Genomic DNA, 114,590 nt, shown 5'->3' with positions numbered 1-114,590 from the left:
CGCCGCCGCGGCGACCGCGGTCGTCGCGGCCCCCCTGCGCAGTCGCCGACCGAACTTCGCTGCCATCCGTCTGTCCCCTCCGTGGGCGATGCGGCGCTCCCCCGCGTGTCAACGCAGGTGACACTACGGCAACTTCCTGCCCTCAGCCACAGACTCGACCCGGCCTTGATGAGCCGCTGCGATGGCCGCCCGTACCCCACTCACGGAGTGGGGTACGGGCGGCACGGTCCGTACCGGGAACGGTCAGTGCGCGGCGGATTCCCAATCCGCTCCGACGCCCACCGACACATCCAGCGGAGCCCGCAGTTCGACCGCTCCGGCCATCTCGCGGCGGACCAGTTCCTCGACGCTGTCGCGCTCGCCCGGGGCGATCTCCAGCACGATTTCGTCGTGTACCTGGAGCAGCATCCGGGAGGCCAGCCCCGCGGCCGCGATGGCCGCGTCCACCCGGAGCATCGCGATCTTGACGATGTCCGCGGCGGTGCCCTGGATCGGCGCGTTGAGCGCCATGCGCTCCGCCATCTCCCGGCGCTGGCGGTTGTCGCTGTTCAGATCGGGGAGGTAGCGGCGGCGGCCGAGAATCGTCTGGGTGTACCCCGTTGCCCGCGCCTCCTCGACGACGTGCTGGAGGTAGTCGCGCACCCCGCCGAACCGCTCGAAGAACGTGTCCATCAGCCGGCGCGCCTCGTCCGGGGCGATCCCCAGCTGCTGGGACAGGCCGAACGCCGACAGGCCGTACGCCAGCCCGTACGACATGGCCTTGATCTTGCGGCGCATCTCGGGGTCGACCTCGGACTTGGCGACGCCGAAGACCTGCGAGGCGACCGTGGTGTGCAGGTCCTCCCCGGAGGTGAACGCCTCCAGCAGCCCCTCGTCCTCGGAGAGGTGCGCCATCACCCGCAGCTCGATCTGGCTGTAGTCGGCGGTCAGCAGCGACTCATAGCCCTCGCCGACGACGAAGCCGCGGCGGATCGCCCGCCCCTCGTCCGTGCGCACCGGGATGTTCTGGAGGTTCGGATCGGTGGACGAGAGCCGGCCCGTGGCCGCCACCGTCTGGTTGAACGTCGTGTGGATGCGACCGCCGCCGGGCGAGATGGCCTTGATCAGCCCCTCGACCGTCGAGCGCAGCTTGGACTGCTCACGGTGGCGCAGCATGATCACCGGGAGTTCGTTCTCGGTCTGCCCCGCGAGCCAGGCCAGGGCATCCGCGTCCGTGGTGTACCCGGTCTTGGTCTTCTTCGTCTTGGGCAGTGCCAGCTCCCCGAAGAGGACCTCCTGCAGCTGCTTGGTCGACCCCACATTGAACTCGTGCCCCGCCGCGGCGTGCGCCTCCTGGACCGCCTGCTGCACGGCCCCGGCGAACTGCTGCTCCATCCGCTCCAGCCAGTCCCGGTCCGCGGCGATGCCCGCCCGCTCCATCCGGGCCAGCAGCGCGCTCGTCGGCAGCTCCATGTCCGTCAGCAGCCCGGCGGCGCCCACCTCCCGCAGCCTGCCGGTGAACGCCTCGCCCAGATCGAGGACCGTACGGGCGTGGCCCATCAGCGCGTCCGCCTCAGCCTGTTCGTCGGCGCCGAAGGCGAGCTGCCCGCTGTCGGCCGCCGCCGTCGGCAGCTCACGGCCCAGGTACTCCACGGACAGCGCGTCCAGCGCGAAGGACCGCCGGCCCGGCTTGACGAGGTACGCGGCGAGCGCCGTGTCCATCCGCACGCCCGCGACCGGCCAGCCGTGCTCCGCGAAGACCCGCATCACTGCCTTGGCGTCGTGCATCACCTTCGGCTTGGACTCGTCGGACACCCACGCCGCGAACGCCTTCTCGTCCGCCTCGTCGAGCTGCGACGGATCGAACCAGGCGGCCGGGCCCTGCGCCGCGGCCAGCGCGATCTCGCTGACGCTGCCGCTGCCCAGCGCCCAGGCGTGCACCGTCGCCAGCCCCAGCGGATGCGAACCGTGCTCCGCCAGCCACGGCGCGAGCCCGCCCGCGCCCAGCACCGAACCGTCCAGCTCGACGCCAACCTCCGGGGCCGCCTCCGCCGCCTCCGCGGTGCCCGGGTCCACCGCCAGCAGCCGGTCCCGAAGACCCGCGTTACGGATTTCGAGGCCCTCCAGGAAGACCGTCAGCGCCTGCCGGTCGTACGGCTCGCGGGCCAGCTCCAGCGGCCCGCACGGCAGCTCCACATCGAGGACCATCTCCGTCAGCCGGCGGTTGAGCTTCACGGACTCCAGGTGGTCGCGGAGATTCTGCCCGGCCTTGCCCTTGACCTCGTCCGCCCGCTCCACCAGCTCGGCGAACGAACCGAACTGGTTGATCCACTTCGCGGCGGTCTTCTCGCCCACCCCCGGGATACCCGGCAGATTGTCCGACGGGTCGCCGCGCAGCGCCGCGAAGTCCGGATACTGCTGGGGCGTGAGCCCGTACTTCTCCACCACCTTCTCCGGCGTGTAGCGCGTCAGCTCCGAGACGCCCTTCGTCGGATACAGCACCGTCACATCGTCGGTGACCAGCTGGAAGGAGTCACGGTCGCCCGTGACGATCGACACCTCGAACCCCTCCGCCGTCGCCTGCTTCGCGAGCGTCGCGATGACGTCGTCGGCCTCGAAGCCCTCCACCGCGAACCGCTTCGCGCTCATCGTGTCGAGCATCTCCCCGATCAGTTCGACCTGACCCTTGAACTCATCCGGGGTCTTCGAACGGTTCGCCTTGTACTCGGGGAACTCCTCCGACCGCCACGTCTTGCGCGACACGTCGAACGCCACCGCGAAATGCGTAGGCGCCTCGTCGCGCAACGTGTTCGCCAGCATCGACGCGAAGCCGTACACCGCGTTCGTCGGCTGGCCCGTCGAGGTCGTGAAATTCTCCACGGGCAGCGCGAAGAACGCCCGGTACGCCATGGAGTGCCCGTCCATCAGGAGCAGGCGGGGCCGCCCTCCCCCCGCTGCCTCGGTGCCGGTCGTTGCGCTCGTCTTCGATGCCTTTGCTGCCACGCCCCCGATCCTGCCACGCCCCACTGACAATCCCCGCCGCACACGACCTCGGCACCGTCGCTGTCAGCCCCGCGTGTCAGGATCTAAGCAGCACCAAGGTCGCAGGCACACCGCCGAAGGGGAGCCGACATGGCAGGCAAACCGCCCGCAGGAGATCCGGTCCAGGACGCACCCGACGTCACCGCGCCACAGCACTCCGCCGCCGGGCTGCCGGCCGTCGCCCACTCACTGCTCATGGCCCGGCAGCAGATGGGCGTGCGCCGCACCGCCCTCACCCTCCTCAAGGTCAACCAGAAGGACGGCTTCGACTGCCCCGGCTGCGCCTGGCCCGAGCCCGACCACCGGCACAAAGCCGAATTCTGCGAGAACGGCGCGAAGGCCGTCGCCGAGGAAGCCACGCTGCGCCGCGTCACCCCCGACTTCTTCGCCGCCCACCCCGTGGCCGACCTCGCCACCCGCAGCGGGTACTGGCTCGGCCAGCAGGGCCGCCTCACCCAGCCCATGTACCTCGCCGAGGGCGCCGAGCGCTACGAGCCCGTGCCCTGGGAGCGGGCCTTCGACATCATCACCGAGGAACTCACCGCCCTGGACTCCCCCGACGAGGCCGTCTTCTACACCTCCGGGCGCACCAGCAACGAAGCCGCCTTCCTCTACCAGCTCTTCGCCCGCGAATTCGGCACCAACAACCTGCCCGACTGCTCCAACATGTGCCACGAGTCCTCCGGCTCCGCCCTCACGGAGACCATCGGCATCGGCAAGGGCAGCGTCCTCCTCGAAGACCTCTACAAAGCCGACCTGATCATCGTCGCCGGACAGAACCCCGGCACCAACCACCCCCGCATGCTCTCCGCCCTGGAGAAGGCCAAGCAGAGCGGCGCGAAGATCATTTCGGTCAATCCGCTGCCCGAAGCCGGCCTGGAACGCTTCAAGAACCCCCAGAAGGCACGCGGCCTCGCCGGCAACGGCACCTCGCTCACCGACCTCTTCCTCCAGATCCGCCTCGGCGGCGACCAAGCCCTCTTCCGAGCCCTCAACAAACTCATCCTCGACACCGAGGGCGCCGTCGACCAGGACTTCGTCGACGAACACACCCACGGCTTCGAGGAGTTCGCCCGAGCGGCCCGCACCGCCGACTGGGACGAAACCCTCCAGGCCACCGGCCTCGAACGCACCGAGATCGAACGCATGCTGCGCATGGTCCTCGACTCCCGGCGCACCATCGTCTGCTGGGCCATGGGCCTCACCCAGCACAAACACTCCGTGCCCACCATCCAGGAAGTCGTCAACTTCCTCCTGCTGCGCGGCGACATCGGCCGCCCCGGCGCCGGCGTCTGCCCCGTACGCGGCCACAGCAACGTCCAAGGCGACCGCACCATGGGCATCTTCGAACGCCCCAGCCCCGCCTTCCTCGACGCCCTCCAAAAGGAATTCGGCTTCGCACCGCCCCGCGCCCACGGCCTCGACGTCGTACGGGCCATCCGCGCACTCCGCGACGGCGACGCCAAGGTCTTCTTCGCCATGGGCGGCAACTTCGTCTCCGCCACCCCCGACACCGACGTCACCGAAGCCGCGATGCGCCGCGCCCGCCTCACCGTCCACGTGTCGACCAAACTCAACCGCTCCCACACGGTGACCGGCGCCCGCGCCCTCATCCTCCCCACCCTGGGCCGCACCGAACGCGACACCCAGAGCGGCGGCGACCAGTTCGTCACCGTCGAGGACTCCATGGGCATGGTCCACGCCTCCCGCGGCCGGCTGGAGCCCGCCGGCCCCCACCTGCTCTCCGAGCCCGCCATCGTCAGCCGCCTGGCACGGAGCGTCCTGGGCCCCCACAGCCGCACCCCATGGGAAGAGTTCGAAAAGGACTACGGGACGATCCGCGACCGCGTAGCCGCCGTCATCCCCGGCTTCGAGGACTTCAACGCCAAAGTCGCGCGGCCCGGCGGCTTCACCCTGCCGCACGCCCCACGCGACGACCGCCGCTTCCCCACCGCCACCGGAAAAGCCAACTTCACCGCCTCCCCCGTCGAATACCCCAAGGTGCCCGAAGGCCGGCTGCTCCTGCAGACCCTCCGCTCCCACGACCAGTACAACACCACCATCTACGGCCTCGACGACCGTTACCGAGGCATCAAGAACGGCCGCCGCGTCGTCCTCGTCCACCCCGACGACGCCAACGCCCTCAACCTCGCCGACGGCTCGTACGCCGACCTCGTCAGCGAATGGACGGACGGCACCGAACGGCGCGCCCCCGGCTTCCGGATCGTGCACTACCCCACCGCACGCGGCTGCGCCGCCGCCTACTACCCCGAGACCAACGTCCTGGTCCCCCTGGACCACACCGCCGACACCAGCAACACCCCCGCCTCGAAATCCGTGGTGATACGGCTGGAGCCCACCCCGCCCGCACCCGGCCCCGACCCCGGCACCGGCCCCGGCCGCCAGGACCCGGCCTGAACACCCACCGGGCCGCCTGGTAAGACTTCCGGCAAGACCGTTGCCGCATCAACGACCAAGGACGATCGGAGCCGCGACCCCATGGGCGAACAGAGCCGGACCACGTTCCCACAAGAAGTCCTGGACCGGTGGGCCGACAGCGGCCTCGACCTGTCCCTGATGATGACCGCCGGACACCTCGGCGACCGCATGAGCGTGCAAATCGTCCACGCCTCCCCCGAGCGCGTGGTCGCCACCATGCCCGTCGAAGGCAACACCCAGCCCTACGGCCTGCTGCACGGCGGCGCCTCCGCCGTACTCGCCGAAACCCTCGGCTCCGTCGGCTCGATGCTGCACGGCGGCCCCACCAAGATCGCCGTCGGCGTCGACCTCAACTGCACCCACCACCGCAGCGCCCGCTCCGGACTCGTCACCGGCGTCGCCACCCCCGTACACCGCGGCCGCTCCACCGCCACCTACGAAATCGTCATCACCGACGAAAACGACAAGCGCGTCTGCACCGCCCGCCTCACCTGCCTGCTCCGCGACGCACCCCCCACCACGAACACCGAACCCGGCACCGCGGCCGACCGCTGACGACGGGAGGAGCCCGGACCCGACGCCCCCTCACAGCCCGGCTCCTCCCCAACAGCCTCCCCGGAACACCCCGGCACCGCAGGCCACAAGCGGCGGCCCGAAGCCGCCGCGCCCACTTCCCACCCCCGCGGGGCAGCCCTACCGTTCCCCCATGAGGGCCCCGCCCCACACCCCCGCACGGCGCACCGCCGCCCGCGCACTGGCGCTCGCCGCCACCCTCACCCTCGCACTCGGCGGCTGCGACGGACAGGACTCCACGCCCCGCCACGCGACCACCGCCGCCACCCCCAGCGCCGCACCCACCATGTCCCCCGTCCAGGCATGCACCCGCCTCATCGCCTACTGGGCCCAGCAGGAACTCACCGGCGGCAAAGGGGCCGGCCTCGACTGGGAGCAGAAGGGGCTCTCCAACGACCAGCGCACGATCTACGACGACATCGTGCACGCCGCACACGCCGAACGCGACGCCCACGGCCCCGCCGCCGCACACCGGCTGATCCAGCACCAGGCCGAACAGCGCTGCACCGCCGCGAACGGCGCGACCCGCAGCTCCGAGAACTGGCGCCCGCCGACATGACCGCACCCCGCGCCCGGCCGAGGCCCCCGGCGAGCACACAATGAGCGGCATCGGCCCCGTCGAAGCCGGCAGCGGCACGACCCCCGCCGACGAACACCCCCGCCCCACCCCGCGCCGCCGGTACGGACACCGGGCCACCCTCCCCGCCCTCGCCCTCACCGTCGCCTGCGCCCTCGCCGCCGCGGGCGGTTACCTCCACGCCACCCGGCAGGCGCCGCCGCCACCGCCCCGGCCCAACCAAGCCACGGAGATCACCTACACCGGCCGCACCACCCCACCCGACCGCACACGGCGCACCTTCACCTACCAGCTCCGGATCACCGTCACCACCGGCCCCGCCGTGACCGTCGAATCCATCACCCAGCCCTACCCGGGCATCACCATCACCACCCGGCCCCGCCCGCCCTTCACCCTTCGCGCCACCACCCACCGGCCCGTCACCGTCAACTCAACGGTCAACCACTGCGCCGGCCTGCCGCGCGGCGTGGAACTCCCCTTCCTCGACATAACACTCCGTAGCATTCGCGCCATTCAGAGCCAGAGCTTCCTCCTCGGCGAAAGCTACGCCCGCGACCTCTCGTCATCGCTCCGCGCCATCTGCGACCCGCCACCGGCCACATCCCGCCCGACTCCTTAACAGAACTGCGGAATCAGGTGATCCAGATCAACGAAGAAGTCATGATCTGCACCAACTATCCGCTTAGAGCTGCTACATAAAGCCCAAACAGTGATCCGCGTCATAACAAGACAGTCACAGCATGGACCGCACCACTGCCCCATCCCGCCGCACACCCTTATAGTCACGGCCAGTCACCACCCCGCCGGGCGGCTCGCACCTTCAAGCACCGCACATTCCACATCCGCCCGGCGAGCGATACGGCACCTCAGCAGAGGAGGCCGCGCCAGGGAAAGGAATCGACGTGCGACACCGTTCCTTGCTCATCCTCACCACCACGCTCACCACAGGGGCCCTCACCCTGAGCGCCTGCGGATCCCGCGACGACACCAAGGGCAGCGACGACGGCAAGAAGACCACCGTCACCATCGGCGTCGACGCCCCGCTGACCGGCTCCCTCTCCGCGCTCGGCCAAGGAATCAAGAACTCCGTCGACCTCGCCGTCAAAACCGCCAACAAGAACAACGAAGTCAAAGGCGTGACCTTCAAGATCGAATCCCTCGACGACCAGGCCGTCCCCGCCTCCGGCCAGCAGAACGCCACCAAACTCGCCGCCGACACCAGCGTCCTCGGCGCCGTCGGCCCCCTCAACTCCGGCGTCTCCCAGTCGATGCAGCGCGTCTTCGCCAACGCCAACCTCACCCAGGTCTCCCCCGCCAACACCAACCCCGCCCTCAGCCAGGGCGACCAGTGGGGCCAAGGAAAGAAAACCCGCCCCTTCAAAACCTACTTCCGCACCGCCACCACCGACATCATCCAAGGCCGCTTCGCCGCCCAATACCTCTACAACGACGCCAAAAAACGCAAAGCCTTCGTCGTCGACGACAAACAGACCTACGGCGCCGGCCTCGCCACCATCTTCAGCCAAGAATTCAAACGCCTCGGCGGACAAGTAGTCGGCACCGACCACCTCACCACCAAGGAAACCGACTTCTCCAGCACCGCCAACAAAATCAAGAACTCAGGCGCCGACTCCGTCTACTTCGGCGGCCAATACCCCGAAGGCGGCCTCCTCTCCGGCCAGACCAAACGCGCCGGCGCCAACGTACCCGTCATGGGCGGCGACGGCATCTACGACCCCGCCTTCATCAAAGCAGCAGGCGGCACCAACAACGGAGACCTGGCCACCTCCGTCGGCTACCCCGTACAGCAACTCGACTCCGCCAAAAACTTCATCAAGGACTACACCGCCCAAAAATACAACGACCCCTACGCCGCATACGGCGGATACTCCTACGACGCCGCCTGGGCCATCATCCAATCCGTCAAAAAAGTCGTCGCCGACAACAACGGAAAACTCCCGACCAACGCCCGCACCAAAGTCGTCGACGCCATGTCCCAAGTCTCCTTCCAAGGTGTCACCGGCAAAGTCTCCTTCGACCAGTACGGAGACACCACCAACAAACAACTCACCGTCTACACCGTCAAAAACGGCACATGGACGACCGTGAAGAGCGCCACGTTCAAGGAATGACCACCGCACCGCCCCGCCACAGCACCCCCGCGCGAGGGCGCCACCAGCGCCCCCGCGCGGCGTCACATCCGACACCCCCAGCGGAGGCCCCGCGGTGCACGAACTACCCCAGACACTGATCACCGGCCTGGCCCTCGGCGCCACCTACGGGCTGATCGCCATCGGCTACACCATGGTCTACGGCATCGTCCAACTCATCAACTTCGCCCACGGCGAGATCGTCATGATCGGCGGCTTCGGCGCCCTCACCATCTGGCTCTGGCTCCCCAGCAGCACCCCCCTCGCCGCCGCCATCCCCCTCATGCTCATCGGCGCCGTCATCGCCTCCGTCGCCGTCGCCACCGCCGCCGAACGCTTCGCCTACCGCCCCCTGCGCAACGCACCCCGACTCGCCCCACTGATCACCGCGATCGGACTCTCCCTCGCCCTCCAGCAAATCGTCTGGAGCTTCTACCCCGACGCCAAAAAAGCCCGCAGCTTCCCCCAGATCAGCGGCAACTCCTTCGAACTCGCCAGCAACCTCCACCTCCAGCGCAACGACATCTTCGTCCTCGTCGCCGCCCCCGTCTGCATGATCGCCCTCGGACTCTTCATCGCCAACAGCCGCACCGGCCGCGCCATGCAAGCCACCGCCCAAGACCCCGACACCGCACAACTCATGGGCATCAACACCGACCGCATCATCGTCCTCGCCTTCGCCATCGGCGGCGGCTTCGCCGGCGTCGCAGGCGTCGCCTACGGACTGCGCATCGGACAAGTCGAAGTCCTCATGGGCTTCATCCTCGGCCTCAAAGCCTTCACCGCCGCCGTACTCGGCGGCATCGGCAACATCTACGGAGCCATGCTCGGCGGCGTCGTCCTCGGCCTCGCCGAAGCCCTCACCATCACCTACGTCCAGGACATCCCCGGCATGCAACAACTCGGCGGCGGCAGCTGGGCCAACGTCTGGGCCTTCGTACTCCTCATCGCCGTGCTCCTCCTACGGCCACAAGGACTCCTCGGCGAACGCGTAGCGGATCGGGCGTGACAGCGATGACCACACCTACCCACACCGAAACCACCCCCGTCATCCCCCTCCCCACCACCACCGCCCGCGCCCTCACCACCGCCGGAGCAGCCCTCACCATCCTCTCCACGTTCCTCGCCTGGACCTGGACCACCGAATTCCCCGGCAACCTCACCGTCACCGGCTACCCCGGCGGCCTCCAAATCCTCACCCTCGTCGGAGGCGCCCTCACCCTCGCCTTCACCCTCTCCGCCTGGAAAACCCCCGGCCTCACCTGGCTCACCCCCGCAGGCGGCAACAACGCCACCGCCTACCTCGCCGCCGGAACCCTCGCCACCACCTGGTACACCCTCATCACCATCGCCGACCAACTCGGCGGCCTCGCCAACCTCGAACCCGGCGGCTACACAGCCGCCGCCGCCACCCTCGCCACCCTCCTCGGCGCCCTCGCCCTGCCCATCGACCGACGCACCGCCGCCTCACTCCCCCAACACGGCCGACTCCACACCGGACCCCTCGGCGCCACCCTCCACGGCATCTACCGGACCGTACGCCCCGGCCACACCCCCCGCCCTCTACGCCCCACCCGCCCCCTCCCCGCCTGGGCCGAAATCCTCATCATCGCCGCCTCATTCGGCCTCGCCCTCTACATCACCACCTACGGCATCGACACCGAATACGGCGAACTCTTCACCGGCTTCCTCATCCTCGTCGTCTTCGCCGCCATCGCACTCTTCAAAGCCGGCCTCATCGCCCGACTCACCACCCTCACCAACAAACACCGCAACATCACCACCATCGGCGCATTCACCGCCGCAGCAGCATTCCCCTTCACCCAGAACACCGACCAATACACCCTCATCGCCGTCAACATCCTCATCTTCGCCACCGTCGCCCTCGGCCTCAACGTCGTCGTCGGCCTCGCCGGCCTACTCGACCTCGGCTACGTCGCATTCCTCGGCGTCGGCGCCTACACCGCCGCCCTCGTCTCCGGCTCCACCGCCTCCACCTTCAATATCCACTTCCCCTTCTGGGCCGCCGCCCTCACCGGCACCGCCGCCTCACTCATCTTCGGCGTCATCATCGGCGCCCCCACCCTGCGACTACGCGGCGACTACCTCGCCATCGTCACCCTCGGATTCGGAGAAATCTTCCGCATCACCGTCGGAAACCTCGACGGAAACTCCGGACCATCCGTCACCAACGGACCGAACGGCATCCCCAACATCCCCGACCTCGTCGTCTTCGGCTACTCATTCGACACCCCCCACAACATCGCCGGAATCACCCTCACCCCCTTCGCCAACTACTACCTCCTCATGCTCCTCATCACCATCCTCGTCGTCCTCGTCTTCAGCCGCGCCGGAAACTCCCGCATAGGCCGCGCCTGGATAGCCATCCGCGAAGACGAAACCGCCGCCACCGCCAGCGGAATCAACAGCTTCCGCCTCAAACTCCTCGCCTTCGCCCTCGGCGCCACCCTCGCCGGACTCGCCGGCACCGTCCAAGCCCACGTCACCTCCACCGTCGTCCCCGAGCAATACGTCTTCGCCGGCCCCGTACCCCCCAACTCCGCCTTCCTCCTCGCCGCCGTCATCCTCGGCGGAATGGGCACCATCAGCGGCCCCCTCCTCGGCGCCGCACTCCTCTACCTCATCCCCGCCAAACTCCAATTCCTCCAGGACTACCAACTCCTCGCCTTCGGCATCGCACTCATCCTCCTCATGCGGCTACGCCCCGAAGGAATCATCCCCAACCGCCGCCAGCAGCTCGAATACCACGACACCGGCCAACTCGACACCCCCAACCGCGACCTACCACCCGGCACCGTCGGCGTCACCAAGGCAGAGGCGTGAAAGCCATGACGACCACCACCGACACCCCCGTCCTGACCGCCACCGGCGTCACCATGCGCTTCGGCGGACTCACCGCCGTACGCGCCGTCGACCTCACCGTCCACCCACGCGAAATCGTCGGACTCATCGGCCCCAACGGAGCCGGAAAAACCACCTTCTTCAACTGCCTGACCGGCCTCTACATACCCACCAGCGGAAAAGTCACCTACAAAAACACCACCCTCCCCCCAAAACCCCACCTCGTCGCCAAAGCAGGAATCTCCCGCACCTTCCAGAACATCCGCCTCTTCGCCAACATGACCGTCCTCGAAAACGTCCTCGTCGGCCACCACACCCGAACCAAAGAAGGACTCTTCTCCGCACTGCTCCGCGGCCCCTCCTTCCACCGCGCCGAAGCCGCCTCCACCCAACGAGCCCAAGAACTCCTCGAATTCACCGGCCTCACCCCCAAAGCCGACCACCTCGCCCGCAACCTCCCCTACGGCGAACAACGAAAACTCGAAATCGCCCGCGCCCTCGCCGGCGACCCCGGCCTACTCCTCCTCGACGAACCCACCGCCGGAATGAACCCCCAAGAAACCCGCACCACCCAACAACTCGTCTTCGCCATCCGCGACCAAGGCACCGCAGTCCTCGTCATCGAGCACGACATGCGCTTCATCTTCAACCTCTGCGACCGCGTCGCCGTCCTCGTCCAAGGCGAAAAACTCACCGAAGGCACAACCGACGTCGTACAAGCCGACGAACGCGTCATCGCCGCCTACCTCGGAACCCCCTTCGAAGGCGCCCCCGGAGCCGAAGAACTAGCAGAAGTCGAAGCCGCCGAAGCAGCGACACCCGCACCACCGGAAACCGGCGCCCACACGGAGGAAGAACAGTGACCCCACTCCTCGAAGTGGACGACCTCAAAGTCGCCTACGGCAAAATCCAAGCCGTAAAAGGAATATCCTTCACCGTCGACACAGGCCAAATAGTCACCCTCATCGGCACCAACGGAGCCGGAAAAACCACCACCCTACGCACCATCTCCGGCCTCCTCACCCCCCTCAGCGGCACCATCAACTTCGACGGCCGACCACTCACCGGAACACCCGCCCACCAAATCGTCGCCCGCGGCCTGGCCCACTCCCCCGAAGGCCGCCGCATCTTCCCCCGACTCTCCGTCGCCGAAAACCTTCAACTCGGCGCATTCCTCAGAAAAAACCCCACCGAAATCAACAAGGACACCGAACGCGCCTACGAACTCTTCCCCATACTCGGCGAACGCCGCAAACAAGCGGCCGGCACCCTCTCCGGCGGCGAACAACAAATGCTCGCCATGGGCCGCGCCCTCATGTCCCGCCCCAAACTCCTCATGCTCGACGAGCCATCCATGGGGCTCTCCCCCATCATGATGCAGAAAATCATGGAAACAATCGCAGAACTCAAAGCGACCGGCACCACCATCCTCCTCGTCGAACAGAACGCCCAAGCCGCCCTCTCCTTGGCCGACTACGGCCACGTCATGGAAGTCGGCACCATCGCCCTCTCCGGCACCGGCGACCACCTCCTCCACGACGAATCCGTACGCAAGGCATACCTGGGCGAAGACTGAACACCGGAACCACACCGAACGGGGACAGCCACCACCCACAGCGCGCATCGCGCCCAGCACGTCACAAGGCCAGACCGCACGGGTCCACAGCGACCGCTCGTGCGCGTCCGCTCGGATACCGGTACCGGCCACCTCGACAGCGCCGAGGCCAGCACGCCGAGCAGGACACCCGCCGGATCGGCCGGCGCGGCAGCGGCCAAGCCGGGCGGCAATGCCATCAGCCGGGCATGCCCCAGTCCGACCGGGCGGCCAGTACGGACCAGGCACGCCGCCATCATCCTCAGCGAGGACTGCGGCCAAACGGCAACGGAGCCCAAACGCGAGCTCGATCGCCTGCTACCTGCTCGCCGCCAGACCTCACCCGCGGCCGGCGTGCGATCGCGGCGGCATCGCCGAGATCATGACCGCCGCTCCGGCCGGGCAACCAGAGTCAGCCGCATGCGTGGCCCTGCCGGCGGCGACGGAACGGAGGCCCTACTCCCCCTTGGACGCCTTCTTCTCCTCGGCATCCTCGATCACGGCCTCAGCCACCTGCTGCATCGAGAGCCTGCGATCCATCGACGTCTTCTGAATCCACCGGAACGCCGCCGGCTCCGTCAGCCCGTACTGCGTCTGCAGCACGCTCTTCGCCCGGTCCACCAGCTTGCGCGTCTCCAGCCGTTGCGAAAGGTCCGCGACCTCCCGCTCCAGCGCCCGCAGCTCCGTGAACCGCGAAACTGCCATCTCGATGGCCGGCACCACGTCGCTCTTGCTGAACGGCTTCACCAGATACGCCATCGCCCCGGCGTCCCGCGCCCGCTCCACCAGCTCGCGCTGCGAGAAGGCCGTGAGCATCAGTACGGGCGCGATGGACTCCGCGGCGATCCGCTCCGCGGCCGAGATCCCATCGAGTACAGGCATCTTCACATCGAGGATGACGAGATCGGGCTTGTGCTCCCGGGCCAGGTCGACGGCGGTCTCGCCATCGCCGGCTTCGCCGACGACGCTGTAGCCCTCTTCCTCAAGCATCTCTTTGAGATCGAGCCGGATCAGGGCCTCGTCCTCCGCGATGACGACGCGGGTCGTCAGCGGGGGGACGTGCGACTGCTCGTCGTCGGCGTGCGGCTGGGGCTCGGCGGCGGTCACGGGACTCCTCGTTCCAGACAGGGCGGTGCCCCATGAGCCTACCTAGCTCCTGTATGTTTGATGCAACGCGGTTCTCCGCTAACCTCTGTTTCACAGGAAGCCTCGGTAGTCCAGCGGCAGAGACACGGTGCTCAAACCACCGACAGCGTGGGTTCGAATCCCACCCGAGGCACTTTCCCTTTAATTCCAAGGTTCATAGCCTGCTAGTGATCTTCACTCGCCACGGTGAACAGATAGGCGATTAGCCCCCGCCCACAAAGGCGCCGGCCAAGCTCGTCCTCATGTACGACATCGATACGCGCAGGCGTGCACTCGCACTCGTCAGCCAAGGTCGAAGCCTCAACTCCGTCAGCCGAGAGACCGGAATATCCCGGTCTGTGCTCCGCAGCTGGCATACGCGAGTCGAGCCCCTCCCCCGAGCGAGGCGAGCCGACTGCCCACGCTGCGACGGCCTCCCCCTCGACGAAGCCGCATACGCCTACCTACTCGGCCTCTATCTCGGGGACGGCTGCATCAGCCGGCAACCGCGCGGCGGTCACCAACTGCGCATCGCCTGCGCTGACGCATGGCCGGGCCTCATTGACGCCTGTCACAGCGCGATCCTGGCCGTACGGCCTGCCCTACGGGCGTACTCGCTCCAGCGGAAAGGGTGCGTGACCGTGACCAGCTACGGCCAACATTGGCCCTGCCTGTTCCCACAACACGGCCCCGGCAAGAAGCACGACCGCCTCATAGCCCTCGAACCATGGCAGCAGCAGATCGTGGACGCCCGCCCCTGGGAGTTCTTGCGCGGTCTCATCCACTCCGACGGATGCCGCATTACCAACTGGACCACCCGCCTCGTAGGCGGCGAGCGCAAGCGCTATGAATATCCGCGCTACTTCTTCACCAACAGGTCCGAGGACGTCCTCAAGCTCTGCACCGATACCTTCGACAAGGTCGGCGTCGAATGGAAGATGACGCAACGCGGGAGCGGACCGGCCAATGTCTCCGTCGCCCGCCGCGCCTCCGTGGCCCTCATGGATCAGTACATCGGGCCGAAGTACTGACATGAAGCGTCGGCCTCAAGCACTGGCCTACTTCTTCGGCGAATCGTCCTCGCCGATGTGGTGCACCCGCACCAGGTTGGTCGAGCCGGGGACTCCCGGCGGGGAGCCCGCGGTGATGATGACCACGTCCCCCTTCTGGCAGCGGCCGATGCGCAGGAGGTGTTCGTCGACCTGCTGGACCATCTGGTCGGTGTTCTCGGCTCGGGGGCCCAGGAAGGTCTCGACTCCCCAGGTCAGGTTGAGCTGGGAGCGGGTGGCGGGTTCCGGGGTGAAGGCGAGGAGGGGGATCGGGGAGCGGTAGCGGGAGAGGCGGCGGACGGTGTCGCCGCTCTGGGTGCAGGCTACGAGGTATTTGGCGCCCAGGAAGTCGCCGATTTCGGCTGCGGCGCGGGCGACGGCGCCGCCTTGGGTGCGGGGTTTGCTGCGTTCGGTGAGTGGGGGGAGTCCTTTGAGGAGGACGTCTTCTTCGGCCGCTTCGACGATGCGGCTCATGGTTTTGACGGTTTCGACGGGGTATTTGCCGACGCTGGTTTCGCCGGAGAGCATGACGGCGTCGGTGCCGTCGATGACGGCGTTGGCGACGTCGGAGGCTTCGGCGCGGGTGGGGCGGGATGAGTCGATCATGGAGTCGAGCATCTGGGTGGCGACGATGACCGGCTTGGCGTTGCGTTTGGTGAGTTTGATGGCGCGTTTTTGGACGATGGGTACGGATTCGAGTGGCATTTCGACGCCGAGGTCGCCGCGGGCGACCATGATGCTGTCGAAGGCGTCGACGATGCCTTCGAGGTTGTCGACTGCCTGTGGTTTTTCGATTTTCGCCATGACGGGGAGGCGGCGGCCTTCTTCGTCCATGATGCGGTGGACGTCGAGGATGTCGTCGGCGCTGCGGACGAAGGAGAGGGCGATCATGTCGGCGCCGGCGTGGAGTGCCCAGCGGAGGTCTTCTATGTCTTTTTCGGAGAGGGCGGGGACGGAGACGGCGACGCCGGGGAGGTTGAGTCCCTTGTGGTCGGAGACCATGCCGCCTTCGATGACGATGGTTTTGACGTCGGGGCCGTCGACTTCGATGACTTCGAGGGTGACGCGGCCGTCGTCGACGAGGATGCGTTCGCCGCGGGTGACGTCGGCGGCGAGTCCTTCGTAGGTGGTGCCGCAGCGGTGGCGGTCGCCTTCGGTGGGTTCGACGGTGATGGTGAACTCGTCGCCGCGTTCAAGGAGTACAGGTCCTTCGCGGAAACGACCGAGGCGAATCTTCGGGCCTTGAAGGTCGGCGAGGATGCCGACGTTGCGGCCGGTTTCTTCTGAGGCTTTACGCACCCGGTGGTACCGCGCTTCGTGGTCGGCGTAGGTGCCGTGGCTGAGGTTGAAGCGGGCGATGTCCATTCCAGCCTCGACGAGTGCCTTGATCTGCTCGTACGAGTCGGTGGCGGGTCCCAGGGTGCAGACGATTTTCGCTCGGCGCATGCTTCGACTCTATGACGTACTGATGGGTAGGGAATCCGCCGGTTGCGGCCGGCCAACGGCCTTTGGGTGAAGGCTTGTTGACAAGTAGTGAAACGTGCGCGGGGGCGCTCTGATGAGCGGTCTGCGGGTGGTGTCAGAGGGTTGGGCGGGTCATGGTGAAGCGTGCGTTGACCTGGGCGTGGACGTATTGGCGTTGGGGTTCGAGGTCGAGGGTGGGTTCGGGGTGTGCGGATCCGCCGTATCCGGCGGAGCGGTTGGTGCCGGGGGCTCCGTAGGCCATGGGTGCGGGGGGTGTGGGGTCGTCGGCTCCGATGTCGGCGAGTTCGGTGATGGCGGCGAGTTGAGCGCCGAGTGCGTCGGCGTATTCGCGTGCGCGTTGGAGGGCTTCGTGGACGGCTTGGCGGCGGGCGTCGCGGTGGGCTGGTGAGTCGGGGCGCAGGCTCCACCAGGGGCCGTCGACGCGGGTGAGTTCGAGGGTGGTGAGTTGGGTGGTGAGTTCGCCGAGGGTGGTGAAGTCGCTGATGGTGGCGGTGGTGTGGACGTGGCCGTGGTAGGCGTGGATGCGTTCGTGGCGGCCTTTTTCGGTGAGTTGGGGGGTGATGGTGAAGCTGCCGGTTTCGAGTTTTTCGATGGCTTGGCCGTAGTTCTTGAGCAGGTTGAGTACGTGGGTGTTGCGGCGAGTGAGGTCTTCGAGGGTGGTGTGGCGTTCGGTGCCGCGGGCGTTGACGGTGATGTCAAGGCGGGCGGTTTCGGGGTCGACTTCGAGGTGGGCTTCGCCGCGGACGGCGAGGCGGGGGGTTTCGGGGGTTCCGTGGGGGAGGTGTTGGGTCATGGCTTCAGCCTCTCAGGTGTGGGGGCTGTGTGCCGGGGAGTGTGGTGGTCGGGGTTGGGCCTGTAGGTGGTTGGCGGGTTGTTTTCCGGTGGTGGGGGTTCGGGGTTGTTGTGGTGGGAGGCCGAAGGTGGTGAAGGCGGTGCGGTGTGGTTGGGGGTAGGGGGTGGTGTCGGTGAGGTTGTTGAGGATGGTGGCGCTGCGCCAGGCGGCGAGGCCGAGGTCGGGGGCGCCTGGGCCGTGGGTGTGGCGTTCGGCGTTCTGTACGTAGATGGAGCCTTTGACGCTGGGGTCGAGGGTGAGGCGGTGGTGTTCGTCGATGCGGGGGCGGCCTGTGGTGTCGCGGTGTAGGTAGGGGTCGAGGGGGGCGAGGAGGGTGTCGGTGGGGCGTTCGCGGTAGCCGGTGGCGAGGATGACGGCGTCGGTGGTGAGGCTGGTGCGGGTGCCTTGTTGGGCGTGGTCGAGGTGGAGTTCGATGCGGGTGGTGCCGGCGCGGCCGGCGGTGCGGACGGTGACTCCGGGGGTGAGGACGGTGTCGGGCCAGCCGCCGTGGAGGGTGCGTCGGTAGAGCTCGTCGTGGATGGCGGCGAGGGTTTGGGTGTCGATTCCTTTGTAGAGCTGCCATTGCTGTGGGAGGAGTCTGTCGCGTACGGGTTCGGGGAGTGCGTGGAAGTAGTGGGTGTAGTCGGGGGTGAATTGTTCGAGGCCGAGTTTGCTGTATTCCATGGGGGCGAATGCGGGGGTGCGGGTGAGCCAGTGGATTTTTTCTTTTCCGGGTGGGCGGTGCTGGAGGAGGTCGAGGAAGATTTCGGCTCCTGATTGGCCGGAGCCGATGACGGTGATGTGTTCGGCGGTGAGGATTTTCCGGCGGTGGTCGAGGTAGTGGGCGGAGTGGATGACGGGGGTGGTGGGGGCTGTGGCGAGGGGGCGTAGGGGGGTGGGGATGTGGGGGGCGGTGCCGATGCCGAGGGCGAGGTTGCGGGTGTAGGCGCGGCCGAGTGCTTCGGCTTCGCCGTGGGTGTCGAGTTGGGTGTAGTCGATTTCGAAGTGGGTGTGTTCGGGGTTCCAGCGGATGGTGTCGATTTGGTGGTTGAAGTGGAGTCCGGTGAGGTTTTCGCTGACCCAGCGGCAGTAGGCGTCGTATTCGGTGCGGTGGATGTGGAATTTTTCGGAGAAGTAGAAGGGGTAGAGGCGTTGGTGGGTTTTTAGGTAGTTGAGGAAGGTGAAGGGGCTGGTGGGGTCGGTGAGGGTGACGAGGTCGGCGAGGAAGGGGACTTGGAGGGTGGTGTTGTCGATGAGGAGGCCGGGGTGCCAGGTGAAGGTGGGGCGTTGGTCGTAGAAGGCGGTGTGGAGGTGGGTGAGGGGGTGGGCGAGGGCGGCCAGGGAGAGGTTGAAGGGGCCGATGCCGATGCCTGCGAGGTCCAGGGGGCGGGTGGGTGTCGAGGGTCGGTCAGGGGGTGGGGTGGTGGTCATCGGCGGGGGTGCCTTCCGGGGGTGGTGCGATGAGCTGGAGGAGTGCGTGGAGGTCGGCGGGTTGGGTGTGGGGGTTGAGGAGGGTGGCTTTGAGCCAGAGGCCGGTGGGGGTGGTGGCGCGGCCGAGGACGGCGCGGCCTTGGTGGAGGAGGCGGCGTCGGGTGTCGGCGATGGTGTGGGCGGTGGCGTTGGTGGGGCGGAAGAGGACGGTGCTGAGGGTGGGGCGGGAGTGGAGTTCGAGGGTGGGGTGGGCGTCGATGAGGTCGGCGAGGTGTTGGGCGGTGGTGCAGACGGTTTCGATGAGGTGGGCGAGGCCGTGGCGGCCGAGTGCGCGGAGGGTGACGGCGATTTTGAGGGTGTCGGGGCGTCGGGTGGTGCGGAGGGAGCGGCCGAGGAGGTCGGGGAGGCCGGCTTCGGTGTCGTCGTCGGCGTTGAGGTAGTCGGCGCGGTGGTCGAGGGGGCGGAGGGCGGTGGTGTCGGGGACCAGGAGGAGCCCTGCGGCGATGGGCTGCCAGCCGAGTTTGTGGAGGTCGAGGGTGATGGTGTGGGCGCGGTCGAGTCCGTTGAGGAGGGGGCGGAGTCGGTGGCTGAAGAGGAGTGGTCCGCCGTAGGCGGCGTCTACGTGGAGGGTGGCTCGGTGGGTGTGGCAGAGGGTGGCGATGTGTGGGAGGGGGTCGATTTGGCCGGTGTCGGTGGTGCCGGCGGTGGCGGCGACGAGGAGGGGGCCGGGGTGGTGGGTGCGTGTGGTGGTGAGGGTTTCGTTGAGTTGGGTGGGGTTGATGGTGCCGGTGGGGGTGGGGATGGTGATGGGGGCGGGGAGGCCGAGGAGCCAGGCGGCGCGGTGGATGCTGTGGTGGGCGTTGGCGCCGCAGATGATGCGGAGGGGCTGGGGGTGGGGTGTTTCGCGGGCGAGGAGGAGGGCGAGTTGGTTGGCTTCGGTGCCGCCGGTGGTGATGAGGGCGTCGGGTGCGGGGTGGTCGGGGTAGGCGAGGGCGGCGAGGGCTCGGGTGGTGCGGGCTTCGAGTTGGGAGGCGGCGGGGGCTTGGTCCCAGGAGTCCATTGAGGGGTTGAGGGCGCTGGCGGCGAGGTCGGCGGCGGTGGCGAGGGCGAGTGGGGGGCAGTGGAGGTGGGCGGCGCAGTGGGGGTGTGCGGGGTCGGCGGTGCCTGCGGTGAGGGTGTGGACGAGGGTGTGGAGGGCTTCGTGGGCTCCGGTGCCGGTTTCGGGGATGACGGGGTCGGTGGCGGCTCGTACGCGGTGGTTGACGGTGTCGGGGCCGCCGGCGGGCAGGGGGCCGTCGCGGGTGGTGGCGCCGTGGGTGAGTGCGTCGAGGACGGTGGCGAGGAGGGGGCGTAAGGCGTCGGGTCCGTGGGTGCCGCCGGCGAGGGCGTGGGTGGGGTCGGGGGCGGGGGCAGGCATGGGGGTGCCTCTTCGGGGGTGTGGGGGGGGCTGCCCGTGGGGTGGTGGGGTGGGCGATAGCCGCATCAAGTTACTGGGTTCGTGCGATTTTCGGTTGTGATCCGGTCATGGTTCGCCCAATGGTGGTACTGCCGTGCGGTGTGGGGCGGTTGAGTCTGCTAATGGGGGGTCGCGCATGGGTGGGGGTGTTTCGACTAATCTTCACGTCATGGACATTGCTATGGACATTGGTCCGCTCAAGCCGGAGCCCGTGCCGCTCGTCTTGGGGCTGGTTCTCTTCTTCTTGCTGTTCGCGGTGATGGCGAAGGTGTTGCTGCCGCGGATCGCGAGGGTGCTCGTGGAGCGGGAGGAGGCCACCGAGGGCCGGATCGAGGTGGCGGAGGCGACGCGTGCGGAGGCCGCGCGTGTCCATGCGGAGTACGAGGCGCTGTTGGCGGAGGCGCGTCATGAGGCGGCTCGGTTGCGGCAGGACTCCGCTGAGCAGGGGACGGCGCTGATCGCGGAGTTGCGGGCCGAGGGGCAGCGGCAGCGTGAGGAGATCGTCGCGGCGGGTCATGCGGTGATCGATGCGGAGCGTGCGGTGGCCGAGGCGGAGCTGCGGGAGCAGGTCGGGTCGCTGGCTACGGAGTTGGCGGGTCGGATCGTGGGCGAGCCGGTGGAGGGCTTCGCGCGGGAGAGCGGTGTGGTGGAGCGTTTCGTGGCGGAGTTGCGTACGGCGCGGCCGTCGGATGCCGCGGGTGGGTCGCGTGATTGAGTGTGGTCGCCGCTGAGGGCGGCGTCGGTATGGCGGGCTCCCGCACCCTTCGGGGTGGCGGGGGCCCTTTCGTATGTGGTGGCTGTGGCGGGTGTGGTGGCTGTGGCGGGGGTCGCTGGGGTCAGTGGGTGGTGTCGCGGATGTTCAGTGCGCGCTTGAGGTCGTCGAGTTGGTCGGCGAGCTTGCGGCGCAGGGTGGGGGTGGGGCCGGTGGTGCGGAGGCATTCTTCGCCGAGGCGGAGGTTTTCGCCGGTGACGAGCGGGTGGGGGAAGGCGTGGGTGCCGGCGGAGGCGGCGAGGGCGGTGCCGCGGCGGGTGGCGAGGGCGGTGGCGGCCGGGTAGTAGCGGTCGAGGTAGGGGTGTACGAGGTCGAGTTGTTCGGATTGCCAGAAGCCTTGGGCGGTGGCGTTGAAGAGGTAGTTGGAGAGGTCGTCGGTTTCGAAGAGGGCGTGCCAGGCGGTTGCTTTGGCGGTGGGGTCGGGGAGGGCGGCGTGGCAGCGGGCGGCGCCTTCGCGGCCGGTGGCGCTGGGATCGCGGGTGAGTTCGGCGTCGATGTCGGTGGGGGTGGTGGCGCCGAGGGTGGCGAGTCGGGTGAGGATGCGCCAGCGGAGTTCGGGGTCGAGGTGGGGGCCGCCGGGGACGGTGTCTGTTTGGAGCCAGTCGTGGAGAGTGCCGGGGGTGGTGGCGCTGTCGATGTAGGTGCGTACGGCGGTGAGGCGGATGCCGTGGCCGTCGTTCTCGGTGCGGGTGAGGAGGTCGCGGCAGAGTTCGGTGAGGGTGGTGAGGGCGACGGGGCGGGCTTCGGGGGTGACGTAGTGGTCGGCGATGTGGGTGCGGGCGAAGGTGAGGACGGCGTGGGTGATGGGGGTGTTGGTTTCGTGGGGCAGGTGGGCGCGGGCGGCGTCGAGGTAGGCGGCGGGGGCGAGGGCTCCGTCGCGGACCATGTCGCGGGCGGCGTTCCAGACGGTGGCGCGGGTGAGGGGGTCGGGGAGGCCGGAGAGGGTGTGGAGGGCGGTGTCCCAGGAGTGGGGGTCGAGGCGGATTTTGGTGTAGGTGAGGTCGTTGTCGTTGAGGAGGATGAGGGCGGGGCGTTGGCCGGGGTGGGTGTGGGTGTGGGTGCCGCCGCCTGCGGGGAGGTCGGTTTCGGTGCGTTCGCGGAGGGTGAGGCGGTGGGGGTCGGTGGGTGACTGGTCGTAGAGGCCGATGGCGATGTGGTGGGGGCGGGTGCCGTGGTGGTGGATGGTCAGTTGCCAGGTGTCGTTTTCGGGGTGGTCGGCGGGGTCGGTGATTTCGGGGGTGAGGGTGTCGACTCCGGTGGTGCGGAGCCAGTTTTCGGCCCAGGTGTGGACGTCGCGGTCGCAGGTGTGGGCGAGGGAGTCGATGAAGTCGTCGAGGGTGGCGTTGGCGAAGCGGTGGCGGGCGAAGTGTTCGTTGATTCCGGCGAGGAAGTTCTTCTCGCCGAGCCAGGCGACGAGTTGGCGTAGGGCGCCGGCGCCTTTGGCGTAGGAGATGCCGTCGAAGTTGAGTTCGGCGGCGGCGGTGTCGAGGACGTCGTGGGGTTCGGGGGCGACGGGGTGGGTGGAGGGGCGCTGGTCGGCGTCGTAGCCCCAGCTTTTGCGGGCGATGGCGAAGTCGGCCCAGGTGTCGGTGTACTGGGTGGCTTCGGTGAGGGTCTGGTAGCCCATGTATTCGGCGAAGGATTCGTTGAGCCAGATGTCGTCCCACCATTGGAGGGTGACGAGGTCGCCGAACCACATGTGGGCCATTTCGTGGGCGATGACCATGGCGCGGGTCTGACGTTCGGCGTCGGTGACGGCCGAGCGGTAGATGAATTCGTCGCGGAAGGTGACGAGTCCGGGGTTTTCCACGGCGCCGGAGTTGAATTCGGGGACGAATGCCTGGTCGTAGGAGTCGAAGGGGTAGGGTTCGTCGAATTTCTGGTGGTAGCGATCGAAGCAGCGGGTGGTGAGGTCGAGGATCTCCTCGGCGTCGGTGTCGAGGTGGGGGGCGAGGGACTGGCGTACGTGGAGGCCGAAGGGGATGCCGCGGTGTTCGGTGCGTACGGAGTGCCAGGGGCCTGCGGCGATGGCCATGAGGTAGGTGCTGATGGGCGGGGTGGGGGCGATCTCCCAGTGTCCTTCGGCGGGGTCTCCGGTGCGGGTGGCGATGCCGTTGCCGAGGACGGTCCATTCGGGGGGTGCGGTGACGGTGATGTGGAAGACGGCTTTGAGGTCGGGTTGGTCGAAGGCGGCGAAGACGTTGGGGGCGTCGGCGAGGCAGCACTGGGTGTAGAGGTAGGTGGCCTGGTCGAGGGGGTCGGTGAAGCGGTGCATGCCTTCGCCGGTGTGGGAGTAGCGCGGGGCCGCTTCGACGCGTAGTACGTGCTCGCCTCGGGTGAGGGCGGTGAGGGGGTATCTGCCGTCGGAGGCGGCGGCCGGGTCGAGGTCGGTGCCGTCGAGGGTGATGCGGCGCAGCGCGTGGGCCGGGAGTTCGATGAAGGTGTCCGCGCCGGGTTCGCGTGCGTCGAAGCGGATGGTGGTGGTGGAACCGAAGTGTTCCTCGCCGCGGGTGAGGTCGAGGTGGATGGTGTAGCGGTGGACGTCGAGGAGGCGGGCTCGGGTCTGCGCTTCGTCGCGCGTGAGTACGGGCATGGCCTCATGGTGCCGCAGTCGGTGATGGGCGGGCATGGCGGTTTGGGGCAAGCTGTGGGCGTCGTCGTGTCCGTACTGTCGTCTGGAGTCGGCTGTGTCTTTCGCTGCTGTCCGTGATCGTGCTCGTGGTCTTGTGGATGCCCGGATCGGGGAGTTCTCGGGGCGGTTGGTGGAGCTCGGGAGGGCTCTGCACGCGGAGCCCGAGTTGTCGTTCGAGGAGCGTGCTTCGGCGGCTCGGCTCGCGGATCTGCTGGATGGGGCCGGGTTCGCGGTGGAGCGGGGGGCGTACGGGTTGGAGACCGCGGTGGTCGCCTCATACGGGAGCGGCGATCTGACGGTGGGGGTGTGCGCGGAGTACGACGCGCTGCCGGGGATCGGGCATGCCTGCGGGCACAACGTGATCTGTGCGGCGGGTGCGGGTGCGGCGATCGGGTTGGCGGCCGCCGCCGAGGTGTTGGGGATTCGGGTGGTGCTGTTGGGGACGCCGGCGGAGGAGGCGGGTGGCGGGAAGGTGCTGATGCTGGAGCGCGGGGCGTTCGACGGGGTGACGGTGGCGATGATGGCGCATCCGGCGCGCCATGACGATGTGGATCCGCGGTCCTCGACGACGTCGGTGTCCCGTTTCGAGGTGACGTTCACGGGCCGGTCGGCGCATGCGGCGCTGGCTCCGGAGGCGGGGGTGAACGCGGGGGACGCGGCGGTGGTGGCGCAGGTTGCCGTGGGGCAGTTGCGGCAGCAGTTGCCGGACGGTTTTCGGGTGGCGGGGGTGGTGCGGGACGGCGGCGAGCGGTCGAACATCATTCCCGAGCGCACGGTCCTGGAGTGGGAGGTGCGGACGCCGACGGCGGAGGAGCTGGACCCGCTGAAGGAGCGGGTGCAGGCGTGTTTCCGGGGTGCGGCGATCGCGACGGGGTGTTCGGTGTCGTTCCGTCCGACGCAGCCGGACTATCTGGATCTGCGGAACGATCCGTGGCTGATGGACGCGTACGCGGAGGGGTTGCGGGCGACGGGCCGCACGGTGGGCGCGCCGCCGGTGGTGCCGGTGCGGCTGGGCGCGTCGACGGACATGGGCAATGTGACGCATGCGCTGCCGGCGATCCATCCGAGCATCGGCATTCTGGGCGCGGAGGGTTCGCCGCATACGCGGGAGTTCACGCGGTGCACGGTGGGCGCGGCGGCGGACGACGCGGTGCTGACGGCGGCGCGGGCGATGGCCTGGACCGGGGTGGCGGTGGCGGCCGACGCGGAGCGCCGCGCGCACTATCTGTCCGTGCGGGGGTGACGCCGGGGCGGGGCCGTCCGTCTGTCCGTCCGTGCGGGGGTGACGCCGGGACGGGGCCGTCCGTGCGTACGGGGTGGCGCCGGGACGGGGGCCGTGAGACGCCGGGACGGGGCCCGTCCGCGCGTACGGGGGTGGCGTGCGTACAGGGGTGGCGTCGGTCCGTGCGGGGGTGATGTCGGTACGGGGAGGGTGGTCCGTACCGGGTGGCGGCGTCCGTACGGGGCGGGTGGTCCGTACCGGTGCGGCGCTCGTACGGGCGGGTGGTCCGTACGGGCGTGGGGCCGGGCGGCGCCGGGGCGGCCGGGGTCCGTCAGGAGCGGGCGATCGTCTCGTGGTGGCGGATCACTTCGGCGATGATGAAGTTGAGGAACTTCTCCGCGAAGGCGGGGTCGAGTTTGGCGTTCTCGGCGAGTTCGCGCAGGCGGGCGATCTGGCGGGCTTCGCGGGCGGGGTCGGCGGGCGGCAGCTTGTGCGCGGCTTTGAGGTGGCCGACCTGCTGGGTGCATTTGAAGCGTTCGGCGAGCATGTGGATCACGGCTGCGTCGATGTTGTCGATGCTGTCGCGGAGCCGGCCGAGTTCCGCGCGCACGGTCTCATCGCTGTCGCCGGTGGTGTCCATGGCGGTGTCTGGAGCGGTGTCGCTGTGGCTGTTCGTCATGGGCCCCGACCCTATGCGGCGGCGCTCCCAGGGGGCGGTGCGGGGGCCGATGAGCGGTGTCGCGCCCCTCAGCTGCGCGCCCCTCGGTAACGCGGCCCGCGGCAGCGCGCCTCGCGGTGACGCGCCGGGCGGCCGTCAGCCCCTCGTTGCCGGCTCTCCCCCACCCGCGCGCTCCGCGCCCCTGGCCCTCGGCCCGTCAGCTCGTGGAGCGGCGGCGGGCGAGACGCAGCGCTCCGTACGCGCCGGTGCCCGCGACGAGTACGGCGGCGCCCGCGAGGACGGGGCGCGGGATGTCGTGGTGGTCGCGGACGTCCTGGCCGATGTCGACGGCCTGCTTGAGGGGGTTGGTGAAGGCCATGGCCTGGCTCTTCCCGTCGCGCTCGGCTGCGTGGGCGCTGCCTGCCGGGACGGCCACGACTCCGACGGCGACGGTGGCCGTGGCGAAGGCGGTGGCGAGGAAGATGCGGGCCTTGGTGGGCACGGGCGGTCCTTTTCTGTGTGCGTCTCGGGGTGCGGCCGCCAGGTGGTCGCGGGTGGCGGCGCCGGGCTCCAGGTCAGGGGCCCGGGTCAAGGGGCCCGGCTCGGGGCTCGTACCGGGGAGAGCCCCAGGCCGGGAAGTGGGTTCCTTGACCATGAGACGCACGTTACGGAGTGGTGGGCTGCCCGCACCACGGCCGTATGGTCACTGTTGCCTCCGTCCGAAGGATGACGTCGGGCCCGTCCGCGTCATACGAAAGTCGATGGGGCGCGCCCGTCCGCGCCTCGGCCGGTGTCAGCCGCCGAGGCCCTTGGCCGCCTTCTTGATGTCGGCGGCGAAGGTGCTCACTTCGGTGTAGACGCCGGGGTGGCCGGGCTCCGCGCAGCCCTGGCCCCAGCTGACGATGCCGACCTGTATCCATCCGCCGGCCGCGTCCTTGCGGAACATCGGGCCGCCGGAGTCGCCCTGGCAGGTGTCGACGCCGCCCTTGTCGAGGTATCCGGCGCAGATCTCGTCGCCCGGGGTGAGCTGGTTGCCGTATGCCTTCTTGCAGGCGGCATCGTCGACGAAGGGGACCTTCGCCTTGAGGAGGTAGCGCTGCTGCTGGCCGCCCTCCTTGTCGGCGCCCCAGCCGGCGATGGTGAACTCGCCGGAGTTGTCGGCGGCGGTGTCGGCTGTTTTCAGGGTGGGCTGGTTGAGCGGCTTGGCGAGTTTGACCAGCGCCCAGTCTTTGCCCTTGCCGTTGTATCCGGGGGCTTGGAGGATGTCGGTCGACTTCACCGATACGGCCTTGGAGCCCTTGAGGTCGACGTCGCCGGCGGTCGCGGTGATGGAGGTGTCGGGGCCGCTGCCGTCCACGCAGTGGGCGGCGGTCAGGACGATCTGCTTGGTGTAGAGGGCGCCGCCGCAGCCCATGGACAGCCGTACCATCCAGGGGAATTCGCCCTGCTGGGCGCGGGTGCCGCCGACGACTCCGGGGCTGGGGTCGGCCGGTTCCGCGGTGGCCTGGGCGCTGCCGGGCTGGAGGCTGAACGCGGCGAGGGCGACGGCGGCGACGGCGAGGGCTCTCTTGAGGGGCTTCAGGTGGCGGGGCATGGGCTTCCTTCCGTGGGGGGCTAACGCCTTGGCAGGCTCATGCCAATCCACGGTCCGGAAGTCGCCACCGGGAGAGCTGGGTCGGAATGCGGCGGTGACGGTGTGCGACGTGAGTCGCACGGGCGTCCGGTCTCCGTGGGGTGAGCCCGTGAAGCGCCCTGTGATTATGTGGACGGAGTGAACGGTGTGACAAGGGTTCCATTCCGGCCACGTTCGAGCTGTCAGTGCGCGCCCGTAGAGTTGGGGCAACGTCTCGGAGCCGACGTCGCCGACGTCTCGGGGCGGGTCGACCGAGCAGCACGGGGGTGATCGCATGACGGTGCCGGGCAGCGATATCGAACACGGCTTTCCGCATCTGGAGACGGTCCGCGGCGCGATCACCGCGCTCTACAAACGGCTCTCCTACGACACGGTGCACACCTTCGGGCTGAGCATGCTCCCCGTCGACGTCGCCTTCGACGATGACGAGGACCTCCACCTCGGTGTGCAGCGCGTCGCGCGGGCGATGGTGGCGCATCTGCATCTCCCCGACGCCCGGATGATCGTCAGCTTCCGCGAGATGCAGCACGCCGCGAACGTCGAACTGGCGGCGGGGCCCGAGTACTTCATCGAGCTCAACGACCGCTTCAAGAACCACCGCCGCGACATCGGCGCCGCCCTCGCGCACGAGGTGATGCACGTCTATCTGCACCGCCTCGACCTCGCCTTCCCCGGCACCCGGGACAACGAGATCCTCACCGACACCGCGGCGGCCTACCTCGGAGCGGGATGGCTGCTGCTGGACGCGTACCGGGAGGACTCCCTCTCCAGCCAGAAGCTCGGCTACCTCACCCCCGAGGAGTACGGCTACGTCCTCGCCAAGCGGGCGCTGGCCTTCGACGAGGACCCCGCGCCGTGGTTCACCAGCCCGCAGGCGTACGAGGCGTACGAGAAGGGGCTGGCCCGCGCCCGGCGCGACGAGCAGCGACCGCCGCTGGCCGCCGCCGGGCGGCTCGCCCGCCATCGGTACTCCAGGGACCGCCGCCATGTGGAGGCGGACGCGGAGGCCGCCGCGTCGGTCCTCCCCAACGGCGGCTATACCTTCGAGGGCCGCGCGCCGCTGCGCGTCGTCTTCCCCTGCCCGACCTGCCATCAGCGGATCAGGGTGCCGGTCCAGGGCAGGCTGCGGGCGCGCTGCGGGCTGTGCCGTACGGTCCTGGACTGCGACACGTAGGCCGTCCCGACCCTCCTCGTCCTGCCCTGCTCCCCCGGCCGGCGGCGGGGCTCCGCCCGCGGCCGGGTGGCGACGACGGGCACGGGCGAGGACGCGGGCCGCCCCGGCCGGCGCCGGGTGAACGTACAAGTGCGGCGCCTGCCTCCGGTCGGGGAAAAGCAGGCGCCGCTGTGGCCCGTACGGCGCTGTACGGACGTCTGTCGGGCCGTCGCTCAGACCATCAGCGAGCGGTCCGTGGGCTTGATGGGGGCGGGCAGCGCGCTGGCCCCCGCGAGGAAGCGGTCCACGCCGCGGGCGGCCGAGCGGCCCTCGGCGATGGCCCACACGATGAGCGACTGGCCGCGGCCCGCGTCGCCCGCCACGTACACGCCCGGCACGTTGGTGGCGTACTCGTCGTCGCGCGCGACGTTGCCGCGGACGTCGAGTTCCAGGCCGAACTGGCGGACGAGGCCGTTCTCCTGGTCCGTGCCGGTGAAGCCCATGGCCAGCGTCACCAGCTGGGCGGGGATCTTCCGCTCGGTGCCCGGCTTCTGTTCGGGCCTGCCGTCCTTGAACTCGACCTCGGCGAGGTGCAGGAACTGCACGTTCCCGTCCTCGTCGCCCTCGAAGTGGGTGGTGGAGACAGAGTAGACCCGCTCGCCGCCCTCCTCGTGGGCCGAGGTGACCTTGTAGAGCATGGGGAAGGTCGGCCACGGCTGGTTGGCCGGCCGGTCCTCGCCCGGCCGGGGCATGATCTCCAGCTGGGTGACGGAGACGGCGCCCTGGCGGTGGGCGGTGCCGACGCAGTCCGCGCCGGTGTCGCCGCCGCCGATGACGATGACGTGCTTGCCCTCGGCGGTGATCGGGGCGACCGTCAGATCGCCCTCCTGCACCTTGTTGGCGAGCGGCAGGTACTCCATCGCCTGGTGGATGCCGTTCAGTTCGCGGCCCGGTACCGGCAGGTCGCGGGCGGTGGTGGCGCCCGCGGCGATCACGACGGCGTCGTAGCGCTTGCGCAGCTTGGCGGCGTCCACGTCCCGGCCGATCTCCACCTCCGTACGGAACTTGGTGCCCTCCGCGCGCATCTGCTCGATGCGGCGGTTGATGTGGCGCTTCTCCATCTTGAACTCGGGGATGCCGTAGCGCAGCAGACCGCCGATGCGGTCGGCGCGCTCGTACACGGCGACGGTGTGTCCGGCGCGGGTCAGCTGCTGGGCGGCGGCGAGCCCGGCCGGGCCGGAGCCGATGACGGCGACGGTCTTGCCGGAGAGCCGCTCGGGGGGCTGCGGGGTGACGTCGCCGCTGTCCCACGCCTTGTCGATGATGGTGACTTCGACGTTCTTGATGGTGACGGCGGGCTGGTTGATGGCCAGTACGCACGCGGATTCACAGGGGGCCGGGCACAGCCGGCCGGTGAACTCGGGGAAGTTGTTGGTCGCGTGCAGCCGCTCGCTGGCGGCGGACCAGTCCTCGCGGTAGGCGTAGTCGTTCCACTCGGGGATGAGGTTCCCGAGCGGGCAGCCCTGGTGGCAGAAGGGGATGCCGCAGTCCATGCAGCGCCCGGCCTGCTTGCTGATGATCGGCAGCAGGGAACCGGGGACGTACACCTCGTTCCAGTCCTGGACGCGCTCGCCGACGGGGCGGGTCCGCGCGACCTCGCGGCCGGTGGTCAGGAAGCCCTTGGGGTCAGCCATTGGTCGCCGCCTCCATCATCTTCTCGTGGATCTCGGACTCGGAGAGTCCGGCTCGCTCGGCGGCGTCCTTGGCGGCGAGCACTGCCTGGTAGGTGGCCGGTACGACCTTGGTGAAGCGGGCGGCGGCGGCCGGCCAGTCGGCGAGGAGGGTCGCGGCGACGGTGGAGCCGGTCTCCTCCTGGTGGCGGCGCACGACGTCGTGCAGCCACTGCCGGTCCTCGGCGGTCAGCGTCGTGACGGCGGAGCCCAGTTCCTTGTTGACGTTGCGGGGGTCGAGGTCGATGACGTACGCGGTGCCGCCGGACATGCCGGCCGCGAAGTTGCGCCCGGTCTCGCCGAGGATGACGGCGGCGCCGCCGGTCATGTACTCGCAGCCGTGGTCGCCGACGCCCTCGGAGACGACGGTGGCGCCGGAGTTGCGGACGCAGAACCGCTCGCCGGTCCGGCCGCGCAGGAAGAGTTCGCCGCCGGTCGCCCCGTACGCGATGGTGTTGCCGGCGATGGTCGAGTACTCGGCGAGGTGGTCGGCGCCCCGGTCGGGCCGTACGACGACGCGGCCGCCGGAGAGGCCCTTGCCGACGTAGTCGTTGGCGTCGCCCTCCAGGCGCAGCGTGATGCCGCGCGGCAGGAACGCGCCGAAGGACTGGCCGGCGGAGCCGGTGAAGGTGATGTCTATGGTGTCGTCCGGCAGGCCCGCGCCGCCGAACTTCTTCGTCACCTCGTGGCCGAGCATGGTGCCGACGGTGCGGTTGATGTTGCGGATGGCGACCTGGGCGCGTACGGGCTGGGCCTCGGCCGGTGAGGCCGCGGCGAGCGCGTCGGCGGCGAGCTTGATCAGCTCGTTGTCGAGAGCCTTGGCGAGGCCGTGGTCCTGGGCGGCGATGTGGTGGCGGGCGGCGCCGCTGGGCAGGTCGGGGACGTGCAGCAGCGGGGCCAGGTCCAGCCCTTGGGCCTTCCAGTGGTCGACGGCGCGGGCGGTGTCGAGGAGTTCGGCGTGGCCGACGGCCTCCTCGATGGAGCGGAAGCCGAGTTCGGCGAGGAGCTCGCGGACCTCTTCGGCGATGAACTCGAAGAAGTTGACGACGTATTCGGCCTTGCCGGCGAAGCGTTCGCGGAGCACCGGGTTCTGGGTGGCGATGCCGACGGGACAGGTGTCGAGGTGGCAGACGCGCATCATGACGCAGCCGGAGACAACGAGGGGGGCGGTCGCGAAGCCGAACTCCTCGGCGCCGAGGAGGGCGGCGATCAGGACGTCGCGGCCGGTCTTGAGCTGGCCGTCGGTCTGGACGACGATGCGGTCCCGCAGGCCGTTGAGCAGCAGGGTCTGCTGGGTCTCGGCGAGGCCGAGCTCCCAGGGGCCGCCGGCGTGCTTGAGGGAGGTCAGCGGGGACGCGCCCGTACCGCCGTCGTGGCCGGAGATGAGGACGACGTCCGCGTGGGCCTTGGAGACGCCCGCCGCGACGGTTCCGACGCCGACTTCGGAGACCAGCTTCACGTGGATGCGGGCGGCGGGGTTGGCGTTCTTGAGGTCGTGGATGAGCTGGGCGAGGTCCTCGATGGAGTAGATGTCGTGGTGCGGGGGCGGGGAGATGAGGCCCACGCCCGGCGTCGAGTACCGGGTCTTGGCGACCCAGGGGTAGACCTTGTGGCCGGGCAGTTGGCCGCCCTCGCCGGGCTTGGCGCCCTGGGCCATCTTGATCTGGATGTCGTCGGCGTTGACCAGGTATTCGGAGGTGACGCCGAAGCGGCCGGAGGCGACCTGCTTGATGGAGGAGCGGCGCGCGGGGTCGTAGAGGCGGTCCGCGTCCTCGCCGCCCTCGCCGGTGTTGGACTTGCCGCCGATCTGGTTCATGGCGATGGCGAGGGTCTCGTGCGCCTCGCGGGAGATGGAGCCGTACGACATGGCGCCGGTGGAGAAGCGCCTGACGATGTCGCTGACGGGCTCGACCTCGTCGAGCGGTACGGGGGTGCGGCCGGTGTTCTTGAGGGTGAACAGGCCGCGGAGCGTCATGAGCCGCTCGGACTGTTCGTTCACGCGCTCCGTGTACTGCTTGAAGATGTCGTAGCGGCGGGAGCGGGTGGAGTGCTGGAGGCGGAAGACGGTGTCGGGGTCGAAGAGGTGCGGCTCCCCCTCGCGGCGCCACTGGTATTCGCCGCCGATGTCGAGGCGGCGGTGGGTCGCGGCGATTCCGGTGGCGGGGTACGCCTTGGCGTGCCGGGCGGCGACTTCCCGGGCGATGACGTCGAGGCCGGCGCCGCCGATCTTGGTGGCGGTGCCGTGGAAGTAGGCGTCGACGAAGGAGTCCTGGAGGCCGACGGCCTCGAAGACCTGGGCGCCGCGGTAGGAGGCGACGGTGGAGATGCCCATCTTGGACATCACCTTCAGGACGCCCTTGCCGAGGGCCTTGATGAGGTTGCGGATGGCGTCCTCGGCCTCGATGCCCGGCAGGAAGGTGCCGGCGCTCACGAGGTCCTCGACGGACTCCATCGCGAGGTAGGGGTTGACGGCCGCGGCGCCGTAGCCGATGAGCAGGGCGACGTGGTGCACCTCGCGGACGTCGCCCGCCTCGACGAGCAGGCCGACCTGGGTGCGCTGCTTGGTGCCGATGAGGTGGTGGTGGACGGCGGCGGTGAGCAGCAGCGAGGGGATCGGGGCGTGCTCGGCGTCGGAGTGCCGGTCGGAGAGGACGATCAGGCGTGCGCCGTCCTCTATGGCGGCGTCGGCCTCGGCGCAGATCTCGGCGATCCGGTCGGCGAGGGCTTCGCCGCCGCCGCTGACGCGGTAGAGGCCGGAGAGGGTGGCGGCCTTGAGGCCGGGCATGTCGCCGTCGGCGTTGATGTGGATGAGCTTGGCGAGCTCGTCGTTGTCGATCACCGGGAAGGTCAGGGCGACGCTGCGGCAGGAGGCGGCGGCGGGTGCGAGGAGGTTGCCCTGGGGGCCGAGGGAGGAGATCAGCGAGGTGACGAGTTCCTCGCGGATGGCATCCAGCGGCGGGTTGGTGACCTGCGCGAAGAGCTGGGTGAAGTAGTCGAAGAGCAGGCGCGGGCGGTCGGAGAGGGCGGCGATGGGTGAGTCCGTGCCCATGGAGCCGATCGGCTCGGCGGCGGACTTGGCCATGGGCGCGAGGATGACCCGCAGCTCTTCCTCGGTGTAGCCGAACGTCTGCTGGCGGCGGGTGACCGAGGCGTGGGTGTGCACGATGTGTTCGCGCTCGGGCAGGTCGGCGAGGTCGATGAGGCCGGCGTCCAGCCATTCCCGGTAGGGCTGTTCGGCGGCGAGGCCGGCCTTGATCTCGTCGTCCTCGATGATGCGGTGCTGCTCGGTGTCGACGAGGAACATCCGGCCGGGCTGGAGGCGGCCCTTGCGGACGACCTTGGCGGGGTCGATGTCGAGGACGCCGACCTCGGAGGAGAGGACGACGAGGCCGTCGTCGGTGACCCAGTACCGGCCGGGGCGCAGGCCGTTGCGGTCGAGGACGGCGCCGACGAGGGTGCCGTCGGTGAAGGTGACGCAGGCGGGGCCGTCCCAGGGCTCCATCATCGTGGAGTGGTACTGGTAGAAGGCGCGGCGGGCCGGGTCCATGGAGGCGTGGTTCTCCCATGCCTCGGGGATCATCATCAGCACGCTGTGCGGGAGTGAGCGGCCGCCGAGGTGGAGGAGTTCCAGCACCTCATCGAAGGTGGCGGAGTCGGAGGCGTCGGGGGTGCAGACCGGGAACAGCCGCTCGCGGTTGTCCGCGCCGAGCAGGTCTCCGGCGAGCTGGGATTCGCGGGCCCGCATCCAGTTGCGGTTGCCCTGGACGGTGTTGATCTCGCCGTTGTGCGCGACGAAGCGGTACGGGTGGGCGAGCGGCCAGGACGGGAAGGTGTTGGTCGAGAACCGCGAGTGGACCAGCGCGATGGCGGTCGCGAGGCGGCGGTCGGAGAGGTCCGGGAAGAACGGCTCCAGCTGTCCGGTGGTGAGCATGCCCTTGTAGACGAGGGTCCGGGCGGAGAGCGAGGGGAAGTAGACGCCCGCCTCGCGTTCGGCGCGCTTGCGCAGCGCGAACGCCTTGCGGTCGAGGGCGAGGCCGCTGAGTTCTTCGTCGCCGTCGCGGGCGGCGACGAAGAGCTGGGAGAAGGCGGGCATGGTGGCGCGGGCGCCGCTGCCGAGCAGCTGGGGGGCGACGGGGACGACGCGCCAGCCGAGGATGTCGAGTCCTTCGGCGGCGGCGATCGTCTCGATGCGGGAGACGGCGGCGGCGGCTTCCTCGGCGTCGGCCGGGAGGAAGGCGATGCCCACGGCGTACGCGCCGGCTTCGGGGAGGGGGAAGGTGACGGCTTCGCGCAGGAACGCGTCGGGGACCTGGAGCAGGATGCCCGCGCCGTCGCCGGAGTCGGGCTCGGAGCCGGTGGCGCCGCGGTGTTCGAGGTTCCGCAGGACGGTGAGGGCCTGCTCGACGAGCGCGTGGCTCGCCTCGCCGGTGAGGGTCGCGACAAAGCCCACGCCACAGGCGTCGTGTTCGTTGCGCGGGTCGTACAAACCCTGCTGGGCGGGGTGGGATGCGGATCGCATCGGCTCTCCCGTCGTCGTCATGGCATCTGAGGGTGCCGAGGGACGACTCTGGCCCTCTGCGAAGAATTTCGTGCAGGTTACATGATGGCCTGCTTCTCGAACAGCGGATGCCTGATTCCAGGATGTGGACTTCAGACGGAAAGTGCGAGTCGGGGCGAATGCGGATTGATCGCCCGCTGGTGGGACATCGTGCAGCGGGCGACGTTGCCCGCGACGCTCCGGCCTTATGCCCGGCCGTCTGGAGCCTGAAACCGCACGGTAACTCGCTCACTATGCGGCCGACCGCATAAAGCGTCAACCTATGGCGGTACCGAAAAGGATGCCGAGGGCGTACGTCACACCGGCGGCGGCCCCGCCCAGGCCCAGCTGCCGCAGTCCGCTGAACCACCACGACCGCGCCGTCACCCGCGCCACCACCGCACCGCAGCCGAAGAGCCCGATCAGCGCGAGCAGCACGGCGGGCCACAGCGTCGTCGCGCCCAGCAGGTAGGGCAGTACGGGCAGCAGCGCGCCCAGCGCGAAGGAGCCGAAGGAGGAGACCGCGGCGACCGTCGGCGACGGCAGGTCGGAGGGGTCGATGCCCAGCTCCTCGCGGGCGTGGATCTCCAGGGCCTGCTCCGGATCCTTGGAGAGCTGCCCGGCGACCTCACGGGCCAGGGCGGCGTCGACGCCCCGCGACTCGTACAGCGCGGCCAGCTCCTCGACCTCGTCCTCGGGGTGCTTGCGCAGCTCGCGGCGTTCCACGTCCAGCTCGGCCTGGACGAGTTCGCGCTGCGAGGCCACGGAGGTGTACTCGCCCGCGGCCATCGAGAACGCGCCGGCCGCGAGCCCCGCGAGCCCGGTGATCACAATGGTCTGCGAGGAGGCGGAGCCGCCCGCGACACCGGTCATCAGGGCGATGTTGGAGACCAGTCCGTCCATGGCGCCGAAGACCGCCGGACGCAGCCAGCCGCCGTTCACATCGCGGTGGGTGTGGTTGTCGCGGTGGGCGACGTGTGGTGCCTCGGTCGTATCCAGGACAGACATTGCTGCGCGTGCTCCTCACTCCGGGGACGGGCCCGATGCCCCACCCCGAACGATTCAAAAGTACGCACGATTTACGGTGATCCGCTAGCAAGGAAGGCCGAACTTACCTCTCTGACCTGCACAAACGCGCGGGGGCCCAGGAAATTGCCCCGGGACGCACCGAGGCCGCCGCACCCGGTGGGGTGCGGCGGCCTCGAAAGGGTGGAGGAGGAGCGGGGTCCGTCAGGGCTTCTCGGAGGGTCCTTCAGCCTTCGCCGCGCTCTTCTCGGCCTTCTCAGCTTCGGCGGCGGGGGCATCGGCTTCGGCAGGGGCCTTGGCTTCGGCGGGGGCTCCGGCTTTGGCGGGCGCCTTGGCTTCGGCGGGAGCCTTGGCGGAGCCCTTGGCCTTGTCGGTAGCCCCGGCGGCCTTCCCGGCCGCTCCGGGCTTCGCCATGGATACGGCGGCCTCGTCGTCGACTTCGGCGTTCCCGCCGACTGCTTCCGCGCTCGCCGCGGGCTCGATGACGGACTCCCGGCCGGGCCTGCGCTTGACGGAGAGGACCATGAACACCACGGCGGCGACGAAGACGACGATCGACGTCCAGCCGTTCAGCCGCAGCCCGAGGAAGTGGTGGGCGTCGTCCACCCGCAGGTACTCGATCCAGAACCGGCCCACCGTGTACGCGGCGACGTACAGCGCGAAGGACCGTCCGTGCCCGAGCTTGAAGCGCCGGTCGGCCCAGATGACCAGCAGCGCGACGCCGACGCACCACAGCGACTCGTACAGGAAGGTCGGGTGGTACGTACCGGCGACCCGGCCGATCGACGGGTCGGCGTCGATCTTCAGCGCCCAGGGCAGATCGGTCTTGCGCCCGTACAGCTCCTGGTTGAACCAGTTGCCCCAGCGGCCGATGGCCTGAGCGATGGCGAGGCCGGGCGCGAGCGTGTCGGCCCAGGCCGGGAACGGGACGCCGCGGCGGCGGCAGCCGATCCACGCGCCGAGCGCACCGAGCGCCACGGCGCCCCAGATGCCGAGCCCGCCCTCCCAGATCTTGAACGCGTCCACCCAGTTCCGACCCGCGCCGAAATACAGCTCGTAGTCGGTGATCACGTGGTAGAGCCGTCCGCCGACGAGCCCGAAGGGCACCGCCCACACGGCGATGTCGGCGACAGTCCCCGACGTGCCGCCCCGGGCGACCCACCGCCTGTTGCCGAGCCAGACGGCGACGAAGACGCCGATGATGATGCAGAACGCGTAGCCGCGCAGCGGTACCGGGCCGAGGTGAATCACGCCGGTCGACGGGCTGGGAATGTAAGCGAGGTCCATGACAGGGACGACGCTACCGTGCCGGACGGGAACCACGGCAACCCACCCGACGCAACAGCTGCGTAACGAGGCCCCGGACGCGGGCCGGCCCGCCCCCGGAGCCTCGGCGCCGGGCCGCCAGTCCGCCGGTGCCCACACCGGCTCGGCCGGCAGACGGGCGGCGGGCGCGGCCCGGTTCGGATGCCGCGCTGTACGGGCGGGACCCCGGGGACGCCCTTACCCATACGGCGCGTATCACCGTCGCACTGGACCGGAGAGGCGAGGAGCGCGGTATGCGCCTCTGGGCCGGTCCGAGCCACCCACGGTGGCGTCCGGTCTGAAACCTTGCCAGGTCACAGCGAATGCCGCCGATCCCCCTCAAGGGAGCGGCGGCATTCGTCCGTGCGCGGAGGTCACTTCTTATTGGCGTCCGCGACCATCTTCTTGAGCTTGTCGGGGGTCAGTGGGTTGCTCTGGTCCGCGTAGATGTTCTTGCCGTCGAGCAGGACGGTCGGTGTCGAGTGGTAGGAGGACTTCCCGAAGGCTTCGTTGGTCTTCTTCACCCAGCCGTCGTGGGCGCCGTCGTTCACGCACTTCTGGAAGGCCGGGGTGTCCAGGCCCTTGACCTGGCCGGCGAGTTTGATCAGGTGGGCCTTGTCCGCGAAGGCGTCCTCGCGCTCGTCGGGCTGGTTCTTGTAGAGCAGGTCGTGGTAGTCGGGGAATTTGCCCGCGTCCTGGGCGCAGGCGGCGGCGTTGGCGGCGTTGAGGGAGCCCGTGCCGCCCATGTTGCCGTCGATGATCGTGACCAGGTGGTACTCGGTCTTGAGTTGGCCCTTGTCCTGGAGATCGTGGATGGTGTCGTGGAATTGGGCCTCGAAGCCCCCGCAGCCGGGGCAGCGGAAGTCCTCGTAGACGGTGAGGGTGGCCTTGGCGGCGGGCTTGCCCTCGGGGATCACCACGTTGCCGTCGCCGGTGGCGCCCTTCGGGGCGACGGCCGGCCCGGACGCCTGTTCATCCTTGCCCTTGTCCTTGCCGGAGCTGCTGACGAGGGCGCTCACCCCGGCCGCGATCCCTAGCACCGCCACCACCGCGACGGCCGCGATCAGCGTCCGCTTCCGCTTTTCACGCGCCCGGTCCGCTTCGCGCTGTTCCCGCAGCCGCTCGCGGGCGCTGCGCGTTCCGTCGTCCTTGCCTGGCTTGCCTGGGTTCCTCTGGTTCACGCCCTCGTACAACGAGCCGGGGACGCGCGCATGCGCGTCCCCGGCCGATGTTTCCTTCCAAAGAGTTACCGCGAGGCGTATCAGCCCCGCTGGCGCACTCCCTTGGCGAGTTCGCCCGCGAGCGTGGAGACCGCCGCGAGCCCCGAGTCCAGGTCGGGGGCGTCCAGCAGCCGCTTGACGAACGCCGTGCCGACGATCACCCCGTCCGCGAACCCGGCCACCTCGGCGGCCTGTTCGGGGTTGGAGACGCCGAGCCCGACGCACACCGGCAGTTCGGTGGTCACCCGGGTGCGTTCGACGAGGTCGTGTGCCTGCCGGCCCACGGATTCGCGGGTGCCGGTGACGCCCATCAGCGAGGCGGCGTACACGAAGCCGGTGCCCGCCGCGGTGACGCGGGCGAGCCGTTCGTCACGGCTGCTCGGCGCGACGACGAACACCGTGGCCAGCCCGTGCTGCTGGGCGGCCTTGCGCCAGGCCTCGGACTCCTCGACCGGCAGGTCGGGCAGGATGCAGCCCGCTCCCCCGGCCGCCGCGAGATCGGCGGCGAACCGCTCGACGCCGTACTGGTCGACCGGGTTCCAGTACGTCATGCACAGGACGGGCGCGCCCGTCGCGGTGTGCACGTCGCGGATGGTGTTTATGACGTCGACGATCTTGACCCCGCCGCGCAGGGCGATGTCGTCGGCGGTCTGGATGACCGGGCCGTCGAGGACCGGGTCGCTGTGCGGCAGCCCGACCTCGATGATGTCGCAGCCGCCCTCGATCATCGCGCGGATGGCCCGTACGCCGCCGTCCACGGTGGGGAAGCCGGCTGGGAGGTAGCCGATCAGCGCCGCGCGCCCCTCGGCCTTGGCCGCGGCCAGAACCTGGCTCAACAGCTCGATGTTGCCGCTCACTTGTCTCGCTCCGGGTTCGTCTCGGCCTGTCCGGCGCGCTCGGTCTGCTCGGTCTGCTCGGTCTGCTCGGTCTGCTCAGGGTCGTACAGGCCGAAATAGCGTGCCGCCGTGTCCATGTCCTTGTCGCCGCGCCCGGAGAGGTTGACCAGGATCAGGCCGTCCTCGCCCAGGTCCTGGCCGACTGTCAGGGCGCCCGCGAGGGCGTGCGCGCTCTCTATCGCCGGGATGATGCCCTCGGTACGGGACAGCAGCCGCAGGGCCCGCATCGCCTCGTCGTCCGTGATCGCCCGGTACTCGGCGCGGCCGGTGTCCTTGAGGTAGGCGTGCTCGGGGCCGATGCCCGGGTAGTCCAGGCCCGCCGAGATCGAGTACGGCTCGGTGATCTGGCCGTCCGCGTCCTGGAGTACGTAGCTGCGCGAGCCGTGCAGTATGCCCGGGGTGCCGGCGGTGAGGGTCGCGGCGTGTTCGCCGGTGGTGACGCCGTGGCCGCCCGGCTCGCAGCCGATCAGGCGGACGTCCTCGTCGGGCAGGAAGGCGTGGAAGAGGCCGATGGCGTTGGAGCCGCCGCCGACGCAGGCGATGGCGGCGTCCGGCAGCCGGCCCGTACGGTCCAGGATCTGGCGGCGCGCCTCGACGCCGATGACGCGGTGGAAGTCGCGGACGAGGGCGGGGAAGGGGTGCGGGCCCGCGACGGTGCCGAAGAGGTAGTGCGTGTGATCGACGTTGGCGACCCAGTCGCGGAACGCCTCGTTGATGGCGTCCTTGAGGGTGCGGCTGCCGGAGGTGACGCTGACGACCTCGGCGCCGAGCATCCGCATCCGCGCGACGTTGAGGGCCTGCCGCTCGGTGTCGATCTCGCCCATGTAGACGGTGCAGTCGAGGCCGAAGAGGGCGCAGGCGGTGGCGGTGGCCACGCCGTGCTGGCCGGCGCCGGTCTCGGCGATGACGCGGGTCTTGCCCATCCGCTTGGTGAGCAGGGCCTGGCCCAGCACGTTGTTGATCTTGTGTGAGCCGGTGTGGTTGAGGTCCTCGCGCTTGAGGAAGACCCGCGCGCCGCCCGCGTGTTCGGCGAAGCGCGGCACCTCGGTCAGGGCGCTGGGGCGCCCGGTGTAGTTGGCCATCAGGTCGTTCAGCTCGACCGTGAAGGACGGGTCCGCCTTGGCCTTCTCGTACTCGGCGGCGACCTCGTCCACCGCGGCCACCAGCGCCTCGGGGATGAACCTGCCGCCGAACGCGCCGAAGTAGCCCTCGGTGCTCGGGATGTGACCCTCCGGGTCCGGAATGAAGAAGTCAGATGACATCCGACGTACTCCTCGATCGGGGCCTTGGCCCCGCAAAGTATCGGTCTGTGGGCATCACGCGGTGCGCGCCCCGCGCCCGGCACTCAAGCGGGCGTACGGGCCCGGCGCTCGCGCGGGCGTACGGCTGAGCGAAGCCCCGCCGCGCGCCGATCAGGCGTGCGGCGAAGCGTCTAGCGCTCGGTCGTGCGACGCCATCGTGCTCCGTTGACCTGACCCGGCTCACAGCCGATGTGGTAGCGCACCCGGCGCCCGTGCACCCGGCGGGCAGGCGCACGGCAGCCGCGCGGCCGACAGCCGCGAGCCAACCGTGCGTACGCGCCCATGGCTGCTCAGCCCCGCCCGTGCCGGATCGCCGGGTGCGAGCCCGCGGCGACGAGGTCGGCGACGGCGGTCCTGGGGTCGCGGCCGGTGACCAGAGACTCGCCGACCAGGACGGCGTCCGCGCCGTCGTTGGCGTAGGCGATGAGGTCGTGCGGGCCGCGCACGCCGGACTCGGCGATCTTGACGATGTGGTCCGGGATCTCGGGGGCGACGCGGGCGAAGTTGTCCCGGTCGACCTCAAGGGTCTTGAGGTTGCGGGCGTTGACGCCGATGATCCGCGCCCCGGCGTCGACGGCGCGCTCGACCTCGTCCTCGTCGTGCACCTCGACGATCGGGGTGAGCCCGATCGACTCGGCCCGCTCGACGAGGGAGACCAGGGCCTCCTGCTCCAGGGCGGAGACGATCAGGAGCGCCAGGTCGGCGCCGTACGCGCGGGCCTCCCAGAGCTGGTAGGCGGTGACGATGAAGTCCTTGCGCAGGACCGGGATGTCGACCTTGGCGCGGACGGCCTCCAGGTCGGCGAGGGAGCCGCCGAAGCGGCGCTGCTCGGTCAGCACGCTGATGACGGCCGCACCGCCCGCCTCGTAGTCCGCGGCGAGCCCTGCGGGGTCCGCGATGGCGGCGAGCGCGCCCTTGGAGGGGCTGGACCGCTTGACCTCGCAGATCACGGTGACACTGTCGCCCTTGAGGGCCGCGACACCGTCCCGGGCCTGGCGCGCCTTCGCCGCTCGCTCCTTGAGCTCGTCGAGAGTGACGCGTGCCTGCCGCTCCGCGAGGTCGGCACGGACCCCGTCGATGATCTCGTCGAGCACACTCACGCGAGCGGCCCCCTTCCGGACTGGAGCGAGTAGTCGCGCCGGCGAGGTCAGCTGGTCGAGCTGATCCACCGGGCACTGTCGATGCACGGTCGATGGTATCTGCCGACGGGCCGAGGTCCCGCATCCGGTGGAGGGCACGTCCTCGACCTGGCCCTTCAGAGCCTGTGTCATGGGGCGAGAAAACCCCCGAAGGGCAGGTTCCGCACCAGGGTGAAGATCAGTACGAGCCCGCCGAGCGCCCACCAGTGCCCGGCCCGCAGGGTGAGGGTCACGGCGCGCCCCTGGACCGAGCGCAGCAGCCATACGGTCCAGAAGACCGCGAAGACGGCGTACCCGGCCGTGGCGAGGGCGTTGGCGCCCAGCGCGGCGGCGAGGTCGCCGTGCGCGACGGCGTGGACGCTGCGCAGGCCGCCGCAGCCGGGGCAGTACACACCGGTGTAGCGCAGCAGCGGGCAGGCGGGGTAGTGACCGCTCTCGTTGGGGTCGACCGCGCCGACGTAGACGAAGGCGGCGGCGAGCCCGGCGGCGACGCCGAGCGGCGCCGAGAGCCGGCGCGTGAGGGACTCGGGGGCTGCGGCGCGGTGCGCGGGTTCCTCGGTCACACCGCCGAGTCTCCTCCTTCGACCGCGAACGCTCACCGCGAACGCTCGCCGCGCGCTGTCACCGTGCACTGTCACCGCGAAGGCGCGGCTCAGGGCTGAGTACGTACGTCCGTACGGGCCCGGGCCGCGCCTGCGAGTGGTGCGGGGGTGCTGCTGGAGGAGCGGAGCGCCGCGGCGGTCAGCTCTGGGTCTGGGTCCGCGGGGTGGCGTTCCGCTTGGGCTGGCCGAGGCCCGCCGCGCGCATGCCGAGGCCCACGATGCCGCCGATGGCGATGACCACGATTCCGGCCCAGAAGCCGAGCGGCATCGCCATCACCGTGAAGGCGCCGGAGACGCAGAAGCCGATGAAGGCGATGATGACACCGGTCCAGGCGGCCGGGGTGTGTCCGTGGCTGGTTCCCGCCATGAGTACTCCTCATTGCTGTGTTGCGCCTGGTTCCGGGCGCGACGAACGCTCGGATGCATTGTCTCTCGACGCGCTCGCTCCCGGACGACCGGGGTCGGTCTGTCAGTTCCGCGTGTCCTCGGTGGGGTCCTCGCCGCGGTCCATGGCCTTCCACAGCTCCTCGGGCCGTTCCGGGTCCGGGGCGGTGCGGGGGCGGCGCGGGCGGGGGGCGCCGTCGCGCTCGTACCGGCCGGACATCGCGGGCCAGTGGCGGCCGTAGCGCAGCGCGAGGAGCCCGGCGAGGAGGAGCAGCACGCCACCCGCGAGGGCGACCCACGGCCAGCCGGTGGAGCTGACGTCCTGGATGGTGGCGTTGGTCAGGCCGCTCGCCTTGGCGGCCTTGGCCTGGAGGGCGGCGGTGTCGAAGGCGCCGGCCGCCGAGGCGGCCACGACTCCGGCGCCGCACAGGGTGAGCAGCCCGGCGACGACGGTCCGGCCGACGCGGCGGACGGCGAAGACCGCGACCAGGGCGGCGAGCCCGACGATCGCGAGCGCGCCGGGCAGCCCGGTGATGTCCTGGCCGCTCGCCTGCTGGTCGACGGTGCCGCCGGCGACGGAGGCGGTGCCGTTGGCCCAGACGCGGCCGGAGGCGACGAGGGCGAGCGCCGCGCCGAGCGCGCCGAAGAACAGGGCGACGGCGATGCTGCGCCGGCCCCTGCGCACGGAGGCGGCGGAGGGCTCGGCGTGGACTCGGGGGTGGGGAACGGCTGCACTCACATCCACCACTATCCCTCGCGGCGGCGCGTGGGACACACGCGGGGGCGGCCGGGGCGTGCCGAGCGCGGGCCCCGACCAGTGCGCCGGGGCCGCCGGTCGGGTCGGCCGGGGCCGCCGGTCGGGTCAGTCGGCCCCGCCCGCCGGATCACCCGGGGCCGCCCGCCTGGTCGGCCGGCGCGCCTGCCGGGTCAGTCGCGCTGGCGCGCGAGGCGGTTGGCGGAGGCTACGGCCCGCAGTACGGCGGCCGCCTTGTTGCGGCACTCGGCGTCCTCGGCGGCCGGGTCCGAGTCCGCGACGACGCCCGCGCCGGCCTGTACGTACGCCGTGCCGTCGCGCAGCAGCGCCGTGCGGATCGCGATGGCCGTGTCGGAGTCCCCGGCGAAGTCGAGGTAGCCCACACATCCGCCGTACAGGCCGCGCTTGCTCGGCTCCAGCTCCTCGATGATCTGGAGCGCGCGGGGCTTGGGCGCGCCGGAGAGGGTGCCCGCCGGGAAGCAGGCGGTGAGCACGTCGAAGGCGGTGCGGCCGGGCGCGAGCCGGCCGGTCACGGTGGAGACGATGTGCATGACGTGGCTGTAGCGCTCGATCGACATGAAGTCGACGACCTCGACGCTGCCCGGCTCGCAGACCCGCCCCAGGTCGTTGCGGCCGAGGTCCACGAGCATCAGGTGCTCGGCGCGCTCCTTGGGGTCGGCCAGCAGCTCGTCGCCGAGGGCCGCGTCCTGCTGCGGGGTCGCGCCGCGCGGCCTGGTGCCGGCGATGGGGTGCACCATGGCGCGCCCGCCCTCGACCTTGACCAGCGCCTCGGGGCTGGAGCCGACGACGTCGAAGCCGTCGAGGCGCAGCAGGTACATGTACGGGCTGGGGTTGGTGGCGCGCAGCACCCGGTAGACGTCCAGCGCGGACGCCTCGCAGGGGGTTTCGAAGCGCTGCGAGGGGACGACCTGGAACGCCTCGCCCGCGCGGATGCGCTCCTTGATGTCCTCGACGGCCTTCATATACGTCTCGCCGCCCCACAGGGCGGTGTACTCGGGCAGTTCGGAGGGCGGCAGCACGGCGGGTTTGGTGTGTACGGGCCGTACGAGGTCGGCGGCCATCGCGTCGAGGCGGGCGACGGCGTCGGCGTACGCCTCTTCGATGCCGGTGTCGAGGTCGTTGTGGTTGATCGCGTTGGCGATCAGCAGGACGGTGCCGTTCCAGTGGTCGAGCACGGCCAGGTCCGAGGTGAGCAGCATGGTCAGCTCGGGCAGCCGCAGGTCGTCGCGGGTGCTGTCCTCGATCTTCTCCAGCCGCCGGACGATGTCGTAGCCGAGGTAGCCGACCATGCCGCCGGTGAAGGGCGGCAGCCCGGCGCCCTCGATCAGGTCGCGCGGGGTGTGCAGGGCCTCGATGGTGGCGCGCAGGGCGTGCAGCGGGTCGCCGTCGGTGGGGACGCCGACGGGCGGCGTGCCGAGCCAGTGCGCCTGCCCGTCGCGCGCGGTGAGGGTGGCGGCGCTGCGGACTCCGATGAAGGAGTAGCGGGACCACGTGCGGCCGTTCTCGGCCGACTCCAGGAGGAAGGTGCCGGGGCGCTCGCCGGCGAGCTTGCGGTAGAGGCCGACAGGGGTGTCGCCGTCGGCGAGGAAGCGCCGGGTGACGGGGATGGCCCGGCGGTCCCGCGCGAGCGTCCGGAAGGTGTCGAGGTCAGGTGTGACGTCACCCGTGGTCGTGGCAGCCATGGCAGCGGAGCCTACTGGCCCAGGGGCAGGACATCGGCATCGAAGCAGGTCCGGTCGCCGGTGTGGCAGGCCGCGCCGACCTGGTCGACCTTGACGAGGATCGTGTCGGCGTCGCAGTCGAGGGCCACGGACTTGACGTGCTGGACGTGGCCGGAGGTGTCGCCCTTGACCCAGTACTCCTGGCGGCTGCGGCTCCAGTAGGTGCAGCGGCCGGTGGTCAGGGTGCGGTGCAGCGCCTCGTCGTCCATCCAGCCGAGCATGAGCACCTCGCCGGTGTCGTACTGCTGGGCGATGGCGGGGACCAGGCCGTCGGCGTCGCGCTTGAGGCGGGCGGCGACGGCGGGGTCGAGCGCGGAGGGGCCGCCGGGGCGGGTAGTACCGGTCATGGGTCCATTCTGCCGCGTCACCGGAGCCCCCCGGCCGCCTGCCGCCCCCTCCCGGCCGGACGGGCCGCCCACCGGGTTGTCAGTGGTGTACGGCATGCTTCGGCCATGACGCTTCCGCCTCCGCCGAACTCCTCTCAACCACCGGGCGCCGATGGTGGTTTCGGTCCGCCGCCGCAGGGGTTCGGGCCGCCCGAGCCGCAGGGCGGCCACGACCAGGGGCCGGGCCCCGGTCCGGTCCAGGGGTACGGGCCGGCGCCTGCTCAGGGGTACGGACCGGGGTACGGGCAGGCGCCCGCGCCGGGGTACGGGCAGGGGCAGGGGTACGGCCAAGGGCCGGGGTACGGGCCGGAGCCGGGGTACGGGCAGCAGTTCCCGGGGCCGCCGCCTCCGCCGCTGCCGTCTTCGGGCGGTCCGGGGGGTTCGGGCGGTTCAGGCGGTTCGGGCGGCAACGGCGCGAAGATCGCGGCGATCGTCGTCGCCGCGGTGCTGGTCGCTGGGCTGGTCGTGACAGGTGTCGTCCTCACCAGCGGGGACGGCAAGAGCAACAAGGCAGCGGGCGGCGGACCGTCCGCTTCCTCTTCTTCCTCCCCCACGGCCTCCCCTTCAGGCCCTTCGTCGGGTTCGGACGGCGGTGTGGGGGCGCCGTTGCAGGGGGCGCCGGGCCAGGGGGAGGACGGCTCCCAGCCCTCGGATTCGGGCTCGGGCTCGGATTCCGACTCGGCGGGGAGCCCGGCCGACGGGCAGGTGGGATATGTGGAGTTGAAGCCCGGCGAGTGCTTCGACCACCCCGGTCTGGACAGCGCCGTGAAGCGGATAGAGGTCCGCTCGTGCGCCAGTCCCCACGACGGTGAGGTCATCGCGAACGAGACGCTGACCGGCACGTTCACAACGGACAAGGAGCTTCAGGCCAAGGCCCTGTCGATGTGCAAGGCGGACGCGGGCAAGCGCATGCACTCCATAGGCGCCGACGGGCGCACGTATTACTACTACGCCCTCTTCCCGTCCGAGGCGACCTACGCCCAGCAGGGCAAGGACCAGGTCTCCTGCTCCCTGACGCTGAGCGACAGGCCGGGCGGCAAGAAGCTGACCGAGGCGCTGCCGGGGTAGCCGGGACGTCGTGTGGCGGGAGGGGTACGGGCCGGGCGCGGCGGCGTGGCACCGGGCCCGTACCGGTCGTAGGCTTGCCGCATGTCGACCCACGCGAAGCGCGAACGCCTGCTACTGGCCGATCTGTTGGAGACGTCGGGGCCCGAGTCCCCGACCCTGTGCGCGGGGTGGACCGCCCGGGAGCTCGCCGCGCACGTGGTGGTGCGGGAGCGGCGCGCGGACGCGGCGGGCGGCATCCTGATCAAGCCGCTGGCCCGGCGCCTGGAGCGGGTGCAGGCCGAGTTCGCGTCGAAGCCGTACCAGGAGCTGATTCAGCTCATCCGCACCGGCCCGCCACGCATGTCGCCGTTTTCGCTCAAGCAGATCGACGAGGCGTCCAACACCGTCGAATTCTACGTGCACGCCGAGGACGTGCGCCGCGCCGCCCCGGAGTGGACGCCACGCGAACTCGACCCGGTCTTCGAGGACGCGCTCTGGTCCCGGCTGGAGCGGATGGCGCGGGTACTGGGCCGCAAGTCCCCCGTCGGCCTGGTGCTGCGGCGGCCGGACGGCCGGACAGCGGTGGCGAACCGTTCCACGCCGGTCGTCACGATCACCGGGGAGCCGGGCGAGCTGACACTCTTCGCCTTCGGCCGCCAGGAAGCCGCGCGCGTGGAGATCGACGGGGACAAGGAGGCCGTGGCGCGGCTCTATGACGCCAAGCTCGGCCTCTGACGGAGCGTCAGTCAGGGGCGCGCCGAGCGCTCCTGACCGGCGATTTCCGTACGGGCGCCCCGGGCAGGCCATGAGCCGCGCGCGGGCGCTATGGCTCGTACGCCCATGAGCCTGGCACGGCCCCGCACCCGTCCCACGTGGATCCTGGCGTTCCTGCACACCGGGATCACCGATGCCGGCTCCGAAGGCACCAACCGGGTCATCAAGACCGTCGCCCGCGACGCCTACGACTTCCGCAGCCCCGTCACCCAGCAGCACCTACGCACGCTCTGCGCAACCACCCGGCGAGCCCGTGGGCACCGTCGACGCCCGCTAATTTCGTTGAGCCCGCGCCTGTGATCGTGTTGGCTGGCGGCGCCGAACTGTCGGTACCGCTGGTGTCCGCTTGGCTGTAGCAGGGAGCTGAACGTGCAGGACCTTGCCGTCGATCCCGGTGCCCATAATCGGGCAGCCTGGGACAGGTATGTCCAGGAGGGCAACGAATGGTCGAGGCCGGTGAGTGCTGAGGATGTCGAGCGCGCCCGCATGGGCGACTGGTCGATTGTTCTCAGCGGGCGTGAGCCGGTCGACCGCTCCTGGCTGCCGACGGACCTGACCGGCAAGGACGTGTTGTGCCTGGCCTCCGGCGGCGGCCAGCAGGGTCCGATCCTCGCCGCCGCAGGGGCGCGGGTCACCGTGTTCGACAACTCGCCCCGTCAGCTCGGCCAGGACCAGATGGTGGCGGCGCGGGACGGACTTGAGCTGCGCACCGTCCTGGGTGACATGCGCGACCTCGGCGCCTTGGGCGACGCGGCATTCGATGTGGTGTTCCAGCCGGTCTCGAACCTGTTCGTACCCGACTTGGCACCGGTGTGGCGCGAGTGCTTCCGCGTCCTGCGGCCGGGCGGAACTCTGCTCGTGGGCTTCCTCAACCCTGATGTGTACTTGTTCGACCACGAGGCGCTCGACGAGCGCGGCGAGCTGATCGTCGTGCACAAGCTGCCCTATAGCGATGTCACGCAGTACTCCGCCGAGGAACGCGCCACGAAGTTCGGCGCGGATGCCCCTCTTGAATATAGCCACACCCTCACCGACCAGATCGGCGGGCAACTCGCCGCGGGGTTCGTCCTCACCGGCTTCACGGAAGCACCGGACCAATCGAATGCATCCGCCCCATACATGTCGACCTATTTTGCGACGCTGGCGGTCAAGCCAGGCTGACCCAGCAGCAGCGCCGGCCGATAGGCCGTGAACAACCAAATACCATTCGAAGATTGGCTACTGATTTATTCGATATGGCCAATCTCCGACTGACCAAATGGCAGGGCTTGATCAAATTCCGCAGGTGTCCGGGGCGTTGCTGATGCCCAGGATGGGGAGCGCCGGCCGGTCTGCGTGCGGCGTGTGGTGTCGTTCTTCTTCGCGCCGACCTCGCCTGGGCGAGGGTCACGACGGTGCCGTGAGTGACCGCGGAGAGCAGGTGCCGGCGCGTCGCGGTGAGGCGGGCTGATCCCTTGAGTGCTTTGCCGTCGACAGCGATCACGCGGGGCCGCCCGGACGCGGAGGGCGACGGCGCCGGGACGGGTTCGGTGGCGGCGCAGTGCCGGTCGGCTCGTGGATGAGTGGGGCGGAGGTTCACCGTCTCGGAACACCTGGTCGGTGGCTGAACCGTCTGTCTCATGGAACGGCCTTCACAACAGCGGCGAGCTCAGCATGCGGCAGTGACGCACGAGGCGATTGTCGATGCAGCCAGGCGCCTCTTCGCGGAGCGAGGGTATTTCGCCACCACGATCCAGGACATCGCCAAGCTCGCGGACCTTTCTCCTCCTGGCCGGCATGGTGTGCCGGTCGGCGATGCTGAGAATCCTGAAGTCCTCTCCGGAACTGCTCGACGAGGGGGACGGTCCGGGAACCCGGCGGAGGATCGAGGACTCGTACACCGAGAGCTACCTCAACGTCATAGCGCTGGTCGTCGCCTTCGCCCTCGCCGTACCCGCGCTGCAGTACTACAGCTTGCTTCTGCTGCTCGTGCCGGAACGCGTGCGCCTCCGACGCCGGCGTACCGCCCGCTGAAGCCCGAGCCCGCGAGGGCCTCCCGGCCGCGCCGTACGGTCACGCCCTGGTCGAGTACGGCACGCTCGGCGGGTTCCAACTCGGCGGCGCGCAGTCCGTCGTAGGCCGGTTCCCGTTGGAGGTCTCGCTGGAGTTCGCCGGCGGCGGCGAGTGTCTGCACCATGAACTTCACGGTGGGCAGCGGCCCACCGGTGCGCGGGCGGCGGGCGGTGAGGTCCATCGCGGAGAACGCGCCGTCGTGGATGCGCAGGGCGAGCCGGTCGCGGTGGAGGACGTCGAGAACGTCGAGGATGCGCTCGGCGCCACGTACGAGGCGGCACATTTCGGAGATGTGCACGGCGTCGCCCGGCCGCGCGTACGTCAGCAGCTCGCTGAACTTCGGCCGCTGGAGCGGGTGGAGGCGGCTGGAGGTGCCCGGGTCCCCCTCGAAGACGGCCGGGTCCTCGATCCCCGCGGATTGCACGGGTTCATCGGACGCGTCGGCCGCCTGTCGTCAAACGGCAGCGATGCGTGAACCGCCAACGCTCTGCCTTCAGTCGGTGAGCGCGCGCACTATCTGGTCGAGGTCTTCCAGAAGTCCGGTCAGGCGTTCCTCGGGGATCGCCTCGATCATGCGCGCCTCGACGGCGTAGACGGCCCCCTGTGCCGAGCCCAGCCGGTGTCGCCCTTCGTCGGTGAGGGCGGTGGGGCGGGCCCGGCCGGTTTCCACCGTGGCGGGCCGAGTGAGCAGACCCGCGCCCTGGAGTCCGCGCAGGACCACGTTCATCGACTGGCGGGTGACGAAGGTGACGCGGGCGAGGTCCGCGTTGGACAGGCCGGGCCGTGCGGCGAGGACTTCGAGGCAGGCGTACTGCGGGACGGTCAGCCCGTGCCCGCGCAGCGCCTGGTCCATGGCGCCGCGCAAGGCGGTGTGGGCGCGCTTGAGTCGGTATCCCACGTGGTCGAGCACATCCTCGGCAGGGTGGGGCAAGGGGGCCCGTGGATGCGAACTGTCCTTCATGTCCATATTTTGACACCTGTCAGGTCGGGGTCTAACGTCGAGTATGTCAAAGTCCTGACATTGAACGAGGAGAGCACCATGCCCGTCAGCATCGATGGCCCCGACTTCATCGCCCTCAAGGTCCGTGACCTGGAGGCGGCCGCGGAGTTCTGCGAGAAGAACCTCGGCCTGACCCGTACCCCCGCCTCGCCCCCCGGCGCGGTCGTCTTCGACACCAAGCCGGTCCCGATGGCCGTACGCGAACCGCTGCCCGGCACCGACCTGGACTCCGGCCGCCCCGGCCTCGGCGTCGCCCTGTGGTTCGCCACCCCCGACACCCAGGCCCTGCACGACCAGCTCACCGCCAACAGCGTCGAGATCCTCACCCCGGTCACGGACAGCCCGTTCGGCCCGATGTTCTCCTTCGTCGGACCCGAGGGCTACGTCCTGACCGTCCACCAGGCGCGCTGACCGTGCCCGCCGCCTCCTTCACGCCCCAGGGCCCGTTCTCACTGGCCGCCTCCATCCAGTTCCTGGAGGGTTTCACCCCCGCCTCCTACGACCACGCTCCCGACGGAGTACTCCGGCTGGCCTTCCCCGCCGACGACGGCCACTCCGTCATCGGATGCGCCCTGCGGCAGAAGGAGACGGCGGACGCCGCCGGAACCGTCCACGCCGAATACACCGTTCATGTAGACGGCAAGGCCGCAGAGCCCGGTACGGGCACGTCGGCCGCCAAGGCGGTACGGGCCCAGATCGCCCGCATCCTCTCCCTCGACACCGACGCCACCGGCTTTCCCGCCCTCGGGGACGGCGACCCGGTCGCCGCCGGGCTCCAGGCGGCGTTCCCGGGCCTGCGGCCGGTGCTCTTCTACTCCCCGTACGAGGCAGCCGCCTGGACGATCATCGGCAACCGCATCCGCAGGACCCAGGCTGCCCGCATCAAAGCCCGCCTCGCCGAGGAGTACGGCCAGGCCGTCGACGTCGCGGGCCGGCAGCTGCACGCCTTCCCCACCCCGGGTGAGCTGCGCCGGATCGACAGCGTTCCCGGCCTGACCGATATCAAGGTCGAGCGCCTGCACGCGCTGGCCGACGCGGCTCTCGACGGACGCCTCGACGCCGCCCGCCTCCGCGACCAGCCCGCCGAGTTCGCTCTCACCGACCTCAGGGAACTACCCGGCATCGGCCCTTTCTCCGCCGAGCTGATCCTCATCCGCGGCGCCGGGCACCCCGATGTCTTCCCCGTAGCCGAGCCCCGCGTCCACCAAGCCATGGCCGCCGCATACGGCCTCGACCGCCTCGACCCCGCCACGGCCACCGACACCACCCGCCTCGCCAAGATCGCCGATGCCTGGCGCCCCTACCGCAGCTGGGTCGCACTCCTCCTGCGCGCCCACGCACAAGACCACCCCGCCTTCCGCTAATGAACGCTGACCGTTCGCACAACCGGTGGGCCGACGGGCGACCGTCGCCCCGAAGCCACGGCCGATTCACCGGCGGGGGTGCACGGACCCGGCATGGTGCGGACGGACGGTCAGATCCAGGTCGAGGCACCGGTTCATGTCGAGTTCGAACCGTCCGCACGACGGTCGAGGCCCGGGTGAGCACGATGGCTGTCAGCTGGTCGTCTACCCGGCGGGGGCGGGCCGGTACTCGGCGGGGGCGGGCCGGTCGTCCTCCGGGGCGCGCCACCGGTTCGCCCCCACCGCCCAGATCTCCCACCGGCGCACCGCGTCCCGCAGCGCGATCACCAATCCCAGTTGGACGGGAAGCGCAGAACCGCACCCCAGGCTCATCACGTGCTGCTATATGACGGGTAACGGCAGCTTCCCGAGAACAGGGCAGGTTCAACGGGGCAGGTCAGCGCGGCAGTTCGGCCCGGCGCAGCGAGGGGGTGAGCAGGCCGATCGCCGCGCCGCTCACGATGACCGCCGCGCAGACCGTGAACACCGGCGCGGGGCCCCAGGCGCCGACCGCCGCGCCCGTCAGCGGATAGCTGAGGGGTGCGGTGCCGACGGTGAAGAGCATGGCGACGGAGGTGACCCGGCCCAGGTGTTCGGGGGCGGCCTCGGTCTGCATCAGGGCGCCGGACAGGGTGCCGCTGAGCCCCGCCGTCAGCCCCACGACCACGCCGGCCGTGACAGCTGCCGCGAGCGTCGGCACGTACGCGAGCGCGGCGACGGCAACCGCTCCGGCGGTCAAGCAGCAGGAGAACAACAGCCCGGCCCGCCCCAGTCGGCCGCGCACGGCGAGCAGCAGTGCGGCTACGCCCGCGCCCAGTCCGAAACCGGCGATGACCCAGCCCAAGCCGGACGCGCCCCAGCCCCGCTCCTGGACGAGCAGGGCCAGGCCGACGTTCATCGGCCCGCTGAAGCCCAGTTCGCCGACGGCCATGGCGACGACCAGTGGGCCGAGCAGCCGGTGGCGCCTGATGTAGCGCAGCCCGTCGGTCAGGTCGTGCCAGGGGGTGGTGGGGGTCTTCCCGGCCGCGTCGGCGGGGAGCGGGGCGACGCGTACGGCCAGGAGCAGGCCAAGCGATCCGGCGAAGAACACCCCGGCCGCGGCGAAGGCCGCCGCCGAACCGCCGAGCGCGACCGCGAGGCCGCCGAGCGGTGCGCCTGCGATCAGGGCCGTACGCGAGGCCATCCCGCGCATCCCTTGGACGCGCGCCAGTTGGCCGGGGGTGGTGATGCGCGGCGGCAGCGCGCCGACGACGGGCATGAACAGGGCGTCGACCGCCCCGAAGACCAGCGCTATCGCCGCCAGCGCCCAGAGCCCGGGGGTGGCGAGCGCCAGCAGTCCGGCCGCGGCGAGGATCACGACGCAGCGCACAAGGTCGCTGCCGATCACCACCCGGCGCGGCCCGAGCCGGTCGGCCACCACTCCCCCGCCCAGCATCAGCACGGCCCGCGGCACGGCGCCGATCGCCAGCACGAACCCGACCTGTGAGGGCCCGCCGGTCTGGGTCGCCGCCCAGGACAGGGCGACGAAGTAGACGGTGTCACCGAGGAGCGAAGCGATGTAAGCGGCGAGCCAGCGCAGGACGTTGGGGTCCCGGTGCGCGGGCCGCTCGGCGGCGGGGTTCGGCGCGGGGGCCGCCGGGGCCCATGCCTCTAACGGTCCGGCCGGGCCCGCCTGGTCTCGTGCCGGGTTGCTCGCGGGCGCGGTCACTGGCGGAAGGGGAAGCCGTAGACGTGCAGCGCCACGTTCTCGCGTCCTTCGGTATCGCCCGCTTCCTCGGCGGCGCGGCTGTGCTCGGACCACCGCTTCGCCAGGGCGTGCATCTCGTCGTTGAGCCGCGCCAGTTCCTCGGCGGTCAGCCGGGGCAGGAACTCGGAGCTGAAGGCCGCGGAGCGCCACGCCTGCGGCCAGGCGGACTGCTCGTCCAGATACCGCTCGTACATCTCGTTCCTCTGCCGGAAGAGCGTCCGGGAGAACGCCGCGTGCGCGGCAACGCTCTCCGGCGCGTCCCGGAAGTCCTGGTCCCTGACGCTCACCCCGCCGGTCGCCATCTGCCACCAGCGCTCGCGCCCGTCGGCGCTCTGCGGCTCGGCCTCCTCGATCAGCCCGTGGGCGGCGAGTTTGCGCAGGTGGTAGCTGACGAGCGAGACCGCTTCGTCGACCGTTTCGGCCAGTTGGGAGGCGGTGGCGGTACGAGCCACGGTCAACGCGCGGTAGAGCTTCATGCGGAGCGGGTGGGCGAACGCCTTGAGCGTGTCCAGGTCGGCGATCCGCTGCATCTCGGGGTTGGTCATGGCCGTAACGCTAGATAGGAAAGGAAAGTTGCGCAATAAAAATTGCACTTCTTCCGCACATCCCGCCGGGCCTGCGTGGCAGTAACCGGCGGGGTGGCGGAGCAGCGGGAGCGTCAGGGACGGACGACGGCGACGATCAGCGCGAACGCGAGCACGCTCACGAACGAAGCCGTCGTCACAGCGAGCGCGGAGACTCGGGCCAGGGTCACTGCTCGCCGCCGCTCGTAGGCCGGGACGGGAGTACGAGCCGGGTCGGCCCCGTCTCACCGATGACCGAGCGGCCCTTGCGCCCCTCCGGCGGCGCCATCGTCACGTAGTCGGTGACAGTCCGGCAGTAGTCGGTATGGCCCGTCTCCTCGGTATGGCGGCGCATCCATTCCTCGACCCACTCCAGGCCGCCGGAACGGATCATCTCGCCGCAGCCACTCCCCTTGCCGGGTTCTTGGCCGGTGACGCAGTCGGCACGGTAGTCGGGCCGCGTCAGCGGATCCGGCGTGATCTTCCACGGTACGTACCGGTAGTACCGATAGCCGCGACTCATCGGTGCCTCCTCATGATCTGTTCGGCCTCAGGGCCGAGAAGTCGCCGGAGAAGCCGGCTCTCGTCCGGCTTTCCCGTGGCGGTTTCGATGTCCTTGATCCGCAGCGCGATTCGCCGCAACGCCGCGCTGTAGTGACCGGGTTCGGCGCATCGGGTCATCACGGCGTCATGCACCCGCCGCCGACTGGGCCACACGGCGCGCACCGGGCGGGAGAACTGTCCGTACAGCGACCACCAACGCGCGGCCTCGCACCAGGCCCTGCGGAGTCGACGCCGTACGGGAGGCCGCCTCACCGTCCGTCCCCGTTCCTCGGGTCACTGACGTCGCGCGCGGTCAGCTTGACGTCCGTATCGGCCTTGCCCCGCCCTTTACGGTGCTCGGGACATTGGCACGGCGGAAACGCGATGGAGCCGGGCAGAAGGTCCGCCCCATCCGCAGCCTCACTCGACCACCCGTACACGGCCGCCGACTTGGGGACGACGAGCGTCCCATTGATGCCCCGCTCAGCCATCAACCGGGACAGCGCCACCCGCGCCCGGCTCCTCACGAGAACAGCCACTTCATGCGGCCCAACTCGGTCCGTACGCGCGCCAGTACGGTCCGGTCGGTGCGGCACTCACTCGCGGCCGGCCAGTCCGCCGGCGCTATGGCCCACGCACCACCGGCGCGGAGCATTGCGTCAACAACATTACCTTCGACCCCCGTTGGGGTGTTTTCACCCCAACGGGCATGACGGATTGTGGGATGGTTCTTTCCAGCCACCATCGCTCCTCTCCGTAGTGGTTCCACTACTAAGGGAGTTCATCGTGGCCCGAATTCGGGGACTCTTCAACTAATCGGGAGCGAAGGAAGGGACAGGTGACGACATGGTCAACCGCAAGGAATTGAACCCCGAGCGCAGCCCGCGAGAAGCGTACGGAGCCCGTGTACGCAGGCTGCGGGAGGAGCGCGGGTGGAGCCAGGAAGATCTGGCCGGGAAGACGGAGTACTCCAGTCAGCACATTTCAGCGGTCGAAACTGGCCGGAAACCGCCAACCCTCCCGTTCTCGCGCCAGATTGACATCGCGTTCGGTACCACCGACTCCGCCGATTCGTTCGAACGCGAGTGGCGCGACATTCGGCATGGCGCGTTGCTGGAGGGGTTCCCGGAGTACGTCGCGCACGAGGGCCGGGCGGTGGAGATCCGGCTGTACGAAATCGGGATCATCCCCGGACTGTTGCAGACACCGGCCTACGCACGGGTGCTGGCAGACAGCGCCGTACGACGGGGAGCAATCACTCCTGAGCAAGGAGCCGAACGAGTCTCGTTCCTGGCGGAGCGACAAGGGGCTCTAGAGCGGCAACGGCCACCCATGATGTTCGTGGTGATGGACGAAAGCTGCATCCGACGGCCCATCGGCGGTCGCGAAGTCATGAACGCCCAGCTCGAATGGTTGGCTGAGTTCGCGAGCCTTCCCACCACGATGCTGCAAGTGGCACCGTTCGACATAGGCGAGCGCAGGCCGTTCGACCTGCCAGTTAACTTGCTGACGATGTCTGACCGGTCGGTCGTCGCCTATGCCGAGTCGCAAGCTCAAGGACACTTGGACCGCGAGACCGCATCCGTGCTGCCCATGCTGACGGCCTACCATCAGCTACAGGCCGAATCACTCTCCCAGGCCGCTTCCGTGGCCGTTATTGAACAGGTACGAAAGGGCACCCCATGACCGATGAATCCGCCACTCCCCACTGGTACAAATCCTCCTACAGCAACAACGGCGGTAACTGCATAGAGATCGCCACCAACCTCACCGACACACACCGCGTCGTCCCCATCCGCGACAGCAAAAACCCCCACGGCCCCGTGCTCACCGTCTCGCCGGACGCATGGGGCGAGTTCGTCGCCTTCACCGTCGGCCGCGACGCCTGAGCAACACGAAAGGGCGCCCCGTGACACCCACCGAATCCCCCCGCTGGTACAAATCCTCCTACAGCAGCAACGGCGGCGACTGCATAGAGATCGCCACCAACCTCGCCGACACACACGGCATCGTCCCCATCCGCGACAGCAAAAACCCCTACGGCCCCGCCCTCACGGTCCCGCCGAACGCGTGGCGCGCCTTCGTCGCCTTCACCGTCAGCCGCGACGCCTGAGCCACACGAAAGGGCACCCCCGTGACACCCACCGAATCCCCCCAGTGGTTCAAGTCCTCCTACAGCAGCAACGGCGGTAACTGCCTAGAGATCGCCACCAACCTCACCGACACACACCACGCCATCCCCATCCGCGACAGCAAAAACCCACACAGCCCCGCCCTCACGGTCTCACCGGACGCGTGGCGCGCCTTCCTCGCCTTCACCACCGAACACGACGCCTGACCAACACGAAAGGGCACTCTGTGGCACCCACCAGATCCCCCCGTTGGTTCAAATCCTCGTACAGCGACAACGGCGGCAACTGCCTAGAAATCGCTACCAACCTCACCGACACACACGGCATCGTCTCCATCCGCGACAGCAAAAACCCGCACGGCCCCGCCCTCACGGTCCCGCCGAACGCGTGGCGCGCGTTCATCGCCTTCACCATCGGCCGCGACGCCTGAGCAACACGCCCCACGGACGACAATCCGGAAGAGCCCCGTACCCGCCGCCCCACCCCGGGGAAACGAATACGGGGCTCTCCTCATCCCCTCAGCCGTCGGCAGACAGCCGTCAGCGAACCGGCTGCCCAGCCGCCCGCAGCGCGTCCTTGACCTCGCCGATGCGCAGGTCGCCGAAGTGGAAGACGGAGGCGGCCAGTACCGCGTCCGCGCCCGCCTCGACAGCCGGGGCGAAGTGTTCGAGGCGGCCCGCGCCGCCGCTGGCGATGACGGGGACCGTGACGTGGCGGCGTACGGCCGCGATCATCTCGGTGTTGTAGCCGTCCTTGGTGCCGTCCGCGTCCATGGCGTTGAGCAGGATCTCCCCCGCCCCCAACTCGGCGGCGCGGTGCGCCCATTCGACGGCGTCGAGGCCCGTACCGCGGCGCCCGCCGTGGGTGGTGACCTCGAAGCCGGACGCGGTGCCCGCGTCGGTGCGGCGGGCGTCGACGGAGAGGACCAGGACCTGGCTGCCGAACCGCTCCGCGATCTCGCGGATCAGCTCCGGCCGTTCGATGGCGGCGGTGGCCACGCCGACCTTGTCGGCCCCGGCGCGCAGCAGCTTGTCGACGTCGTCGGCGGTGCGGACGCCGCCGCCGACCGTCAGGGGGATGAAGACCTGTTCGGCGGTGCGGCGGACCACGTCGTAGGTGGTCTCCCGGTTGCCGGAGGAGGCGGTGATGTCGAGGAACGTCAGCTCGTCGGCGCCCTCCTCCCCGTAGATCTTGGCCATCTCCACGGGGTCGCCCGCGTCGCGCAGGTTCTGGAAGTTGACGCCCTTGACCACCCGGCCGCCGTCCACGTCCAGGCAGGGGATCACTCGGACCGCGAGGGTCATGGTTCAGGCTCCTCGGAATGCTTCCACTTCGACCTCGACCACCATGCGTGAGTCGACGAAGCCGGATACGACGATCATCGAGGCGGCCGGCCGGACCGCGTCGAACAGTTCCTTGTGGGCGCGGCCCACCGCGTCCACGTCCCGGGCGTGCGTGAGGTATACCCGGGTGCGGACGACGTCCGCGGGGCCGAGGCCGAACTTCTCCAGCGCCTCGAAGGCCACCCCGAAGGAGGTGCGGGCCTGCTCGTAGGGGTCGCCTTCGTGCGCGATGGCACCGTCCACGACCGAGGTGCAGCCGGAGACCAGCACCAGCCCGTTGCCGAGCCGTACGGCCCGCGAGTAACCGAAGGCTTCCTCATAAGGCGAGCTGGAGGTCACACGCTGTACGGGCTCGGGTGCGGTCATACAGACACAGCCTCCAACGCTTCTTCCAAGGTGAACGCCTTGGCGTAAAGAGCCTTGCCCACAATGGCACCTTCGACGCCATCCGGTACCAGCGTGGCGAGCGCGCGCAGGTCGTCGAGGGAGGAGACGCCGCCGGAGGCGACGACGGGCTGGTCGGTCGCGGCGCACACGTTCCTCAGGAGTTCCAGGTTGGGGCCCTGGAGCGTGCCGTCCTTGGCGATGTCGGTGACGACGTAGCGGGCGCAGCCCTCGGAGTCGAGGCGCGCGAGGGTCTCGTACAGGTCGCCGCCGTCGCGGGTCCAGCCGCGCCCGCGCAGGGTGGTGCCGCGCACGTCGAGGCCGACCGCGATGCGGTCGCCGTGGTCGGCGATGATCCGGGCGACCCACTCCGGGGACTCCAGGGCGGCGGTGCCGAGGTTGACGCGGGTGCAGCCGGTGGTGAGGGCCGCGGCGAGCGAGGCGTCGTCGCGGATGCCGCCGGAGAGCTCGACCTTGATGTCCATGGCCTGGGCGACCTCGGCGATCCGCGCCCGGTTGTCGCCGGTGCCGAAGGCGGCGTCGAGGTCCACCAGGTGCAGCCACTCGGCGCCCGCCCGCTGCCAGGCGAGGGCCGCGGACAGCGGGTCGCCGTAGGACGTCTCGGAGCCGGACTCGCCGTGCACGAGGCGGACGGCCTGGCCGTCGCGGACGTCGACGGCGGGGAGGAGTTCGAGGCGGTTGGAGCTCATGGAGGCGGGTCCTAGAGGGTCTTGAGCCAATTGGTCAGGAGCTGGGCTCCGGCGTCGCCGGACTTCTCGGGGTGGAACTGGGTGGCCCACAGCGGGCCGTTCTCGACCGCGGCGACGAACGGCTCGCCGTGCGTCGCCCAGGTGACCTTCGGCGGGTTGATGTAGTCGTTGGAGATCTCGAAGCCCCACTCGCGCACCGCGTAGGAGTGCACGAAGTAGTAGTACGCGTCGGCGTCGAGGCCCGCGAACAGCCGCGAGCCGTCGGCCGGTTCGACGGTGTTCCAGCCCATGTGGGGCACGACGGGCGCCTTGAGGGGTTCGACGACGCCGGGCCACTCGTCGAGGCCCTCGGTCTCGACGCCGTGCTCGATGCCGCGCTGAAAGAGGATCTGCATACCGACGCAGATGCCCATGACCGGGCGGCCGCCGGCCAGCCGGCGGCCGACGATCCAGTCGCCACGGGCCTCGCGGAGCCCCGCCATGCAGGCGGCGAAGGCCCCGACGCCGGGCACCAGCAGCCCGTCGGCGTTCATCGCCCGGTCGTAGTCGCGGGTGATCTCGACGTCCGCGCCGACGTGCGCGAGCGCCCGCTCGGCGGAGCGTACGTTGCCGAATCCGTAGTCGAAGACCACGACCTTCTTTGCCGGGGCGCCCATCAGTCCCAGACCCCTTGCAGCCGCATCACGCCGGCGACCAGGCACATCACGGCGCCGATCGAGACGAGCACGATGAGGCCCATCGGCATCTTCTGCTTCCAGAAGGAGTAGACGCCGCCGGCCAGGAAGAGGCCCACGACGATCAGAATGGTGGAAAGGCCGGTCACAGTCTCGTCTTTCTGTTCGCTTCTCCGCCCACGCGCGCGTCGCTCACAGGGCGCCCTTCGTGGAGGGGAGGATCCCCGCGGCGCGCGGGTCGCGCTCCGCGGCGTAGCGCAGGGCCCGGGCCAGCGCCTTGAACTGGCACTCCACGATGTGGTGCGCGTTGCGCCCGTACGGCACGTGGACGTGCAGCGCTACCTGGGCCTGCGCGACGAAGGACTCCAGGATGTGCCGGGTCATCGTCGTGTCGTACGCGCCGATCATCGGCGCGATGTTCTCGGGCTCCGTGTGCACCAGGTACGGGCGGCCGGAGAGGTCGACGGTGACCTGGGCGAGGGACTCGTCCAGCGGCACCGTGCAGTTGCCGAAGCGGTAGATCCCCACCTTGTCGCCGAGCGCCTGCCGGAAGGCGGCGCCGAGCGCGAGGGCGGTGTCCTCGATGGTGTGGTGGGTGTCGATGTGCAGGTCGCCTTCGGTCTTGACCTTGAGGTCGAAGAGGCCGTGGCGGCCGAGCTGGTCGAGCATGTGGTCGTAGAAGCCGACTCCGGTCGAGACTTCCACCTCGCCCGTGCCGTCGAGGTCGATCTCGACGAGGACCGAGGTCTCCTTGGTGGTGCGTTCGACGCGCCCAACGCGGCTCATCGCTTGGTCTCCTTCATGCTGCGGTCCTTGAAAAGCGCGCGCACCGCGTCCAGGAACGCGTCGTTCTCGGCCGGGGTGCCCGCGGTGACCCGCAGCCAGCCCGGTACGCCGTTGTCGCGGACCAGGACGCCCCCGTCGAGGATGGCCTGCCAGGCGGCGTGCGCGCCGCCCTCGCCGTCGAATCGGCCGAATTGCACGAAGTTGGCGTCCGAGTCGGTGACCTGGCAGCCGATGGCGCGCAACTCGGTGACCAGGCGGTCGCGTTCGGTCTTGAGCTGCTCGACGTAGGCGAGCAGCGTATCGGTGTGCTCCAGCGCGGCGAGCGCGGTGGCCTGGGTGACGGAGGACAGGTGGTACGGCAGGCGGACCAGCTGGACGGCGTCGACGACGGCGGGGTCGGCGGCGAGGTAGCCCAGGCGCAGCCCGGCCGCGCCGAACGCCTTGGACATGGTGCGGGAGACGACGAGGTTGGGGCGGCCCTCGATGAGCGGGAGCAGCGAGGGGCGGTGGCTGAACTCGCCGTACGCCTCGTCGACGACGACGAGCGCGCCGCGCCCGCCGTGGGCCGCCTGGGCGGCGTCGTACAGCCGCAGCACGGTCTCCGCCTCGACGGCGGTGCCGGTGGGGTTGTTGGGCGAGCAGATGAAGACCGCCTCGGGGCGCTGCTCGCCGATGGTCCGTACGGCGGCGTCGACATCGATGGTGAAGTCGTCGTTGCGGGGGCCGGAGATCCAGCCGGTTCCGGTGCCGCGCGAGATGAGCGCGTGCATCGAGTACGAGGGCTCGAAGCCGATCGCCGTGCGGCCCGGCCCGGCGAAGGTCTGGAGCAGCTGCTGAATGATCTCGTTGGAGCCGTTGGCCGCCCAGACGTTCTCGGTGGCGACGCGGTGTCCCGCGGTGCGCGTGAGGTACGCGGCGAGTTCGCGGCGCAGCTCGACCGCGTCCCGGTCGGGGTAGCGGTTGAGGGAGCGGGCGGCCTCGGTGACGCGCTCGGCGATCCGCTGGACGAGCGGCTCGGGCAGCGGGTACGGGCTCTCGTTGGTGTTCAGCCGTACGGGCACGTCGAGCTGCGGCGCCCCGTACGGGGACTTGCCGCGCAGCTCGTCCCTGATGGGGAGAGCGTCCATACGGGACGGAGAGGGGTTGCCGGTCACTTACTCGGGCACCTTCCAGTCGAACCGCGCCTTGAGCGCGGCTCCGTGTGCGGGCAGGTCCTCGGCTTCGGCGAGCGTCACCACATGGCGGGTGACCTCGGCGAGCGCGTCGCGGGTGTAGTCCACGACATGGATGCCGCGCAGGAAGGACTGGACGGACAGACCGGAGGAGTGGCAGGCGCAGCCGCCGGTGGGCAGGACGTGGTTGGAGCCGGCGCAGTAGTCGCCGAGGGAGACCGGTGCGTACGGGCCGACGAAGACGGCGCCCGCGTTGCGGACCCGGGCGGCGACCTCGGCCGCGTTCTCGGTCTGGATCTCCAGGTGCTCGGCGGCGTAGGCGTCGACGACGGCGAGGCCGTGGTCGAGGGAGTCGACGAGGACGATGCCGGACTGCCGGCCGGCGAGCGCCTCGGTGATGCGCTCGCGGTGCTTGGCCGCCGCGACCTGGGTGGTCAGCGCGGCCTCGACGGCCTCGGCGAGCGCCTCGGAGGGCGTGACGAGGACGGCGGCGGCCAGCGTGTCGTGCTCGGCCTGGCTGATCAGGTCGGCGGCGACGTGCGCGGCGTCGGCGGTGTCGTCGGCGAGGACGGCGATCTCTGTCGGACCGGCCTCGGCGTCGATGCCGATACGGCCCTTGAGCAGGCGCTTGGCGGCGGCGACCCAGATGTTGCCGGGGCCGGTGACGAGCTGCGCGGGGCGGCACTCCTCGGTGCCGTACGCGAACATCGCGATGGCCTGGGCGCCGCCCGCGGCGTACACCTCGTCGACGCCGAGCAGGGCGCACGCGGCGAGGATCGTCGGGTGCGGCAGGCCGCCGAAGTCCTTCTGCGGCGGGGAGGAGACGGCGAGCGAGGCGACGCCCGCCTCCTGGGCGGGCACGACGTTCATGATGACGGAGGAGGGGTAGACGGCGTTGCCGCCCGGTACGTACAGGCCGACGCGCTCGACGGGGACCCAGCGCTCGGTGACGGTGCCGCCGGGCACGACCTTGACGGTCGCGTCGGTGCGGCGCTGCTCGCGGTGGACGAGGCGGGCGCGCCTGATCGATTCTTCCAGGGCGGCCCGTACGTCCGCGTCGAGGTTGTCGAGGGCGCTCTCGATGGCCTCGACGGGCACCCGGACCCGGTCGATCCGTACGCCGTCGAAGCGCTCCGCGTAGTCGATCAGCGCCGCGGTGCCCCGATGATGCACGTCGTCGCAGATGGGCCGCACCTTCTCCAGGGCGGCCTCGACGTCGAGTTCGGCTCGGGGCAGCAGGTCGCGGTCGATGCCGGCCGCGGGAGAACCCTCGGCCGCGGTGGCACCGCGCAGATCGATTCGGGAGATCACACGGTCAATTGTCTCAGACCGCCTCCGGCGGCCGGCGGCCTGTATCACTCACTGATATGGACGGCCCAGGTTCTCTCTGACCACATGCGTTCAAGCAGTCACTCAGCGGGCATGGGGTGCCGTACAGGCGTACGGCGAACCAGAGGGGGTGTGGCCATGTCCGAGCCGCCCAGCGAGCCGCCCGCCGGACTTGAGCTGACCACGGCCGAATGGGGGATGTGGCAGGCGTTCCGCAATGGCAGCACACAGGATCTGCGCTCCCCCCACCCCGAGCAGAACGACCCGACGGGCCCGCACACCTGGGGCCCGGAGCGCACGGTGCGGGCGCGGGTCGTCGCGCTGCTGATGCTCAACGGGCCGCCCGCGCAGCCCGGCCGGGTCTCCTCGCTGAAGCTGGCGGGCGCGCAGATCAGCGGGGTGCTGAACATTTCCGGCGGGACGGTCGTCCCGTATGTCGAGATGCAGAACTGCCGGTTCGAGGAACAGGTCCTGCTGCCCGAGTCGCGGTTCACCACGCTGCGCCTGATCGGCTGCTCGATACCCCGGCTGGAGGCGGCGCGGCTGACCACGGAGGGCGATCTGCATCTGCCGCGCTGCACCGTCGAGAACGGCATCCGCCTCACCGACGCGCACATCGGCACGGACCTGCTGCTCAACCAGCTCATCGTGCACAAGGACCGGCACGACCGGTCCATCGCCGCGGACGGGCTGACCGTCGCGCAGGACCTCCAGGCCGAGATGATGGAGTCGTACGGCGAGCTGAGCCTGCGCGGCGCGAAGATCGGCGTCTCGCTCAGCTTCCGCGGCTCCCGGCTCAACAACCCGTTCGGTCGGCGGGCGCTCAACGCCCCCCAGCTGACCGTCGAGCGGACCCTGTACATGACGGCGGCCGGGCTCACCGGCGCGTCGCCCTTCAGCAGCGGCACCACCCCGCCGTACGGCGTCCCCGTCACCCCCGAGCGCGGCACGCGCATGCAGCCGTTCGAGTGCCAGGGCGGGGTGCGGCTCGACGACGGGCGGTTCGGGGACGCGATCGATTTCAGCCAGGCGCGGTTCGTCATGGAGACCGAGCAGGAGCTGTCGCTGCGCCGCATCCAGACGCCCGAGCTGCGCTTCCTCGGCGAGGCGCAGCAGCGCGGGCGGGTCGTCCTGTCCGGCGCCAAGGTCGGCAATCTGATCGACCGGGCGTCGAGCTGGCCGGGTCCGGGCAGCCTGGTGATGGCCGGATTCGCCTACGAGACCCTGATTCCGCACGGCCACTTCCCGCTGTCGCTGCGGCTGGAGTGGGTGGCGGCCGCGACTCCGGAGTACGCGCCGGAGCCGTATGAGCAGCTGGCCGGGGCGCTGCGGAGCAGCGGCGAGGACGCGGACGCGCGTGAGGCGCTGCTCGCCAAGCAGCGCCGCCGACGGGAGACGCTGCCACTCGCCGGGAAGGCATGGGGCTATCTCCAGGACTGGACGGTGGCCTACGGCTACAAGCCCGGCCGCGCCCTGGTGTGGATGGCGGTGCTGTGGGCCATCGGCGCGCTGTATTTCTCGCTGTACCCGCCGAGCGCTCTGGTGCGCGGCCAGGCCCCGCACTGGAACCCGGCGCTGTACGCCCTGGACCTGCTGCTGCCGGTCATCGATCTGGGTCAGGACACCTACTGGAAGCCGCTGGGCGTCGCCCAGTGGGCGGCCACCGCACTGATCCTGCTCGGCTGGATACTGGCCACCACGGTGGCCGCGGGAGCGACCCGCTTGCTGCGCCGCCAGTGAAACGGCGGACGGTACCCCTCCGGCGGCTATTAGGCTTGCGGGCTGTGACCACCGCGCGCCTTCCGCTCTTCCCGTTGAACTCGGTGCTGTTCCCGGGCCTCGTGATGCCCCTGAACGTCTTCGAGCAGCGGTACCGCGCGCTGATGCGCGACCTGTCCGAGCTCCCGGAGGAGGAACCGCGCCGGTTCGGGGTCGTCGCCATCCGCGACGGCCGCGAGGTCGCGTTCAGCGCGCCGGGCCTGCCGGACGAGACGGGCCGGCTGGAGCGCGGCCCGGGCGCGGGGTTCGGGGCCGACCCGATGAACGCCTTCTACGCGGTGGGCTGCGCGGCGGACGCCGCCACCATCCGGGAGCGCGAGGACGGCTCGTACGAGGTCCTGGCCACCGGCACCACCCGGTTCCGGCTGCTGTCGGTCGACGCGAGCGGCGCGTATCTGACGGGTGAGGTCGAGGAGGTCGAGGAGGAGCAGGGCGACGGGGCCGGAGCGCTCGCCTCCGGTGTCGTACGGGCCTTCCGTACGTATCAGAAGCGGCTGGCCGGAGCGCGTGAGCGGTCGCTGTCGGGCGAGACGGACCTGCCGGACGAGCCGTCGGTACTGTCGTATCTGGTCGCGGCCGCGGCGGTGCTGGACACCCCGACCAAGCAGCGGCTGCTCCAGGCTCCGGACACCGCGTCCCGGCTCGCGGAGGAGCTGAAGCTGCTGCGCGCGGAGGCGGCGGTCATCGGTAAGCTCCCGTCGGTGCCCGCTGTGGACCTGACACGGCGGCCGACCAGCCCCAACTGATGGCGCCGCGGCGCCGCAGCGTCCCCTACCGCGGAGGGCCCCGGTGAAGAAGTCCAAGAAGCAGCAGTCCGGCGGCACGCCCGCCACCGTCGCCCTCACCGCGGCCGGCACCGCCTTCACCCTGCACGCGTACGAGCACGACCCCGCCGCCGCGTCCTACGGCGAGGAGGCCGCGCAGGCGCTCGGCGTCGATCCGGGCCAGGTCTTCAAGACCCTCGTGGCCGAGGTGGACGGGGCGCTGACGGTCGCCGTGGTGCCGGTCTCCGGCTCGCTGGACCTCAAGGCGCTGGCCGCGGCGGTGGGCGGCAAGCGCGCGGCGATGGCCGATCCGGCGGCGGCCGAGCGGACCACCGGTTATGTGCGCGGCGGCATCTCGCCACTGGGGCAGCGGAAGAAGCTGCCGACGGCGCTGGACGCCTCCGCGAACGGATATCCCACGATCTGCGTCTCGGCGGGGCGGCGGGGCCTGGAGGTCGAGCTGGCGCCGGCCGATCTGGCCGCGCTCACGGGCGCGGTCGTCGCGCCCATCGCGCGCCCCTGAGGGCTGGACGCCGCGGCCCCGGTCCGCCCCCCTCGCACGCGCCTGAGAGCTGAACCGACGGTTCCTCTGGACCGGTGCGGTCCGTTCGGCTAGGACCGAGGGGCGGGCCGCCGCACGGGCGCCCGCTCAGGGAGGGCCGCTCATGTCCAAGCGCACCCGCAAGCGCCGTTGGCGGATCAAGAAGAACAAGTCCAACCACGGGAAGCGCCCCGCGTAGGGCACCGTCTCCGGGCCGGTCCGGTGCTCGGGCCGGCCTGGTGGACGCGCGTGAGGGGCCGTCCTGGACGTCGCGGGCCGACGTCTGTGGAGCGTCGCGGGTCAGCGGTCGTCGCGAGGCGTCGTGCGGGTCGGCGGGTGCTTCCGGGCGTCGCGCGCGTCAGCTGCCGTCCTGGAGCGGCGCGGGTGCGGGCCACTGCGGTTCGGGCTCGGGGTCGCGGGGGCCGAACAGCGCGGTCAGCGCCAGATGCACGGCCATCGCCGCGAACGGCCAGGCCAGCAGCGTGCCCATCGCACTGAGCTTGAGGGGCGCGTCGAAGGCCACGCCCTTGCCGGCCGCCCGGGCCGAGGCGACGATGTCCGTCCCGGGGCCGAGCCAGACGCCCACCCGCCAGGCGACCACGGAGGCGAGCAGCCCGCCGACCGCGAGCCCGACGACCAGGGCGATGCCGCCGCGGCGGCGGAACCAGAAGACGACGGCCGAGCTGAGCACGCCGAAGCCGAGCGCCAGCAGGACGAAGGTGCCGTCCATGCCGATCACCGCCTCGCCCTCGGGGTCCTTGAGGTAGACGGCGCGGTCGTCGGAGATCAGCGGCATGCGCGGCGCCAGCCAGAGCCACAGCAGCCCCAGCAGCACCCCGGCCACCGCCACGGCCACCGCGACGACCACCGCCTGCCGCAGCTCACCGGCCATCCCCGGGTCCGGCCGCTCCTGCGGCGGAGTACTGTGCGCTCCCCCGGCCGGGGACTGGTCGGGCGGCTGCTCGTGCGGCGTCAACGGTGCGGTCACCCCGCCATCGTGCCAGGTCGGCGCCGTACCGTCGGCAGCAGGACGCTCGCCGTGGCGCGTCATCGGACGGCCGCCCGGCGGTATGCCCAGGTCGCGACGGCCAGCGACACCACGCCCACCGCCGCGCAGACCCCGAGATCCACGCCGACCGCGAGCCAGTCGGGGCGCGCGTCGAAGCAGCGGGCCAGCGCCTCCACGCCGTAGGTGGACGGCAGCAGATCGCGCGCGAAACCGAGGACGGCCGGCAGGTGCGCGGCCGGCAGCACGCCGAGCAGCAGCGCCGCGGACATGCCCAACTGCCCGCACAGAGTGGCGAGTTCCTGGCGCGGGGCGAGCAGCCCGAGCGCCGCGCCCAGCCCCGCGAGCGCCGCCCCGGACAGCGGGATCACGGCGACGAGTACCCACAGATGGGTCATCGGCAGCTTGAAGAGCACGCTGCCGACGACCGCGGTGACGGCCGTGCCGGGCACCGTGAAGGACGCGTACGCCCCGGCCGCGCCGAGCACCACGGCGGCCGGGGGCACCGGCAGCGTGGCGTAGTGGTCGAGGCCGCCGCTGGCCCGCAGCTGGCCGAAGTACTGCGCGAGCAGGTTGAGCGCGACGAACGCGACGACCAGCACGCTGGAGCCGGCCACCACGGCGCGCGCCTCGTCGCCGCCGTCGACCACCCCGCGCATCAGGACCATGATCCCGACCGACTGGAAGGTGGCCACGAACAGCAGCGGGATGCGCGCCACCCGCGCCCGCGAGAGCTGCGCCCGGTACACGGCCGCGAGCGACGGCAGCAGCCGGGCCCGCGGCGCGAGCGGAGCGGCCTCACCGCCGCCCCGGGGACGGGGCCCGGCCTCCGGCTCGATCCGGACCCCTCCGGTCACCGCCTCGGCGGACACGGCACTCACGTTGCGCTGCTCCCCTTCGCTACGGACCGCTCGGCGGCGGCGCCCGGCCTCCGCTGTACCTCTGGGGTCACGCAGCCCTCTCGCGTCGCCCGTTCCGCTGGTGTCGCCCGGTCCCCTCGCGTCACCGCGCGGCTCACCCCTTCACCAGCCCCTCGGCCCGGCCGCCGAGGGCCAGGTACACGTCTTCCAGGCTGGGCGTGGCGAGCGTGAAGTCGTCGAGGGCCGCGAAGGCGGGGCCGCCGGTCACGGCGGCTACGGCGGCGCGGGCCTCGGCCGGGCCGAGCCGCAACGTCCAGCGGCGGCCCGCCTCGGTCGCGCCGTCCCGCAGCGCGGCCACCTCCGGTACGTCCAGCGGCGGCGCGTCGCGCCACACCAGCTCCACCCGTACCTCATCGGCGACGAGCGCCTTGAGCCCGGCCGGGGTGTCACAGGCGATGATCCGGCCGCGCTCCAGCACGGCGACCCGGTCGAGCACGGTCTCGGCCTCGATGACGTTGTGGGTGACGAGCAGCACGGTCGCGCCGTGCTCGGCGCGGCGGCGGTCGACAGCGGCCCATACGGCCCGGCGGGCGACCGGGTCCATGCCGGTGGTGGGCTCGTCGAGGACGAGCATGGGCCGCTCCCCCACCAGCACCGCGGCGAAGCAGGCGAGTCGGCGCTGGCCGCCGGAGAGCTTCTTCAGCGGGCGGCCGGCGATGGCGGCGAGCCCCAGCTCGTCGAGGACCGCGTCACGCTCGGCGCGGGCCGTTCGCAGGTCCAGGCCGCGCAGCCGGCCGGTCGTCTCGGCGGCGAGGGCGACGGTCAGCTCGTCCAGCGCGCTGGACTCCTGCCCGAGGTAGCCGATCAGGCGGGCGGCGCGCTCGGGGTGGCGGACCAGATCGTGGCCGAGCAGTTCGACGCTGCCGCCGTCGGGCCGCAGCAGGCCGGTGAGCTGCCGTACGAGGGTGGACTTGCCGGCACCGTTGGGGCCGAGCAGTCCGAAGATCTCACCGCGCCGCACATCGAGGTCGACGCCGTCACTGGCCCGCACCGCGGGGGCGCCCACCGCGCCGCGGCGGCCGCGTCCGGCGGGATAGGTCTTGACCAGGCCGCGCACGGTGCACACCGCGTCGCCCGTCACCTCGCCGCCGGAGCTCCGCTCCGCCACTCTCGCGCCCGTCCTCACGAGCTACGAGGGTACGCGCCCGGCCACCCCGTCCCGTCCGCGGGGCCGCCCGCGCGCCGCTCCCGTCCGCGCGGCCGGGGCGGCCGGCCGGCTCACTCCCCGGCCGGGGAGTGTTCGGCGGTCGTGCGGGAGTCGAGCTCGCGCCAGAAACCGGCGCGGATCGCGTAGCGGTCGTGCTCGTCGATCTGGTCGTCCTTGTGCGCGAGCAGGCCGAAACGGGCGGCGTAGCGCAGCAGTTCCCCGTCGATGCGGTGCGGGATCCGGGGGTATTCGGTGGAGACCAGCTGCAGGTGGGCGGCGTTGGAGAGGCGCTCCGTCCAGCGCCGCGCGAAGACCTGGCCGACCTCGAAGGGGTCGCCCCCGACGGTGGTGATGTCCTCTTCCCGGTCGGCCCAGCGCTGCTCGGCGCTGGTGAGCTGGGCGAGCGTCGGCAGCGCGGCGGTCTCGGAGGGCTCGCCGCCGCCGGGGCCGGAACCCCGCTCCACCCAGCCCTTGTCGGAGGACCAGCGCAGGGTGGCGCTGGGCACCGGGTGCTGGACCGGCGGTGAGCCGGAGCCGCGCCCCGGGCCGAGGCCGGCGAGGTCCTTGGGGGTGGGCACGCCCTTGCCGCCCACCGACTCGGCCACCGCGGCGGGGTCCGGCCGGGACCGCGGATCGTCGTCGGGGGAGCCGGCCGGGGGGCCCGCGCCGTTGCGCTGGGGCGTCCGCTCGACCGTGCCGTTGCCGGAGACGGCTGCGGCAGCGGCGGCCGTCTCGGGCAGCGGCGCGGAGAGGATGGCGGCGATCTCCGGGCGCGGCACGGGCGGGGGCGCGCAGGCCCCGCTGAGCTCCTTGGTCCGTACGGCCCTGGTGATCCACGTACGGTCCAGGACGCGCCGCTCGTCCGCCTCGGCGACGAGGTCCTCGGACTGGTTGTAGTCGCCGTCGGCGGCCTGGAGGGCCCACAGGTGAACGGCGACGCCGTGCTCCTTGGCGGACATCAGGCCGGGCAGCAGGTCGCCGTCGCCGGTGACGAGGACGATGTCGGAACAGGCGCGGTTGCGGGCGAGCTCGGTGAGCTCGGCGTGCATCGCGGCGTCCACCCCCTTCTGCGCCCAGCGCCCGTCGCTCCGGGTCAGGGCTCCCAGCCGCACGGTGACGCGGGGCATGACGCGCAGCCGCCGGTGCTCGGGCTGCGGCACCCGGTCGGGAGCGCCGTCGAACCAGTAGATGCGCAGGAGGGGTTGTTCGGTCTCGGCCTCCGCACGCTCCCGCAGCCCCTGGATGAGGGTCGCGTGGTCGACGGTGATGCGTGATCGCGCCGGCTCCCCGGCCAGCAGGCTCGCGGCGGCGCCCAGCAGATAGCCGGCGTCCACCAGGACGACGCAGCGGTCCACGTTCCACCCTCTTTCCTGGAGTCCAGACGTTCGGTCGCCCCCCGGTACAGCTGTGCCCCGGACTTTTCCTTCGGCTTTCCTTCGAGTCTGCCCGACCGTGCCGGGGTTATCAGCGGGAACTCGATCATCGGCGTGGCGGAAATCACGTGTGCTGGGCAATTAACCGGTTCACTCACGGTAATTGCCCGAAATGCGGCGCCGTTCGGGCCGTGCCACCGTGTTTTCGGGGGGCGACCCCGACTGGAGGCATGGCGATGAGCAAGCACAAGAACCGGGACCGCAACAAGCATCAGGCGCGGAGTGCGGCGGAGCGCGGCACGGAGGAGTCGAAGAACACCTCCATGGAGGCTCAGTCCGAGCAGATGCAGACCCAGGCGAGCCCGTCGAACATGGCTCACAAGGGGCGCGAGCGGCGGTTCGGCCACAACTGACCGGACGTACTGAGTGTGTGAGGGGCGCACCCGGTGCCGGGTGCGCCCCTCGGAGCCTGTGTCATATCCCCGGCCGGGCGCGCGGCGCCCGGCGCGCGCGCTGATCCGGCCCGGGAGACGGCACCGGCCCTTGTTGTCCGTCCCGCTGGTCACCCGGCCAGGCAGGCGGGGCCCAGCAGTACCTTGAGGTCGCCGAAGAGCGCGGGGTCCGGGTTGACCCGGTGCCGGTCGAGGCGCAGGACGGTGTTCTTGCGCGCGCCCAGGAGCTTGATCCGCACCTCGGTGGAGCCGCGGTGGTGGCTGAGCACCTGGCCGAGCTTCTCCACCAGCGGCGGGGTGACCTTCACCGTGGGGATGGTGATCAGCACGGGTGCGTTGGTCCCGGCGTTCGAGAGGTCGGGGACCATCATCTCCATGGCGACGAGGCGGGGTACGTCCTCGCGCTTGTCGAGGCGGCCCTTGACGAAGACGACGGTGTCCTCGACGAGCTGGGTGGAGACGAGCTGGTACGTCGCGGGAAAGAACATGCACTCGATGGATCCGGCGAGGTCCTCGACGGTGGCGATCGCCCAGGCGTTGCCCTGCTTGGTCATCTTCCGCTGGAGACCGGAGATGATGCCGCCGATGGTGACGATCGAGCCGTCGGAGTAGTCGCCGCCGGTGAGCTGGCCGATGCCCGCGTCGGCCTTGTCCGACAGGACGTGCTCCAGGCCGAAGAGGGGATGGTCGGAGACGTACAGACCGAGCATCTCGCGCTCCTGCGCGAGCAGATAGGTCTTCTCCCACTCGATGTCCGAGAACTCCACGTCGAGCCCGAAGCCCGGCCCCTCGTCGGCCGCGTCGTCGCCCATGCCGCCGAAGAGGTCGAACTGGCCCTCGGCCTCCTTGCGCTTGACCTGCACCACGTTGTCGATCATCGGCTCGTAGTGCGCGGTCAGGCCCTTGCGGGTGTGGCCCATCGTGTCGAAGGCGCCCGCCTTGATCAGCGACTCGGTGGTGCGCTTGTTGCAGGCGGCGGCCTCGACCTTGTCCAGGTAGTCCGGGAAGGAGAGGTACTTCCCCTTCGCCTTGCGGGACCGGATGATCGACTCCACCACGTTCGTACCGACGTTGCGGACGGCCTCCAGGCCGAAGAGGATCACGTCGTCGCCCTGGGCGGCGAAGTTGTGCACCGACTCGTTGACGTTCGGCGGGAGCACCTTGATGCCCATGCGGCGGCACTCGTTGAGGTAGACGGCCGACTTGTCCTTGTCGTCCTTGACCGAGGTGAGCAGCGCCGCCATGTACTCGGCGGGGTAGTTCGCCTTGAGGTAGGCGGTCCAGTAGGTGACCAGGCCGTACGCGGAGGAGTGGGCCTTGTTGAAGGCGTAGCCGGCGAAGGGGACCAGGACGTCCCACAGCGCCTGGATCGCGGCGTCGGAGAAGCCCTTGTCCTTGGCGCCCGCCTGGAAGAGGACGAAGTTCTTCTCCAGCTCCTCCGGCTTCTTCTTGCCCATCACGCGGCGCAGGATGTCGGCCTCGCCGAGTGAGTAGCCGGCGATGATCTGCGCGGCCTTCTGCACCTGCTCCTGGTAGACGATAAGGCCGTAGGTCAGACCGAGGGTCTCCTTCAGCGGCTCCTCGAACTCCGGGTGGATCGGAGTGATCTCCTGGCGGCCGTTCTTCCGCTCCGCGTAGTTGATGTGCGAGTTCATGCCCATCGGGCCCGGCCGGTAGAGGGCCGAGACGGCGGAAATGTCCTCGAAGTTGTCGGGCTGCATCTGGCGGAGCAGCGAGCGCATCGGGCCGCCGTCGAACTGGAAGACGCCGAGCGTGTCACCGCGGCAGAGCAGCTCGAAGGTTTTGGGGTCGTCCAGTGGGAGGTCGAGCATCTCCAGGTCGATGCCCTTGTTGACCTTCACCATCTTGACGGCGTCGTCCATGATCGTGAGGTTGCGCAGGCCCAGGAAGTCCATCTTGAGCAGGCCGAGCGACTCGCACTGGGGGTAGTCCCACTGCGTGATCGTCACGCCGTCGGTGTGCCGCGTCCAGAGCGGGGCGTGGTCGACGATCGGCTCGCTGGACATGATCACGCCGGCCGCGTGCACGCCCATCTGCCGGACCAGGCCCTCGACGCCCTTGGCGGTGTCGATGACCTTCTTGACGTCCGGTTCGCTCTCGTACATCCCCCGGATCTCGCCCGCCTCGCTGTAGCGGGGGTGCTTGGGGTCGGTGATGCCGGAGAGGTCGATGCCCTTGCCGAGGACGTCGGCGGGCATGGCCTTGGTGAGCCGGTCGCCCATCGCGTATGGATATCCGAGCACGCGCGCGGAGTCCTTGATGGCGTTCTTCGCCTTGATCTTGCCGTACGTGCCGATCATGGCGACCTTGTCGGCGCCGTATTTCTCGGTCACATACCGGATCACCTCGACGCGCCGACGCTCGTCGAAGTCGATGTCGACATCGGGCATGGAGACACGCTCGGGGTTGAGGAACCGCTCGAAGATCAGCCCGTGCGTGATCGGGTCCAGGTCGGTGATGCCCATGGCGTACGCGACGATCGAACCGGCCGCGGAGCCCCGGCCCGGGCCGACCGCGATGCCGTTGTTCTTGGCCCACATGATGAAGTCGGCGACCACGAGGAAGTACCCCGGGAACCCCATCTGGATGATGACGTCCATCTCGTACTCCGCCTGCTTCTGGCGGTCGTCGGGGACGCCGCCCGGGTAGCGGCGGCCCATGCCGACCCGGACCTCCTCCTGGAACCAGGTGACCTCGGTGAAGCCCTCCGGGATCTCGAACTTCGGCATGAGGTCGCGCTTCTCGAACATGCCGGTCGTATCGATCTGCTCGGCGACCAGGAGGGTGTTGCGGCACCCCTCCTGCCAGGCGTCCGAGGAGTCGATGGCGTACATCTCGTCCGTGGTCTTCAGGTAGTAACCCGTGCCGTCGAAGCGGAAGCGGTCCGGGTCGGAGAGGTTCTTGCCGGTCTGGATGCACAGCAGCGCGTCGTGCGCCGTCGACTCGTGCGCGTACGTGTAATGCGAGTCATTGGTCACCAGCGGCGGAATGCCGACCTCTTTGCCGATCTTGAGCAGATCCTCGCGGACCCGTCGCTCGATCTCGATGCCGTGGTCCATCAGCTCCAGGAAATACCGGTCCTTGCCGAAGATCTCCTGGTACTCCCCGGCCGCCCGGCGCGCCTCCTCGTACTGGCCCAGCCGCAGCCTCGTCTGAAGCTCACCGGAAGGACAGCCGGTGGAAGCGATCAGCCCCTCGGACCACTGCGCGATGGTCTCCTTGTCCATCCGCGGCCACTTCTGCAGCCACCCCTCCGCATACGCGTCCGAGGAGAGCTTGAACAGATTGTGCAGCCCCGTGCTGTTCGCCGCCCAGATCGTCTTATGCGTATAACCACCCGAACCGGACACATCATCGCGCTTCTGATGCGGCTGACCCCACTGCACCTTGCGCTTGTTGCGCCGGGACTCCGGCGCCACATACGCCTCGATCCCGATGATCGGCGTGACCCCCGCCTTCTGGGCGGAATGGAAGAAGTCGTACGCCCCGTGCAGGTTGCCGTGGTCGGACATGGCGATGTGCGTCATGCCCATCTCATTGCACGCGTTGAACATGTCCTTCAGCCGCGCGGCACCGTCCAGCAGTGAGTACTGGGTGTGCACGTGCAGGTGCGTGAAGGGCGGCTTGGACACGGTGGAGGACCTCCGGCGAACGGTCGAGGACGGCTTGAGGAGACGGCAACGAAGTCTACGACGGCCCACCGACAACGGCGGGGCACTCGCGGACGACCTCGCGCGTTGGAGGCGGTGGGACACATGTCCCCGGTGTGCGACAACCCAGGAGGACCCAGCGATGGCGACCGAGCAGGACCGGGCCACGCGGCGCGGCGAGGAGATACTGGCCGTTTTCCAGAGCGCCTTCGGCGAACTCCTGGCGGCCGACCCCGCGGCCTTCCGGGTCAAGTTCCGGAAGATGGCCGCCTCCGCCTTCGCCTTCTACCGGGGCACGGCCTGCCTGTTCTACAACGACCTGGCCGCCGGGCCGGACGGCGCGGCCGGCGACGACGGGGGCGCCTACCTCGACGAGCGTACGAGCCGGGTGTGGGTGCACGGCGATCTGCACGCCGAGAACTTCGGCACGTACATGGACGCCAACGGCCGGCTGGTCTTCAACGTCAACGACTTCGACGAGGCGTACGTGGGCCCCTTCACCTGGGACCTCAAGCGCTTCGCCGCCTCCATCGCCCTGATCGGCCACTCGAAGGCGCTGAGCGACGGGCAGATCGGCGAGCTGGTGGGCGTCTACGCCGCCGCGTACCGCGCCGGCATCCACGACCTGGCGACCGGCGACAAGGGGTCCGACAAGTCCGAGCTGCCGTCGTTCACCCTGGACACCGCCGAGGGCCCGCTGCTGGGCGTGCTGCGCGACGCGCGGTCGCGGACCCGTTTCTCGCTGCTCGACTCGATGACCGAGATCCGCGACTTCGAGCGCCGCTTCACCGGAGGCGGCAGCACCGTCGAGCTGGACGCGGCGAGCCGCTACAGGATCCTCGCCGCCTTCGACGGCTATCTGGAGACGCTGCCGGAGTCCAGCCTGGCCCGGCCCGACTCCTACCGCGTCAAGGACGTCGTCGGCCGCCGGGGCATCGGGATAGGCAGCGCCGGCCTGCCCTCGTACAACATCCTCCTGGAGGGCAACAGCGACGCCCTGGAGAACGATGTCGTCATCTACATGAAGCAGGCGCAGACCCCGGCCGTCTCCCGGCACATCACCGACCGGGCGGTGCGCGACTACTTCCAGCACGAGGGCCACCGCACGGTCATCTCCCAGCGCGCCCTCCAGGCGCACGCCGACCCCTGGCTGGGGTGGACGGAGCTGGAAGGGGAAGGCAGCCGGTGGGGGCAGCTGGTCGCCGAGGTGTCGCCGTACGCGGTGGACCTCGACTGGTCGGACATCGACGACCCGGCGGAGATCGCCGCCGTCGTCGCGGACCTGGGCCGGGCCACCGCCGCCATGCACGCGGCCGCCGACGACCAGAGCGGCCACTCCCTGGTGCCCTTCTCCACCGAGCGCGCGATCGACGCCGTGATCGCCGCCGACGAGGACGGCTTCGGCGAGCTGCTGACCGGCTTCGCGCACTCCTACGGGGCGCGGGCGCGGGCCGACCACCAGATCTTCGTGGACCTCTTCCGCAACGGCCGGATTCCCGGGCTCTGAGCCCCGGCGAACCCCGCGCCGCGAGCCTCGACCCGGTAAGGGGCCCCTTTAAGCGGCCCCTACCCTCGCGCATGGCAGACTCCTTTTGATGGACATTTCAGCGGTACGACTGCGGGCTCTGCGCGCGGCGCTCTTCACGGCGCTGTGCGTACTGCTGTCCGCGACGTCCCATGTGCTGCTGTCCGGCGCACCGCTGCCGCTGACGACCGTCGTCGTGCTGTCGGTCGCCGTCTTCGTGATCGCGTACGCGCTGGCGGGCCGGGAGCGCGGCTACGGGCACATCGCCGCCCTCCTCGTCCCCCTGGAGCTGGCGGCCGACGCCGCCTTCACCACAAGTCAGGACGCCTGCCACGGCCGGCTCGGCGCAGCCCCCACCGGAGGGCCGCTGGTCCTGCTGTGCGGTGGGGGCGAGATCGGCTCGCCGCTGCCGAGCGTGCCGGACACCACGGCGGCCTTCTGGCTGCTGCTCGCCGCGCACCTCGGCCTCGGGCTGCTGGGCGCGGCCTGGCTGCGGCGCGGCGAGGCCGCCCTCGGCCAACTGCTGCGCGCCGCGGCCGTGTCCGCGTTCCGCCCGCTGCTGCTCGCCCTCGCCGCGCTCACCGCGACGGCGACGCCCGTACGGGCCGCTGTGCGGCGCCCCGCGCGCCGCACTCCGCCCGCCCGTACGCGCCCTCTGCTCGTGCATTCGGTCGTCCGCCGGGGACCGCCTCTCCCGGCGACCGCCTGAGCAATCCGGTCGAACGGCCGCCGAGCGACAAGCCGGCCGGCGCACGACCGTCACACGACGCAGAGCACGACGCAGGGAGAGCATCCTCATGAGCAACCGCAACAGCCACCAGAACAAGCAGGCCGCCCGCGAGCGGCTGCGCGCCGAGCGCGAGCGCCAGGCCAAGAAGGACAGGACCCGCCGGCAGCTCGTCGTCGGCGGCTCGATCGTCGCGGTGCTGGCCGTCGCCGCGGGCATCGGAGTGGCCGCCACGCAGCTGGGCGGGGGCAGCGACAAGAGCACGAACTCGTCCTGGGACGCGGCCGCGAAGCAGACACTGGTCGAGCCCGCGAACACCGCGGGCAAGGGCGGCACCGAGGTCACCGTCGGCGACCCGAAGGCCAAGCACACGCTTGAGGTCTACCAGGACATGCGCTGCCCGATCTGCTCGGTCTTCGAGCAGAACGTCGGGCAGACGATCCAGAAGGACGTCAAGGACGGCACGTTCAAGCTCACCTACCACATCGGTACGTTCCTGGACAAGAACATGGGCGGGACCGGTTCGAAGAACGCGCTGAGCGCGATGGGCGCCGCCGTCAACGTCAGCCCGGAGGCGTTCGTCGCCTACAACGAGGCGCTGTACTCCAAGGCCAACCACCCCGAGGAGACGGCGGACAAGTTCGCCGACGACGACTACCTGCTGAAGATCGCGCAGGAGGTCCCGGCCCTCAAGGGCAACGCCGAGTTCAAGAAGAACGTGACCAAGGGCACCTTCGACAAGTGGGCGCTGAACGTCTCCGCCAAGTTCGACGCGGCGAAGGACGTCACCGGGACGCCGACCCTCAAGCTCGACGGCAAGAAGCTGACCAAGGGCGAGGGCGTGCCGATGACTCCGGCGGACTTCGACACGGCCGTGAAGGCCCACCTCTGATCCGTCGCCGATACGGACCCGAGTCCGAATCTTGACACGCCGCCTACCCGCGGCCGTGGCAAAATTCGGCGTCATGGAGGGGACGGGAGAGCAGTTGAGAGCCGTACGCGCGGCGCTGTTCACAGCCGTGTGCGTCACGCTGTCCGCCGCTTCTCACGTCGTGCTCTCCCGCACCCCCCTCCCGCTGCCGACGGTGGCCGTGCTCTGCGTCGCCTTCTTCGCGATCGCGTACGCCCTGGCGGGCCGGGAGCGCGGCTACGGGCACATCGCCGCCCTCCTCGTCCCCCTGGAACTGGCGGCCGACACGGTCTTCACCACCGGCCAGCACACGTGTTACGGCCGCTCGGGCGGCCCCGTCACGGGGCCGCTGCACTCCATGGGCGTCGATCTGCTGTGCCACGGCGGCGACTTCGGCACACCGCTGGCGAGGCTGACCGCCCGGCACGGCGACGCCGCGCCGCTGATCGGCGGCGCGTCCGCGCCCTGGCTGCTGCTGGCCGCGCACCTCGCGGTCGGGCTGCTGGCCGCTGCCTGGCTGCGGCGCGGCGAGGTGGCGCTGCGGCGGCTGCTGCGCGCGGTCGCGGCCCTGGCTTTCCGGCCGCTGCTGTTCGCCGCCGCCGTGCTCGTCGCCGCCGTGCGGCCGGGGGCTCCCGTCGCGGCGAGCGGGCGCGCGCGGGTCGCCCGTACGCTCCCACTGCTCTTCCACTCCGTCGTACGGCGCGGTCCGCCCCGCCCGGCTGCCCCCGCACTCACAGGTGCCTGAGCAGTCCGGTCCCATCCGCCACCGCGCACGTCAATCCACGGAGTCGAGATCATGAGCAACCGCAACAACCCGCAGAACAAGCAGGCCGCCCGCGAGCGGCTGCGCGCCGAGCGCGAGCGCCAGGCCAAGAAGGACAAGACCCGCCGTCAGCTCGTCGTCGGCGGCTCGATCATCGTGGTCCTCGCGATAGCCGGCGGCATCGGCTTCGCGGTCAGCAACATGGACAGCGGTTCCGGCAAGAGCAAGTCCACCGGAAGCAAGGAGTGGGACGCCGCCGACAAGAAGACCCTCGTCAAGCCCGCCAACACCACCGGCGAGAACGGCGATGTGATCACCGTCGGCGACGCGAAGGCCAAGAAGACCCTTGAGGTCTACGAGGACCCGCGGTGCCCCGCGTGCGCGGCCTTCGAGCAGAGCGCCGGCCCGCAGCTGCGCCAGGACGTCAAGGCCGGCCGCTACAAGGTGCGCTACGTCCTGGTCAACTTCATCGACAGCATGGGCGGCAAGGGGACCGGCTCGAAGAACGCCGTCAGCGCGCTGGGCGCGGCCCTGAACGTCAGCCCGGAGGCGTTCGTCGCGTACAAGGAGGCCCTGTACTCGCCGAAGAACCACCCGGAGGAGAACGACGACGCCTTCGCCAAGGACCAGAAGCTCATCGACGTCGCGCAGCAGGTCCCGGCGCTCAAGGGCAACGCCGGCTTCGAGAAGGCCGTCAAGGACGGCACGTACGACAAGTGGGCGCTGGAGATGGGCAAGCTCTTCGGCAAGAACGGCGTGCAGGGCACGCCCGCGCTGCTCCTCGACGGGAAGAAGCTGAACGTCGAGGGCACGGAGAACCCCCCGATGACCAAGGAGCAGTTCACCGCGGTGATCGACAAGGCGTTCGGCCCGAAGAGCAAGTAGCGGTACGGCCGTGGGTGGGCGACCGTAGGAATTCGCCCACCCGCCGCTGAACGGCGGCTCGTCGATCACGCGCCGCCGAGTCGTCGGTCAGGCCGAGACGCCGGTCACGCCGAGACGTCGGTCACGCGTCGCCGAGGTCCGCGAGGAAGCCCAGCGACACCTTCCAGGCCGCCTCGGCCGCCTCCTCGTCGTAGTCCGGGAGCTCGGGGTCGGTGAACACGTGCCCCGCCCCCTGGTAGCGGTAGACCTCCACGTCCGCACCGGCCCGCCGCATCCGCAGATACCAGGCGTTCAGCCAGTCCTGCGGCTCGAACGGGTCGGGGTCCGCGACATGCAGCTGTACGGGCAGCTCGTCGGCGGACGCGTCCTCCGCGAGGTCCGAGGTGCCGTGCAGGAGCAGCAGCCCCCGCGCCTTCTCGTCCCCCAGCGCCAGGTTCTGCGCGATCGATCCGCCGAGCGAGAAGCCCGCGTACACGATTCCGCGGTCGGAGAGCGGGGCGGCCGCGGCGATGGCCCGGCGCAGCAGCTCCTCCTTGCCGATCTCGTCCTTGATCACCATGCCGTCCTCGACGGTCTCGGTGGTCCGCCCGTCGTACAGGTCCGGCACATGCACCTCGTGCCCCGCCGCGCGCAGCCGCTCGGCCGCAGCCCGTACGGCAGGCCGCAGCCCGTAAGCCGAGTGAAACAGGACAATCGTGGTAGAGGACGCCACTGGAGTCACTTCCCTGTAGGTGAATCGCGATCACCCCATCGTGCCAGTTACCGTCGGTGGGATGCGGACGACCCGATTCGCAAGGGAAGGAGCCGAGGTGTCCATGGAGGACGTGCTGCGTCCGCTCATCGTGATCGGCGGATCGATCGCCGTCACCCTGCTGGTCGGCTGGGCGGCCGACCTGGTGGTGCGCCGGATCGACGCGCGCCATCCCGAGACCCCGCTGTGGGACCTGCTGCGCCGCTGCCGGCTGCCGCTCCAGCTGGTGCTGTGCGCGGCCATGCTCCGCGGCAGTTACACATCCGTGCGGTTCAAGCTGGTCGAGGAGCACGACGCGGGCATCGGCCAGACCCTGTCCCTGGTGCTGATCGCCGCCGTCGCCTGGCTGACGGTGCGCTGCGCCGCGGCCATAGTGGAGTCGACGTACGCCCGTTACGCCGCGAACGCCCACGACCGGGCCCGGGTCCGCCGGGTCCGTACGCAGGTGACGCTGATCCAGCGGATCGTGACCGCGGTCGTCGCCGTGGTGACGGTGGCGGCGATGCTGCTGACCTTCCCGGCGATGAAGACGGTGGGGACCTCGATGCTGGCCTCGGCCGGGGTGATCGGCATCGTCGCCGGTGTCGCCGCCCAGTCGACGCTCGGCAACCTCTTCGCCGGGCTCCAGATCGCCTTCGGCGACATGGTGCGGATCGGCGACACGGTGGTGGTCGACGGCGAGTGGGGCACGGTCGAGGAGATCACCCTCACCTACCTGGTGGTGACCACCTGGGACGAGCGCCGGATCACCATGCCCGTGTCGTACTTCACCAGCAAGCCGTTCGAGAACTGGACGCGCGGCAACCCCCGGATGACCGGCACGGTCTTCTTCCACCTCGACCACGCCACGCCGATCGACCTCATGCGCGAGCGGCTGCACGAGATCCTCATGAAGTGCGCCGAGTGGGACCGCCGCGCCTGGAGCCTGGTGATCACCGACACCACCCCCTCCACGATCCAGGTGCGGGCGCTGGTCACCGCGAAGGACTCGGACGACATCTGGACGCTCCGCTGCGTGGTACGCGAGCAGTTGGTGGAGTGGCTGCGCCGCGAGCACCCGTACGCGCTGCCGCGGATCAACACGGCGCACGCGCCGGGCCTGCGGGAGGCGCCCGACCGACCGCAGACGCCGCCCAGGGCCGAGGACATCGGCCCGGGCCCCGGCACCGCCTGATCGAGATCTCGGGGCCGGCCGGGAGCCCGGCTCCCCACCCGGCTTCGGGTGGGGAGCCGGGCTCGGACCACACCGCTTCGGATCAGCGCGGCGGGCCCGTCACCACTCCGCCTCGGATCAGCGCGGGCCCGTCACCGCACCGCCTCCGATCAGCGCGGGCCCGTCACCACTCCGCCTCAGATCAGCGCAGGCTCCGCACATCGAGGTGGCGCAGCACCCGGTCGACGATCTCCGGGTCGGCGCCGACCTCGCTGCGGGCGGAGAGCACCTCGTGCCGGGCGGCCGACAGCATCTCGTTCTGGATGCGCTGCACGGTGCGGATGCGCTTGACGCGCTGGGCGTGCGCCTCCCGGCGCTCGTCGTCGACCATGTCGGGGCTGATCCGCGCGCCGACGTCGTACGCGCGCCGGTTCAGCTGCTCGGCGAGGTCCTCGGGCAGTTCCTCGACCGCCTGAATCTCCTTGAGCCTGCTCTTGGCGGCCTTGGCGGCCCGGATCGCGAGCTGACGTTCCGTCTCCCGTTCGGCGTTGGTGTCGGCCTTCACCCCGAGCTTCCGCACCAGCCAGGGCAGGGTCAGCCCCTGGACGACGAGGGTGGCCATGATGACGGCGAAGGCGATGAAGAGGATCTCGTCGCGGCCGGGGAAGTCGGAGCCGTCGTCCACGGTGAGGGGGATGGCGAGGGCCAGCGCCACGGAGGCGACGCCGCGCATCCCGGACCACCACATGACCACGGTCTCGCGCCAGGTCATCGGGATCTCTTCCTCGACGTCCCGGTGGCGGTGCATCTTGCGGGCGAGCCAGGCCGCGGGCAGCAGCCACAGCAGCCGTACGCCGATCACGACGCCGATCACCGCGCCGCCGGCCGCGAGCATCTCGCCCCAGCGGCCGGAGGCCGTGCCGAAGACATTGTGGAGTTCGAGGCCGATGAGGCCGAAGGCGACTCCGGTGACGAGAGTGTCGACGATCTCCCAGAAGGTGTGGCCGGCCAGCCGGCCCAGCACGTCGTCGGCGTCCACCGCGTGCTCGGCGAGGAAGAGCGCGGTGGTGAGCACCGCCAGCACTCCCGAGCCGGCGAACTCCTCGGCCAGTACGTAGGCGACGAACGGCACCAGCAGGGTCAGGCCGATCTGGAGGGTGGCGTCGCCGAGCAGGCCCATCAGCTTGTTGGCGGCCCAGCCCAGCACCAGGCCCACCGCTATGGCGACCACGGCGGAGAGCACCAGCGCGCCGATGGCGTGCGGGAAGGAGAAGGAGCCGGTGACGGCGGCGGCGATGGCCACGTGGTACAGCACGATCGCGGTGACGTCGTTGAAGAGCCCCTCGCCCTCCAGGATGGAGACCAGGCGGCGCGGCAGCCCGAGCGACCCGGCCACGGCGGTCGCGGCGACCGGGTCGGGCGGGGCGACCAGCGCGCCGAGCGCGACGGCCGCGGCGAGCGGCAGACCGGGCACGACGGCGTTGGCGACGACGGCGACCGCGGCGGTCGTCACGAAGACCAGCGCCACCGCGAGCAGGAAGATCGGCCGCAGATTGGCCGCGAACTGCCGCCAGGACGTGCGCTGCACCGAGGCGTAGAGCAGCGGCGGCAGTACCAGCGGCAGGATGTACTCGGGCGGCACATCGACGTTCGGCACGAACGGCAGCAGCGCGAGGACGATCCCGCCCAGGGTCATCAGCACCGGCGACGGCAGTCCCAGCCGGTCGCCGAGCGGCACCATGACCACGGCCCCGAGTAGCAGTACGAACAGCAGGGCTAGCTGGTCCACGACGTATACGCTCCGGGGTCGGTCCGACGATCAACCCCTCCAGCCTGCCATGACCGGTCACACAAACCGCCCAACGCGGCATTGATCACATATCGCCGCGCCCCGGAATACCCGGAGGCCCCGGAAGGCGGACCCCCGGAATACCGGGGTGACACAGCGTCAGGAGCTCTCCGCCCGCACGATGTCCAGTGCGCGCTGGAGGTCCTCGGGGTACGCGCTCTCGAACTCCACCCAGCTCCCGTCGCCGGGGTGCTCGAAGCCGAGCCGCATCGCGTGCAGCCACTGCCGGGTGAGCCCCAGCCGCTTCCCGAGCGTCGGATCGGCGCCGTAGGTGGTGTCGCCGACGCACGGGTGCCGGTGCGCCGACATGTGCACGCGGATCTGGTGCGTACGGCCGGTCTCCAGCTTGACGTCGAGGAGGCTGGCGGCCCGGAACGCCTCGATGAGGTCGTAGTGCGTCACGGACGGCTTGCCCTCGGCCGTCACCGCCCACTTGTAGTCGTGGTTCGGGTGGCGCCCGATGGGGGCGTCGATGGTGCCGCTCATCGGGTCCGGGTGGCCCTGCACCAGCGCGTGGTAGCGCTTGTCGACCGTACGCTCCCGGAACTGCTGCTTGAGCAGGGTGTAGGCGCGCTCGGACTTGGCGACGACCATCAGCCCCGAGGTGCCCACGTCGAGGCGGTGCACGATGCCCTGGCGCTCGGCCGCCCCCGAGGTCGAGATGCGGTAGCCGGCGGCGGCGAGCCCGCCGATGACGGTGGTGCCGGTCCAGCCGGGGCTCGGGTGCGCGGCCACGCCGACCGGCTTGACGATCACCACGATGTCGTCGTCGTCGTGCACGATCTCCATGCCCTCGACGGGTTCGGCGACGATCTGCACCGGCGCCGGGGCGCCGGGCATCTCGACCTCCAGCCAGGCGCCGCCGGTCACCCGGTCGGACTTGCCGGCCACCGCGCCGTCGAGCTGAACCTTTCCCTCGGCGGCGAGCTCGGCCGCCTTGGTCCGCGAAAAGCCGAACATGCGGGCGATGGCGGCGTCCACGCGCTCGCCTTCTAGGCCATCGGGTACGGGCAGGGTGCGGATCTCGGGAATCGTGCTCACCCGTCGAGTATGCAGGACGGCGGGGGGCCGTCCGTACGCCCGTACGCGGCGTCAGTCCTTGTGCACCGTGCCGTCGGGGTCGAGACCGCGGAAGGAGAGGATCACGATCAGGATGCCGCCGCAGACGATCGCCGAGTCACCGAGGTTGAAGACCGCGAAGTGCGCCGGCGCGATCCAGTCGACGACGCCGCCCTGGAGGCCGCCGGGTGTGCGGAACACCCGGTCGGTGAGGTTGCCGAGCGCCCCGCCGAGCAGCAGGCCCAGCGCGATGGCCCACGGCACGCTGTAGAGCTTGCGGGCGAGGCGCGCGATCACCACGATCACGATCACCGCGATGCAGGTGAAGACGATGGTCATGGCCTCGCCGAAGCTGAAGGCCGCGCCGCGGTTGCGGATCACCTGAAGCTGCAGCCAGGTGCCGATCAGCTGAACCGGATCGTGGTGCTCCAGCTTGGCCACCACGACCAGCTTGCTGACCAGGTCCAGGAGGTAGACCAAGGGGGCGACCAGCAGCAGCACCCCGATACGCCGCTTCCCCTTGGGCGGTTCCACCTCCTGCGAGGCGCCGTCCCCTTCGGCCTCTCCCGGCGTACCGGTGGTCTGCTCCGCCTCTGTCACCTGAGTCCCTCGACGTCATCCCGCCCGCCGCTCACCACCGCCCGGTCCGACGGTGCTGCCCGGCAGCGCGGCGCACTCCTGCGTTGGCTGGGCGCCGGGCGCCCCCGCCCGGCTGAGGATGAGCGTACGGCACGCCGCCGCGGGCCGTTCAGCGGCGTTCCTGCCGCTGTTTGCACTCCACACACAGCATGGCTCGGGGGAATGCCTGCATCCGGGCCTTGCCGATCGGTTTGCCGCAGTTCTCGCAGATCCCGTACGTGCCGGCGTCGAGCCGCTCCAGGGCGCGCTCGGTCTGCTCCAGCATCTCGCGGGCGTTCCCGGCGAGCGCCAGCTCGTGCTCGCGCGTGATGTTCTTGGTGCCGGTGTCGGCCTGGTCGTCCCCCGCGCCGTCGCCGGAGTCGCGCATCAGCCCGGCGATGGCCTCTTCGGAGGCGATCAGCTCGGCGCGCAGCCGCAGCACCTCGCTCCGGAGCTCGTCGCGCGCCTCGGCCACCTCCGCCGGCGACCAGGGGTCCTCGCCCGGCCGTACGGCCAGCTCCCCGGGCTCGGCGGCGGCCGTACGGGCCCCCGGTACCGTCGTCGAGGCCGCTGTCGTGGCCTTGGCAGCCCGTTCCCCACCCGTGGTCTTCTTCGCAGCCACCGTCTTGGCTCCCGTCGTCTTCTTCGCGGGCACCGCCTGCTCGGCTGGTGCGGCCCTCTTGGCTGTGGTCTCGCCTGTGGTATCTGCTGCGCTGTTCTCCGCGTCGGCCTTCCCGGCCGTGCCCTTCCCGGCTGCGGCGCTCTTGGCCACGGTCTTCTTCGCCGTGCTCTTCTTCGCCGCGGCTTTCTTGGCCACGGCCTTCTTCGCCACGGTCTTCTTAGCCGCCGCTTTCCCCGTCGCGGTCTTCTTCGCCGCGGGCTTCCCCCCGGTTTCCTCGGCCGCCGCCCGCGGGGCCGACGCCTCCTCCGCGTGCTTCTTGAGGGGTTGCTCCGCGGGCTGCTCAGCGACCAGGGCGGCCTTCTTCGCCGTCGCTGCCGCCGCCTCGCCGGCCGGCGCAGTCTTCCTCGCGGCGGTCTTCTTCGCCACCATGGCCGCGACCCCTTCACATTTTGTGATCTTGCGCGCGAATCGTGCCGGAACGATAAATCGACTCCGGGCGCGCGGCAACGGGGCACGCCGCCGGATTCGCCCCGGCTTGCCCGCGAGGCAGACCGGTCTCATCGGTTGTGCCCAGCCCATGGCCCGGTAATCCGGCGGTACGGACGTCGCGGCGGAGCGCGCCCGCCCGGCGGTATGAGGAGCGCGCCGGGCGTATCGGCATTCGGGTCAACCCAGGACCGGCCCGTACCTCAGCCGACGCAGGGCGGCGGCCGCCGCTCCGGCCCGCGGCGGGAAACGGGTCGGCGGCTGTCGGTACGGGCCCGTACACTGGCCGCAGCGAAAGGCGTGGAAGGGACGAGTAGCGCCGCACGCAGCCAAGAGCGACCCGGGGACGGTGCGAGCCCGGGGGTGTGCGCGACGTGAAGATCACCCCGGAGCCGCCGGAAGAACGCCCGCCCCGGCGGGCCAGTAGACCCGGCCTCGCGAACCCCAATGAGGGGGCCTCGGGCACGGCCCGCGGCCAAGGAGGGTGGTACCGCGGGAGCGCATCAGGCTCTCGTCCCTCCGACGGACAGCGAAACGACGTTCCGCCGGAGGAAGAACTTGATGATGCCGTCGCCGCAGTACCGGCAGGTGCCCGCCCAGGTCGACCTGCCCGCCCTTGAGCACGCCGTGCTCGACTACTGGCGCGAGAACAAGATCTTCGACCGCACCCTCGCCCAGTCCGAGGGGCGCCCCGAGTGGGTCTTCTACGAGGGCCCGCCGACCGCCAACGGCATGCCGGGCGCGCACCACATCGAGGCCCGCGTCTTCAAGGACGTCTTCCCCCGCTTCCGCACCATGCAGGGCTACCACGTCGGCCGCAAGGCGGGCTGGGACTGCCACGGCCTGCCGGTGGAGCTGGCCGTCGAGAAGGAACTGGGCTTCAACGGCAAGAAGGACATCGAGGCGTTCGGCATCGCGGAGTTCAACGCGAAGTGCCGCGAGTCGGTGACCCGGCACACCGACGCCTTCGCCGAACTGACCACGCGCATGGGCTACTGGGCCGACCTCGACAACGCCTACCGCACCATGGACCCGGACTATGTGCAGTCCGTGTGGTGGTCGCTCAAGGAGATCTTCAACAAGGGGCTGCTGGTCCAGGACCACCGGGTCGCCCCCTGGTGCCCGCGCTGCGGCACCGGCCTCTCGGACCACGAGCTGGCCCAGGGGTACGAGACCGTCGTCGACCCGTCGGTCTTCGTCCGCCTCCCGCTGACCTCCGGGCCGCTGGCGGGCGGGGCCTCGCTGCTCATCTGGACGACCACCCCCTGGACCCTGGTCTCCAACACCGCCGTCGCCGCCCACCCCGACGTCCGCTACGTCGTGGCGACCGACGGCGAGGAGCGGCTCGTCGTCGCCGAGCCGCTGCTGGAGAAGGCGCTCGGCGAGGGCTGGGAGGCCACCGGGGAGGCGTTCACCGGCCGGGAGATGGAGCGCTGGGCCTACTCCCGCCCGTTCCCGCTCGTCGAGCTGGCCGACGCCAACTTCGTCGTCAACGCCGAGTACGTGACCACCGAGGACGGCACCGGCCTCGTCCACCAGGCCCCGGCCTTCGGTGAGGACGACCTCAAGACCTGCCGCGCGTACGGCCTGCCGGTCGTCAACCCGGTCCGCCCCGACGGCACCTTCGAGGAGGGGCTGCCGCTCGTCGGCGGCCAGTTCTTCAAGAAGGCCGACGAGGCGCTGGTCGAGGACCTGCGGGAGCGCGGCCTGCTCTTCAGGCACGTGCCGTACGAGCACAGCTACCCGCACTGCTGGCGCTGCCACACGGCGCTGCTCTACTACGCGCAGCCGTCCTGGTACATCCGCACCACCGCCGTCAAGGACCGGCTGCTCGCCGAGAACGAGGCGACCAACTGGTTCCCGGACTCGGTCAAGCACGGCCGCTACGGCGACTGGCTGAACAACAACATCGACTGGGCGCTGTCCCGCAACCGCTACTGGGGCACCCCGCTGCCCATCTGGCGCTGCGAGGAGGGCCACCTCACCTGCGTCGGCTCGCTCGCCGAGCTGACCGAGCTGACCGGCGCCGACCAGTCGGGGCTGGACCCGCACCGCCCGTACATCGACGCGGTCGCCTTCGGCTGCACCGCCGAGGGCTGCGCCCTGGAGGCCACCCGGGTCCCCGAGGTCATCGACGCCTGGTACGACTCGGGGTCGATGCCGTTCGCGCAGTGGGGCTATCCGTACAAGAACAAGGACCTCTTCGAGAAGCGGTACCCGGCGCAGTTCATCTCCGAGGCCATCGACCAGACCCGCGGCTGGTTCTACACGCTGATGGCGGTCGGCACCCTGGTCTTCGACAAGTCCAGTTACGAGAACGTGGTCTGCCTGGGCCACATCCTCGCCGAGGACGGCCGGAAGATGTCCAAGCACCTGGGCAACATCCTCCAGCCGATCCCGCTGATGGACCAGCACGGCGCGGACGCGGTCCGCTGGTTCATGGCGGCCGGCGGCTCCCCGTGGGCCGCGCGCCGGGTGGGGCACGCCACGATCCAGGAGGTCGTCCGCAAGACGCTCCTCACGTACTGGAACACGGTCGCCTTCCAGGCGCTGTACGCCCGTACGTCCTCCTGGGCGCCGTCCGCCGCCGACCCGGCCCCGGCCGACCGGCCGCTGCTGGACCGCTGGCTGCTCGGCGAGTTGAACGCGCTGGTCGATCAGGTCACGGTGGCGCTGGAGTCCTTCGACACCCAGCGCGCCGGCAAGCTGCTGTCCTCGTTCGTGGACGATCTGTCCAACTGGTACGTGCGCCGCTCCCGCCGCCGCTTCTGGCAGGGCGACCCGGCCGCGCTGCGCACGCTGCACGAGACCGTGGAGACGGTCACCCGGCTCATGGCACCGCTCACCCCCTTCATCACCGAGCGGGTGTGGCAGGACCTCGTCGTCCCGGTGACGCCGGACGCGCCCGAGTCGGTGCACCTGTCCAGCTGGCCGGTGGCGGACGAGAAGCTGATCGACCCGACGCTCTCCGAGCGGATGCTGCTGGTGCGCCGGCTGGTCGAGCTGGGCCGCGCGACCCGCGCGGAGTCCGGCGTGAAGACGCGTCAGCCGCTGTCGCGGGCCCTGGTCGCGGCGTCGGGCTTCGAGGCCCTGTCGGACGAGCTGCGCGCCCAGATCACGGAGGAGCTGAACGTCTCCTCGCTGGCCTCGCTCACTGATTCCTCCTCCGGTCGAGGCGGCGGCGGTTCGCTCGTCGACACCACGGCCAAGGCCAACTTCCGCGCGCTGGGCAGGCGGTTCGGCAAGGGCGTCCAGGCGGTGGCGAAGGCCGTCGCCGAGGCGGACGCCGCCGCGCTGTCGCTGGCCCTGCGCGAGGGCACGGCAGCGGTGGAGGTCGACGGCGAGCGGGTGGCGCTCGCCCCGGACGAGGTCATCATCACCGAGACGCCGCGCGAGGGCTGGTCGGTGGCGTCCGACGCGGGCGCCACGGTCGCCCTCGACCTGGAGATCACCCCGGAACTGCGCCGCGCGGGCCTGGCCCGTGACGCGATCCGGCTGATCCAGGAGGCCCGCAAGAACAGCGGCCTGGACGTCGCCGACCGGATCACGGTCCGCTGGGACGCGGCGAACGCCGAGACGTCGGAGGCGCTGGCCGAGCACGCCGGGCTGATCTCCGACGAGGTACTGGCCGAGGAGTTCGTACGGGCGGAGGCCGATGCCTCCTTCGGCGAGCCGTTCACGGACGAGGGCCTGGCCCTGACCTTCCGGCTGCGCAAGGTGTAACCGGGAGCACGGCAAGCGGTGGCCGGGCGGGCTCGAACTCCGAGCCCGCCCGGCTTTTTGACGCCTTGAGGCACGCGCGTTCTCGCTGCTCGCCTGCCCCGCGCACGCCCTGCTCCGGCGGTGTGAGCCTGTGTCGTACCCCTGGTCGCGCGCGCCACGCCTGGCACGCAGGCTGATCCGGCCGGGGAGATGACACGGCTCCGGGGAACAGCGAAACGGGCCGGGCCCCTGGGATGTCCCAGGGGCCCGGCCCGTAGATCCGCCGACGGCTACGCGCTGAGCGCGGCCCGTTCGGTCAGTTGTCGTCCTCGTCGATCAGGAAGCCCCGCATCGGCGACGGCGCCTGCTGCATCGGCTGCTGGCCCTGCGGCCGGACCGGTGCCATCGGCTGGGTCATCGCCGGGGACATCTGCTGCTGGCCGCCGTAGGACGGAGCACCGCTGGAGGGGCCGCCGTGGCCGCCCATGGACGGGTTGCCGCCCATGGAGTGCGAGCCCATGCCCGCACCGGCGCCCGCCATCGAGGGGGACGGCGGCAGCGAGGCGGTCGCCGGGGTCCGCGGCGGGGCCAGCGAGTCGTCGGCCTGGTTCTCCAACTGGCGCAGCTGGCTCTCCAGGTAGGACTTGAGCCGGGTGCGGTACTCGCGCTCGAAGCCGCGCAGGTCCTCGACCTTGCGCTCCAGCGTGGCGCGAGCGGACTCCAGCGAGCCCATCGCGACGCGGTGCTTCTCCTGCGCGTCCCGCTCCAGGGCGTCGGCCTTGGCGCGGGCGTCCCGCTCCAGACCCTCGGCGCGGCTGCGCGCCTCACCGACGATCTTGTTGGCCTCGGACCGGGCCTCCGCGATGGCCTGATCGGCCGTCTGCTGCGCGAGCGAGAGCACGCGGGCAGCGCTGTCGCCGCCCGGGCCCTGGCCCTGCTGCGGCAGCTGGGGGCCGGGGCCGCCCATCGGACCGTTCTGGCCCATGCCGTTCGGGCCCATGCCGTTCTGGCCCATCGGACCGTTCTGGCCCATGGGCCCGCCGAGCGGGCCGCCCATCGGACCGTTCTGCCCCATCGGGCCGGGTCCGTGCGGGCCCTGCGGGCCGGGCCCATGGCCGCCGGGGCCGGGCGGCAACTGCGGGGCTCCGCCGGTCAGCTGAGGGGGGCCGCCCATCTGCTGCTGCTGCTGCTGTTGCTGTTGTTGCTGCTGCTGTTGCTGCTGTGGCGGCACAGGCTGCGGACCGGATATGGCGGCGGGCACGGGTGCGCCGGGCCGCTGATCCTGCGGCTCCTGCTGCTTGCGCATACCCTGCTGCTGGTTCTGCGCGGCGGCGCGGGTGGCCGCGGCCAGCTTGGCCCGCAGGTCCTCGTTCTCGCGGAGCAGGCGGGTCAGTTCGGCTTCGACCTCATCGAGGAAGGCATCGACCTCGTCCTCGTCATAGCCTTCTCGGAGGCGGACGGTCGTGAACTGCTTGTTCCGCACGTCCTCGGGGGTCAACGGCATCTCTTCTTCACCTCAACGTAGTCGTCGGCAATCGGCAAGACCGTATCGTTCACAGCCGGCTCACGACGGTGATCAGGATGTAGACGATGATCATCAGTACGAAGAAGGACAGGTCGAGCGCCACGCCCCCGAGACGCAGCGGCGGAATGAACCGCCGCAGAAGCTTGAGTGGCGGATCAGTGACAGTGTAGGTGGCCTCCAGAACGACCACCATCGCCTTGCCGGGTTGCCATGAGCGGGCGAACTGGAAGACGTAGTCCATCACCAGCCGGAAGATCAGCACGATGAGGAAGCAATACAGCGCGATGTAGATCACCTGCAGTGCGATGCTCATCTCGCGCGTCCCTCTCCCCTTGCTCGTACTCGGCCAGTTGGCCGTTACTCACGGTGTTGCCTGGTGTTGCGTCTCAGCTCTGGTTGAAGAACCCGCCCTCTGCGATGCGGGCCTTGTCCTCCGCCGTGACATCGACGTTAGCAGGAGACAGCAGGAACACCTTCTGCGTCACCCGCTCGATGCTGCCGTGCAGTCCGAAGACCAACCCCGCGGCAAAGTCGACAAGTCGCTTCGCGTCCGTGTCGTCCATCTCCGTCAGGTTCATGATCACCGGAGTGCCCTCACGGAAGTGTTCCCCGATGGTACGGGCCTCGTTGTAGGTCCGCGGGTGCAGTGTGGTGATGCGGTACGGCTCCCGCTCGGACACAACCTTGGGCATGATCACCGGTGCGTTCTTCTCCAGAGACTGACGTTCGGGTGTGATGGACGCCACGGGGGCGATTCGCGCGGGTCGTCCGCTTTCCGCTACGAGCGGAGCAGCCTCACGCTGCGCCGGCGGGTGCGCGACTCGCACCGGTTCGTCCTGTTGCGTCTGTTGGGGCTGGTGTTGCCTTCGAGCCCGATCGGGCTCCGGCTCGGGTTCGAACTCGTCATCGGGGTCGAACCCCGGGCCGTCGTACCCATCGTCCTCCACGAGGCCGAGGTAGACCGCCATCTTGCGCATCGCGCCGGCCATGCTCCGCATCCTCCGCTCTGTGGTGGATCGGCTCCGTCACCGGTCGCCCTGGATCCACTCGGCCTGCCCGCCTTTTGGCGGAAATGACCATATTTTGTGCTGTGGTCCGACCTGCTTGGCGACGTTACCTGAGCCTGGGTCGGACTCCGAGTACCGCAGTGCCGACGCGTACATGTGTCGCCCCCGCCGCCACTGCGTCCTCAAGGTCCGCGCTCATACCTGCCGACACCATGTTCGCAGCCGGATGAGATACGCGCAGGCCCGTTGAGATTTCCCTCAACCGCTCGAACGCCGCGCGCTGCCTGCCGGCATACGTTCCGGCCAGCGGAGCGACCGTCATGACCCCGTCCAGCCGGAGCCCTTCGGCCCCCGCTATGGCATCGGCCAGCGCCTCGACACCATCCGGTGCCACCCCGCCGCGTTCCCCGCGCTCGCCCGCCCCCGCGTCGAGGGCCACCTGGACGAGCGCGCCGAGCTCCCGGCCGGCCCGCACCGCCGCCGCGGAGAGCGCCGTGACCAGCTTGACCCGGTCGACGGACTGCACCACATCGGCGTAACTCACCACAGACCGTACCTTGTTCGTCTGCAATTGACCCACAAAGTGCCAGTTGAGGGGCAGATCGACAGATTCCGCGGCCTTGGGTGCGGCGTCCTGGTCGCGGTTCTCCGCGACATGACGCACCCCCAGCTCCGCGAGCAGCCGTACATCGCTCGCGGGGTAGGTCTTGGTGACCACGATGAGGGTCACTTCTTCACGCTTGCGGCCGACAGCGGCACAGGCGGCGGAGATACGTTCCTCCACCTGCGCCAGGTTCTCGGCCAGTTGATTCCTACGATCCGTCACAGCTCAGCCGTCCAACCAGACATAGCTCGCGAGCCGCCCGGTCGTGCGCTCGCGCCGGTAGGAGAAGTGGTTCGCCGACTCCAACGTACAGACGTTCGACCGAACGCTGATGTCGACGCCGAGACGGGCGAGTTGAGCACGTACGCCCGCCGTCACATCCACGGCCGGGGTCGACCACGAGGTGGTGGACCACGCCTCGGGCACGGCCTCTGCCACCTCGTCGCGCATCGCCTCCGGCACCTCGTAGCAGCGGCCGCACACCGCGGGCCCGAGGTGGCCGACGATCCGCGCGGGCTCCGCGCCCTGCCGGACCATCTCGTCCACGAGCGCGGGCACCACCCCGGCCACCAGCCCCGGCCGCCCCGCGTGCGCGGCGCCCGCGACCCCGGCGTAGGGGTCGGCGAGCAGCACCGGAGCGCAGTCGGCGGTGAGGACCGCGAGGGCGAGGGAGCGACGGGTGGTCACCACCGCGTCCACCGCCGGGGGTTCGGAGCTCCTCCACGGGCCGTCGACCACGGCCACGTCGCGGCCGTGCACCTGCCGCATCCAGACGACCGCCGCCGGGTCGAGGCCCAGCGCGCCGGCCACGAGTCCGCGGTTGGCACCTACGGCCGCGGGGTCGTCGCCGACCGCGCCGCCGAGGTTGAGCGTGTCATACGGAGCGGCGCTCACCCCGCCCCACCGGTCGGTGAAAGCGAAGTGCGCGCCGCTGTCGTCGTGCTGTTGCCCTATCACTTCAGGCAGTTCACTTGAGGAAGTCGGGAACGTCCAGTTCCTCGGCCGTGCTGTCCTGGTACGGACGGGCCGGCGGGACCTGCGGCGAACTGATCGGGGGCGGCGGGACCTCGGAGACGGGGGTCGGGTCGGCCTGGGCCGGCTCTTCCTCGCGAGGGGACGTCACGCTGCCGAGGCCGCCGAAGGACGGGCGGGCCGGTTCGGCCGGGCGGGTCGGGGCCGGGGCGGGAGCACCCTCGTCCCGACTGCCGTAGGTGGAGCCGAGCACCTTCTCTCGATTGCCCTTGGGCGGCGGCTGGCCGCCGTCGAAGCCCGCCGCGATGACGGTGACGCGGACCTCGTCGCCGAGCGCGTCGTCGATGACCGCACCGAAGATGATGTTGGCCTCGGGGTGCGCGGCCTCGCTCACCAGCTGCGCGGCCTCATTGATCTCGAAGAGACCGAGGTCGCTGCCGCCGGAGATGGAGAGCAGCACCCCGCGGGCGCCGTCGATGGACGCCTCCAGCAGCGGGGAGGAGATCGCCATTTCGGCAGCGGCCACCGCGCGGTCGTCGCCGCGCGCCGATCCGATGCCCATGAGCGCCGAGCCCGCCTCGGACATGACGGACTTGACGTCCGCGAAGTCGAGGTTGATCAGGCCCGGGGTGGTGATGAGATCGGTGATGCCCTGGACGCCGGAGAGCAGTACCTGGTCCGCGGACTTGAACGCGTCGAGCACGCTCACCTGGCGGTCCGAGATCGACAGCAGCCGGTCGTTGGGGATGACGATCAGGGTGTCGACGTTCTCCCGCAGACCGGCGATGCCGTCCTCGGCCTGGTTGGCGCGTCGACGGCCCTCGAAGGTGAATGGCCGGGTGACCACACCGATCGTCAGGGCGCCCAGAGAGCGGGCGATATCGGCGACGACGGGCGCGCCGCCCGTGCCGGTGCCGCCGCCCTCACCCGCGGTGACGAAGACCATGTCGGCCCCCTTGAGGACCTCCTCGATCTCCTCGCGGTGGTCTTCGGCCGCCTTGCGGCCGACATCGGGGTTGGCGCCGGCGCCGAGGCCGCGGGTGAGCTCTCGGCCGACATCGAGCTTGACGTCGGCGTCGCTCATCAGCAGGGCCTGTGCATCGGTGTTGATCGCGATGAACTCGACGCCCTTGAGACCGACCTCGATCATCCGGTTGATGGCGTTCACGCCACCGCCGCCGATTCCGACGACCTTGATGACTGCGAGGTAGTTCTGCGGTGCTGCCACGTCGAAGGCCTCTCGCCTCGAGTTACGTATGCCTGGGGGACGGTTCTGAATGCCGACCCGAACCCTAACGTTGAAGTTTAGGGTTACCGGTGTCACTGTTCCGTGGGTTCTCCGAACAGGACACTAAGTCGACAAGTGGCGCACGTTCAATGAACACGCCGAACCTCCCGTTTTTCTTTTCACCCTATGTGATCACCCATAGCCCTAGCCAACCAGGGTGCTGGCCTGCTGCGATGTGCGTCAACTTCCGGACACCGCGGGCGAGCTGGGGGCACTTACGTCGAAATGATCCGCTCCATGGGCCGCTTTCATCAGCGCCGTGAGCGTCCTGGCCTTCTCCGCCCCCCGCTCGCCGCTCCCCCACACGACCTCCCGATCGCCCGTCAGCTCCAGGGTGATGGAGTCATATGAGCGTACGCGGATGGTCCGGGTCTCCTTGTGCACCCCGGCGGGCAGCTCGGCCGCCACCCGGACGGCCTCCTCGCGGAGCCGGTCCGCGCCGAATCTCCGCAGGCTCGACGCGGCCGGACCGGTGGCCTTCTCGGGTTCCACCGCCAGAAATGGGACACCTCGCGGCGGCTTGTCCACTGTGGCGAAACGCACGCCCCCCGCATCGACTTCGACGTACTTCGCACCCTTCTTGATGAGCGCTTCCGGCCGCCGCTCGGTCACTTTCAGGCCGATTCCATGCGGCCAGGACCGTACGACGTCCACGGTGTCGATGCGCGGCAGCTTCGTCCGCAGCCGCGCCGCGATGGCGTCCGTGTCCACGGCCACGAGGGGCGTGCCGAGCGGGACGAGCGCCGCGTCGCGCACCTCGCTCCGCGTCAGGGCCCCGACCCCGCTGACCTTCACCTCCGTCGCGCGCAGCCAGCTGGAGCCGTACAGCACCCAGATCGCGGCGCCGCCCACCAACACGACGGCGAAAGCGGAGACGATCAGGGTGCGGCGGTTCGGCAGTCGCCCGCCGGGCCCGGCCGGGCCGGACCCCGACGACTTCCGCTTCGGCCTCGATCCCGGTTTGAACCCCAGCTTCGCCTGAAGACGAAGCTTTGACTTACCGCTCCTCGAGTCACCGCGCTGAGCGGTCGTCGGTCCGGCCACGCTCCCCTAGCCTCCTGCTCCCGCGGGCCGTTCAGCCCGCTCTGCGTGCGGCGATCGCCTCGTACACCATCGCGACGAGCAGCTCGTCGGCGTCCCGGCGGCCGAACTCCGCGGCGTGCCGCGACATCTCGTACAGCCGGTGCGGGTCGGCGAGCACCGGCAGGACATTGCCCTGCACCCACTCGGGGGTCAGCTCGGCGTCGTCGATCAGCAGGCCACCGCCCGCCTTGACCACCGGCTGGGCGTTGAGCCGCTGTTCGCCGTTGCCGATGGGCAGCGGTACGTACACGGCGGGCAGCCCGACGGCGGACAGCTCGGCGACGGTCATCGCGCCCGCGCGGCAGAGCATCATGTCGGCCGCGGCGTACGCGAGGTCCATCCGGTCTACGTACGGTACCGGGATATAGGGCGGCATACCGGGCATGTTGTCGACATACGGCAGCTCATTCTTCGGGCCGACCGCGTGCAGGATCTGAATCCCCGAGCGCTGGAGCGCCGGAGCGACCGCCTGTACGACCTCGTTCAGCCTGCGGGCGCCCTGCGAGCCGCCGGAGACCAGCAGCGTCGGCAGGTTGGGGTCGAGGCCGAAGGCGGCGCGCGCCTCGGGCCGGACCGCGCCCCGGTCGAGGGTGGCGATGGAGCGGCGCAGCGGGATGCCGACATAGCGGGCGCCGCGCAGCTTGCTGTCGGGCGTGGAGACCGCGACGGACGCCGCGTAGCGGGAGCCGATCTTGTTGGCGAGGCCGGGGCGGGCGTTGGCCTCGTGGACGATGATCGGCACACCGAGCCGCTTGGCGGCCAGATAGCCGGGCAGCGCCACATAGCCGCCGAACCCGACCACGCAGTCGGCCTTGGTCCGCTCCAGGATCTGCTCGGCCGCCTTGATGGTGCCGCGCAGCCGCCCGGGGACGGTGATCAGCTCAGGGGTCGGCTTGCGGGGCAGCGGCACGGCGGGGATCAGCCCCAGTTCATAGCCCCGCTCCGGCACGAGCCGGGTCTCCAGCCCCTTCTCCGTGCCGAGCGCCGTGATCCCCACGGTCGGGTCCTGCCTGCGCAGGGCGTCCGCGAGGGCGAGCGCGGGCTCGATGTGGCCGGCGGTCCCCCCACCGGCGAGTACGACATGCACCGAAATTCACCGCTCTCCGGACGGTCGCTTCTTGACGCGCCGTCTCATCGTCTTCATCGCCCCAGCCCGCTTCTTGCTGAAGACAGGCTGCCGCATGGCCAACGCCGCTCGCGCACCGGGCTGCTCGCGCGCGAAGGCGATCAGCAGTCCGACGGCGAACATGGTCGGCAGCAGGGCGGACCCTCCGTAGGAGAACAGCGGGAGCGGGACTCCGGCGATCGGCAGCAGACCGAGCACCGCACCGATATTGACCATGAACTGCGCCATGATCCAGGTGGTCACGCCTCCCGCGGCATACCTCACGAAGGGGTCCTCCGTGCGTCCGGCCACGCGGATACCCGCATAGCCTAGAGCCGCGAAGAGGGCGAGTACCGACAGCGTCCCCGCCAGCCCCAGTTCCTCGCCGGTGATGGCGAAGATGAAGTCCGTGTGCGGCTCGGGGAGTTCACCCCATTTTTCCACACTCGCACCCAGTCCGGATCCGAACCATCCGCCGTTGGCCAGCGCGTAGATTCCGTGCACCGCCTGCCAGCACTGGTCGTGCGGACCGGGGTCGGTCGCGCCGATGCAGGCCAGCCGGCCCATCCGGTTGGCGCTCGTCTTGATGGCGAGCAGAGCGAGGGCCCCCGCGACGCCGAGGACGCCCGCGAAGAGCCGGGTGGGGGCGCCCGCCAGCCAGAGCATGCCGAAGAGCACGGCGGTCAGGATGATCGACGTGCCCATGTCGCCGCCGAGCATGATCAGACCGAGCAGCAGGAACGCTACGGGCACCAGCGGCACCAGCAGGTGCTTCCACTGGGTGAGCAGCTTCTTGTCCTGCTTGCGGGCCAGCAGGTCGGCGCCCCACAGGACGAGGGCGAGCTTCGCGAACTCGCTGGGCTGGAGCTGGAACGGACCGCCGAGGGAGAGCCAGTTGGTGTTGCCGTTGATCGTCTGGCCTATCCCCGGCACCTGCACCAGGCAGAGCAGGAAGACGGTGCCGGCCAGCAGCGGATAGGCGAAGGCGCGGTGCAGCCGCAGCGGGGCGCGGCAGGCCACCACCATCAGCACGCCGCCGAGCACGGCCGCGATCAGCTGCTTGCGGAAGAAGAAGGTGGGCACCTGGCCGTACTGCAACGCCTTGATCTGGGAGGCCGAGTAGACCATCACCAGGCCGAGCACGATGATCAGCAGGCTGCCGCCGAGCACGAGGTAATAGGCGGTCAGCGGCCGGTCCCACGCCCGCTTGAACCGCGTGCGCAGCCCCTTGAGGCCGCCCCCCACGCTCAGGCGCGGGGCGCGCTGCCCCCCGGTGGCCGGGCTCCGGCGCCGCGGGCCGGCGGCTCTCGCGGGGCGGGGGCCCGCCCCGCCGCGCGCCGCCCCCCGCGACGCCTTGGCGGCAGGCTGGTCGGCCTTCATCTCGTATCCCCTCCAGGGTGCCCGCGCACGGTCCTCGCACGGGGACCCGCGGGCTACCGCTCGGTCGCGCCCCGGCCCGTGGCCAGTGCGCGCACCGCGTCCGCGAAGGCGTCGCCGCGCTCGTTGTAGTTGGCGAACATATCCATCGAGGCGCACGCGGGCGCCATGAGGACCGTGTCCCCCGGTCCGGCGAGCCGCGTCGCTTCCCGGACGGCCGCCGCCATCGCACCAGTGTCCGTCCGGTCGAGGTCGACAACCGGGACATCTGCGGCGTGTCGCGCGAGCGCTTCGCCGATCAGGGCGCGGTCGGCGCCCATCAGGACCACGCCGCGCAGCCTTCCCGCGGCCGCGGTGACGAGGTCGTCGAAGGTGGCGCCCTTCGCGAGGCCGCCGGCGATCCAGACGATCGGGTCGTAGGCCGCGAGCGACGCCTCGGCGGCGTGCGTGTTGGTGGCCTTGGAGTCGTCGACGTAGGCGACGCCGTCGACGTCCGCGACGTGTTCGATGCGGTGCGCGTCGGGCCGGAAGGCCCGCAGCCCGTCCCGTACGGCCGCGGGCTCGACGCCGTAGGCGCGGGCCAGGGCCGCCGCGGCGAGGGCGTTGGCGATGTTGTGCGGTGCGGGCGGGTTGACGTCCGCGACCTCGGCCAGCTCCTGCGCCTGCTGCTGACGGTTGGTCACGAAAGCCCGGTCGACGAGGATTCCGTCGACGACGCCGAGCTGGGAGGGCGCGGGCGTGCCGAGCGTGAAGCCGACGGCCCGGCAGCCCTCCACCACGTCGGCCTCGCGGACCAGCGCCTCGGTCGCCGGGTCGGCGAGGTTGTAGACGCAGGCGACCTCGTTGCCCTCGTAGATCCGGCCCTTGTCGGCGGTGTACGCGGCCATGGAGCCGTGCCAGTCGAGGTGGTCGGGGGCGAGGTTGAGAACGGTGGCGGAGTGCGCGCGTACGCTCGGCGCCCAGTGCAGCTGGTAGCTGGAGAGTTCGACGGCGAGGACGTCGTACGGCTCGTCGGAGAGGACCACGTCGACCAGCGAGACGCCGATGTTGCCGACGGCCGCGGTCCGCAGACCGGCCGCCTCCAGGATCGAGGCCAGCATGCGGACGGTGGTCGTCTTGCCGTTGGTGCCGGTGACCGCGAGCCAGGGGGCGGCGTCGGGGCCGCGCAGCCGCCAGGCCAGTTCGACGTCGCCCCAGACGGGGACGCCGGCCCGCTCGGCGGCGCCGAAGAGCGGGCTGGTGGGCTTCCAGCCGGGCGTGGTGACGACCAGCTCGGTGCCCTCGGGGAGGGTGTCGCCGTCGCCGAGGCGGACGGTGACGCCCAGCGCTTGAAGCTCCGCGGCCTGGGCGCGCTCGCGCTCGCCGTCGCCGGCGTTGACCGCCGTGACGCGGGCGCCGAGGCCGGCCAGGGCGCGGGCGGCGGGTACGCCGCTCACGCCGAGGCCGGCGACGGTGATGTGCTTGCCGTCCCAGGTCACTTGATGGCCAGCCATCCGGCGTAGAAGAGGCCGAGTCCGACGGCGACGCACAGCCCCTGGATGATCCAGAAGCGGACCACCACAAGGACTTCGCTCCACCCCTTGAGTTCGAAGTGGTGTTGGAGTGGTGCCATGCGGAAGACGCGCTTCCCGGTGAGCCGGAAGGAGCCGACCTGGATGACCACGGACATGGTGATCAGTACGAAGAGGCCGCCCAGCAGCGCGAGGAGCAGCTCCGTACGGGAGCAGATCGCGAGCCCGGCGAGCGCGCCGCCGAGCGCGAGGGAACCGGTGTCGCCCATGAAGATCTTGGCCGGTGAGGTGTTCCACCACAGGAAGCCGAAGCACGAGCCCATCAGCGCCGAGGCGACGACCGCGAGGTCGAGCGGGTCTCTGACCTCGTAGCAGGCGGCGCCCGCGGTCAGCGGGTTGGCGCAGGACTGCCCGTACTGCCAGACGCCGATGAAGACGTATGCGCCGAAGACCATCACGGAGGCGCCGGTGGCGAGGCCGTCGAGGCCGTCGGTGAGGTTCACGCCGTTCGACATCGCGAGGATCATGAACAGCGCCCAGACCGCGAAGATCACCGGGCCGATGGACCAGCCGAAGTCCTGCACGAAGGAGAGCTTGGTGGAGGCCGGGGTCGCGCCGCGGGCGTCCTGGAACTGGAGCGCCAGGACGGCGAAGGCGATGCCGATGATCAGCTGGCCCGCCATCTTCGCCCTGGCCCGCAGGCCCAGGCTCCGCTGCTTGACGATCTTGATGTAGTCGTCCAGGAAGCCCACCAGGCCCATGCCTGCCGTGAGGAACAGCACCAGCAGGCCGGAGGGGGTCGGCCCGCCCCCGGTGAAGACCTTCGTCAGCGCGTACGCGATGACCGTGGCGAGGATGAAGGCGATGCCGCCCATGGTGGGCGTGCCGCGCTTGCTGTGGTGCTCGCGCGGCCCGTCGTCGCGGATGAACTGGCCGTAGCCCTTGCGGGCGAGGAACTTGATCAGCAGCGGGGTGCCGATGAGGGTCAGCAGGAGACCGATGACGCCCGCGAAGAGGATCTGCTTCATGACCCGGCGACCTCGCCCTCGCCGGCCGTCAACGCCTCGCCCAGCCGCTCCAGCCCCACCGACCTGGACGCCTTCACCAGCACGACGTCACCCGGGCGCAACTCTCTGCGCAACAGGTCGATCGCCGCCTGCGCGTCGGACACGTGCACCGACTCCTCACCCCACGAACCCTCGTTATAAGCGCCCATTCGCAGCCAGGCCGCTTCCCTGCCGCCGACTGCCACGAGCTTGCTGACGTTGAGCCGGACGGCCAGCCGCCCGACGGCGTCGTGCTCGGCGAGCGACTCCTCGCCGAGCTCGGCCATCTGACCGAGTACGGCCCACGTACGGCCCCCCGCTGCCGAAGCGGCTCCGCCCATGGCGACGAGCGCGCGCAGTGCCGCTCGCATGGATTCGGGGTTCGCGTTGTAGGCGTCGTTGACGATCGTCACGCCGTCCGCGCGCTCGGTGACCTCCATCCGCCAGCGGGAGAGCTGGCCCGCCTCGGAGAGCGCGCTGGCGATCTCGTCTGCGGGCATGCCCAACTCATGGGCGACGGCGGCCGCGGCGAGCGCGTTCGACACGTGGTGCTCACCGTACAGCCGCATGGTCACGGGCCCGCACCCGGTGGGTGTGTGAAGCGTGAACGCGGGCCTGCCGTCGTCGGTGAGCCGGACGTCCTCGGCCCGTACGTCCGCGGTCCGCGCCTCGCCGAAGAGGACCGTACGGGCCTTGGTGCGCGCGCCCATGGCGCGCACCAGCGGGTCGTCGGCGTTGAGCACGGCGATGCCGCCCTCGGCCTCCGTCGGCAGCGCCTCGACCAGCTCGCCCTTGGCCTCGGCGATCTGCTCGCGGCCGCCGAACTCGCCGATGTGCGCGGTGCCGACGTTGAGGACGACGCCGACCCGCGGCGGGGTCAGCTCCGTCAGATAGCGGATGTGGCCGATGGACCGGGCGCCCATCTCCAGCACGAGGTGCCGGGTCGCGGCGTCGGCGCGCAGCGCGGTGAGCGGCAGGCCGATCTCGTTGTTGAACGAGCCGGGCGTCCACACCGTGGGGCCGATCCGCTCCAGGAGCTGGGCGATCAGGTCCTTGGTGCTGGTCTTGCCGACCGATCCGGTGAGCGCGACGAGCGTCGCGCCGAGGCGCCGCGTGACGGCCCGGGCGAGCGCGCCGAGGGCCGCGACGACGTCGTCGACGACGATCGACGGCACGGCCCGGCCGTCGCCCCCGAGGGGGCGGACGGCCAGCACGGCCACCGCGCCGGCGGCGACGGCGCGCTCGGCGAAGTCGTGGCCGTCCACGTGTTCGCCGGCGAAGGCGGCGAAGAGCCCGCCCGGCCGTACGTCACGGGAGTCGATCACGACCGGCCCGGTGACCCGCTGCTCCGGGTCGGGCAGATCGTACGGCCGGCCGCCGACGATGGCGGTGATCTCGGCGAGGGACAGGTCGATCACCGGGATTCACCCCCGGCCGTTCGGGAGAGCTTCCGGGGGGAGGGTTGTACGCGCATGGCGGTCTGTCATCCCTGGTTGGTCCGGTGCTGGGGGGCCGCTTCGATGGCCTCGCGCAGAACCTGGCGGTCGTCGAAGGGGCGTACCACTCCGGCGATGTCCTGGCCCTGCTCGTGGCCCTTGCCCAGGATGAGAACGGTGTCGTCGGGGTTGGCTCGGGCGACTGCGGCTGCGATGGCGTCGGCACGCTCCTCCGCGAGGAGGACGGTGCCGCGCTCGTGGGCGGGCACCTCGGCGGCGCCCGCGAGCATGGTGGCGAGGATCGCGAGGGGATCCTCGGAGCGGGGGTTGTCGGAGGTCAGCACGGCGGTGTCGGCGAGCCGGGCCAACGCCGCGCCCATCGGGGCGCGCTTGTGCGGGTCTCGGTCGCCGCCGCAGCCGAGAACGGCGTGAATACGTCCCTCGGTGACCTTGCGCAGGGCTCGCAGAACGGACTCGACGGCGTCCGTCTTGTGCGCGTAGTCGACGACGGCGAGATAGGGCTGGCCCGCGTCGACCCGGTCCAGGCGGCCGGGGACGCCCGGGACGGCGGCCACGCCGTCGGCCGCGGTCTGCGGGTCGATCCCGGCGACGACGAGCGTGGTGATCGCGGCGAGCGCGTTGGCGACGTTGAACGGGCCGGGCAGCGGGGCCTCGGCCCGTACCCGCTGTCCGTCCGGGCCGAGCACGGTGAAGGTCGAGCCGCGCGGGCCGACCTCGACCGCGTCCGCGCGCCAGTCGGCGTCGGGGTGGCCCTCGGCGGAGAAGGTGGTGACCGGGACCTCGGACTCGCCGCGGGCGAGCCGCTGGCCGTACTCGTCGTCGAGGTTGACGACGCCGACGCGGCTGCGGGCCGCGGTGAACAGCTGGGCCTTGGCCTGGAAGTAGTCCTCCATGCCCGAGTGGAACTCCATGTGTTCCGGGCTCAGGTTGTTGAAGACCGCGACGTCGAAGACGCAGCCGTCGACCCGGCCGAGGACCAGGGCGTGGCTGGAGACCTCCATGGCGACCGAGCGGACACCGCGCTCGCGCATGACGGCGAAGAGCGCCTGGAGGTCGGTGGCTTCGGGCGTGGTGCGCTCGGACTTGATCCGCTCGTCGCCGATGCGGGTCTCGACGGTGCCGATCAGGCCGGTGAGCCCGCCGTCGCCGCGCTCGGCGGCGGCCTTGAGCCCGCCCTCCATGAGGTACGCGGTGGTGGTCTTGCCGGAGGTGCCGGTGATGCCGATCTGGAGCAGGTCGCGGCCGGGCTCGCCGTAGATCGTGGCGGCCAGCGCGCCCATCCGTGCGCGCGGGTTGTCGACCGTGAGCACCGGCAGGCCGGTGGTGGCCGCGCGGTCGGCGCCCGTCGGATCGGTCAGTACGGCGACCGCGCCGAGGCCCGCGGCCTGCGCCGCGAAGTCCGCGCCGTGGAAGCGCGCTCCGGGCAGGGCCGCGTAGACGTCGCCGGGGCGTACGGCCCGCGAGTCGTGGGTGATGCCGGTCGCGGCGCCCTGCGGGCCGTCCGCTTCGGCCGCGACGCCCAGCTGACCGGCCAGCTCCGCGAGGGACACGGGCTGGACCTGGGTGGGGCGGGGCGCTCCCGGGTACATTTCGGGGGCGTCCTTCTGGGTGGTTTGGAACTGATCAGCTTGGGGCACGGCGGTGAGCGTACCGGGCGCACCCACTTCGCCGCGAAGTGAGGGGCGTGCGGGGCCGTGGTTCCCCGGCTCGGGGGTGATGGTCGTCACGGGCGGTCCGGCTCACTGACCGGGCTCATACGTCACGGGCAGCCGAGGGGGTTGTTTTCCGGACGGCGGTACCTGCATCGTCTTCAGCGCGAACCGCATGACCTGCTGGTATACCGGCCCGCAGATCTGGCCGCCGAAGTAGCTGCCCTTGGTGGGGTTCTGGATGGCGCAGTAGACCGTGACCCGCGGCTGGTCGGCGGGGGCGAACCCGGCGAACGAGGCCGTATATCCGTGGTAGCGGCCCGTCTTGGGATCCACCCGGTTGGACGTGCCGGTCTTGCCCGCGACGCGGTAGCCGGGGATCTTCGCCTTGCCGCCGGTGCCCCCCTGGTCGTCCACGACGGATTCGAGCATCGTGGACAGGGTCTTGGCGGTCTTCTCGCTGACCACCCGGCTCTTCTCGGGGGCCGGGGCCGGCTGGAAGCGGCCGTCGGGGCCCTTGGTGCCGCGTACGAGGGTGGGGGTGACGCGCTCCCCGCCGTTGGCGATGGTGGAGTACACGGACGCGCCCTGCACGGCGTTGAGGGAGAGCCCCTGGCCGAAGGGGATCGTGTACTGCTGGGAGGCGCTCCAGTCCTTCGGCTTGGCGAGGATTCCGGCGGTCTCGCCGGGGAAGCCGAGCCCGGTCGGCTGTCCGACGCCGAACTTGCGCAGGTAGGAGTAGAGGACCTCGTTGGCCTGTTTCTGGTTCTTGCCGAGCTGCTCGCTGGCGAGGATCGTGCCGAGGTTGCTGGACTTGGCGAGCACCCCGTTGAGGGTCAGGTGCCAGGTCGGGTGGTCGATGTCGTCGGCGAAGGACCGGTCGGCGCGCGGCAGCCGGTTGGGGACCTCCACCTTGGTGGCCGGTGTGGCGACGCCCTCGTCGAGCACGGCCGACATGGTCATCAGCTTGCTGACGCTGCCCGGTTCGAACGCGTCCTCCACGGCGGCGTTGCCCATGGCCGAGGCGCTCGCGTGCGCGAGGTCGTTGGGGTTGTAGCCCGGGGCGTTGGCCATGGCCAGGATCTCGCCGGTGCGGGTGTCCTGCACTATGACGTATCCGCGGTCCGCCTCGGACTTCTTCACCTGCTCGGTGATGGCGCTCTGGGCGGCCCATTGGATGTCCCGGTCGATGGTCAGCTCCACGTCGGAGCCGGGCACGGCGGGCTGTTCCTTGACGTCGGCGGTGGGCACCTGTCGGCCGCCGGACTGGGCGTAGACGAGCTTGCCGTTCTTGCCGGCGAGCTGCTTGTCCAGCTTGGCCTCCACCCCGGCGCCGCCCTTGCCCTCGGTGTTGACGAAGCCCAGTATCCCGGCGGCGAGGTCGCCGCCGGGGTAGACGCGTTTGCTGTGCGGTTCGCGGTTGACCCCGGCCAGGACGTTGGTGCCCTTCGTCTTGACCGCCTTGTCCGCGAGCGCGGCCTTGAGGTCCTTGATCTGGTTCCAGACCTGCGGGGACTGCTGGCGGGCGAGGACCGCGTACTTCGACTTGGGGTTGGCCGTGAGCTTGTGCTCCAGGTCCTTCTCCGACTGGCCCAGGATGGGCGCGAGGAGCGTGGCGGCCTGCCGCGCCGCGTCGGGGATCTCGGCCCGGTCGGGCGTCAGCAGGTCCGGGGCGGCCGTGACGTCGTACGCGTCGATGGTGGTCGCCAGGTCCACGCCGGCCCGGTCGGTGATCGTGCCGCGCTCAGCGGTCAGCGTGACCGGAATGTAGCGGTTGACGTTCGCCTTGGCGGCGTAAGCGCTCGCGTCGACGGCCTGCACCTGGAGGAGGCGGACGACGAACGCGAGGAGGACGAGGGCCATCGCGAGCCCGACGAGCCGCAGCCGGGGGCGCGGGCTGCCGAGCCGGATGGACTGGGGGCCGCCGCGGGGCCGGGCGGGGCGCGAGCCGGGCCGCTTGGCGTTCGGCCGGACCGTCGCGGGGCGTTGCCGCGGGGGGCCGGGGGCGCGGCGGCGGGGGTCCTTGGGGTCGCTCACACGTCACCTGCCGGGAATCGGGGTGGCCTGTACGTCCGTACGGGCCGGGGGCACGGCGTCGTGGCCGGGGGCGGTGTCCAGGGCGGTGGGGGTGCCTGCCGCGGCGGGCGCCGGGGCCTCAAGGGGCACTGGAGCGGTGAGCGGCGCCGGGGCGGTGAGGGGCGCCGGGGGCCGCTGCTGGAGCGGGGCCGAGAAGGAGACGGGCTCGTCGCCCTCGGGCGCCGGGGACGGCGAGCCGTGGACCGTACCGTCCGGGCCGAGGAAGGCCGGGTTGCCGCCGGGCACCATGCCCAGCTCGCGGGCGCGCCGGTCCAGCGCGTCCGGCGCGGAGAGCTTGTCGACGTCCTGTTGCAGTGACTGCTGCTCGTCGGTCAGCTCGGTGGTCCGCTTCTCCAGCCTGCTGAGCTCGAAGGAACCCTGGTTGAGCGAGGAGTTGAGCACCAGGAGGCCGATCAGACCGGAACCGAGCAGCACCACGACGAGCAGGACGAAAGGCGTCCGCTTCGCCCCCGCGGGCCCGGCGGGCAGCAGCCTGGCGAGCCGGGTGCCGGGGCGGCGCGCGGCCGCCGTCACGGGGCCTCCTCGCGGATGCGCTGGGCGGCGCGGAGCCGGGCGGGGGCGGCGCGCCGGTTCTCGGCGACCTCCTCCTCGGTGGGCAGTTCCGCGCCGCGCGTGAGCAGCTTGAGGCGGGGCTGGTAGCGCTCGGGCACGACGGGCAGGCCGGGGGGCGCGGTGTTGGCGGCACCGGCGGCGAAGACCTGCTTGACGATCCGGTCCTCCAGTGACTGGTAGGACAGGACGGCGATCCGGCCGCCGACGGCGAGCGCGCCCACCGCGGCCGGTATGGCTTGCTCCACGCTCGCCAGTTCGCCGTTGACCTCGATGCGCAGCGCCTGGAAGGTGCGCTTGGCGGGGTTGCCGCCGGTCCGCTTGGCCGCCTGTGGCAGCGACTCGCGGATCAGGTCGACGAGTCGGGCGCTGTTGCTGAACGGCTCCTTCTCCCGTTCCCTGACAACGGCGCTGACGATCCGCTTGGCCTGCTTCTCCTCGCCGTACGCGCGCAGGATCCGCACCAGTTCGCCGGGCGGATAGGTGTTGAGGACCTCGGCGGCGCCGATGCCCGTCGTCTGGTCCATGCGCATGTCCAGCGGCGCGTCCTGCGCGTACGCGAACCCGCGGTCCGCCTCGTCCAGCTGCATGGAGGAGACGCCGAGGTCGAAGAGGACGCCCTGGACCCGCGGGATGGCGAGCCCTTCCAGTACGTCGCCGATCTCGTCGTACACGGCGTGCACGAGAGTGGCGCGGTCCCCGTACGGCGCAAGGCGCTCGCCGGCGAGCTCAAGGGCCGCGGGGTCCCGGTCGAGGGCGACGAGCCGGGCCGCGGGGAAGGTCGCGAGCAGCGCCTCACTGTGCCCGCCGAGGCCCAGGGTGCAGTCGACGACGACCGCTCCGGGCTCCGCGAGAGCGGGCGCCAGCACGTCGAGACAGCGCTGGAGCATCACCGGAACATGTCGCGCGTCGCTGGCCATGCGCCCTTCTGAAGGGTTCGGCGCGGGGTTGTGCGTACCGCTGGGTCCCCGCCCGCTCGAAGGGGAAGCGGCCGGTCTGGCGCCGGGGAAGTGACGTCAGGCGACCGGAGCGGGAGGAGGCCGAGCGGTACGTACGCCCCGCGCACGTGGGGTAATCGGATCCAAGGGGAGCGTCACGCCTCCCACTTCGCGCCACTTTAGTCCACTCGTCCCCTCGGTCAACCAACCGGCCAGCGCGTCACGCGACGGCCGGCGACGGCCGCTCTCACCCGTATGGCGGAAGCACCCTCGGCCTTGTGGGTTACCTCACAGGCATCCGTACGACCCGGGTTTATCGCCCCGCACAGAGGCCGGACGATCTGCGGCGGGCTACCTTCGTACACATGTCGATATCTGCGTCTCAGCCGCCGCTCCAGCCCGATGACGGCGCCCACGCCGAGGGAACGGTCACCGACCGCCTGGTCGAAGCCAACGAAAGCTACGCCGCGGCCTTCCGCGACCCGGGCATGGACGCCCGCCCGGTCCTCAAGGTCGCCGTCGTCGCCTGCATGGACGCCCGCCTCGACCTGCACGCCGCGCTGGGCCTGGAGCTCGGCGACTGCCACACCATACGCAACGCCGGCGGTGTGGTCACCGACGACACCATCCGCTCCCTGACGATCAGCCAGCGCGCGCTGGGCACCCGCTCGGTCGTGCTGATCCACCACACCGGCTGCGGCCTGCTGGGTCTGACCGAGGACTTCCGGCATGATCTGGAGGCCGAGGTCGGTCAGCGCCCGTCGTGGGCGGTGGAGGCGTTCAAGGATCTCGACAGCGACGTGCGGCAGTCGATGCAGCGCGTGCGCACCTCGCCGTTCCTGCCGCACACCGAGGATGTCCGGGGCTTCGTCTTCGATGTGACGACGGGTCTGCTCCGGGAGATCGACGCGCGGGGCTGACCCGGAGAATCGACGTGCGGTGGCCGAGCCCGGAAGATCGACGCGCGGTGGCCGAGCCCGGAAGCCGGGAGATCGACGCGCGGTGGCCGGCCCCGGAACGACCACAAGAACGGCCACCGGAACGACCACCGGAGCGACCGCGGGACCGGCCGCGGCAGAGAGTTATCCACAGGCGGTGACGGGATGCCGCCGGGACGGGAAGAATACGTACGTGGCCCTGCCCTCCGCCGGTGCGGAGGGCAGGGGCCACGCTTTCGGGGTGGGCCGGTCCGTACGGAGGACCAGGGCTTTGAGAACGGGCCGAGGAGGGCCGGGTGACGACCTATGACGAGCGAGCGAGCCTCAGCGATCTGACCACCACGGCGGAGCGCATCCGCAGGTCGGTGGAGGGCGTGATCGAGGGCAAGCCGGAGGTCGTACGGCTTTCGCTGACGGTGCTGATGGCCGAGGGCCATCTGCTGATCGAGGACGTGCCGGGGGTGGGCAAGACGATGCTCGCCAAGGCGCTGGCGCGGTCCATCGACTGTTCGGTGCGGCGTATCCAGTTCACGCCGGACCTGCTGCCGTCCGACATCACGGGCGTGAGCGTCTACGACCAGCAGCGGCGGGACTTCGAGTTCAAGCCGGGCGCGATCTTCGCCCAGATCGTGATCGGCGACGAGATCAACCGCGCCTCGCCCAAGACCCAGTCGGCGCTGCTGGAGTCGATGGAGGAGCGGCAGGTGACCATCGACGGGCAGACGTACCAGCTGCCGAGCCCGTTCATGGTGGTGGCCACGCAGAACCCGGTCGAGATGGAGGGCACGTATCCGCTGCCGGAGGCGCAGCGCGACCGGTTCATGGCGCGGGTGTCGATCGGCTACCCGAGCCCGGAGGCCGAGCTCCAGATGCTGGACGTGCACGGCGGGGCGTCGCCGCTGGACGACCTCCAGCCGGTGGCGCACGCGCACGAGATCGTCAAGCTCGTCGACGCGGTCCGCACCGTGCACGTGGCCGACTCCGTCCGGCGGTACGCCGTGGACCTGGTCACCGCCACCCGGCAGCACCCGGACCTCAGACTCGGTGCGTCGCCGCGCGCGACGCTGCATCTGCTGCGGGCCGCCAAGGCCGCGGCGGCGCTGGACGGCCGGGAGTTCGCGCTCCCCGACGACGTGCAGGCGCTCGCCGTCGCGGTGCTCGCGCACCGGCTGCTGCCGACCGCGCAGGCCCAGCTCAATCGGCGCACGGCCGAGCAGGTCGTGGCCGACATCCTGCAGGGCACCCCGGTGCCCACCGCCGAGCGCCGGGGTGCGCCCCCGATGCCGCCGGTGCCCCCGGCGTACGGCGGGCAGCCGCCGGGTTCCCGGCGGCTGTGATGCCGGCCGGGGGGAATGGAGAGGCGGATACGGGCGACGGCGGTGGCCTGCGGTCGGCGCTCGCCGGGCTGACCACCCGCGGCCGGTCGTTCCTCGCGGCGGGCGTGGCCGCCGCGGTGTGCTCGTATGTGCTGGGCCAGTCCGATCTGCTGCGGGTCGGGCTGCTGCTGGCCGTGCTGCCGCTGGTGTGCGTGGGCGTGCTGCACCGCACCCGGCACCGGGTCGCGGGCAGCCGTCGGCTGTCGCCCGCCCGGGTGCCGGCCGCCGCCGAGGCGCGCGTGCATCTGCGGATCGACAGCGTCTCGCGGCTCCCCACCGGTCTGCTGATGCTCCAGGACCGGGTGCCGTACGTGCTCGGTCCGCGCCCGCGCTTCGTGCTGGACCGGGTGGAGGCGGGCGGGCGGCGCGAGGTGTCCTACCGGGTCCGCTCCGACCTGCGGGGGCGCTATCCGCTGGGACCGTTGCAGCTGAGGCTGACCGACCCGTTCGGCATGTGCGAGCTGACCCGCGCCTTCAGTACGTACGACACGCTGACCGTCGTGCCGCGCGTCGAGGCGCTGCCGCCGGTGCGCCTCGCGGGCGAGGCCGCCGGGTACGGCGACGGGCGGCTGCGCTCGGTCGCGCTGGCCGGCGAGGACGACGTCATCCCCCGCGAGTACCGCCACGGCGACGATCTGCGCCGGGTGCACTGGCGCTCCACCGCCCGCTACGGCGAGCTGATGGTGCGCCGCGAGGAGCAGCCTCAGCGCGCCCACTGCACGGTGCTGCTGGACACCCGCGGCATCGCCTTCGAAGGCGCGGGGCCCGACTCCGCCTTCGAGTGGGCGGTCTCCGCCGTGGCCTCGACGGCCGTGCACCTGCTGGAGCGGGGCTTCTCGGTGCGACTGCTGACCGACACCGGCGACTCGATCCCGGGCCCCGACGGCATGGGCGGGTACGCGGGCTCCTCCCATGACTCCGCGGACGCGGCGGGGCTGGTCCTGGACACCCTGGCCGTGGTGGACCACTCCGAAGGCGAGGGGCTGTCCCCCGCCTACGACGCGCTGCGGGGCGGCGGCGAGGGGCTGCTGGTCGCGTTCTTCGGCAATCTCGACGAGGAGCAGGCCGCGCTGGCCGGCCGGATGCGGCAGCGCAGCGGCGCGGCGGTCGCCTTCCTCCTCGACTCGCCATCCTGGGCGCGGGACGTGCGCGGGGCCGACGCCGAGGAGCTGGAGGACCGGCTGCGGGTGCTGCGCGAGGCCGGGTGGACGGCCCTGCCCGTGCCGCCGGGAGCGGCGCTGGCCGCCCTGTGGCGCCAGGCGGACCAGCAGCGCGCCCGTACGAACGGGCCCTCGAAGCAGGGCGGCACGGCGGCGGGGGGCTGGTCATGAGTGGACGCGCACGGCTCACGGTGTGCGCGGCGGTGGCGACGCTGGCTTCGGCGTGCGCCCTGCTGCCGCTGGTCGACCACGTGGCGTGGTTCCTCCAAGCCGCGCTGCTCGTGTTGATCCAGAGCTCGGTGGGCGCGCTGGCCCGCCGGGTGCCGCTGGCGCGGGCGCTGACCGTGCTGGTTCAGGCGGTGGTCGCACTGCTGCTGATCACCTTGATCTTCGCTCAGAGCGAGGCGATCGGGGGGCTGCTGCCCGGCCCGGACGTCTTCCACGAGTTCGGACAGCTGCTGCGCGAAGGAGCCGACGACGTCGGGCGGTACGCCATACCGGCACCGACGACCGAGGGCATCAGGCTGCTGCTGGTCGGCGGCGTGCTGATGGTGGGGCTGGCGGTGGACGCGCTCGCCGTCACCTACCGCAGCGCGGCGCCCGCCGGACTGCCGCTCCTCGCCCTGTACTCGGTCGCGGCGGGGCTGGCCAAGGGCGGCGCCGACTGGCTGTGGTTCCTGGCGGCGGCCGGCGGCTTCCTGCTGCTGCTCCTCGCCGAGGGACGGGAGCGGCTCTCCCAGTGGGGCCGGGTCTTCGCCGGGGGCGGCGCGCGGCGCCCCACGGGTCCGGGCGGCACGCTGGGCCCGGCGCCGGGCGCGGTCGGCCCCGCTCTCGCCCCGGTCCGTACGGGGCGGCGGATCGGCGCGCTGGCGCTCGGCATCGCCCTGGCGGTGCCGGCGGTGCTGCCCGCGATGGACGACGGCCTGCTGGGGTCCCGGGGAGGCGGTGGGCAGGATTCCGACAACGGGACGATCTCGGCGGTGAACCCGCTGGTCTCGCTCCAGAACAGCCTCAATCAGCCCGAGAACCACGAGGTGCTGCGGTACCGCACCTCGACCAGCGACACCCAGAACATGTATCTGCGGATCGTCGCCCTCGACCAGTTCGACGGCTCGTCCTGGAAGGCGTCGGAGCGGCACATCACCGACGTGCCGGACCCGCTGCCCACCCCGTCCGGGCTCTCTCCCGGCGTGCGCACGGACACCGTCAACACCTCTGTCGTGGCCGCCGAGACGTACGGCCAGACCTACCTGCCGCTCCCCTACCCGGCCACCCGGGTGTCGGTCGGCGGGCGCTGGCGGTTCGAGCCCGAGGGGCGGACCCTGGTCGGCGACCACGGGCAGACCACCCGGGGTTCGCGCTACCAGGTGTCGAGCCTCCTGGTGGAGCCGACGGGCTCCCAGCTGGCGGCGGCGCCCCCGCCGTCGAAGCGGTTCCTGGACGAGTACACGAAGGTGCCGGACTCGCTGCCGTCGGTGGTAAGCGACCAGGCGAAGAAGGTGACGGCGGGAGCCGCCACCGCGTATGCGCGGGCCGTGAAGCTCCAGGACTGGTTCTCCACGACCGGCGGCTTCCGGTACAACACCGAGGTGCGGTCGGGCAGCGGCAGCGGCGCCATCGCCAAGTTCCTCCACGACAAGGAGGGGTTCTGCGTCCACTTCTCGTTCTCGATGGCGGCGATGGCGCGGACGCTGGGCATCCCGGCGCGCGTCGCGGTCGGCTTCACACCGGGGACCCCGCAGGTGGACGGCACCATGTCGGTCGGCTCCAAGGACGCGCACGCGTGGCCCGAGCTGTACTTCGAGGGGGTGGGCTGGACCCGGTTCGAGCCCACGCCCAGCCGGGGCTCGCAGCCCGAGTACACGATCGCGCAGACGCCGTCCGGCTCGGACCCCAGCAGCCCGTCTCCGACGCCCAGCCGCTCCGCGGCCCCGTCGGCGGGGGCGTCGGCCGCCGAGAGCTGCCCGCCGCAGGCGAAGCGGCTCGGGGAGTGCGGAGCCGTGGCGCAGCAGCCGAGCGGCGGCTCGGGGGACGGCGGCCGGTCGGCGAGCGTGATCGTGGGCGGCTCCGCGGGTCTGCTGGCACTGCTGGCTCTGGCGCTGCCACTGCTGTGGCGGACGCGGGTACGGGCCCGGCGGCTCGGGGAGTCGGGCGGCCGCACCCCGCGGGACGGGGCGGAGCGGACGCTCGCGGCCTGGCGGGAGCTCATCGACTCCGGCTGGGACTACGGCGTGCCGCCGGACGATTCGCAGACCCCGCGGAAGGCGGCGGCCCGGATCGTACGGCTCGGCGGGCTGGACACCACCGCGGCGGAGGCGGTGCACCGGGTGGCCGCGGCGGTCGAGCAGGTGCTGTACGCGCCGCGACCGCGGCCGGTGAGCGGCCTGGCGGGCGATGTGGAGCGGGTGCGGGCCGGACTGCGGGCCTCGGCCGGACGGGCCGGGCGGCTGCGCGGGCTGCTGGCACCGCGCTCGGCCGTGCGCGTCGTGTGGTCGCTCTCGCGGCGGTGGACGACCGCGGCCGCGCGGGTCCGGGCCGGGCGGCTCGGTTCGCTCACGCGCCGGGCGGCGACGGCACTGCGCTTCTCACGGCAGCGGGCGTGAGGACGGCCGGGCGCGCGTGGGTCGGTGAGCGCGGGGCTCCGTGACTCTGCCGCGGCCCGGCGTGGAGACCCGACGTGGAGAGGGGCCGGGGGCCGGAGGGGGCGCTCCGGCCTCCAGCCCCCGAAGCCCCGACCCCAGCCCTGGCCCCCTATACGGAGCAACGCGCGGGGGGGGGGGGGGGGGGGGGGGGGGGGGGGGGGGGGGGGGGGGGGGGGGGGGGGGGGGGGGGGGGGGGGGGGGGGGGGGGGGGGGGGGGG

Annotated in this window: 105 protein-coding genes, 1 tRNA gene and 1 pseudogene (1 of these 107 running past the window's edge); 42 read left to right on the top strand and 65 right to left on the bottom strand. The window is 70.8% G+C overall.

The features are described from left to right. Together AC07AB_RS16615 and polA are read right to left on the bottom strand one after the other, a co-directional pair. Positions 1–66: the 5' portion of a lytic transglycosylase domain-containing protein gene (locus AC07AB_RS16615; protein ID WP_478566619.1), read on the bottom strand. The gene continues 1,773 nt to the left of window position 1, outside the view; only the first 66 of its 1,839 coding nucleotides appear in the window; the start codon lies at positions 64–66; its stop codon lies off the left edge, out of view. Between the two features lie 177 nt (positions 67–243). Beyond that, complete coding sequence (gene polA, locus AC07AB_RS16610) at positions 244–2,904, bottom strand: DNA polymerase I (RefSeq protein ID WP_478567121.1); 2,661 nt, start codon at positions 2,902–2,904, stop codon at positions 244–246. A gap of 207 nt (positions 2,905–3,111) precedes the next feature. Between polA and AC07AB_RS16605 the strand changes: the two genes are divergently transcribed. The 9 genes from AC07AB_RS16605 (at position 3,112) to AC07AB_RS16565 (ending at position 13,198) form a co-directional block, all read left to right on the top strand. Beyond that, positions 3,112–5,439, top strand: a complete 2,328-nt coding sequence (locus AC07AB_RS16605; RefSeq protein WP_478566616.1) for an FdhF/YdeP family oxidoreductase — start codon at positions 3,112–3,114, stop codon at positions 5,437–5,439. A gap of 81 nt (positions 5,440–5,520) precedes the next feature. Then, positions 5,521–6,015: a PaaI family thioesterase gene (locus tag AC07AB_RS16600; protein WP_478566613.1), complete on the top strand. Its 495-nt coding sequence runs from the start codon at positions 5,521–5,523 to the stop codon at positions 6,013–6,015. A 151-nt stretch (positions 6,016–6,166) separates the two neighbouring features. After that, a complete protein-coding gene (locus AC07AB_RS16595) occupies positions 6,167–6,592 on the top strand; it encodes a hypothetical protein (RefSeq protein WP_478566610.1) in 426 nt (141 codons plus the stop codon). A gap of 40 nt (positions 6,593–6,632) precedes the next feature. Continuing rightward, positions 6,633–7,229, top strand: a complete 597-nt coding sequence (locus AC07AB_RS16590) for a Tat pathway signal sequence domain protein (RefSeq protein WP_478566607.1) — start codon at positions 6,633–6,635, stop codon at positions 7,227–7,229. A 283-nt stretch (positions 7,230–7,512) separates the two neighbouring features. Then, positions 7,513–8,742, top strand: a complete 1,230-nt coding sequence (locus AC07AB_RS16585) for a branched-chain amino acid ABC transporter substrate-binding protein (RefSeq protein ID WP_478566604.1) — start codon at positions 7,513–7,515, stop codon at positions 8,740–8,742. Positions 8,743–8,836: 94 nt separating this feature from the next. After that, complete coding sequence (locus AC07AB_RS16580) at positions 8,837–9,769, top strand: branched-chain amino acid ABC transporter permease (RefSeq protein WP_478566602.1); 933 nt, start codon at positions 8,837–8,839, stop codon at positions 9,767–9,769. Between the two features lie 5 nt (positions 9,770–9,774). Further along, the gene (locus AC07AB_RS16575) at positions 9,775–11,604 is read left to right on the top strand and encodes a branched-chain amino acid ABC transporter permease (RefSeq protein ID WP_478566599.1); all 1,830 of its coding nucleotides are present in this window, start codon (positions 9,775–9,777) and stop codon (positions 11,602–11,604) included. 5 nt (positions 11,605–11,609) lie between these two features. Beyond that, a complete protein-coding gene (locus AC07AB_RS16570; RefSeq protein WP_478566596.1) occupies positions 11,610–12,485 on the top strand; it encodes an ABC transporter ATP-binding protein in 876 nt (291 codons plus the stop codon). After that, positions 12,482–13,198, top strand: coding sequence for an ABC transporter ATP-binding protein (locus tag AC07AB_RS16565; protein WP_478566593.1), 717 nt, complete (start codon positions 12,482–12,484; stop codon positions 13,196–13,198). The genes AC07AB_RS16570 and AC07AB_RS16565 overlap by 4 nt, the downstream gene beginning before the upstream one ends. A 474-nt stretch (positions 13,199–13,672) precedes the next feature. Here the strand turns inward: AC07AB_RS16565 and AC07AB_RS16560 are convergent, their stop codons facing one another. Next, positions 13,673–14,323 (bottom strand): ANTAR domain-containing response regulator, encoded by a 651-nt coding sequence (locus AC07AB_RS16560; RefSeq protein ID WP_478566590.1) that lies wholly within the window; start codon positions 14,321–14,323, stop codon positions 13,673–13,675. Positions 14,324–14,422: 99 nt separating this feature from the next. Between AC07AB_RS16560 and AC07AB_RS16555 the strand changes: the two genes are divergently transcribed. Both AC07AB_RS16555 and AC07AB_RS16550 read left to right on the top strand, forming a co-directional pair. Beyond that, a tRNA-Leu gene (locus AC07AB_RS16555) sits at positions 14,423–14,495 on the top strand. A 109-nt stretch (positions 14,496–14,604) separates the two neighbouring features. After that, complete coding sequence (locus tag AC07AB_RS16550; protein WP_478566587.1) at positions 14,605–15,372, top strand: transcriptional regulator; 768 nt, start codon at positions 14,605–14,607, stop codon at positions 15,370–15,372. 27 nt (positions 15,373–15,399) lie between these two features. Here AC07AB_RS16550 and pyk read toward each other — a convergent pair whose 3' ends face one another. The 4 genes from pyk to AC07AB_RS16530 form a co-directional block, all read right to left on the bottom strand. Then, the gene (gene pyk, locus AC07AB_RS16545; protein ID WP_478566584.1) at positions 15,400–16,836 is read right to left on the bottom strand and encodes a pyruvate kinase; all 1,437 of its coding nucleotides are present in this window, start codon (positions 16,834–16,836) and stop codon (positions 15,400–15,402) included. Between the two features lie 133 nt (positions 16,837–16,969). Then, positions 16,970–17,668: an SIMPL domain-containing protein gene (locus AC07AB_RS16540; protein WP_478566581.1), complete on the bottom strand. Its 699-nt coding sequence runs from the start codon at positions 17,666–17,668 to the stop codon at positions 16,970–16,972. A gap of 12 nt (positions 17,669–17,680) precedes the next feature. After that, positions 17,681–19,138, bottom strand: a complete 1,458-nt coding sequence (locus AC07AB_RS16535) for a lysine N(6)-hydroxylase/L-ornithine N(5)-oxygenase family protein (protein WP_478566578.1) — start codon at positions 19,136–19,138, stop codon at positions 17,681–17,683. After that, positions 19,116–20,555: a pyridoxal phosphate-dependent decarboxylase family protein gene (locus tag AC07AB_RS16530; RefSeq protein ID WP_478566575.1), complete on the bottom strand. Its 1,440-nt coding sequence runs from the start codon at positions 20,553–20,555 to the stop codon at positions 19,116–19,118. The genes AC07AB_RS16535 and AC07AB_RS16530 overlap by 23 nt, the downstream gene beginning before the upstream one ends. Before the next feature lie 208 nt (positions 20,556–20,763). On the opposite strand from AC07AB_RS16530, the gene atpF reads away from it, so the two are divergent. After that, positions 20,764–21,309, top strand: a complete 546-nt coding sequence (gene atpF, locus AC07AB_RS16525) for a F0F1 ATP synthase subunit B (protein WP_478566572.1) — start codon at positions 20,764–20,766, stop codon at positions 21,307–21,309. 121 nt (positions 21,310–21,430) lie between these two features. On the opposite strand, the gene pepN is transcribed toward atpF, so the two are convergent. Further along, positions 21,431–23,959 carry an aminopeptidase N gene (gene pepN, locus AC07AB_RS16520; protein ID WP_478566569.1) on the bottom strand — a complete coding sequence of 843 codons (2,529 nt, stop codon included), beginning with the start codon at positions 23,957–23,959 and terminating at the stop codon, positions 21,431–21,433. 133 nt (positions 23,960–24,092) lie between these two features. Here pepN and AC07AB_RS16515 point away from each other — a divergent pair, with 133 nt between their 5' ends. Continuing rightward, the gene (locus AC07AB_RS16515; RefSeq protein ID WP_478566566.1) at positions 24,093–25,241 is read left to right on the top strand and encodes a M20 family metallopeptidase; all 1,149 of its coding nucleotides are present in this window, start codon (positions 24,093–24,095) and stop codon (positions 25,239–25,241) included. A gap of 310 nt (positions 25,242–25,551) precedes the next feature. Here the strand turns inward: AC07AB_RS16515 and AC07AB_RS16510 are convergent, their stop codons facing one another. From AC07AB_RS16510 to AC07AB_RS16500, 3 genes are all read right to left on the bottom strand, one after another. Further along, positions 25,552–25,899, bottom strand: a complete 348-nt coding sequence (locus AC07AB_RS16510) for a chorismate mutase (RefSeq protein ID WP_478566563.1) — start codon at positions 25,897–25,899, stop codon at positions 25,552–25,554. Between the two features lie 196 nt (positions 25,900–26,095). Further along, positions 26,096–26,380 carry a hypothetical protein gene (locus AC07AB_RS16505; RefSeq protein WP_478566560.1) on the bottom strand — a complete coding sequence of 95 codons (285 nt, stop codon included), beginning with the start codon at positions 26,378–26,380 and terminating at the stop codon, positions 26,096–26,098. A gap of 291 nt (positions 26,381–26,671) precedes the next feature. Beyond that, a complete protein-coding gene (locus AC07AB_RS16500; protein ID WP_478566557.1) occupies positions 26,672–27,472 on the bottom strand; it encodes a S1 family peptidase in 801 nt (266 codons plus the stop codon). A gap of 313 nt (positions 27,473–27,785) precedes the next feature. Between AC07AB_RS16500 and AC07AB_RS16495 the strand changes: the two genes are divergently transcribed. Further along, positions 27,786–28,685 carry a hypothetical protein gene (locus tag AC07AB_RS16495; protein WP_478566554.1) on the top strand — a complete coding sequence of 300 codons (900 nt, stop codon included), beginning with the start codon at positions 27,786–27,788 and terminating at the stop codon, positions 28,683–28,685. A 212-nt stretch (positions 28,686–28,897) separates the two neighbouring features. Here the strand turns inward: AC07AB_RS16495 and AC07AB_RS16490 are convergent, their stop codons facing one another. From AC07AB_RS16490 to hisI, 14 genes are all read right to left on the bottom strand, one after another. After that, on the bottom strand, positions 28,898–30,358 hold the full coding sequence (locus AC07AB_RS16490) for a glutamate synthase subunit beta (protein WP_478566551.1): 1,461 nt from the start codon (positions 30,356–30,358) through the stop codon (positions 28,898–28,900). Continuing rightward, positions 30,351–34,913, bottom strand: a complete 4,563-nt coding sequence (gltB, locus tag AC07AB_RS16485; RefSeq protein WP_478566548.1) for a glutamate synthase large subunit — start codon at positions 34,911–34,913, stop codon at positions 30,351–30,353. Before gltB ends, AC07AB_RS16490 begins: the two co-directional genes overlap by 8 nt. Before the next feature lie 294 nt (positions 34,914–35,207). Next, positions 35,208–35,939 (bottom strand): VIT1/CCC1 transporter family protein, encoded by a 732-nt coding sequence (locus tag AC07AB_RS16480; protein WP_478566545.1) that lies wholly within the window; start codon positions 35,937–35,939, stop codon positions 35,208–35,210. A gap of 222 nt (positions 35,940–36,161) precedes the next feature. Continuing rightward, on the bottom strand, positions 36,162–37,244 hold the full coding sequence (gene lgt / locus AC07AB_RS16475; protein WP_478566542.1) for a prolipoprotein diacylglyceryl transferase: 1,083 nt from the start codon (positions 37,242–37,244) through the stop codon (positions 36,162–36,164). 392 nt (positions 37,245–37,636) lie between these two features. After that, positions 37,637–38,443 (bottom strand): DsbA family protein, encoded by an 807-nt coding sequence (locus AC07AB_RS16470; protein ID WP_478566539.1) that lies wholly within the window; start codon positions 38,441–38,443, stop codon positions 37,637–37,639. Between the two features lie 80 nt (positions 38,444–38,523). Further along, positions 38,524–39,339 (bottom strand): tryptophan synthase subunit alpha, encoded by an 816-nt coding sequence (trpA, locus tag AC07AB_RS16465; RefSeq protein WP_478566536.1) that lies wholly within the window; start codon positions 39,337–39,339, stop codon positions 38,524–38,526. Then, entirely contained in the window at positions 39,336–40,640 is a 1,305-nt protein-coding gene (gene trpB / locus AC07AB_RS16460; protein WP_478566533.1) for a tryptophan synthase subunit beta, read from the bottom strand. Before trpB ends, trpA begins: the two co-directional genes overlap by 4 nt. 170 nt (positions 40,641–40,810) lie before the next feature. After that, the gene (gene trpM / locus AC07AB_RS16455; RefSeq protein WP_478566530.1) at positions 40,811–40,963 is read right to left on the bottom strand and encodes a tryptophan biosynthesis modulator TrpM; all 153 of its coding nucleotides are present in this window, start codon (positions 40,961–40,963) and stop codon (positions 40,811–40,813) included. Positions 40,964–40,969: 6 nt separating this feature from the next. Further along, positions 40,970–41,779 carry an indole-3-glycerol phosphate synthase TrpC gene (gene trpC / locus AC07AB_RS16450; RefSeq protein WP_478566527.1) on the bottom strand — a complete coding sequence of 270 codons (810 nt, stop codon included), beginning with the start codon at positions 41,777–41,779 and terminating at the stop codon, positions 40,970–40,972. A 167-nt stretch (positions 41,780–41,946) separates the two neighbouring features. Further along, a complete protein-coding gene (locus tag AC07AB_RS16445; protein WP_478566524.1) occupies positions 41,947–42,381 on the bottom strand; it encodes a DUF2752 domain-containing protein in 435 nt (144 codons plus the stop codon). A gap of 178 nt (positions 42,382–42,559) precedes the next feature. Next, positions 42,560–42,787, bottom strand: a complete 228-nt coding sequence (locus tag AC07AB_RS16440; RefSeq protein WP_478566522.1) for an HGxxPAAW family protein — start codon at positions 42,785–42,787, stop codon at positions 42,560–42,562. A gap of 102 nt (positions 42,788–42,889) precedes the next feature. Next, positions 42,890–43,549: a TIGR02234 family membrane protein gene (locus tag AC07AB_RS16435; protein ID WP_478566519.1), complete on the bottom strand. Its 660-nt coding sequence runs from the start codon at positions 43,547–43,549 to the stop codon at positions 42,890–42,892. A 182-nt stretch (positions 43,550–43,731) separates the two neighbouring features. Then, positions 43,732–45,261, bottom strand: a complete 1,530-nt coding sequence (locus AC07AB_RS16430; RefSeq protein ID WP_478566516.1) for an anthranilate synthase component I — start codon at positions 45,259–45,261, stop codon at positions 43,732–43,734. Positions 45,262–45,272: 11 nt separating this feature from the next. After that, positions 45,273–45,647, bottom strand: coding sequence for a phosphoribosyl-AMP cyclohydrolase (hisI, locus tag AC07AB_RS16425; protein ID WP_363133113.1), 375 nt, complete (start codon positions 45,645–45,647; stop codon positions 45,273–45,275). Positions 45,648–45,752: 105 nt separating this feature from the next. Here hisI and AC07AB_RS16420 point away from each other — a divergent pair, with 105 nt between their 5' ends. From AC07AB_RS16420 to AC07AB_RS16400, 5 genes and pseudogenes are all read left to right on the top strand, one after another. Continuing rightward, a complete protein-coding gene (locus AC07AB_RS16420; protein ID WP_478566513.1) occupies positions 45,753–46,754 on the top strand; it encodes a hypothetical protein in 1,002 nt (333 codons plus the stop codon). An 81-nt stretch (positions 46,755–46,835) separates the two neighbouring features. After that, the gene (locus AC07AB_RS16415) at positions 46,836–47,468 is read left to right on the top strand and encodes a TIGR03085 family metal-binding protein (protein WP_478566510.1); all 633 of its coding nucleotides are present in this window, start codon (positions 46,836–46,838) and stop codon (positions 47,466–47,468) included. Between the two features lie 105 nt (positions 47,469–47,573). Beyond that, positions 47,574–47,807, top strand: a complete 234-nt coding sequence (locus AC07AB_RS16410; RefSeq protein ID WP_478566507.1) for a hypothetical protein — start codon at positions 47,574–47,576, stop codon at positions 47,805–47,807. Between the two features lie 69 nt (positions 47,808–47,876). After that, the gene (locus AC07AB_RS16405) at positions 47,877–48,668 is read left to right on the top strand and encodes a class I SAM-dependent methyltransferase (protein WP_478566504.1); all 792 of its coding nucleotides are present in this window, start codon (positions 47,877–47,879) and stop codon (positions 48,666–48,668) included. A 458-nt stretch (positions 48,669–49,126) separates the two neighbouring features. Beyond that, positions 49,127–49,234: pseudogene (locus AC07AB_RS16400) on the top strand (hypothetical protein); the annotation flags it as partial. 170 nt (positions 49,235–49,404) lie between these two features. Here the strand turns inward: AC07AB_RS16400 and AC07AB_RS16395 are convergent. Beyond that, complete coding sequence (locus tag AC07AB_RS16395) at positions 49,405–49,983, bottom strand: recombinase family protein (RefSeq protein WP_478566501.1); 579 nt, start codon at positions 49,981–49,983, stop codon at positions 49,405–49,407. 69 nt (positions 49,984–50,052) lie between these two features. Continuing rightward, entirely contained in the window at positions 50,053–50,520 is a 468-nt protein-coding gene (locus AC07AB_RS16390; protein WP_478566498.1) for a MarR family winged helix-turn-helix transcriptional regulator, read from the bottom strand. A 78-nt stretch (positions 50,521–50,598) separates the two neighbouring features. On the opposite strand from AC07AB_RS16390, the gene AC07AB_RS16385 reads away from it, so the two are divergent. Together AC07AB_RS16385 and AC07AB_RS16380 are read left to right on the top strand one after the other, a co-directional pair. Next, positions 50,599–50,970 carry a VOC family protein gene (locus tag AC07AB_RS16385; RefSeq protein WP_478566496.1) on the top strand — a complete coding sequence of 124 codons (372 nt, stop codon included), beginning with the start codon at positions 50,599–50,601 and terminating at the stop codon, positions 50,968–50,970. A 2-nt stretch (positions 50,971–50,972) separates the two neighbouring features. Further along, positions 50,973–51,923 (top strand): DNA-3-methyladenine glycosylase family protein, encoded by a 951-nt coding sequence (locus tag AC07AB_RS16380; protein WP_478566494.1) that lies wholly within the window; start codon positions 50,973–50,975, stop codon positions 51,921–51,923. A gap of 204 nt (positions 51,924–52,127) precedes the next feature. Here the strand turns inward: AC07AB_RS16380 and AC07AB_RS16375 are convergent, their stop codons facing one another. From AC07AB_RS16375 to AC07AB_RS16360, 4 genes are all read right to left on the bottom strand, one after another. Next, positions 52,128–52,250 (bottom strand): hypothetical protein, encoded by a 123-nt coding sequence (locus AC07AB_RS16375; protein WP_478566491.1) that lies wholly within the window; start codon positions 52,248–52,250, stop codon positions 52,128–52,130. 109 nt (positions 52,251–52,359) lie between these two features. Beyond that, positions 52,360–53,541: an MFS transporter gene (locus AC07AB_RS16370; protein ID WP_478567118.1), complete on the bottom strand. Its 1,182-nt coding sequence runs from the start codon at positions 53,539–53,541 to the stop codon at positions 52,360–52,362. 125 nt (positions 53,542–53,666) lie between these two features. Then, a complete protein-coding gene (locus AC07AB_RS16365) occupies positions 53,667–54,254 on the bottom strand; it encodes an ArsR/SmtB family transcription factor (RefSeq protein ID WP_478566488.1) in 588 nt (195 codons plus the stop codon). A gap of 205 nt (positions 54,255–54,459) precedes the next feature. Beyond that, positions 54,460–54,795, bottom strand: a complete 336-nt coding sequence (locus AC07AB_RS16360; protein WP_478566485.1) for a DUF7848 domain-containing protein — start codon at positions 54,793–54,795, stop codon at positions 54,460–54,462. 866 nt (positions 54,796–55,661) lie between these two features. On the opposite strand from AC07AB_RS16360, the gene AC07AB_RS16355 reads away from it, so the two are divergent. Genes AC07AB_RS16355 through AC07AB_RS16335 form a run of 5 tightly spaced genes read left to right on the top strand, consistent with a single transcriptional unit; the run spans position 55,662 to position 57,377 of the window. Continuing rightward, the gene (locus tag AC07AB_RS16355; protein WP_478566482.1) at positions 55,662–56,501 is read left to right on the top strand and encodes a helix-turn-helix domain-containing protein; all 840 of its coding nucleotides are present in this window, start codon (positions 55,662–55,664) and stop codon (positions 56,499–56,501) included. Beyond that, positions 56,498–56,704, top strand: a complete 207-nt coding sequence (locus tag AC07AB_RS16350; protein WP_478566479.1) for a DUF397 domain-containing protein — start codon at positions 56,498–56,500, stop codon at positions 56,702–56,704. Before AC07AB_RS16355 ends, AC07AB_RS16350 begins: the two co-directional genes overlap by 4 nt. A 20-nt stretch (positions 56,705–56,724) precedes the next feature. Beyond that, the gene (locus AC07AB_RS16345; protein WP_478566476.1) at positions 56,725–56,928 is read left to right on the top strand and encodes a DUF397 domain-containing protein; all 204 of its coding nucleotides are present in this window, start codon (positions 56,725–56,727) and stop codon (positions 56,926–56,928) included. Positions 56,929–56,949: 21 nt separating this feature from the next. Beyond that, the gene (locus AC07AB_RS16340; protein ID WP_478566473.1) at positions 56,950–57,153 is read left to right on the top strand and encodes a DUF397 domain-containing protein; all 204 of its coding nucleotides are present in this window, start codon (positions 56,950–56,952) and stop codon (positions 57,151–57,153) included. 20 nt (positions 57,154–57,173) lie between these two features. Next, on the top strand, positions 57,174–57,377 hold the full coding sequence (locus AC07AB_RS16335) for a DUF397 domain-containing protein (protein ID WP_478566470.1): 204 nt from the start codon (positions 57,174–57,176) through the stop codon (positions 57,375–57,377). A gap of 109 nt (positions 57,378–57,486) precedes the next feature. Here AC07AB_RS16335 and hisF read toward each other — a convergent pair whose 3' ends face one another. The 8 genes from hisF to hisD are packed head-to-tail and all read right to left on the bottom strand — an operon-like array spanning position 57,487 to position 63,327. Then, positions 57,487–58,251, bottom strand: coding sequence for an imidazole glycerol phosphate synthase subunit HisF (gene hisF, locus AC07AB_RS16330; RefSeq protein ID WP_478566467.1), 765 nt, complete (start codon positions 58,249–58,251; stop codon positions 57,487–57,489). A gap of 3 nt (positions 58,252–58,254) precedes the next feature. Continuing rightward, positions 58,255–58,656 (bottom strand): RidA family protein, encoded by a 402-nt coding sequence (locus tag AC07AB_RS16325; protein WP_478566464.1) that lies wholly within the window; start codon positions 58,654–58,656, stop codon positions 58,255–58,257. After that, entirely contained in the window at positions 58,653–59,384 is a 732-nt protein-coding gene (gene priA, locus AC07AB_RS16320) for a bifunctional 1-(5-phosphoribosyl)-5-((5-phosphoribosylamino)methylideneamino)imidazole-4-carboxamide isomerase/phosphoribosylanthranilate isomerase PriA (protein WP_478566461.1), read from the bottom strand. The genes AC07AB_RS16325 and priA overlap by 4 nt, the downstream gene beginning before the upstream one ends. A gap of 11 nt (positions 59,385–59,395) precedes the next feature. Next, on the bottom strand, positions 59,396–60,040 hold the full coding sequence (gene hisH / locus AC07AB_RS16315; protein ID WP_478566458.1) for an imidazole glycerol phosphate synthase subunit HisH: 645 nt from the start codon (positions 60,038–60,040) through the stop codon (positions 59,396–59,398). After that, on the bottom strand, positions 60,040–60,207 hold the full coding sequence (locus AC07AB_RS16310) for a hypothetical protein (protein WP_478566454.1): 168 nt from the start codon (positions 60,205–60,207) through the stop codon (positions 60,040–60,042). The genes hisH and AC07AB_RS16310 overlap by 1 nt, the downstream gene beginning before the upstream one ends. Before the next feature lie 43 nt (positions 60,208–60,250). After that, positions 60,251–60,844: an imidazoleglycerol-phosphate dehydratase HisB gene (gene hisB, locus AC07AB_RS16305; protein ID WP_478566451.1), complete on the bottom strand. Its 594-nt coding sequence runs from the start codon at positions 60,842–60,844 to the stop codon at positions 60,251–60,253. Further along, positions 60,841–61,971, bottom strand: coding sequence for a histidinol-phosphate transaminase (locus AC07AB_RS16300; RefSeq protein ID WP_478567115.1), 1,131 nt, complete (start codon positions 61,969–61,971; stop codon positions 60,841–60,843). The genes hisB and AC07AB_RS16300 overlap by 4 nt, the downstream gene beginning before the upstream one ends. Positions 61,972–61,998: 27 nt before the next feature. After that, complete coding sequence (hisD, locus tag AC07AB_RS16295; RefSeq protein WP_478566448.1) at positions 61,999–63,327, bottom strand: histidinol dehydrogenase; 1,329 nt, start codon at positions 63,325–63,327, stop codon at positions 61,999–62,001. Positions 63,328–63,483: 156 nt separating this feature from the next. Between hisD and AC07AB_RS16290 the strand changes: the two genes are divergently transcribed. The 4 genes from AC07AB_RS16290 to AC07AB_RS16275 all read left to right on the top strand — a co-directional run bounded on the left by AC07AB_RS16290 (position 63,484) and on the right by AC07AB_RS16275 (position 66,628). Further along, the gene (locus AC07AB_RS16290; protein ID WP_478566445.1) at positions 63,484–65,085 is read left to right on the top strand and encodes an oxidoreductase; all 1,602 of its coding nucleotides are present in this window, start codon (positions 63,484–63,486) and stop codon (positions 65,083–65,085) included. A gap of 44 nt (positions 65,086–65,129) precedes the next feature. Continuing rightward, on the top strand, positions 65,130–65,870 hold the full coding sequence (locus tag AC07AB_RS16285; RefSeq protein ID WP_478566442.1) for an LON peptidase substrate-binding domain-containing protein: 741 nt from the start codon (positions 65,130–65,132) through the stop codon (positions 65,868–65,870). A gap of 43 nt (positions 65,871–65,913) precedes the next feature. Next, positions 65,914–66,411, top strand: coding sequence for a Cys-tRNA(Pro) deacylase (ybaK, locus tag AC07AB_RS16280; protein WP_478566439.1), 498 nt, complete (start codon positions 65,914–65,916; stop codon positions 66,409–66,411). Positions 66,412–66,553: 142 nt separating this feature from the next. After that, a complete protein-coding gene (locus AC07AB_RS16275; protein ID WP_478567112.1) occupies positions 66,554–66,628 on the top strand; it encodes a 50S ribosomal protein bL37 in 75 nt (24 codons plus the stop codon). Positions 66,629–66,787: 159 nt separating this feature from the next. On the opposite strand, the gene AC07AB_RS16270 is transcribed toward AC07AB_RS16275, so the two are convergent. The 4 genes from AC07AB_RS16270 to AC07AB_RS16255 form a co-directional block, all read right to left on the bottom strand. Further along, positions 66,788–67,480, bottom strand: a complete 693-nt coding sequence (locus tag AC07AB_RS16270; RefSeq protein ID WP_478566436.1) for an ABC transporter permease — start codon at positions 67,478–67,480, stop codon at positions 66,788–66,790. After that, entirely contained in the window at positions 67,477–68,316 is an 840-nt protein-coding gene (locus AC07AB_RS16265; RefSeq protein ID WP_478566433.1) for an ABC transporter permease, read from the bottom strand. The genes AC07AB_RS16270 and AC07AB_RS16265 overlap by 4 nt, the downstream gene beginning before the upstream one ends. A 133-nt stretch (positions 68,317–68,449) precedes the next feature. Continuing rightward, complete coding sequence (locus AC07AB_RS16260; RefSeq protein WP_478567109.1) at positions 68,450–69,421, bottom strand: ABC transporter ATP-binding protein; 972 nt, start codon at positions 69,419–69,421, stop codon at positions 68,450–68,452. Between the two features lie 152 nt (positions 69,422–69,573). Continuing rightward, positions 69,574–70,857, bottom strand: coding sequence for an NYN domain-containing protein (locus AC07AB_RS16255; protein WP_478566430.1), 1,284 nt, complete (start codon positions 70,855–70,857; stop codon positions 69,574–69,576). A 254-nt stretch (positions 70,858–71,111) separates the two neighbouring features. Here AC07AB_RS16255 and AC07AB_RS16250 point away from each other — a divergent pair, with 254 nt between their 5' ends. Further along, on the top strand, positions 71,112–71,288 hold the full coding sequence (locus AC07AB_RS16250; protein ID WP_478566427.1) for a hypothetical protein: 177 nt from the start codon (positions 71,112–71,114) through the stop codon (positions 71,286–71,288). A 149-nt stretch (positions 71,289–71,437) separates the two neighbouring features. Here AC07AB_RS16250 and dnaE read toward each other — a convergent pair whose 3' ends face one another. Next, positions 71,438–74,980: a DNA polymerase III subunit alpha gene (dnaE, locus tag AC07AB_RS16245; RefSeq protein ID WP_478566424.1), complete on the bottom strand. Its 3,543-nt coding sequence runs from the start codon at positions 74,978–74,980 to the stop codon at positions 71,438–71,440. 160 nt (positions 74,981–75,140) lie between these two features. Here dnaE and AC07AB_RS16240 point away from each other — a divergent pair, with 160 nt between their 5' ends. The 5 genes from AC07AB_RS16240 to AC07AB_RS16220 all read left to right on the top strand — a co-directional run bounded on the left by AC07AB_RS16240 (position 75,141) and on the right by AC07AB_RS16220 (position 79,808). Continuing rightward, on the top strand, positions 75,141–76,505 hold the full coding sequence (locus tag AC07AB_RS16240) for a DUF2252 domain-containing protein (RefSeq protein WP_478566421.1): 1,365 nt from the start codon (positions 75,141–75,143) through the stop codon (positions 76,503–76,505). A gap of 88 nt (positions 76,506–76,593) precedes the next feature. After that, a complete protein-coding gene (locus AC07AB_RS16235) occupies positions 76,594–77,232 on the top strand; it encodes a hypothetical protein (RefSeq protein ID WP_478566418.1) in 639 nt (212 codons plus the stop codon). 88 nt (positions 77,233–77,320) lie between these two features. After that, the gene (locus tag AC07AB_RS16230; RefSeq protein WP_478566415.1) at positions 77,321–78,142 is read left to right on the top strand and encodes a thioredoxin domain-containing protein; all 822 of its coding nucleotides are present in this window, start codon (positions 77,321–77,323) and stop codon (positions 78,140–78,142) included. A gap of 73 nt (positions 78,143–78,215) precedes the next feature. Then, complete coding sequence (locus AC07AB_RS16225; protein ID WP_478566413.1) at positions 78,216–78,905, top strand: hypothetical protein; 690 nt, start codon at positions 78,216–78,218, stop codon at positions 78,903–78,905. 51 nt (positions 78,906–78,956) lie between these two features. Beyond that, positions 78,957–79,808 (top strand): thioredoxin domain-containing protein, encoded by an 852-nt coding sequence (locus tag AC07AB_RS16220; protein ID WP_478566410.1) that lies wholly within the window; start codon positions 78,957–78,959, stop codon positions 79,806–79,808. 121 nt (positions 79,809–79,929) lie between these two features. On the opposite strand, the gene AC07AB_RS16215 is transcribed toward AC07AB_RS16220, so the two are convergent. Then, the gene (locus AC07AB_RS16215) at positions 79,930–80,520 is read right to left on the bottom strand and encodes a dienelactone hydrolase family protein (protein WP_478566407.1); all 591 of its coding nucleotides are present in this window, start codon (positions 80,518–80,520) and stop codon (positions 79,930–79,932) included. Between the two features lie 103 nt (positions 80,521–80,623). Between AC07AB_RS16215 and AC07AB_RS16210 the strand changes: the two genes are divergently transcribed. Continuing rightward, a complete protein-coding gene (locus AC07AB_RS16210) occupies positions 80,624–81,733 on the top strand; it encodes a mechanosensitive ion channel family protein (protein WP_478567106.1) in 1,110 nt (369 codons plus the stop codon). A gap of 181 nt (positions 81,734–81,914) precedes the next feature. On the opposite strand, the gene AC07AB_RS16205 is transcribed toward AC07AB_RS16210, so the two are convergent. The 4 genes from AC07AB_RS16205 to AC07AB_RS16190 form a co-directional block, all read right to left on the bottom strand. Continuing rightward, the gene (locus AC07AB_RS16205; protein WP_478566404.1) at positions 81,915–83,501 is read right to left on the bottom strand and encodes a Na+/H+ antiporter; all 1,587 of its coding nucleotides are present in this window, start codon (positions 83,499–83,501) and stop codon (positions 81,915–81,917) included. Between the two features lie 159 nt (positions 83,502–83,660). Next, positions 83,661–84,602, bottom strand: coding sequence for an RluA family pseudouridine synthase (locus tag AC07AB_RS16200; RefSeq protein WP_478566401.1), 942 nt, complete (start codon positions 84,600–84,602; stop codon positions 83,661–83,663). A gap of 51 nt (positions 84,603–84,653) precedes the next feature. Next, positions 84,654–85,220 carry a signal peptidase II gene (gene lspA, locus AC07AB_RS16195; protein ID WP_478566399.1) on the bottom strand — a complete coding sequence of 189 codons (567 nt, stop codon included), beginning with the start codon at positions 85,218–85,220 and terminating at the stop codon, positions 84,654–84,656. Between the two features lie 148 nt (positions 85,221–85,368). Beyond that, the gene (locus AC07AB_RS16190) at positions 85,369–86,289 is read right to left on the bottom strand and encodes a TraR/DksA family transcriptional regulator (RefSeq protein ID WP_478566396.1); all 921 of its coding nucleotides are present in this window, start codon (positions 86,287–86,289) and stop codon (positions 85,369–85,371) included. A gap of 621 nt (positions 86,290–86,910) precedes the next feature. Between AC07AB_RS16190 and ileS the strand changes: the two genes are divergently transcribed. After that, positions 86,911–90,069 carry an isoleucine--tRNA ligase gene (gene ileS, locus AC07AB_RS16185; protein ID WP_478566393.1) on the top strand — a complete coding sequence of 1,053 codons (3,159 nt, stop codon included), beginning with the start codon at positions 86,911–86,913 and terminating at the stop codon, positions 90,067–90,069. A gap of 295 nt (positions 90,070–90,364) precedes the next feature. Here ileS and AC07AB_RS16180 read toward each other — a convergent pair whose 3' ends face one another. The 16 genes from AC07AB_RS16180 to rsmH all read right to left on the bottom strand — a co-directional run bounded on the left by AC07AB_RS16180 (position 90,365) and on the right by rsmH (position 108,238). Then, positions 90,365–91,552, bottom strand: coding sequence for a DivIVA domain-containing protein (locus AC07AB_RS16180; RefSeq protein WP_478566391.1), 1,188 nt, complete (start codon positions 91,550–91,552; stop codon positions 90,365–90,367). Between the two features lie 49 nt (positions 91,553–91,601). Continuing rightward, complete coding sequence (locus tag AC07AB_RS16175; protein WP_478566388.1) at positions 91,602–91,886, bottom strand: YggT family protein; 285 nt, start codon at positions 91,884–91,886, stop codon at positions 91,602–91,604. 73 nt (positions 91,887–91,959) lie between these two features. Then, positions 91,960–92,562, bottom strand: coding sequence for a cell division protein SepF (locus tag AC07AB_RS16170; RefSeq protein WP_478566386.1), 603 nt, complete (start codon positions 92,560–92,562; stop codon positions 91,960–91,962). A gap of 124 nt (positions 92,563–92,686) precedes the next feature. Further along, positions 92,687–93,406: a YggS family pyridoxal phosphate-dependent enzyme gene (locus AC07AB_RS16165; protein WP_478566383.1), complete on the bottom strand. Its 720-nt coding sequence runs from the start codon at positions 93,404–93,406 to the stop codon at positions 92,687–92,689. 3 nt (positions 93,407–93,409) lie between these two features. After that, complete coding sequence (pgeF, locus tag AC07AB_RS16160; RefSeq protein ID WP_478566380.1) at positions 93,410–94,141, bottom strand: peptidoglycan editing factor PgeF; 732 nt, start codon at positions 94,139–94,141, stop codon at positions 93,410–93,412. A 10-nt stretch (positions 94,142–94,151) separates the two neighbouring features. After that, the gene (ftsZ, locus tag AC07AB_RS16155) at positions 94,152–95,384 is read right to left on the bottom strand and encodes a cell division protein FtsZ (protein WP_478566377.1); all 1,233 of its coding nucleotides are present in this window, start codon (positions 95,382–95,384) and stop codon (positions 94,152–94,154) included. 240 nt (positions 95,385–95,624) lie between these two features. Beyond that, entirely contained in the window at positions 95,625–96,488 is an 864-nt protein-coding gene (locus tag AC07AB_RS16150; protein ID WP_478566374.1) for a cell division protein FtsQ/DivIB, read from the bottom strand. Positions 96,489–96,519: 31 nt separating this feature from the next. Further along, entirely contained in the window at positions 96,520–97,614 is a 1,095-nt protein-coding gene (gene murG / locus AC07AB_RS16145) for an undecaprenyldiphospho-muramoylpentapeptide beta-N-acetylglucosaminyltransferase (protein ID WP_478566371.1), read from the bottom strand. 6 nt (positions 97,615–97,620) lie between these two features. After that, positions 97,621–99,012, bottom strand: coding sequence for a putative lipid II flippase FtsW (gene ftsW / locus AC07AB_RS16140; protein ID WP_478566368.1), 1,392 nt, complete (start codon positions 99,010–99,012; stop codon positions 97,621–97,623). Between the two features lie 53 nt (positions 99,013–99,065). Further along, on the bottom strand, positions 99,066–100,502 hold the full coding sequence (gene murD, locus AC07AB_RS16135) for a UDP-N-acetylmuramoyl-L-alanine--D-glutamate ligase (protein WP_478566365.1): 1,437 nt from the start codon (positions 100,500–100,502) through the stop codon (positions 99,066–99,068). Further along, positions 100,484–101,548: a phospho-N-acetylmuramoyl-pentapeptide-transferase gene (gene mraY, locus AC07AB_RS16130; protein ID WP_478566362.1), complete on the bottom strand. Its 1,065-nt coding sequence runs from the start codon at positions 101,546–101,548 to the stop codon at positions 100,484–100,486. The genes murD and mraY overlap by 19 nt, the downstream gene beginning before the upstream one ends. Further along, positions 101,545–102,984: a UDP-N-acetylmuramoyl-tripeptide--D-alanyl-D-alanine ligase gene (locus AC07AB_RS16125; protein ID WP_478566359.1), complete on the bottom strand. Its 1,440-nt coding sequence runs from the start codon at positions 102,982–102,984 to the stop codon at positions 101,545–101,547. The genes mraY and AC07AB_RS16125 overlap by 4 nt, the downstream gene beginning before the upstream one ends. 65 nt (positions 102,985–103,049) lie before the next feature. Beyond that, entirely contained in the window at positions 103,050–104,750 is a 1,701-nt protein-coding gene (locus AC07AB_RS16120; protein ID WP_478566356.1) for a UDP-N-acetylmuramoyl-L-alanyl-D-glutamate--2,6-diaminopimelate ligase, read from the bottom strand. 12 nt (positions 104,751–104,762) lie between these two features. Then, a complete protein-coding gene (locus tag AC07AB_RS16115) occupies positions 104,763–106,709 on the bottom strand; it encodes a peptidoglycan D,D-transpeptidase FtsI family protein (protein WP_478566353.1) in 1,947 nt (648 codons plus the stop codon). A gap of 3 nt (positions 106,710–106,712) precedes the next feature. Then, the gene (gene ftsL, locus AC07AB_RS16110; protein ID WP_478566350.1) at positions 106,713–107,282 is read right to left on the bottom strand and encodes a cell division protein FtsL; all 570 of its coding nucleotides are present in this window, start codon (positions 107,280–107,282) and stop codon (positions 106,713–106,715) included. Then, on the bottom strand, positions 107,279–108,238 hold the full coding sequence (gene rsmH, locus AC07AB_RS16105) for a 16S rRNA (cytosine(1402)-N(4))-methyltransferase RsmH (protein ID WP_478566347.1): 960 nt from the start codon (positions 108,236–108,238) through the stop codon (positions 107,279–107,281). The genes ftsL and rsmH overlap by 4 nt, the downstream gene beginning before the upstream one ends. Positions 108,239–108,621: 383 nt before the next feature. Here rsmH and AC07AB_RS16100 point away from each other — a divergent pair, with 383 nt between their 5' ends. From AC07AB_RS16100 to AC07AB_RS16085, 4 genes are all read left to right on the top strand, one after another. Then, a complete protein-coding gene (locus AC07AB_RS16100; protein ID WP_478566344.1) occupies positions 108,622–109,176 on the top strand; it encodes a beta-class carbonic anhydrase in 555 nt (184 codons plus the stop codon). A gap of 314 nt (positions 109,177–109,490) precedes the next feature. Then, the gene (locus AC07AB_RS16095) at positions 109,491–110,531 is read left to right on the top strand and encodes an AAA family ATPase (RefSeq protein ID WP_478566341.1); all 1,041 of its coding nucleotides are present in this window, start codon (positions 109,491–109,493) and stop codon (positions 110,529–110,531) included. After that, positions 110,531–111,901, top strand: coding sequence for a DUF58 domain-containing protein (locus tag AC07AB_RS16090; RefSeq protein ID WP_478566338.1), 1,371 nt, complete (start codon positions 110,531–110,533; stop codon positions 111,899–111,901). Before AC07AB_RS16095 ends, AC07AB_RS16090 begins: the two co-directional genes overlap by 1 nt. Next, on the top strand, positions 111,898–114,333 hold the full coding sequence (locus AC07AB_RS16085; RefSeq protein WP_478566335.1) for a transglutaminase TgpA family protein: 2,436 nt from the start codon (positions 111,898–111,900) through the stop codon (positions 114,331–114,333). The genes AC07AB_RS16090 and AC07AB_RS16085 overlap by 4 nt, the downstream gene beginning before the upstream one ends. The last annotated feature ends 257 nt before the right edge of the window (positions 114,334–114,590 follow it).

Source organism: Streptomyces sp. NPDC044033 (genome assembly GCF_056434425.1).
Note: the sequence above shows the minus strand (reverse complement) of the source record. Positions and strands in the feature narration are given on the sequence as shown.

Bases quoted from the DNA above. Each gene is read 5' to 3' on its own strand.
- polA (WP_478567121.1), bottom strand. From the start codon at position 2,904: ATGGACGGGCACTCCATGGCGTACCGGGCGTTCTTCGCGCTGCCCGTG.
- AC07AB_RS16605 (WP_478566616.1), top strand. From the start codon at position 3,112: ATGGCAGGCAAACCGCCCGCAGGAGATCCGGTCCAGGACGCACCCGAC.
- AC07AB_RS16600 (WP_478566613.1), top strand. From the start codon at position 5,521: ATGGGCGAACAGAGCCGGACCACGTTCCCACAAGAAGTCCTGGACCGG.
- AC07AB_RS16595 (WP_478566610.1), top strand. From the start codon at position 6,167: ATGAGGGCCCCGCCCCACACCCCCGCACGGCGCACCGCCGCCCGCGCA.
- AC07AB_RS16590 (WP_478566607.1), top strand. From the start codon at position 6,633: ATGAGCGGCATCGGCCCCGTCGAAGCCGGCAGCGGCACGACCCCCGCC.
- AC07AB_RS16575 (WP_478566599.1), top strand. From the start codon at position 9,775: ATGACCACACCTACCCACACCGAAACCACCCCCGTCATCCCCCTCCCC.
- AC07AB_RS16570 (WP_478566596.1), top strand. From the start codon at position 11,610: ATGACGACCACCACCGACACCCCCGTCCTGACCGCCACCGGCGTCACC.
- AC07AB_RS16550 (WP_478566587.1), top strand. From the start codon at position 14,605: ATGTACGACATCGATACGCGCAGGCGTGCACTCGCACTCGTCAGCCAA.
- pyk (WP_478566584.1), bottom strand. From the start codon at position 16,836: ATGCGCCGAGCGAAAATCGTCTGCACCCTGGGACCCGCCACCGACTCG.
- AC07AB_RS16540 (WP_478566581.1), bottom strand. From the start codon at position 17,668: ATGACCCAACACCTCCCCCACGGAACCCCCGAAACCCCCCGCCTCGCC.
- AC07AB_RS16535 (WP_478566578.1), bottom strand. From the start codon at position 19,138: ATGACCACCACCCCACCCCCTGACCGACCCTCGACACCCACCCGCCCC.
- AC07AB_RS16530 (WP_478566575.1), bottom strand. From the start codon at position 20,555: ATGCCTGCCCCCGCCCCCGACCCCACCCACGCCCTCGCCGGCGGCACC.
- atpF (WP_478566572.1), top strand. From the start codon at position 20,764: ATGGACATTGCTATGGACATTGGTCCGCTCAAGCCGGAGCCCGTGCCG.
- pepN (WP_478566569.1), bottom strand. From the start codon at position 23,959: ATGCCCGTACTCACGCGCGACGAAGCGCAGACCCGAGCCCGCCTCCTC.
- AC07AB_RS16510 (WP_478566563.1), bottom strand. From the start codon at position 25,899: ATGACGAACAGCCACAGCGACACCGCTCCAGACACCGCCATGGACACC.
- AC07AB_RS16500 (WP_478566557.1), bottom strand. From the start codon at position 27,472: ATGCCCCGCCACCTGAAGCCCCTCAAGAGAGCCCTCGCCGTCGCCGCC.
- AC07AB_RS16495 (WP_478566554.1), top strand. From the start codon at position 27,786: ATGACGGTGCCGGGCAGCGATATCGAACACGGCTTTCCGCATCTGGAG.
- AC07AB_RS16490 (WP_478566551.1), bottom strand. From the start codon at position 30,358: ATGGCTGACCCCAAGGGCTTCCTGACCACCGGCCGCGAGGTCGCGCGG.
- gltB (WP_478566548.1), bottom strand. From the start codon at position 34,913: ATGCGATCCGCATCCCACCCCGCCCAGCAGGGTTTGTACGACCCGCGC.
- AC07AB_RS16480 (WP_478566545.1), bottom strand. From the start codon at position 35,939: ATGTCTGTCCTGGATACGACCGAGGCACCACACGTCGCCCACCGCGAC.
- lgt (WP_478566542.1), bottom strand. From the start codon at position 37,244: ATGGACCTCGCTTACATTCCCAGCCCGTCGACCGGCGTGATTCACCTC.
- trpB (WP_478566533.1), bottom strand. From the start codon at position 40,640: ATGTCATCTGACTTCTTCATTCCGGACCCGGAGGGTCACATCCCGAGC.
- trpM (WP_478566530.1), bottom strand. From the start codon at position 40,963: ATGGGCGCGTACGCACGGTTGGCTCGCGGCTGTCGGCCGCGCGGCTGC.
- AC07AB_RS16440 (WP_478566522.1), bottom strand. From the start codon at position 42,787: ATGGCGGGAACCAGCCACGGACACACCCCGGCCGCCTGGACCGGTGTC.
- AC07AB_RS16430 (WP_478566516.1), bottom strand. From the start codon at position 45,261: ATGGCTGCCACGACCACGGGTGACGTCACACCTGACCTCGACACCTTC.
- hisI (WP_363133113.1), bottom strand. From the start codon at position 45,647: ATGACCGGTACTACCCGCCCCGGCGGCCCCTCCGCGCTCGACCCCGCC.
- AC07AB_RS16420 (WP_478566513.1), top strand. From the start codon at position 45,753: ATGACGCTTCCGCCTCCGCCGAACTCCTCTCAACCACCGGGCGCCGAT.
- AC07AB_RS16415 (WP_478566510.1), top strand. From the start codon at position 46,836: ATGTCGACCCACGCGAAGCGCGAACGCCTGCTACTGGCCGATCTGTTG.
- AC07AB_RS16410 (WP_478566507.1), top strand. From the start codon at position 47,574: ATGAGCCTGGCACGGCCCCGCACCCGTCCCACGTGGATCCTGGCGTTC.
- AC07AB_RS16390 (WP_478566498.1), bottom strand. From the start codon at position 50,520: ATGAAGGACAGTTCGCATCCACGGGCCCCCTTGCCCCACCCTGCCGAG.
- AC07AB_RS16385 (WP_478566496.1), top strand. From the start codon at position 50,599: ATGCCCGTCAGCATCGATGGCCCCGACTTCATCGCCCTCAAGGTCCGT.
- AC07AB_RS16365 (WP_478566488.1), bottom strand. From the start codon at position 54,254: ATGACCAACCCCGAGATGCAGCGGATCGCCGACCTGGACACGCTCAAG.
- AC07AB_RS16360 (WP_478566485.1), bottom strand. From the start codon at position 54,795: ATGAGTCGCGGCTATCGGTACTACCGGTACGTACCGTGGAAGATCACG.
- AC07AB_RS16355 (WP_478566482.1), top strand. From the start codon at position 55,662: ATGGTCAACCGCAAGGAATTGAACCCCGAGCGCAGCCCGCGAGAAGCG.
- AC07AB_RS16350 (WP_478566479.1), top strand. From the start codon at position 56,498: ATGACCGATGAATCCGCCACTCCCCACTGGTACAAATCCTCCTACAGC.
- hisF (WP_478566467.1), bottom strand. From the start codon at position 58,251: ATGACCCTCGCGGTCCGAGTGATCCCCTGCCTGGACGTGGACGGCGGC.
- AC07AB_RS16325 (WP_478566464.1), bottom strand. From the start codon at position 58,656: ATGACCGCACCCGAGCCCGTACAGCGTGTGACCTCCAGCTCGCCTTAT.
- priA (WP_478566461.1), bottom strand. From the start codon at position 59,384: ATGAGCTCCAACCGCCTCGAACTCCTCCCCGCCGTCGACGTCCGCGAC.
- hisH (WP_478566458.1), bottom strand. From the start codon at position 60,040: ATGGGCGCCCCGGCAAAGAAGGTCGTGGTCTTCGACTACGGATTCGGC.
- hisB (WP_478566451.1), bottom strand. From the start codon at position 60,844: ATGAGCCGCGTTGGGCGCGTCGAACGCACCACCAAGGAGACCTCGGTC.
- AC07AB_RS16300 (WP_478567115.1), bottom strand. From the start codon at position 61,971: ATGGACGCTCTCCCCATCAGGGACGAGCTGCGCGGCAAGTCCCCGTAC.
- AC07AB_RS16290 (WP_478566445.1), top strand. From the start codon at position 63,484: ATGTCCGAGCCGCCCAGCGAGCCGCCCGCCGGACTTGAGCTGACCACG.
- AC07AB_RS16270 (WP_478566436.1), bottom strand. From the start codon at position 67,480: ATGACGCGCCACGGCGAGCGTCCTGCTGCCGACGGTACGGCGCCGACC.
- AC07AB_RS16250 (WP_478566427.1), top strand. From the start codon at position 71,112: ATGAGCAAGCACAAGAACCGGGACCGCAACAAGCATCAGGCGCGGAGT.
- AC07AB_RS16240 (WP_478566421.1), top strand. From the start codon at position 75,141: ATGGCGACCGAGCAGGACCGGGCCACGCGGCGCGGCGAGGAGATACTG.
- AC07AB_RS16235 (WP_478566418.1), top strand. From the start codon at position 76,594: ATGGACATTTCAGCGGTACGACTGCGGGCTCTGCGCGCGGCGCTCTTC.
- AC07AB_RS16230 (WP_478566415.1), top strand. From the start codon at position 77,321: ATGAGCAACCGCAACAGCCACCAGAACAAGCAGGCCGCCCGCGAGCGG.
- AC07AB_RS16225 (WP_478566413.1), top strand. From the start codon at position 78,216: ATGGAGGGGACGGGAGAGCAGTTGAGAGCCGTACGCGCGGCGCTGTTC.
- AC07AB_RS16220 (WP_478566410.1), top strand. From the start codon at position 78,957: ATGAGCAACCGCAACAACCCGCAGAACAAGCAGGCCGCCCGCGAGCGG.
- AC07AB_RS16210 (WP_478567106.1), top strand. From the start codon at position 80,624: ATGGAGGACGTGCTGCGTCCGCTCATCGTGATCGGCGGATCGATCGCC.
- AC07AB_RS16190 (WP_478566396.1), bottom strand. From the start codon at position 86,289: ATGGTGGCGAAGAAGACCGCCGCGAGGAAGACTGCGCCGGCCGGCGAG.
- ileS (WP_478566393.1), top strand. From the start codon at position 86,911: ATGCCGTCGCCGCAGTACCGGCAGGTGCCCGCCCAGGTCGACCTGCCC.
- AC07AB_RS16180 (WP_478566391.1), bottom strand. From the start codon at position 91,552: ATGCCGTTGACCCCCGAGGACGTGCGGAACAAGCAGTTCACGACCGTC.
- AC07AB_RS16175 (WP_478566388.1), bottom strand. From the start codon at position 91,886: ATGAGCATCGCACTGCAGGTGATCTACATCGCGCTGTATTGCTTCCTC.
- AC07AB_RS16170 (WP_478566386.1), bottom strand. From the start codon at position 92,562: ATGGCCGGCGCGATGCGCAAGATGGCGGTCTACCTCGGCCTCGTGGAG.
- ftsW (WP_478566368.1), bottom strand. From the start codon at position 99,012: ATGAAGGCCGACCAGCCTGCCGCCAAGGCGTCGCGGGGGGCGGCGCGC.
- murD (WP_478566365.1), bottom strand. From the start codon at position 100,502: ATGGCTGGCCATCAAGTGACCTGGGACGGCAAGCACATCACCGTCGCC.
- mraY (WP_478566362.1), bottom strand. From the start codon at position 101,548: ATGAAGCAGATCCTCTTCGCGGGCGTCATCGGTCTCCTGCTGACCCTC.
- rsmH (WP_478566347.1), bottom strand. From the start codon at position 108,238: ATGGCCAGCGACGCGCGACATGTTCCGGTGATGCTCCAGCGCTGTCTC.
- AC07AB_RS16100 (WP_478566344.1), top strand. From the start codon at position 108,622: ATGTCGATATCTGCGTCTCAGCCGCCGCTCCAGCCCGATGACGGCGCC.
- AC07AB_RS16090 (WP_478566338.1), top strand. From the start codon at position 110,531: ATGCCGGCCGGGGGGAATGGAGAGGCGGATACGGGCGACGGCGGTGGC.
- AC07AB_RS16085 (WP_478566335.1), top strand. From the start codon at position 111,898: ATGAGTGGACGCGCACGGCTCACGGTGTGCGCGGCGGTGGCGACGCTG.